Origin of the sequence: Streptomyces sp. NBC_01003, from assembly GCF_045162695.1 — a bacterium.
In the GTDB taxonomy this organism is placed as follows: domain Bacteria; phylum Actinomycetota; class Actinomycetes; order Streptomycetales; family Streptomycetaceae; genus Streptomyces.
Genome location: NZ_CP108707.1, coordinates 8760978 through 8874226 on the forward strand (window position 1 = coordinate 8760978; position 113249 = coordinate 8874226).

The window sequence follows — 113249 nt, forward strand, 5'->3', positions numbered from 1 at the left end:
GGCTTTGCTGTGCTCACGGCTTTCTGGATCGACTCGCCCGGGTTCACCCGGTGCACCGTCCGGCAGTCGGCCGACGGGGCCGCGGCCCCCACCCCCGACACGACGACGGCCGCGGTGCATGCGAGGTACGCAATCTGTCGCTTGGTCATATGGCGAAGCTACGAGCGGGTGTTCCGGCCCGCCACCGCTGATCGCCCAGGTGGGCAGCGCCCTACGCTGTGGGTGAGCCGAACGAGCGGAAAAGGGGGCGGCACATGGCCACTTGGGGGCTGATCGTCGAGATGACGGTGGGGACGGGGGAGCGCAAGCACATGGAAGCGTCCGTGCTCGGGCATGTGGAGGGCTCGCGGGAACAGGCCCTCGCGGAGCTGGCGGAGTGTATCGGGCGCTATACGCCGGAGCATCCCCGCAGTCCGAAGCGCAGCCGCATCTTCCGCACCGCCGACGGATTCCTGCTCGTCATCGACGGTGCCTGGCAGTCCTTCAGTTCCCGGTTCACGGTCGCGGAACTGGTGAAGGACAGTGCCGCGCCGCCGCCCGAGCCGCAGCCGACCCCTGTGCCGACACCCGAGGACACCGCCACCCCGACCGCCGCACCCCCCGAGGACGCCGCTCCGGCGTCCTCGGGCCCGACTGCGGACCGGTACGAGGACGGGGTGCCGGTGAAACCGGCCTGGCTGGGCCGCACCGACCTGCCGTGACGCACGGCGCCCTAGGTGCCGGCGGACACCGGTGAGTCGGTCCGTGCGGCGACCGAGTTCTCGGTCGCGGACTTCGGGATCGGACGGTCGTCGCGCAGGGCCTGCCAGACCTGGTGGGACGCCTTGGCCAGCGGCAGGACGCGGCCGGCGTCCTCGGCGTCGTAGCGGACCGGCAGCGTGACCATGTTCATGTGGTCGGGGCTGATGCCCTTCAGGTCCTTCGCCAGGCCGAGCAGCTTGTCCGCGGACGCGAGACCGGAGTCGGCGCTCACGGTCTTGGTCGCGGTGTCGGCGAGCTCGTACGTCCTGGCGGGGTTGCCGACCACGTCGATCGACTCGGCGCGGTGGATCAGTGCCTTGATGAAAGTCTGCTGGAGCTGGATCCGCCCCAGGTCGCTGCCGTCGCCGACGGCGTGCCTGGTCCGCACGAGCGCCAGGGCCTGTTCACCCTTGAGGGTGTGCTTCCCGGCGCTCAGGGACAGGTGACTGCCGGCGTCCTTGATGGCCCGGTGGGTGCTGATGTCGACACCACCGAGCTCGTCGACGAACTTCTGGAAGCCCTTGAAGTCGACCTCGAGATAGTGGTCCATGCGGACGCCCGACATCTTCTCCACCGTCTTCACGGTGCAGGCGGGACCGCCCACTTGGTACGCCGCGTTGAACATCGACTGATGCTCGCCCGGCGCCGTGCCGCCCGACGGCTTCGCGCACTGCGGCCGGTCGACCATCGTGTCGCGGGGGATGCTGACGACGGAGGCCATTTTGTGGCTCTTGTCGACGTGCAGCACCATCGCCGTGTCCGAGCGGGCGCCGGTGACGCCCTTGCCGTACTTGCCGTGTGTGCCGGCGCGCGAGTCGGAGCCGAGGAGGAGGATGTTCATCGCCCCGTCGTGCCCCGCGTCCGGGCGGTTCTCGCCCAGTACGGCATTGATGTCCGTGCCCTTGAGATTCCCGTTCAGGTGCGACCACGCGTAGGCCACACCACCGCCGCCGACGAGGACGGCGCCGAGCGCGGTGTACGTGATGACGCGCAGCCGTTTCCTGCGTGACCTGCCGCGTGAGCGGTGCAGGTTCGCGGACCCGTAGCCGGGGTGTTCAAGGGCGTCGTCTGAGGGCGCGTGCCCTTCGTCTCCGCTGGTGTGCGGCATGGGCGCTGCCCTCCGTTCGAGGGTTGAGATGTGCCGTGGATCAGTTACGGCGTGTGCGTGCGGTGACGACGACTCAGTACGCGGAGTCGACGTTGTCGATGGAGCCGTACCGGTCGGCGGCGTAGTTGGCGGCCGCGGTGATGTTGGCGACCGGGTCCGTCAGGCTCTTGGCGGTGCCGGCGACGTGGTAGGCGTCGAAGGTCGGCTGGATGACCTGCAGCAGGCCCTTGGACGGGGTGCCGTTGACCGCGTTCACGTCGTAGCCGTTCACGGCGTTCGGGTTGCCGGAGGACTCACGCATGATGTTGCGCTTCAGACCCTCGTAGGAGCCGGGGATGCCCTTGGCCTTCATGACCTTGAGGGCTTCGTTGATCCAGCCGTCGACGTTGTTCCCGTCGGTGGCCGCCTTGGTCGACACGGAGTGAGCGGACTTCGGCGTCGCGGCGGGCTCGGCGGCCTGCGCGGGGGACGGGGCGAAGGTCAGTGCCGCGCCCGCGAGACCGGCGGCGGCCAGGACCGTGACGGTGGTGCGCTTGAAGCGGGTGGGGCGGGCGGCAGCGGTGATCGGGGTGGAGAAGGCCATACGGGATTACCTCTTCATGTTCGGGGACATCGTGCGGCGCCGGCCGGTGTGGTGGCGCCTGGAGCGGAGTCGGGATCCGCGTCCTGACCCGGGAGTCCGGAGCGAGCGACTTCGCTCGTGCTCCGACCCGTTCTCCGGGACGACAGCCATAGTTAGCGATGCCCGTGAGGGGGCGCAAGGATGTGACGTACTACCCCACTACGGAGGAATGTCCGAAATGACCGGATAGGGCGCCTTCTATGCACCTCGGGCGGCCCCACCGGCTACTACCACCTTTAGTATGTGATCTGGCTCCTATGGGGTGCTTCACAGGCCCGACCCCCCTCCGCGTTACCCAGGTCACGCGTTCAGCCCGGTTCGGGGGCCAGGGTGATGCCCTCGGAGGGTGACTCTCTTAAGGAGACGGAATGGGTGGAACCGCGCGGCAGGTCGACTTCGTGACCGAGGGGCGGCCCGAGCCGCACACGCTGGGTGTCCGCTGGATCCATGGATCGGTGTCGGCGAAGCACAACACCGACCCGGACATCCAGGTGCACGCCTATGACGAGCACACGGTCGTCCTGCGGCAGAACATGGCCGTGCATTACGAGGCGCCGTTCCTGTTTCTGCTGTTCGGCAACGCACGCGCCGTACTCATCGACACGGGAGCCACCGCGTCCGCCCGGCACTTTCCCCTGCGCCGGGTCGTCGACGAGCTCATCGAGGACTGGCTGGCCGAACACCCCAGGGACACGTACGAGCTCCTTGTCCTGCATACGCACGCCCACGGGGACCATGTCGCGGGAGACGTCCAGTTCGCCGATCGGCCCCACACGCGCGTCGTCGGGGCGGATCGTGACACCGCCTGGGAGTTCTTCGGGTTCGCGGACGACGAGGGCCAAGTGGCCCGCGTCGACCTGGGAGGCCGCGTGCTGGAGTGCCTGGCCACACCGGGCCACCATGCGGCGGCCGTCACCTACTACGACCCGCACACCGGCTTTCTGCTCACCGGTGACACGGTGTATCCCGGGCGGCTGTACGTCGAGGACTGGGCGGCGTTCACCGAGTCCATCGACCGCCTGGTCGAGTTCGCGGGTACCCGTACGGTCACCCACGTCCTGGGCTGCCACATCGAGATGAGCGGCGAGCGGGGCGTCGACTACCCGATCCGGACGACCTGTCAGCCGGACGAGCCACCGCTGGAGATGACTGTCGGGCAACTGCGGGACATCCGCCGCGCGATCGAGGAAATCGGCGACCGGCCCGGCCGGCACGTCTTCCCCGACTTCATCATCTGCCGCTCGGACGACTGAGCGCCCCGGCCCAGCACGCCGGCAATCACAGGGAATCCCCGAGGGGGGTCTGTCTCCGCCGACGGATGATCAATAACCTGGTGGGCGTTGCCTGTTACTGACCGAGGGAGCTTCATGTCCACCGCACAGGTCCCCGACATACTGTCGCCGGAGTTCGCCGAGAATCCGTACCCGGCCTACGCGGCCATGCGTGAGCACTCTCCGCTCATCTGGCACGAGGCCACGCAGAGTTACGTCATCTCGCGGTACGCCGATGTCGAGCGCGTCTTCAAGGACAAGGAGTCGCAGTTCACGACCGACAACTACAACTGGCAGATCGAGCCCGTCCACGGCAAGACGATCCTCCAGCTCAGCGGGCGTGAGCACGCGGTCCGCCGAGCCCTCGTCGCACCGGCGTTCCGCGGCAGCGACCTCCAGGAGAAGTTCCTGCCCGTCATCGAGCGCAACTCCCGCGAACTGATCGACACGTTCCGCGCCACCGGCTCCGTAGACCTCGTGGACGCGTACGCCACCCGCTTCCCCGTCAACGTGATCGCCGACATGCTGGGCCTCGACAAGGCGGACCACGCGCGGTTCCACGGCTGGTACACCACCGTCATCGCGTTCCTCGGCAACCTGTCCGGCGACAAGGACGTCGCGGCGGCCGGTGAGCGCACCCGCGTCGAGTTCGCCGAGTACATGATCCCGATCATCCGGCAGCGCCGGGACAACCTCGGCGACGACCTGCTCTCCTCGCTCTGCGCCGCCGAGGTCGACGGCGTCCGCATGAGCGACGAGGACATCAAGGCGTTCTGCAGCCTGCTCCTCGCGGCCGGCGGCGAGACCACCGACAAGGCCATCGCCAGCATCTTCGCCAATCTGCTCACCCACCCCGAGCAGCTCGACGCCGTCCGCGAGGACCGCTCGCTGATCGCCCGCGCCTTCGCCGAGACGCTGCGCTACACCCCGCCGGTCCACATGATCATGCGCCAGTCGGCGACCGACGTGGAGGTCAGCGGCGGCACGATACCCGCGGGAGCGACCGTCACCTGTCTGATCGGCGCCGCCAACCGCGACGCGGACCGCTACGCGGAGCCCGACCGCTTCGACATCTTCCGCGAGGACCTCACCGCGACGAACGCGTTCTCGGCGGCGGCCGACCATCTCTCCTTCGCGCTCGGCCGGCACTTCTGCGTCGGCGCGCTGCTCGCCAAGGCCGAGGTCGAGATCGGCGTCGGCCAGCTCCTCGACGCGATGCCTGACGTGCGGCTCGCCGACGGGTTCGACCCCGTGGAGCAAGGGGTGTTCACCCGCGGCCCGCAGTCCCTGCCGGTGCAGTTCACCCCCGTCACGGCCTGAACGACGCGGCCGGGACCGGCAGTTGACCGGTCCCGGCCGCGTGGTCTCCGTGGGTCTCAGTGCGACACGGGAGTGAACTGCACCGGCAGCGCGGTCAGCCCCCGCATCCAGATCGACGGGCGCCAGGTCAGCTCGCTCGGCTCCACGGCGAGCACCAGGTCGGGGAGCCGTTCCAGCAGCGTCTCCACCGCCGTACGGGCGATGACGTCCGCGAGGAGAGGGGCGGGGTACGGGCAGCGGTGCTCGCCGTTGCTGAACGACAGATGCGCCGAGTTCTCCGCGCCCACCTGCGACTCGGGCCAGATCTGCGGATCGGTGTTGGCCGCCGCGAGGCCGAGGACCAGACAGTCGCCCGCCCGGATCTGCCGCCCGCCCAGCTGCGTGTCGCGCACCGCCCACCGGCCGATGAAGTTCTGCGTGGGCGTGTCCAGCCACAGCACCTCGTTCAGCGCCTGACCGACGCTGAGCCGCCCGCCGGAGACGTTCAGCGCGAACCGCTCGTCGGTCAACAGGAGACGCAGCGTGTTGCAGATCCAGTTGGCCGTCGGCTGCTGCGCCGCCGCGATGACGGAGATCAGGTCCTGGACGACCTCCTCGTCGGTGAGGCCCGCCGGGTGCGCCAGCATCCGTGACGTGACGTCGGGACCTGGCGACTCCCGCTTCTCCTTGACCAGTTGCTGGATCCGCGCGCCCACCCGGCCGTACGCGGCCACCGGGTCGTCGCCCTCCGCCGCGTCCAGGGAGATCCGCAGATCGTCCACCAGCTGCTCGGTGTCGGTGCTGCCCGCGGGCATCCCGCAGAACTGCACCGCCGCCCGCATCGGCAGGGCGTGCGCGAACGCGCCCATCAGCTCGGCCCGGCCGCTGCCGGCGAACGCGTCGATGAGCTGGTCGGCGATGCGCTCGCAGTCGCGGGCGAGTTCGAACTGGTCGACCGCTTCGAGGGCCTCCGTGATGACGCCCGCGCGCCGCTGGTGCTCGGCGCCCTCCGTGAACAGGACCGAGGGCTGGTAGCCGACGAACGGCATCAGCGGCCAGTCGGCCGGGATGTGCTCCCACTGGTTCCAGCGCCGCGAGTCCCGGGCGAACAGCTCGTCGTGGCTGGTGACATATGTGACCTCGGGATAGCCGAGGACCAGCCACGCGGGGATGTCCCCGTCGAGCAGGACGGGCGCGATCGCGCCGTGCTCCCTGCGCAGGGACCGGTAGAGCTCCGACGGGGTCTGCTGGTACTCCAGGCCGCTGAGGGCCACCGCGCCGGAGTGGGCGGGGCAGCCGGGCGGCGGGGTCGCGTCGGTCATGGTGTCTTCTCCCGGGCCATGGCCAGTTCGTAGAGGTGGTCGACGAGGGTGATCAGGACGTGCTTGCCGGACGACCTGACGCGCGCGTCGCAGTCGATCAGCGGCACATGCTCGGGCAGCGTGAGCGCCTGGCGGATCTCGTCGAGGGAGAACCGCGTCCCGTCGTCGTCGAACCGGTTCACGGCGACCACGAACGGCGTCCTGTGGTGCTCCAGGCGGTCGATGGCGTACCAGGAGTCGCTCATCCGCCGCGTGTCGACGAGTACGACCGCGCCGAGCGTCCCCGAGAACAGCCGGTCCCACAGGAACCAGAAGCGCTCCTGCCCGGGGGCGCCGAACAGATAGAGCACCATCCGCTCGGTGAGGCTGATGCGCCCGAAGTCGAACGCCACGGTCGTCGTGGTCTTCGAGGCGACCCCGGCCGGCTCGTCGACGCCGACGCCCGCCTGGGTCATGACCTCTTCGGTGTTCAGCGGCCGGATCTCGCTGACGGACCGGACGAGGGTCGTCTTGCCGACACCGAACCCGCCCACGATGACGATCTTGAGCCCGGTCTCGGCGACGTCGGCAAGCGGCGTACGGGAGGGCAGCTCAGAGGTTGCGGAGTCCATGCAGCACCTCCTTGAGAAGGGCGGAGTCGGGGAGCGAGGCGACAGACCGCGCCGCGCGTGGATGCCGGGCGGTGATACGGCCCGTCGCGAGGAGATCGCCGAGCAGGATCCGGACCACCGTGATCGGCAGCTTCATCTCGGCGGCGATCTCGACCACGGCCGCCGGATGCCGGCACAGGTCGAGGATGCGGACGTGTTCCGACTGCATCCCCGGCGTGGGCTCGCACTCGGCGACGACCAGGGTGACCAGGTCGAAGGTGTCGTCGTCGGCCCGGCTGCGGCCACCCGTGACCGTGTACAGCCGGTCCGGGTCACCGGTGTCGACGGGCCGGCGCGTCATGAGGACGCGCTCTCGCCGTCGGCTGTCCGTGGCTCGGCCCGCAGGTGCTCGCCGATCTGCTCGACCAGCTCGCTCATCTGGTGGCCGACCACACCCGGGTCGGCGCCGTCCTCGGCGATCACCGCGAGATGCGCGCCCTCGCCCGCCTCGACGATGAACAGCAGACCGCCGTGGAACTCGGTCATCGAGTGCCGCACACCGCCCGTCCCGTCGCCGAACTCCACCGAGGCGCCCTGGGCGAGCGCCTGGATGCCGGAGCAGATGGCCGCGAGCTGGTCGGCCTGGTCGAGGGTCAGATGCTCGCTCCAGCACAGCTTCAGACCGTCCCGGGAGAGCACCAGGGCGTGGCGCGTCCCGGGCGTTCGGTCCAGCAGGCTCTCCAGGAGCCAGGTCAGGCTGTTGTCAGTGGTCCGCATGGCGTGTGGGGCGGGTTGTGCCCGGCGAACCGGTTCACCAGCCCGTGCCTCCAATCAAACGTTCTCGTACGGGGGATGGGGGCGCCGGTGCCCGGGCGCGTGCGGGGAGCGGGGCGGGCTACTCGGCCGGCGGCTCGTCGGCCTGGCCGGGCACCTCGAGGGACGTGCCGGGCGTTTCGTCGCGGGCACGCCGCGCGCGGTGGAAGGCGCCGAACTGCGCACCGGCGTTGCGCGGCGCACGCACCGATTCCTCTGCCGGCCCGCCCCCTTCGGCGGGCGCGCGGTCCTTGCGGTCGCGTTCTGCCGAGGCCATGGTGCGGCCCGGCGCCCGTACGGGCAGGCCGCCCGGCGTCGCGGACGGAGGATCCGCCTGGGCGGGAATCCCGGGCGTGGTGTCGTCGGACGCCCGCGGAGCGGGGTCCGGGGCCGTCACAGGGGCGGTGGCTGCGGGGCGGCGGACCGGGGGCTGCTGCGGGGCGGGGTCGCGCTGCTGGGCGAGCAGCTGCGGCGGAAGGAGGACCACGACGCCGGTGCCGCCGCGGGACGACGGCCGGAAGTTCACGCTCATCCGGTACTTGGCGGCGAGGCGGCCCACCACGGCGAGGCCGAGCCGGGTGCCCTGGAGCGAGGCCAGGTCCGTCTCGCGGCCCGACACCGCGGCCTCGGCCCGGCGCATGGCCGCGTCGGCCATCTTCAGGCCGCTGTCCTCGATCGTCACGACGATCCCGGCGCTGCGTTCCTCGACGTAGACATGGACCTCGTCGATGGGCGGCGAGAAGTTCGCCGCGTTGTCCATGAGTTCGGCCAGGAGATGCATGACGCCCTCGGCGGCGAACCCGGCGATCGCGGCGTTCGTGGCGCAGTGGAGCCTGACCCGCTGGTAGGCGGCGATCCGGCCGACCGCGCCGCGCAGGATGCTCTCCATGACGATCGGCTTGTTCCATGCGCGGCTGGCGCGGCCGCCCATGAGGAGGGCGAGCCGGTCGGTGAGCAGGCCGAGTTGGGATGTGTTGTGGTCGAGCCTGAGCAGATCGCCGAAGACCTCCTCGCCGTGCCGGTCCTGCATCTCGCGCAGATCGGCGAGCATGCTGACCGACTTGGCCTGCACTCTGCTGAGCGCTTTGGCGCTGGCGGCCTGGGCTGCGGCGGCCCGCCGCTCGCTGGTGGCGAGTTCCCGTACGAGGGACTCGGCCAGGGTGCGCAGGTGCGCGTCGTCGGGGAGGCCGAGGCCCGACAGGACCGCGGCGGCGGTGGAGCCCTCGCGCAGCGCCGCCACGGCGGCCGGCAGGGTCGCCGTGGTCAGCTCGTCCAGGTCGCGGTCGGTCCGGGCGATCCGGTGAGCCGCGTCCTGCCCGGTGGCGACGGCGGATGCCTCGCGCCGTACGGCGTCGTCCAGCTCGGCGGTGAACGCCTCGAGCACCAGGCGCAGTTGGGGATCGGCAGGCGGAGCGGTGGCGGTGAGCGCCTCCTCGGCGCCCGCGCCGTCCCGCAGCCGCTTCGACACGGAGGGGAGCGTGACATTCACGAGATGGGCGGCCTCGGCACCACGCTGCGTCAACTGCTGCTGGAGCGCCAGCGATTCACCCTGCGCGGCGCCCACGGCAGCACGGGCCCGCTGCTGGAGCAGGGTGGCCGTGATGAGGGAGGCGGCGACGCAGAGCCAGCTGATCAGGAGCGCGATGAGCACCCAGGTACGGGCGGCTTGCGGCGCCGCGGCGGTCACCGCGCCGACGGCTGCTCCGGCCACCACGAGGACGGCGAGGGGGACGGCGAGCGTGGAGCGTCGCGACGTGGGTGTTCGGCGCGGCCTCGGGCGGGCAGGCACTGGCATTCCGCGGTCCCATCGGTGCTTGCGTGCGGGAAGGTCGTGGCCGATCGGCTCGGGTCGGCCGCACGGCCGGTCCCACCAACAGGATGGTGATCTTCCGGCACGTATATGGCGCTCATGCTAGCCACCGCGCGCGATGAGAGAACCGGGACAATCGACGCAGAGCGCCCGGCGGCGAAGTTCGTCGCGAAGTCGCCAGCCTGTCAGGGGACCGTGGTATCGGATTTCGCCGCAGAGGGCACGTCAAATAGCGACAGGCGTACGGGTGTTGGACGCGACCCGGCGCGAGTGGACTCAGGCCGGGCCGTGTTCACCGGCGCGCGAGCCGGTGAACGGCCCTTCTGCACGTCTCCCGCGTTACGGCCGGGGGCTGTTTTCAGCCAACCCCGGCCGGATTCGCGGCGACGCGTCATCGATGTGGAGCCGGGGCGAGTGCCGTTCGGTCGGCCGTAATGAAGGCGATTGTCGGCAACGCGCGGTTGGTCGGGGGTGTAACGGACGTACGGCGTACTTGCCTCGAACGTGACGGTTGGCGGATGGACCGGTCAGTCCTCTTGCGGGGCGCGCGTCCTGCGCCACAGCAGGTAGCCGGCCCCGCCCGCGAGCGCCGCGCCGAAGCCGATCCTGCCCAGGTCCACGCCGCCGCCCGCGGTGCTGCCGACTCCGGCGCGTGCGCCGCGGTAGTTGGAGCCGCCGTCCGACGTCCCGTAGTACGAGCCCTGGTCGCGGTTTCCGTTGTACGAGCCTTGGTCGCGGTTTCCGTTGTACGAGCCTTGGTCGCGGTTCCCGTTGTACGAGCCCTGGTCGCGGTTCCCGTTGGATGAGCCCTGGTCGCGGTTTCCGTTGTACGAGCCCTGGTCGCGGTTCCCGTTGCCCGAGCCCTGGTCGCGGTTCCCGTTGCCCGAGCCCCGGTCGCGGGTCTCGTCGTCCGAGTCGGCGCGGCTCAAGAGGTCGGTCCGGCCCACCTCGCCGGGTGCGGTCACCGAGGCAGGCGCTGTGACGGGCTGGTGTGCGCTCACGGACCCGGGCGCGAGCGCGGTGAGGCAGGCGGTCGTCGTGATGATGGTGGCTATGGGGCAGAACATGAGGCGTCTCCGGTCCGTGTGCCGCAGCGGCAGGAGAGCTGCGGTCCTGGTCAGGACGCTAGTGAGCCCGGGCGGGCGGCGCCCGCAGGACTAGGCCGATCGGAGGTCGTCCCCGTCGGCGGCCGGTTCGCGGTATCCGACCGCGGCGACCGCCACGAGCAGGGTGCCGACGAGGAGCGGCCAGCCGAGGCCGTGGTGCAGCACGAGCAGCGCGCCGAGCGCGGCGCCCACCAGCATGGCCACCACGGAGACGATCCGACGCCCCGCCCGCGGGTCGGTGCCGCCCGCGAGCGAGGACTCGGAGGCGAGCCCGGTCAGCGTCATCGTGAGGACCGTCGTGGTCATGTCCGGGACCGCGAGCTTGCGGACCGTCGCGTTGCGCAGCCCCATGGCCCATGCGAGGACCGCGATGAGCGCGTACGCAGCCCTGCCCGGCCAGGCGAACGCGACGGCCGTCGCCACGGCGAGCAGGACCGCCTCGGTGACGAACACCGACCGCACCCAGGACTCCCGCGCCCGCCCGGCGAACACCCCGGTGAGCCGCCCGGCGCACACGGCCCCCGCGAGGAACGCGCCGAGGGAGGTGAGCGACCCGAGCACGGAGAACCCGGGAGCGCCCGCGGCGGCGAAGCCGATGACGACGACATTGCCGGTCATGTTCGCCGTGAAGACGTGGCCGAGGCCCAGATAGCTGACCGCGTCGACGATTCCGCTCACGACCGTGAGGACCGTGAGGGCCGCTGGGAGGGTGGACCGGCGCGGCACGGGCGCGGGCGCCGCTGGTGGAACGCTGGCTTCACTCACCCGCACGACCTTACGGAGTCCCGGTCCCGGCGGCCCGCCGGATCAGGTCCGCACGGCCCACCGTTCCTCGACCTTCGCGAGCCGCCAGTACCCGATGGCCGCCGCCCAGACGACGACGAACAGGCCCACGATGATGAACCCGACGTTGTCCAGGTCGAGCCCCGCTATCCAGCCGGTCACCGAGTCCCGCAGGTCGAGCTTGTCGTGCAGGACGCCCACGAGCTCGATGGTGCCGATCAGGAACGCGACGGCGATCGAAAGGCCGGTGATGGCCAGGTTGTAGAACACCTTGCGCACCGGGTTCGAGAACGCCCACTGGTACGCGAAGTTCATGAACGTCCCGTCCAGGGTGTCGAACAGGCTCATACCGGCGGCGAACAGGAGCGGCAGGCACAGGATCGCGTACCAGGGCAGTCCGGCCGCCGCGCCGCTGCCCGCCATCACCATCAGCGTGACCTCGGTCGCCGTGTCGAAGCCGAGGCCGAAGAGGAAGCCGAGCGGGTACATCTGGCCCGGGCGGGTGATGGACTTGGTGAACCGGCCGAGGATCCGGTTCATGAACCCCCGTGAATCCAGGTGCTGTTCGAGCTCCGCCTCGTCGTACGAGCCCGCGCGCATCGCCCGGAACACCCGCAGGATCCCCACCAGGGCGACGAGGTTGAGCGCCGCGATGAGGTACAGGAAGGACCCGGAGATGGTGGTGCCCATGACGCCGAGCGTCTGATGGGTGGCGGACCCCTCGTTCATGATCCGCCCGGCGAGCTGGGTGCCGCCGGCGATCAGCGCGGCGAGCACGACCACGACGCTGGAGTGGCCGAGCGCGAACCAGAACCCCACCGACACCGGGCGCTTGCCGTCGGCCATCAACTTGCGGGTGGTGTTGTCGATCGCGGCGATGTGGTCCGCGTCGAACGCGTGCCGCATCCCCAGGGTGTACGCGGTGACGCCGAGGCCGATGCCGAAGGCCTTCGACCCCACCTCGTAGTGCTCCGGCACGACGAGAAGGAACAGCACGCCGAACGCGACGACATGGAGTGCGGCGATCACCGCGAGGAGCCCGGCGGTGCGGACGGTGTCCTCGCGCCGCCAGTGGAACGCGTCGCGTCCGGTCGCCGGGGACTTTACGGGCAGGGCCATGCGGTCACGCTCCAACACCTCGTGGAATCACTTCGTGAGATGCCGTGGCCGGTCTCCTGGCTGACGGGTGTCCGCGTCCGCCCCTGCCTTCCCAGCTGCGCGCGGCAGCCAGTGGCGTACTGGGGGCGAGGCGTCCCGAGTCGTCTCGTTGCCGAGGGACCCGGGGCCCGATCACAGTGGCGAGGGCCGCTTCGGTCTGAGTCCTTTGAGGGACCGTCACCGAATTCCCGAGCACCACGGCCCGCCCACAGTAGAGGCCGGTCCGCGACGCCTGCAAGGCTGCACAGCTGCGTAGGTGTGCGCGGGTATTCAAGATCACATCGGTGGCTGCGAGGATGGGGCCATGCATCTCGTCCCTGCCGAGCGCGCCGACCGCCGCACGATCGACGGCCACCGGGTCTGCGAAGCCATCGCCGCCATCGGTGAGCCAGGACATGTCCGCGCCTGGGCCGACCGGTTCTCGCTGCTCGCCGATCCCCGCCGCCTCGCGCTGCTCCTCGCGCTGTACCGGGCGGGGCCGCTGGCCGTGTCGGATCTCGCCGTCGCGACGGGCATGAACGACCCGGCGGTCTCGCAGGCGCTGCGGCTGCTGCGCGCGGCCGGAGTGGTCGAGGGGGAGAAGGAGGGCAGGATCGTGCGTTACCGCGTCGTCGACGCGGCGACCGCGGACCTTCTCAAGCACTGCGCGACGGACGGCGCGCACTGACACGTGCGCGCCGTCGTGGCCGGCTGCTCTGTCCTTCAGTCGCGTCGGCCGTTGGCCCGGCGGCGCGCGGCGGCGATCTCCGCGTAGGTGAGGTCGCGCCCCTCCCAGTGCGAGCCCTCGGCGGACTTGCCGGGCTCCAGGTCCTTGTAGACCTCGAAGAAGTGCGTGATCTCCAGGCGGTCGAACTCGGGGATGTCCTCGATGTCCTGCACGGAGGTGTGGCGCGGATCGTGCGCGGGCACGCACAGGACCTTCTCGTCCATGCCCTTCTCGTCCCGCATCACGAACATGCCGATCGCGCGGCACTCGACGGTGCAGCCGGGGAACGTCGGATCGCTGACCAGGACGAGCGCGTCGAGCGGATCGCCGTCGCGCCCGAGCGTGCCCTCGATGTATCCGTAGTCCGCGGGGTACTGGGTGGAGGTGAACAGCATCCGGTCGAGCCTGATCCGGCCGACGGAATGGTCCATCTCGTACTTGTTGCGGGAGCCTTGGGGGATCTCCACGGTGACGTCGAACGCGTGGACCGCGTCGGTGCCGTGGGCTGCGTCGGTGTGTCGGACCTCGTTGTCCAAGCCGGCCTCCTCGTCCACCCCGAGTGTGCTCCCGGGAGTGCGGGCGCGTCAGCCTATCGGGAACTCCAATTCAGGCCTGTCCCACATCACGGCGGGCGGATTGGCGGCAGCGGTGCCGGTGCGAACGGCCCCCATGCCGCGGTAGAAGCCCTCGGCGGGCGGGTGCGAGACCACACGGACCGAGGTGAGTCCTGCCGCGCGCGCCTCGTCCTGCATGTGGGTGACGAGCAGCCGCCCGATGCCGAGTCCCTGCGCCGCGTCGGCGACGAACATCAGGTCGAGTTCCGGGGGCACGAGCGTGAGCGCGTAGAAACCGAGCACCAGGTCATCGGCGCCGACCGCGACGAAGACACGATGGGCCTCGATGTAGTCGGGCCCCACCCGGTAGCCGGCCACCATCGACGCGTACGGGGCCTCGTAGGCGCGCGACGTGCGGACGAGCCGGGTCAGCCGCTTGGCGTCACGGGCGGTCGCCCGGCGCACCCGGACCGTCCCGCCGTCCCCCGGGCTTCCCGCGGCAGTAATGCTCGAAGTCATAGTGTGAGTATTACGCATCCTGCCGCGCCGATCGACCCGGGACGGTGCACGCCGGCCGTCTCACGCGGTGGGAACGGTGGACTGCACCTGCCGCAGGAACGTCGCGTTGTCCGGTGTCTGCCGGATCCGCTCGACGAGCGTCTCGAGCCCCGCGTGTCCGTCCCGCGACTGAAGCGCCCGCCGCAGGCCGCGTACGACCGCCGACTCGGCCTCAGGCAGGAGGAGTTCCTCGCGACGCGTGCCGGACTGGGTGAGGTCGACGGCGGGGTGGATCCGGCGCTCGGCGAGGCCGCGGTCGAGACGGATCTCCATGTTGCCCGTGCTCTTGAGCTCCTCGAAGAAGTAGTCGTCGGCGCGGGAGCCGGTGTCGACGAGCGCGGTGGCGAGGATGGTGAGCGAGCCGCCCTCCTCGGCGAGCCTCGCCGCGCCGAAGAACCGCTTGGGGCCGATCAGCGCGGAGGCGTCGACACCGCCGCTGAGCGTACGGCCGCCGGACGACGCCGTGTTGTTGTGGGCGCGGCACAGGCGCGTCAGGGAGTCCAGCAGGATGACGACGTCACGGCCGTCCTCGACGAGCCGCTTGGCGCGCTCGACGGCGAGTTCGGCCAGCGCGATATGCGCCTTCGCAGGCTGGTCGAAGGTCGAGGCGAAGACCTCGCCGCGCACCGAGCGCCGCATGTCGGTGACCTCCTCCGGCCGTTCGTCGAGGAGCACCACCATCAGATGGGCCTCGGGGTGGTTCGTGGCGACGGACGCGGCGAGCTGCTGGAGCAGCACCGTCTTGCCGGTCTTGGGCGGCGCCACGATCAGCCCGCGCTGCCCCTTGCCGATGGGGGTGAACAGGTCGACGATGCGGGGCGTCACGCCGCCCTTCACGGTTTCGAGACGCAGGCGCTGCCGCGGGTGCAGGGGAGTGAGGTCACCGAACTTGGGCCGCCCGCGCAGCTCTTGGACGGGGCGCCCGTTGACGCGCTCGACCTCGGCGAGGACGCGCGGCCTGCCGCATGTCCCCTGGATCAAGTCGCCCTTGCGCAGGCCGAGTCGGCGGATCAGGGCGGTCGGAACCTGGACGTCGTGCGACGTCGGCAGGAGGTCGGCGAGGCGCAGGAACCCGGGCCCGTTGCCCGAGGTGTCGAGGACACCCGCGGCCTGGACCGCGACCTCCTTCGGCTGCGTCGTGAACGCCTTTGTGGTGGTGGGGGGTTCGAGTGTGGTGGTCATCGGAATCGGTCCTTTCGAGGACGTTCGTACGAGAGCATGAGTGAGGTGGGATCCGGCGGGATCGGGGCGGTGACTGCACGCCCCGCGAGGCGGGCGGGCCAAGAGGCCCGTGAAAGCCCTGAGAAGCCTGTGGCCGGGAAGAAGCGATGCGGGGTACGGCGCGTCGGCGCCGCCTGGCGCATCGCTGACATCGATTCGACGAATCCCGCTGTGGCGGCGATTCGGAGAGGGAGACTGGCACCGGCGCCGAAGAGGCGGCTAGCACACGTGCCGTTCGCACTGTAACACCATGGGGGCTCCGTCCCGCAAGGGCTTACGTCACGGGCCGCGGTGCCGACCCGGCCCGGGAGCCCCGCTCGAACCCTTCACCACAGCCCCTGTGGCCCCAGGCGCGGCCTATGCTGAGCCACGATGTTCGCACCCGAAGGCCCCACCGTCCGCGAGCTCGCCGTCCAGGCGCTGTCCTCCGTCGAGCACGGCTACGACCTGCTCGCCCCCAAGTTCGACCGCACGCCGTTCCGCACGCCCCGGTCGGTCCTCGCGCCGGTCACCCGTGCCCTGCGCCGCATGGGCCCCTTCGAGCGCGGACTCGACCTGTGCTGCGGGACCGGCGCGGGGTTCGGCGTGCTGCGGCAGGTGTGCCGCGAGCGGCCCGTCGGGGTCGACATCAGCGCGGGCATGCTCACGGCGGGCCGCGCGGCCCACACGACCGCGGACCTGGTGCGCGCCGACGCCCTCGCGCTGCCCTTCGGGCCGGCCTTCGACCTGGTCGTCAGCTTCGGGGCGTTCGGCCACTTCCTGCCACGGCAGCGGCCCGCGCTGTTCGCTCAGGTCCACTCCGTGCTGAGGCCGGGCGGACGCTTTGCGTTCCCGGTGCCGGCTCCGGCGCGGCCCGGCTCCCGCGGCTACTGGTCGATGCTGGCCTTCGACGGCGCGATGCGGGTCCGCAACGCGCTGTGGCGGCCACCCTTCGTCATGTACTACCGCGGCTTCCGCCTCGGCGACGTACGGAGCGAGCTGGTCGCGGCCGGTTTCGGAGTGGAGCTCCAGGCGCTGCCCGAACTCGGCGAGCGCTCCGACGGCAGCCCCCGGTGCCGCCTCCTGGTGGCCATGAAGACCGGCGCGCCCCGCTAGACGGCGGTCTCGGGCGCCCCGCCCGCCTGCCGTACGTCCTCGTGGAGATGGACGATCAGCCAGCGGCCGGCCGCGGGGTCCTTGCGCAGGACCGCCGTGTTCCGCAGCAGCTCGGGACGGAGCGGGGTGCCGTCCGGGCCGGGCGCGTATGCGACGCGCAGCCAGTAGCGCAGGACCGCTGTGTCACCGAAGACGTCGACGACCGGGTCGTAGGGCCGGAGCCCGCTCCCCACGGGCCCGTCCTCGGACTCGGGCCGCTCGTCCCGCACCCGGTCCAGGTCCGGCTTGCCGAGCAGCAGCCGCTCGGCTGCCGGGTCCCAGATCGTCGCCTCCGGGTCGAGCCGGGCGTCGATCTGGGCGCGGTCCCCGGTGGCGTACGCCTCGTACATGCCGGTCACGACGGACCAGACGGCGGCCACGTCGCCGGGCGCCGCGCCCGGCCTGGCCAGTGCGGGGCGGGCGGACACGGCGGACTCGGGCATGAGGGATGCTCCTGGTCGGACGGGGGAGGCGCGCCGGGGCGACGCGGATGCCAGGCCACCGTAACGGGTCCACGGTGACGGGTAACCGGTCGGGCCGGAGCGAGAGGCAGGTGGGCGGGATACCGACGCAGGCCCTAGGGCCTCTCGTCCGGATCATGCCGGGCGCGCGGGGTCTGGTGCCGCACCTCGCGGCGTTGTCGTCAGTCGCCGACTCCCTCGCCCGCCTTGCGATGCACGCTCCCCCAAGTTCTAGGCTGCGCTCGAGCAGGGGGGAACCCGATGACCCCGCTCCCTGATCCGGCCTGATCCAAACGAAAGACCGTAGGGGTGCGGCCGTTCGCGGCCTGTGGCGCGGGCGGGCGGTGCGGTCAGGGCGTCGTGTCCTGCGGGAACGTCAGCTGGCCGCTCATCCACTGCATGGCCGGCGCGATCTCCCGCTGCCATGTCGTGAAGTGGTGGCTGCCGCGCGGCAGGATGATCTGGGCCGACGTCATGGGCGGCTTGACCGCGTGCAGGAACCTCATCGTGTCGCTGTAGTCCTTCTCGCCCGACCTGCTGCTGGCGGCGAGGACGGACACGCGCGGCACGGGCAGGTTCTCCAGGCGCCAGATCAGGTCGTGCTCGCGCTGTCGCCGCGCGGCGTCGGGACCCGAGCCGAAGAGGCTGCCCGTCGTCAGGTCGTCGCCGATCCTGTAGTCCGCCGACAGCGCGGCCGCCGACGTGTACACGCCGGGGTGGCGCAGAGTGAGCTGGAGTGCGCACGTGCCGCCCGACGAGTATCCGAGGGCGCCCCACGCGCTCGGGTCGTGGCCCACGCGGTACGACCGCTTGAGCGCCTCCGGCAGGTCCTTCGTGAAGAACGTCTCGGCCCGCGGACCGCCCGGCACGTCCACGCACTCCGTGTCACGGGGCGGCGCGATCGTCGGGCGCACCATCACGATCACCGTCGGCTGCATCCTGCCCGCCCGCAGCAGCCGGTCCGCGGTCTGGGGGACCTGGAGGTACCGGGCGAGGTTCATGATGCCGCCCGGATAGCCGCTGATCGCGACCATCACGGGGAAGCGCTGACGGTGGAACTGCGTCTGGAAGTACTGCGGCGGCAGATACACGAAGGCCGGGTTCATGGTTCGGCTGCGCCGTCCGACGATCTTGACCGACTCGACCCGGCCGACCTGCGCCGCGGGCCCGTGCGGAATCCCCTCCACCCGATCGAGGCCCTGCGGCCCGGCGGGCTGCACCAGACCGCCGCGCACCGCGCCGACCGTGGTGTAGATGCCGCCGTGGCCGAGCGCCGTGACCTCGGCGGGCGCCTTGTCGACATGGCCGAGCAACTCGTCCCACGAGCCGTAGAAGTCGAAGTTCGTGTTCACGGCGACGGCGAACGCGGTGAGGATCGTGAGCTGGGTCGCGCCGATCACGCCGAGTCGGCCGAGCACGGCGGCGGGCCCGCGCCGGGCGAGCCGTGGCCACACCCAGACCGTGAGCGCCACACACACCAGGGCGGCCAGCACCGTCGCGTATTCGAGTGCCCGGCTCGTCAGGCCCATGGTTTCCTCAACTTTCAGCCGTCATCTGCGCTGTTCGGCAGTTTTCACCGGGAAAGAGGCGCGACGGCCGAGGAAGGTTTGCCGGCCACCGCGTTCTTACCGTGCTGTTGTGTCGCTCTTACTCCAGTGACGTGGAGCACTCCTACGCTCGGTCACTGTGAAACAACGCCCCGCCGCCGTGGCAGGTCACACGTGCCTGATCATCGGAATTCTGGACATCGCGTCGGCGATCTCCCCGCACATGCACGAGACCCGCATAGAGCGCATCGCGCCCTACGTGCCGGGCCTCGCCGAGGAGGTGGCCCGCGCCGCCGCGCTCGCCGCGGGACTGCTGCTCGTCATGCTCGCCAGGGGCCTGCGCCGCCGTAAACGGCGCGCCTGGGAGGCGGCCGTGGGGCTGCTCGCGGTCAGCGCGCTCGTCCAGGGCGTGCGCCACCATGCCCTGATCCCCGCGATGGTCTCGGCCGTCCTGTGCGTCGCGCTCGTCGCCTACCGCGAGGAGTTCTATGCGCTCGGCGACCCGCGCGGCAGAGCGCGAGCCCTGGGGAACCTCGTCGTCCTCGGCGGCAGCAGCTTCGGGCTGGGGCTCCTCGTCGTCGGCGTGCGCGCGAACCAGGAGGCGGGCCACTCCATCGTGTTCACCGAACGGGTCCAGGAGGTCGCCTACGGCCTGTTCGGTGCGTCGGGCCCCATCACGTACAGCAGCGACAAGGCGGCCGACATCGTCCAGTTCTCGTTGCTCGCGCTCGGTGTGGTCACCGCCGCCACGAGCGTCTATCTCGCCCTGCGGCCCATAACCCTCCGCCCCGCCGACAGCGACGAACGGCTGCGTGCCCTTCTGGCCGACGAGGGCCGGCGCGACTCGCTCGGCTACTTCGCGCTGCGCGGCGACAAGAGCGTCCTCTTCTCGCCGTCCGGCAAGGCCGCCGTCGCCTACCGCGTGGTGTCCGGCGTCGCCCTGGCCGGTGGCGACCCCATCGGCGACCACGAGGCCTGGCCCGGCGCCATCAAGGAGTTCCTGCGGCAGTGCGCCCTGCACGCCTGGACCCCGGCCGTCATGGGGTGCAGTGAACTCGGCGGACAGGTGTGGGTCCGCGAGGGCGGTCTCAAGGCCCTGGAGCTGGGCGACGAGGCCATCGTCGACTGCGCGGCCTTCAGCCTCTCCGGACGCTCCATGCGCAACGTCCGGCAGATGGTCAATCGCATCGAACGCGCCGGCTACACCTGCCGCATGCAGCGCGTACGCGATCTGCCCGACGAGGAGAAGAAGCGGCTGCGCGAGGCCGCCGCCGCGTGGCGGGGCAGCGCCACCGAACGCGGGTTCTCCATGGCGCTCGGCCGGTTCGGCGACCCCGACGACGGGGACTGTGTCGTCGTCACCGCGCACCAGGACGACGAGGCGGGCAACGACCGCGTGCGCGCCCTGCTCCACTTCGTGCCCTGGGGCGAGGACGGTCTCTCCCTCGACCTGATGCGCCGCGACCGCACGGCCGAACCCGGCCTGAACGAACTCCTCATCGTGGCTGCCCTGCGGGGCGCGCCCGGGCTCGGAGTGCGCCGTATGTCGCTGAACTTCGCGGTGTTCCGGGCCGCTCTCGCCCGCGGCGAACGCCTCGGCGCGGGACCGGTGCTGCGGGTGTGGCGGGGGCTGCTCGTGTTCCTGTCGCGCTGGTTCCAGATCGAGTCGCTGTACCGCTTCAACGCGAAGTTCCGCCCGGAGTGGGAGCCGCGCTTCGTCGTCTATCCCACGGTGCGCGACCTGCCGAGGATCAGCTGGGCCTGCCTCCAGGCGGAGGCGTTCGTCGTCCTGCCGCGCCCGGCGGAGCGGCTGCGTCAGCTGCTCAGGAGCCGGCCCGCCGCCCGCGAGGAGAAGCCGCAGCCGGTGGAGGTCACCACCCCGTGACCAGCAGGTGGTTGATCAGCAGGGCGAGCACGGCCTGCGCGGTCAGCCACCCGCGGCGCCACCGCTCCGGCAGCAGAGCGGTGGCCGCGAGGAGCCAGACGGCGAACGGGAGCCAGATACGCTCCGTCTCCGCCTTGCTCATGCCCGACAGATCGGCGGCCAGAAGGGCGAGCGCCGCGCCGAGGACGACAAGGGCGAGCCGCCCCTCCGGCTCCGTCCGGTCCCGCAGGACACGTCCAGGGACCCGGCGCAGCCCCGCCACCGTGGCAAGGCCGACGATCAGCACGGTGCACGCGAGGTTGGCCCAGATCCAGTAGCCGTACGGCCGGATCCCGCCCGCACCCTGGTAGTAGCGCTCCGTCAGCAGGTGGTACGCCTCCCACCAGTTGAACCCGACGAGCGTGAACGCGACGGGCACGACGGCCGCTCCCACGGCGAACAGCGCCAGCGGCCGCACGGTCCGCGCCGTGCACAGCACGGCCGCCGCGACCAGGACGATCAGCGTCAGCCCGTACGACAGATAGCAGGTGAGCCCGAACAGCAGTCCGCTGCCGAGGGCCGCCCAGCGGCTGCCGCGGGTGGCCGCCACCGCGAGGAGCGCCACCGACCACGCGGCGACCGCCGCGAAGTAGCCGTCGGCCGATGTGCCCATCCAGACCGCGGCCGGCGCGAGCGCCAGGAACGGCGCGGCGCGGCGCGCCGTCCGCTCGTCGGCGAGCGCGCGGACGGTGACGAGGACGGCGAGCGCCGCCGTGCACCCCACCGTGATGCACCACACCCCGGCCCACGCGCCGCCGCCGAGCCCGATCCGGTCCAGGCCGACGAAGGTCAGGGTCGCCGCGGGCGGATGCCCCGCGACATGGGGAGGCCAGTGGTCGGGGGAGTGCAGCAGGATGTGCCGCGTGAAGTCCCGCAGTGTCGCGCCGACGTCGTCGAACCGGTCGATGACCTGCAGATACTCGTACGAGGTGGTGAGGCGCCCGGCAATGCCCCGCTGCCAGCCGTCGATCAGCGCGAGCGAGAACGTCCACGCCGCCGACGCGGCCCACACGGCGGGCAGCAGCAGCCGCCACCGCAGCCGGGCGGCCACCACGGGCCCGTACGCGACGACCAGTACGGCGACCGAGATCGCCGCCGGGGTCCCCGGGCCCATGTGTGGTTCCCAATGGGCGTACAAGGGAGCCCAGTTGACATGCAGAGTGCCGTAGTGGTCCTCGATGTATCGGCCCACGAGGACGGCCGCCGTGACCAGGGCCACGGCGGCAGCGGCGGCAATCAGGTCACGGCGCGTCCCGGTGGTGGGGGGCGCGGTGCTGGGGGCGGCGGGGGGAGCTTCGACCTTCACATCCGGAACGCTAAGCGCCCGCACCGCCGATCGGTCGGCACCGCGAGGTGGCGTCACCGAACCGTCAGATCTTCCTGCGCCGATCCGCGGGCTGTGCGCCATACGGTCGGAACAGGTCGGCGGGCCCCCGCCGCGCACAGCCTGAAGGAACCACATGGGCGACTTCCCCCGCACTCTCCCCGATCCGTGGCGCAGCACCCTGCGCGGCCCCCGCTTCACCGCGGTACTCGGCCTCGTCCTGCTCGTCGGGATGACCCTGCTCTTCGTGACCGGCCTCCTGTCCTACGCCGCGTACAACCCGAACCTCGCGGCGGTCAACGACAAAACGCCCGACAAGGGGCTGCTCGGCTTCTATCTGTTCTCCTGGCCGACGGACCCGCACTGGCTGTACCGCCTCACGCAGGGGCTGCACGTCACCGTGGGCATCACGCTCGTGCCCGTGCTGCTCGCCAAGCTGTGGTCGGTCGTGCCCAAACTGTTCGAGCTGCCACCCGCCCGCTCCGTCGGCCACGCCCTGGAGCGTCTTTCGCTGCTCCTGCTCGTGGGCGGCGCGCTCTTCGAGTTCGTGACCGGCATCCTCAACGTGCAGCTCGACTACCTGTTCCCCGGCTCCTTCTACACGCTGCACTTCTACGGCGCCTGGGTGTTCATCGGCGCGTTCGTCGTGCACGCCGTGCTGCGCGTACCGCAGGCGCTGCGTGTGCTGCGCGAGCGGAAGGCCGGCCTGCCCGAGACGGGGGACCTGGTGGCGGCGAAGCCCGCCGAGCCCACCGTGTCGCGGCGCGGGGCGCTCGCCATGGTCGGCGGGGGTTCGCTCCTGCTGCTCGTCACGACGGCCGGCCAGAGCATCGGCGGGGTGTGGCGCCGCACCGCACTGTTCGCTCCGCACGGCGGCGCCGACCCGGGTACGGGCCCCGGCCGCTTCCAGATCAACAAGACCGCCGCGGTGGCGGGCATCCGTACCGCCGACACGGGTGAGCCGTGGCGGCTCGTGGTCACCGGTCCGAAAGGCACCGTCCACCGGCTCACCCGTGACGATCTCCTCCAACTCCCGCAGCACACCTCGTCGTTGCCCATCGCGTGCGTCGAAGGCTGGTCCACGGACGACCAGCAATGGAGCGGCGTACGGCTGCGGGACCTTGCCGTCCTCGCCGGGACCGACGGCGACACCGACGTTTTCGTCGAATCCCTGCAACAGCGCGGCGCGTTCCGCAAGGCGGCCCTGCGGCACAACCAGGTCCGCGACCCGCGCTCCCTGCTGGCCCTGCGCGTCAACGGAGCCGACCTCACCGCTGACCACGGCTACCCGGCCCGCGTCATCGTGCCCGCGGCGCCGGGCGTCCTGAACACGAAGTGGGTCGCCCGCATGACGTTCGGAGCGCTGTGATGAACAGACTGAGTCGTTGGTACGGCGAGAGCCCGCTCCAACTTCTGCTCCTGGCCGCCTCGTTCGCCCTCGCGGGATACGCGGGCGTGCGGCTGCTCGAAGGCGACGTGTGGGCCGTGGCGATCTGGTTCGTCGGCGCGGCCCTCGTCCACGACCTGCTGCTCGTGCCGGTGTACTCGATCGCCGACCGCGCGGCACAGACGGCGCTCGGCGACCGGAGACGCACGGCGATGATCTACGTGCGCGTCCCCGCGTTCCTGTCGGGGCTGCTCCTCCTGGTGTGGTTCCCGCTGATCACGCGGGCGCGAGAGGACCACTACGTCCTCGTGACGGGGCATTCAGGTGAAGCGTTCCTGCCGCGGTGGCTGCTGCTGACGGCAGCGCTGTTCGCCGCGTCGGCCCTGTGGTTCGTGTCCGTTACGTTCCTTGCTCCCGCGTCGCCCTGGAGGCAGGCGCGCAGGGCGCGCCGTGAGGAGCGGGCGCGGGAGCGAGAACGGGAGCGTCAGCGGCGCAAGGAGACGAAGGAACGCCCGCCCTCGGACCACTGAGCGACCGGCCGCCAGCCGAGCGGGCGCGCGTCGCGCAGCAGCGCGCGCGTGCCCACCCGGGCCCACGGGAACAGCGAGCCCGCGGCGCCCTGCCCGTCGTCCACCCGCACCTCCACCCGCTCGTCTATGTCGAGCGGAGCCGTCTCGGCGATCAACAGTCCACCGGGGGCGGTGAGTTCGGCGACCCGGGACAGCAGGGCCTCCGGGTCGCCGCCGATGCCGATGTTGCCGTCGAGGAGGAGTGCCGTCCCCCAACGGCCCTCGCCGGGCAGGGGGGCGAAGACGGACCGCTGCAGAGCGGCGCCGCCGAGGCGGACCGTCCGCGCGACCGCGGCCTCACTCACGTCGATGCCGAGCGCGCGGTGCCCGGCCGCGGCGAGTGCGGCGACGATTCGGCCGGGGCCGCAGCCGATGTCGAGCACAGCGCCCTCGCAGCGGCGCAGCGCCGAAAGGTCGGCCGCGTCGGCGACCGCGCACCAGCGCTCCACCTCGAGCGGCAGCAGCCATCCGTCCGCGCGCCGCAGGAACAGGGGGCCGCGCTCGTTGCGCACGGCGTCGGTGTAGGGGTCCGTACACCAGGCCGGTGCCGCCTCGCGCGTCGTGGTCATGAGCGGACCACCCGCGTCAGCCGCGCGTGCTCGGCGGCGAACCGGCCGTCCGGCGCGTCGGCCGCCACCAGGGCGGCGTCGTGGGCCGTGTCGACGTCCCGCAGGACCGGCAGGTCGCGTACGCGCAGCCCCGCATCCGTGAGCCGGGCCCGCTGGGCCGCACCCGTGTGCGCCGTCGACATCGGCACACCCCGCAGCAGCTCCGGATCGGGCTCGGCGAGCCCGAGCGCCCAGAACCCGCCGTCGTCGGCGGGCCCGAACCATGCGTCGCAGCCACGCCAGGCGTCGGGCCCCAGCGCGGGCGCGAGCAGCGCGGGCGTCACCTGAGGCGTGTCCATCCCGATCAGGACGGCCGGCCCGGTACACCCGGCGAACGCCGCCGCCAGCCGCTCGTCCAGGCCTCCGCCGCACTGCGGGACCACGTCGATCCCCGGCGGCAGCCACGCTCCGGGCGCCCCGTCGAGCACCAGGACGCGACGCCGCGCGGGCGTGGCGAGCGCTGCGTGGAGCGTGTCGACGAGCGAGGCCTCGGCCAGGTGCGCGGCCTCCTCGGGCGTGAACGGCGGCGTGAGCCGCGTCTTGACCCGCCCCGGCACCGGGGACTTGGCGATGACGAGGAGCGTGGTGTCGTGCCGCCGCGCTGCGGGCGATCCGTCGGCGGTCACCGCGACGCCGCCTCTCCGCGCGCGGAGAGCGCCGTCCGCGGCTTCTCCGCGAGAACCCCGCGCATGTCACGTACCGCCTGCCAGGTGCCCCGCCAAGTGCCCGTGACCTTGGACTTTCCCGTACGGGGCCGGTAGGGCACCGGGCGCTCCGCGATGTGCCAGCCCGCGTCGGCGGCCCGGACGACCATCTGGAGGGGGTAGCCGCTGCGGCGGTCCGTGAGGTCCAGGCCGAGCAGGGACGTGCGGCGCGCGGCCCGCAGCGGGCCCAGGTCGTGCAGCCGGAGCCCGGTGCGCCGGCGCAGCATCCCCGCCAGCGCGAGGTTCCCGGCGCGCGCGTGCACGGGGAACGCGCCACGGCCCTGCGGCCTGCGCCGGCCGAGCACGAGATCGGCCCGGCCCTCGATGACGTCCTCGACGAACGTCGTCAGCAGAGCCGGATCGAGCGACGCGTCGCAGTCGCAGAAGCAGACCACTTCCGCGTCGGACGCCAGCAGGCCCGCGTGGCAGGCGGCCCCGAAGCCGCGCCGGGGCTCCGTCACCACGGTCGCGCCCAGGGAACGGGCGATGCCGGGGGAGCCGTCGGTGGACCCGTTGTCCACGACGAGTGCCCGCCAGCCGTCCGGGATGCGGGCCAGCACCCACGGCAGCGCGGCGGCCTCGTCGAGGCAGGGCAGCACGACATCGACCGAGGGGGCCGGGTCGCGGAGGGAGGGGAAGTCAGGGGGGATCACAGTGTCACCCTACGAATCCAAACCGGACATTCCGGGCCTCAGCTCCTTACGAAACGCGGACGTCGGACGCGGACGGCCCCTCCGGTGACTCCGATCGGCGCCCTCGGGTGCGACGCTGGTGGAATGCAGACACCACCGCTCGGCCGCGTCCTCGTCGTCGACGACGACCCGACCGTCGCCGAGGTCGTCGCGGGCTACCTGGACCGCGCCGGCTACGACGTCGACCGCGCGGCCGACGGCCCGGCCGCCCTCGACCGCGCCGACGTGCACGGGCCCGACCTGGTCGTCCTCGACCTGATGCTGCCCGGCATGGACGGCCTCGAGGTGTGCCGCAGGCTCCGGGCGCGCGGCCCCGTCCCCGTGATCATGCTGACGGCGCGCGGCGACGAGGACGAGCGCATCCTCGGTCTCGAGGTCGGCGCGGACGACTACGTGACCAAGCCGTTCAGCCCGCGCGAGCTGGTCCTGCGCGTCGAGTCGGTGCTGCGCCGGGCCCGCGCGGCCACGGCGCCCAAGCCGGCGGGACCGCTGCGCGCGGCCGCCCTCACCATCGACCCGGCAGCCCGTCGCGCCACCAAGTCGGGGGACGAACTCGCCCTGACAATAAGGGAGTTCGACCTCCTCGCGTTTTTCCTGCGCCACCCGGGCCGCGCCTTCTCCCGCGAGGAGCTCATGCAGCAGGTGTGGGGCTGGGACTTCGGCGACCTGTCGACCGTCACGGTCCACGTCCGCCGGCTGCGCGGCAAGGTCGAGGACGACCCGGCGGCACCGCGCCTCATCCAGACGGTCTGGGGCGTCGGCTACCGCCTGGACCCGGGCGGCCCGCAGAGCGACGCCGCGCAGTCCGACCGCGCACCGGCAGACTGGACCGAACCCCGTGCATGACATGCTCCTCATCGCCCTCTTCGCGTTTCTCGGCGCCGTCGGTGCGGGCCTCCTCGGCGCGCTCGCGCTGTTCGTGCTTCGCCGCCGCTCCCTGACGGTGTCGCTCACGGTCGTCGCCGCCGTCGCCGTGACGGCGATGCTCGCCGGAACGCTCGTCGTGGCCTGGGCGATGTTCCTGTCCCCGCACGACCTGTCCGTCGTGACGACCGTCGCCGCGATGGCCGCCACCGTGTCGCTCGCGACCGCGCTGCTCCTCGGCCGCTGGGTCGTGGCCCGCAGCAAGGCACTCACCCTCGCCGCCCGCTCCTTCGGCGACGGCGGCAGCTTCGCGGCGCCCCTCGCCCCCGCGACGGCGGAACTCGCCGCGCTCTCGAGGGAGTTGGAGGCCACCAGCGCCAAGCTGGCCGCGTCCAGAGACCGTGAGCGCGCCCTGGAGACCTCGCGTCGCGAGCTCGTCGCCTGGATCTCGCACGATCTGCGCACCCCGCTCGCCGGGCTCCGCGCGATGTCCGAGGCCCTGGAGGACGGCATGGCGGCCGACCCGGACCGCTATCTGCGCCAGATCCGCACCGAGGTCGAGCGCATGAACGACATGGTGGGCGACCTCTTCGAACTGTCGCGCATCCACGCGGGGACCCTCGTCCTGAGCCCGTCCAGGGTCTCCCTCCACGACCTGGTGGGCGACGCGCTCGCGGGCGCCGACCCGCTCGCCCGCGAACACGGCGTACGCCTCGTCGGCGACCGCATCGACAAGATTCCCGTCGAGGTCGACGGCAAGGAGATGAGCCGCGTCCTCGGCAACCTCCTCGTCAACGCGATCCGTCGCACCCCGGCCGACGGCACGGTCGCCGTGGCGGCGGCCGGCTCCACGGACGGCGTGGTCCTCACGGTCACGGACGGCTGCGGCGGCATCCCTGAGCAGGATCTGCCCCGCGTCTTCGACACGGGGTGGCGCGGCAGCCACGCCCGGACACCTCCGGCGGGCGCGGGCCTCGGGCTCGCCATCGTCAGAGGAATCGTCGAGGCCCACAGGGGCAGCGCCGCCGTGCGCAATGTGGCGGGCGGCTGCTGCTTCGAGGTGACGCTCCCGGCGGCGGGGGTGTAGCCCGCAGGTGCCACGTCGCCGGGGCCGTCACCTCACTCACCTCACCCCAGCTCGGCCTTGGCGAACTCCGTCATCCCCTCCTCGAACCCCACCTCGGCGCGCCACCCCAGCTCGGCCCTGAGCCGGGCCGGGTCCGCCGTGATGTGCCGTACGTCGCCGAGCCGGTACTCGCCCGTCACGACCGGCATCGGCCCGCCGTACGCGGCAGCGAGGGCGTGGGCCATCTCGCCCACCGTGTGCGGGTCCCCGCTGCCCGTGTTGTACGCGACGCAGGTGTCGGAGGGCCGGTCGCTCATCGTCTCGAGCGCGAGCGCGTTGGCCGCGGCCACGTCGTGCACGTGCACGAAGTCCCGCCGCTGGCGGCCGTCCTCGAAGACGCGCGGGGCCTCGCCCCGGGCCAGGGCCGACCGGAAGAAGGACGCGACGCCCGCGTACGGGGTGTCGCGTGGCATCCCCGGCCCGTACACGTTGTGGTAGCGCAGCGACACCGCGCGGCCCCCGGTGGCCCGCGCCCAGGACGACGCCAGGTGTTCCTGGGCGAGCTTCGTCGTCGCGTACACGTTGCGGGGGTCCGTGGGGGCGTCCTCGCCGACGAGGCCGGGGCTCAGCGCGGCGCCGCACTGTGGGCACGCGGGCTCGAAGCGGCCGTCGCGCAGGTCGGCCTCGGCGCGCGGCCCCGGGCGCACGACCCCGTGGCGCTCACACTCGTACCGCCCCTCCCCGTACACGACCATCGACCCGGCGAGCACCAGATCCCTTACCCCCGCCGAGGCCATCGCGGCGAGCAGCACGGCCGTGCCGAGGTCGTTGCGGGAGACGTAGTCGGGGGCGTCGGCGAAGTCCTTGCCGAGCCCGACCTTCGCCGCCTGATGACACACGGCGTCGATGCCGGCGAGGGCCGACTCCACGGCGGCGGGGTCGCGTACGTCCGCGACGACCCAAGGATGCGGTTCGTCCGGGCCGGGCGGCCGGACGTCGAGCACGACGACCTCATGTCCTCGCGCGGAGAGAGTGTCCACGACCGCTGACCCGATGAACCCGGCACCGCCGGTGACCAGTACACGCATACCGCCCACGCTATGCGGAGCGGGGCGCCGGGAGGGCTCTCCCCGCCGATACGTCACGGCTCCGTAAGGCTTGTGCGAACGGAGTTCGGTATCGCGCGGCAGCTCGTACACGACTAGCGTGAATCGGGGTAACCGGGACGAAACGCGCCAGCGTCGCCCGGAATATCTCACCCCCGGCACCACCACTCGGAAGAAGGGTTCGCGCCATGGCCGCACGACCGGAAGGCGCGCCCGTCTGGGCCGACGCCATGTTCCCCGACCTGGAGGCCGCCAAGCGCTTCTACGGCGAGCTCCTCGGCTGGACGTTCGAGGAGGGGCAGGAGGAGTACGGCAACTACACCCAGGCGAAGTCGGACGGCAAGCGGGTCGGCGCGCTCTCGCCGCAGATGCCGGGCATGGAGGGCACCCCGCCGGCCTGGAACCTGTACCTGGCCACGCCCGACGTCAACGCCACGGCGGCCCGCGTCAAGGAGGCCGGCGGCACCCTGGTGATGGAGCCCATGCAGGTCGGCGACTTCGGCACGATGGTCACCGTCCAGGACCCGGCCGGCGTCTTCTTCAGCCTCTGGCAGCCGGGCACGCACGACGGGTTCGAGAAGGTGGGAGAGCCCGGTTCGTACGCCTGGGCCGAGGTGACCACACGTGACACCGAGAAGACGGACGGGTTCTTCGAGGCCGCCTTCCCGTACGAGGTCCAGAAGATGGCCGACGAGAACGTCGACTTCAGCATCTGGCAGCTCGACGGACAGCCGCAGCTCGGCCGCTTCAAGATGACCGAGGACTTCCCGCCGCAGGTCCCGTCGTACGTCAACGTCTACTTCGCGGTCGACGACTGCGACGCGGCGGTCGCCACGGTGACCAGGCTCGGCGGAAAACTCCACTACGGGCCCATGGACACCCCGTTCGGCCGATTCGCGGCGGTGACGGACCCGCAGGGCGCCGCTTTCTCGGTGATCGACCTGAGCACGACCGAGGGTGCGATGCCCGACCTCACCTGAGGCGGGATCCGTCAGGGAATCGAGAAGCCGAGCGCGCCCGCGGCCAGTTCCGCGGTGGGCTGTGTCCAGCGCTCGGCCATCGCGTTCCGGGTGGACAGCGAGCGCAGCTCCGCCCGGTCGAGATAGAGCGTGCCGTGCAGATGGTCCGTCTCGTGCTGCACGATCCGGGCGGGCCACCCCGTGAACTCCTCGTCCACGGCGTGGCCCCGCTCGTCGAGCCCCCGCAGCCGCACGTGCTGATGCCGGGAGACCACGGCCTGGAGGCCGGGCACGCTCAGACAGCCCTCGAAGAACGCGGCACGGTGGGCCCCCACGGGTTTGTACGACGGGTTGATCAGGACGCGGAACGGCTGCGGCACGCGGCCGCGCGCCTTCCGCACCTCGTCGGGGACCTCGGCCGCGTCCTCGATGACGGCGATCCGCAGCGGGACGCCGATCTGCGGTGCGGCGAGCCCGACGCCGGGGGCGGCGTGCATCGACGCACGCATCGCGGCGATCAGACGCTCCAGGAGCGCGGGCCCGAGCTGACCGTCGTAGGTCTGCGCGGGGGACCGCAGCACGGGGTCGCCCGCCTCCACGACCGGCAGCGGGTGCTCGCCCGCGAGCAGTTCCTCGACGTGGTCACTCAGGGGTACGGAGGACATCGCGCCAGCATGCCAAGAAGGATCACGCGTCGGCAACGTCCACAGCGCCACGCGCATCGTTGCGGACTCGTGAACATTCCCCCGGCGAGGGAATGGGACCGCGGTGACACGGGCTTTCATGAGGGAGCGGCCATGGTCGGCACGGCCGCTCCACCAGTCCGAACGTCCACCGCCGCCTCCTGGGAGCCCGCCGTATGTCCGTCCCGGCCGCCGCCACCGCCCACCCCCTCGACAACCCCGCGTACGCCTCCCTCACCGGCCCGCACGCGCACTTCGCCGAGTGGCGGGGCCGGATCGTGCGGTACCCCCTCGACGTAACGCCGTGGCTCGCGCTGCCGGACGAGCCCGGACCCGGGGACTGGGCGGATCTCGCGGCGCTCGCCGGGCCGGGCGAGACGGTCCCGCTACTGGGGATGCGCACGGCGCCGCCGGAGGGCTGGGAACTCACGATGAGCATGGACGGCGTGCAGCTCGTCGACGACGGCGTGGCCGTGGCGCCGGACGCGGAGGCCGTGCTCCTTGGCGCGGCCGACGTGCCCGAGATGCTGGACCTCGTGGCGCGCACCCGGCCGGGCCCGTTCCTGCCCCGCACCGTCGAGCTCGGCACGTATCTCGGGATCCGCAGGCAGGGCGCGCTCGTGGCGATGGCGGGGGAGCGCCTGCACCCGCCCGGCTGGACGGAGATCAGCGCCGTCTGCACCGACCCGGACCACCGCGGCCAGGGGCTCGCGGCCCGTCTCGTCCTGGCCGTCGCGGCGGGGATCAAGGACCGCGGCGAGACCCCGTTCCTGCACACGTCGGCGGGCAACACGAACGCCATCAGGCTCTACGAGTCCCTGGGCTTCCGGCTGCGGCGCACCACGAAGTTCATGACGGCCCGGGTCCCGGAGTTCGACCACGCCGCCGCCCGCTGAGCGCTGACGCGCGCGGTCCTCGGGGTGGCTCAGGCCTCTTCCCGGACCTGCGCGTTGTAGCGCAGGAGATAGTCCGCGAAGCGGACGAGATCCTCCTCGGGCCAGTCCCCCACCCGCTCCTGGAACGCCTGGCGGCGGCTGACGGTGACCTGGGCGAGGATGTCGGCGCCGGCCTCGGTCGGATGGAGGACCTGGACGCGGTGGTCGTCCGGGTCCACCCGGCGCATCACGAGTCCGGCCCGCTCCAGCGCGGACACCTGCCGGCTCACCGTCGACTTGTCGAGGGCGTAGTGCGTGGCGAGGTCCGTCGCCCGGCAGCCGCCCTGCTCGTCCAGGTGGCTGAGCAGGGTGTACGACACGAGGGACAGCTCAGGGTGCATCCGTCCGGCCATCGCTCTGGCGCGCCGCGCGAAGGACGTCATCTCGCGCTGAATGGTCTCGACTGCCGTCTCGCGGTCTGTCACGTGCTGTCCTCTCCCCGCTGCTCGTTGCATTCTACAACCGAGGGGGTGGGGTGCGCCGCGGGCAGGCGAGTTCCCGTGCCCGGAGCTAGCCTCCTGAGCATGAGCGACCCCAGTGATGTGCCCGCCCGCTACACAGTCCTGGTCAAGCCCCAACTCGCCGACAAGGACGGCCACCCCGTGCACGGCAACCCCCTGCGCGTGGTCTCCGTCGAGGCCACGGGGTCGTCCGGGGAGTCCGGCTATCCGCGCTTCGAGGGCGAAGGGGTGCAGGTGGAGATCGACCCGCTCACCCGCTCCGTCGAGGCCGTGACGGTGGACGGCGAGGAGCTGCCGTACGGATGGGTGGCGGAGGTCGCCGTGGACTGACCGGCCCCCCGGCCGGGCTGTGGCGGCGTGGCGCGGCGGCGCCGCGTCGGCGTGGCGCAGCTCTCTTATGCAACTTGTTGCAAAAGCGAGCTGTCGTCGTCTACAACTGTGACGACGTTCGCCGCGCACGGAGGGCCACCATGAGCCGATACCCGCACCTGCTCACCCCGCTCGACCTCGGATTCACCACGCTTCCCAACCGGGTCCTGATGGGCTCCATGCACGTGGGACTCGAGGAGGCGGAGAACGGCTTCGCGCGCATGGCGGAGTTCTACGCCACCCGCGCCCGCGGCGGCGTCGGCCTCATGGTCACCGGCGGCATCGCCCCCAACAAGGCCGGACGCCCCTGGGCCGGCGGCGCGAAGCTGACCACCGAGGCGGAGGCCGACGAGCACCGCCAGGTCACCGACGCGGTGCACGCGGCGGGTGGGAAGATCGCGATGCAGATCCTCCACTTCGGCCGCTACGCCTACCACGAGGACCTCGTCGCCCCCAGCCCGCTCCAGGCGCCGATCAGTCCCTTCCCGCCGCACGAACTCACCGACGCCGAGGTCGAGCAGACCGTCGAGGACTTCGCGCGCGCCGCCGAACTCGCGCAGCGGGCGGGCTACGACGGCGTGGAGATCATGGGCTCCGAGGGCTACCTCATCAACGAGTTCATCGTCGCCGCCACGAACCGGCGCGCGGACCGCTGGGGCGGCTCGTACGAGAATCGCATCCGCTTCCCCGTCGAGATCGTGCGCCGTGTCCGCGAGCGCGTCGGCACGGACTTCATCCTCATCTACCGGCTCTCGATGATCGACCTCGTGCCCGGCGGCTCCACCCTCGAAGAGGTCGTGCAGCTCGCCAAGGAGATCGAGGCGGCCGGCGCCACCATCATCAACACCGGCATCGGCTGGCACGAGGCCCGCATCCCGACCATCGCCACCTCGGTGCCGCGCGGCGCGTACACCTTCGTCACCAAGAAGGTCATGGGCGAGGTCTCCATCCCGCTCGTCACCACGAACCGCATCAACACCCCTGAGATCGCCGAGGAGTTGCTCGCCGACGGCTGCGCCGACATGGTGTCCCTCGCGCGGCCCCTGCTCGCCGACCCGGACTTCGTGGCGAAGGCCCGGGCCGAGCGCTCCGAGACCATCAACACCTGCATCGGCTGCAACCAGGCATGCCTGGACCACACGTTCAGCGGCAAGATCACCTCCTGTCTCGTCAACCCGCGCGCCTGCCACGAGACCGAGCTGGTCCTCGCGCCGACCCGCCTGCGCAAGCGCGTCGCCGTCGTCGGCGCGGGCCCCGCGGGCCTCGCCTGCGCCGTCTCCGCCGCCGAACGCGGCCACGCCGTCACCCTCTTCGACGCCGCGTCCGAGGTCGGCGGCCAGCTCAACATCGCCCGCAAGGTACCCGGCAAGGAGGAGTTCGACGAGACCCTGCGCTACTACCGCGCGCAGCTCGAACTGCACGGCGTGGACGTCCGGTTGAACACCCCCGTCACCGCCGCCGACCTCACCCCGGACGCGTACGACGAAGTGGTCGTCGCCACCGGCGTCACCCCGCGCACCCCCGAGATCGAGGGAATCGACCACCCCAGCGTCGTCGGCTACCTCGACGTCCTGCGTGACGGCGCGCCCGTCGGGGAGCGCGTCGCGATCGTCGGCGCGGGTGGCATCGGCTTCGACGTCGCCGAGTACCTCACCGACAGCGGCGACAAGGCGAGCCAGGACCCGGCGACGTACTTCCGGCAGTGGGGCGTCGACATGGACTACCAGGGCCGCGGCGGCCTCGCGAAGCCCGACCGTCCCGCCCCGCCGCGCGCCGTCCACCTCCTTCAGCGCAAGACCTCGAAGGTCGGCGCCGGACTCGGCAAGACCACCGGCTGGATCCACCGCACCGAACTGCGCCACCGCGGCGTCACCATGGTCGCGGGCGCCACGTACGACCGCATCGACGACGCGGGCCTGCACGTCACCGTCGACGGCAGCTCCACGGTCATCCCCGTCGACACCGTCGTCCTGTGCACCGGACAGGACCCGCGCCGCGGCCTGTACGACGACCTGCTCGCCGCCGGCCGCGAGGCGCACCTGATCGGCGGCGCCGACGTGGCCGCCGAGCTGGACGCCAAGCGCGCCATCCGCCAGGGCACCGAGCTGGCCGCGGCGCTGTGAGACCGGCGGTCACGTGGCCGGGCCCGCCGGCCGCGTGACCGCCTCCGCATAAGGTGCAGCCATGTCACTCCCGCACGCGATCCTCACGGCCCTCCTGGAGAAGCCGTCGTCGGGCCTCGAACTGACGCGCCGCTTCGACAAGTCGATCGGCTACTTCTGGTCGGCCACGCACCAGCAGATCTACCGCGAGCTGGGCCGCCTGGAACGCGAGGGGTACATCAGGGCCCTGCCCACGCCGACGCCCGCGCGCGGCCAGAAGAAGGAGTACGAGGTCCTGCCCGAGGGCCGCGCCGAACTGGCCCGCTGGACCGCCGCGAGCCAGGACCCGAAACCGCTGCGCGACCCGCTGCTCCTGCGCCTGCGCGCCGCCGCCGTCGTCGGCACGGACGGCATCGAGGCCGACCTGCGCCGCCATCTCGACCTGCACCGGCGGCAGTTGGCGGAGTACGAGGAGATCGAGAGGCGCGACTTCCCGCCGGGCCTCGACGCCGTCGAGGACCGGCTGCAACACGTCGTGCTGCGCGCGGGCATCGACCTGGAGACGTTCTGGGCCGGCTGGCTCGAACAGACCCTGGAGGAACTCGGCCTCGACCCGTCCTAGGGCTTTTCGTCTAGACGAGCGTCGCCGCCTCCGGGTCCCAGTCGGCCGGTACGGGCGGCGGCGCCGCGGGACAGGTGGCGACGTGGGTGAACTCGGCGTGTTCGGCCGAGCGCGTGATCGCCGTCATCGTCTGCAGGACGTGCAGGGCCAGCGTCCCCGACGCACGCGGCGCACCGCCCCGGCGGACCGCGCGCGCCAGGTCGAGCACGCCGAGCCCCCGCCCGTCGGTGCGCCCCGCGACCGGCAGCTCGCGCCAGTCTTCCGCCCCGTTGGCCCGCACCTTCAGCGGCCCGCGGAAGGTGTTGGGGTCCGGCACCGCGAGGACGCCCTCCGTGCCGGTGACCTCGAACTGGATGCGCGGCAGCGCCGAGTCGAAGCTGAACACCGACGTCGCCCGCACCCCCGACGCGAACTCGACGAGCGCCGACACATGCGTCGGCACCGCCACCGGGAACACCTGCCCCGCTCTCGGGCCCGAGCCGACGACGCGCTCCTCGCGCGCGCGTGCGGCCGAGGCCGCCACCCGTGACACCCCGCCGAACAGCGCTACCAGGGACGTCAGGTAGTAGGGCCCGAGGTCGAAGAGCGGGCCCGCGCCCGGCTGGTAGAAGAATGCCGGATCGGGGTGCCACCGCTCCGGTCCGAGGCCCTGCACCGCAGTCGTCGCCGCCACCGGTTCACCGATGTGCCCGGCCCCGACCGCCCGCAGCGCCGACTGGAGCCCCGCGCCGAGGAACGTGTCCGGCGCGTTCCCCACGAGCAGCCCCCGCTCCGTCGCCTCGGCGAGCACCTTCTCCGCCTCGCCGGGGGCCAGGGCGATCGGCTTCTCGCCGTACACGTGCTTACCGGCCCGCAGCGCCCGCGTGGCGACCTGCGCGTGGGCGGCCGGCACGGTGAGGTTCACGACGAGCTCGACCTCGGGAACGGCGAGCACCGTCGCCACATCGCCGGCGACCGGTACGCCGTGCTCGCGTGCGACGGCCGTGGCGCGGTCCGCGTCGAGGTCGGCGACGCCCACCACCCGCAGGTCGGGAAAGGCGGACAGCGTCCGCAGATACTGCTCGCTGATGACGCCCGCTCCGACGACGGCGACACCGACCGGCCCCGAACTCACACTGCCCCCAAGGCGGATGCGTAGATGGTGCGGCCGCTCCCGCGCGGCTCCGGAGACGGTAGGACGCTTCGAGGGGGGCGGACAAGGGCGCGTCCCGGGCCTGGACACAGAGATGCCACGGACCCAGATCCGGTGGTGCACTCCACGCCCGCGTGCAGGAACCAGGCGGTGCCGCCGACTCCCGCGGCCACGAGAACCCTGCTCAGGACCCGGTGGTGACGCTCCGTTCGGCGGAGTAGGCGCCCCACGTCCCGTCGGGCAGCTGGGCGCGGATCCGTACCCGGTGCCGGACGCCGGCCTCCTTGCCCACGTAGAAGCTGTTCCGCGCCGTGCCCTTGGGCGGGGCGTCGCCCCAGACGAGCGTGGTCGCCTGCCGGCCGTCGAGATAGATGCGGTACGCGGGCACGGTGCCGCCCGTGCGCGGCGGCGTCCACGACAGGTCGATGTAGTACGCCCCGCCGGCCCGGCGGGACGCGGCGCGGAAGTCGGTGGGCGCGGTGCCGGGACCCTCCTCGGAGCCCTTCGCGGTGGTGAGCCTCAGGGTCGGGCCCGCGGGTGAGGTGTTGTCGGCGGCGTCGCGCGCCTTCACGGTGAACGCGTAGGCGGTGCCCGGCCGCAGCCCGGTGATCAGCGCCCGGGTCTCGCCGCCGCCGACACTGTGGATCTTTGAGGCGCCCTGGTAGATGTCGTACGAGACGACGCCCTTGTCGTCCTTCGACGCACCCCACGACAGCGACGCCGCGCGGCCGCCGTCCGCCCGGCCGCGCAGCGCTCCGGGCCGGGTCGGGGCCGACCGGTCCTCGGCCACGGCGGCCGGGGTGGTGACGGGCACCTTCGCGCTGAGCGGCCCGAGCGTGCCATCGGTGTCCTCGGCCCGGACGGAGAAGGTGTACGCGGATTGCGGGCGCAGCCCGACGACGTCCACCATGTGCTGTTCGCCCGGCACCTCCTTCACCTTGGTGGCGCCCCGGTACACCGTGTAGCCCTTGACGTCGGCGTCGCCCTCGGGGCGGCTCCACATGACGTGCACGGAGGTGGCGCTGCCCGCCTGCGCCGTGACGCCGGCGGGGGCCGTGAGTGCGGGACCCCGCCGGGTGTCGTCGCCGAGCACGCCGCACGAGGTGGCGAACAGGAGCGCGGCGGCGCAGGCCGCGTACGCCAGAGGGGTGCGTGCGGGGGTGCGTCGCACGGGCGGGCCTTCCGTTCGGAAGCATTGGTACAGACCTATATGCCACGAGTGACGGGGTCACATCAAGAGGTGGCGCGTCGCCCGCGTCGTGCACGTCCGGACCCGGAGCGGTGGACTGCATGGTCTGGGCGAGCTACAGGCGAAGAAGCTCGCCGCCGCCAACTAGGCGGGGACCAGGGGAAGTTGGGTGACAGCAGGAACGCGGCGGGTCGGGGCGACGGACCGACCGCCGCCCCGGATCGCTCACACCTTCCGGTACGTGTACGCCTCGACGGCCGCCGCCTCGACCGCGTCCAGATCCGCCCCCGCCGACGCTGTGACCACCGCGGCCACGGCCCCCTCGACGAAGGGGGCGTCCACCAGGCGTGCCCCGTCCGGGAGTTCATCGCCCTCGGCCAGCAGCGCCTTCACGGTGAGTACCGCGCTGCCCAGATCGGCGAGCACCGCGATGCCCGCACCCCGGTCAACCGACCGCGCGGCCCCGGAGATCAGCTCGGCGCTGGTGCCGAGCCCGCCGTCCTCGGTGCCGCCCGCCGGTGCCACGGGGACGACCGCACCGCCGCCCGCGAGCCCCTTCGCAAGCTCCGCCACCGATTCGGCGACGGCGCGGCTGTGCGACACGAGCACGATCCCGACAGCCTTCTCCTGACCACTGGCCCCGCTGCCCACGCCCCCCGGCTCACTCATCGCGGGCCGCCTCCACCAGGGCCCCGATCAGCAGAGCCGACGACGTGGCGCCCGGGTCCTGATGCCCGATGCTGCGCTCGCCCAGATAGCTCGCGCGCCCCTTGCGCGCCTGCATCGGCGTCGTCGCGAGCGCACCCTGCTCGGCGGCGGTGGCGGCCGCGTCGAAGGAGGTGTCGAGCGCGTCGACCGCGGGCACCAGCGCATCGATCATGGTCTTGTCGCCCGGCGCCGCCCCGCCCAGCGTCATGACGGCGTCCACGCCGGTCCGCAGCGCCGCCGCGAACTCCGCCTCACTCACCTCGGGGGCGTCCCCTAGCGCCTTGCCCGTACGGCGCAGGAGCGTCCCGTACAGCGGGCCCGACGCGCCGCCCACCGTCGAGATCAGCTGACGCCCGGCGAGGGTGAGCACACCGCCGGGGGTGGCCGGTGCCTCCTTCTCCAGGGCCGCGCTCACGGCGACGAAGCCGCGCTGCAGGTTGCTGCCGTGGTCGGCGTCGCCGATCGGCGAGTCGAGTTCGGTGAGCCGGGCCGCCTCCCGGTCGACGACCGCGGTGGCCGCGTCGAGCCAGCGTCGGAAGAAATCGGCGTCGAGCACGTCATCTCCTTGCGTGGTGGTGATGGTTCGGACGACAGGCTGCCTCACATGCCCCAGCGCAGGCCCGCCGTGCTCACGGGCGCGTCCCACAGGCGCAGCATTTCCTCGTCGACCTGGCACAGGGTGACGGAGGCGCCGGCCATGTCGAGCGACGTGACGTAGTTCCCGACGAGCGTGCGCGCCACCGGCACACCGCGCTCGGTCAGCACGCGCTGGACCTCGGCGTTGAACCCGTACAGCTCGAGCAGCGGGGTCGCGCCCATGCCGTTGACGAGGACGAGTACCGGGTCGCTCGGCTGCAGGTCTTCGAGAACGGCGTCCACGGAGAAGTCGGCGATCTCGCCGGACGTCATCATGGCGCGCCGCTCGCGGCCCGGCTCACCGTGGATGCCGACGCCCAACTCCAGCTCCCCGGGCGGCAGATCGAAGGTCGGGCTGCCCTTGGCGGGCGTGGCGCACGGGCTCAGGGCCACGCCGAAGCTGCGCGCATTCGCGTTGACCTGGCGTGCGATCGCCTCCACGCGCTCCAGCGGCTGTCCCTCCTCGGCCGCCGCGCCCGCGATCTTCTCGACGAACAGGGTCGCGCCCGTGCCGCGCCGGCCCGCGGTGTACAGGCTGTCGGTGACGGCCACGTCGTCGTTGACGAGGACCTTGGCGACCTGGATCCCCTCGTCCTCGGCGAGTTCCGCGGCCATGTCGAAGTTCAGCACGTCACCGGTGTAGTTCTTCACCACGAAGAGCACCCCGGCGCCGCTGTCCACGGCAGCCGCGGCCCGCACCATCTGGTCGGGCACAGGCGACGTGAACACCTCGCCGGGACAGGCGGCCGACAGCATCCCGTGCCCCACGAACCCCCCGTGCAAGGGCTCGTGCCCCGACCCGCCACCGGAGACGATCGCGACCTTCCCCTCGACGGGGGCGTCCCGGCGCGCGATCACCCGGTTCTCGACATCGACGAGCAGCTCCGGATGGGCCGCGGCCATTCCCCGCAACGCGTCGGCGACCACGGTCTCGGCCACGTTGATGAGCATCTTCATGGGTACCTCCAAGTGAGCGAAGCATCTGGGCCTCTGGCCAGTGTTTTTCCCTGGTCAAAGCGGGTTTGGAAGGTTTTCGATCTTGGCGGTCCGTGGCGGCTGGGAGCGGGTTCTGGCGGGGCTGTTGCTGACCTATTGCTGATTTTACTGACGGAGTATCAGGTGGGCGTGTAGTTGCGGACCGGCGCTCCCAACCGCTCACTCACGGCAGTATCGGCTCTCGCGGAGCCCTGGTCACGTGTGCGGCGTGGGTGGCTGGTATGAGAAGGGTCGTCGCGGAGCATTGGTGATGTCATGCGTGCAACGTCGGCGTTGCACCACGACTGAGGCATCTCGAGATCGCAGGCGTCGCGTGCCTGCTGGGGCGGCAGCGGAATGTTTCCCTGCTGTAGCGCAGCGCGGAAGACTCCTGTGCACGTACCTCTCGGCTGTGCTCCTGGTCGGCCTGGTCCTCAACGCCGCCCTCGGCTGGGCGTGGGCCGACCCCATCGGCCCTCGTCATCGCCGTCAAGGAGGGGCGCGATGGCAGGGCAAGGGCCGCTGCCGTGCCTGTGGCCGCCGCCGTGCCGATCGTCGACGCCGAGGCGGGCGACGCGTGCGGCTGCGGCCCCGGCCCGCGCCTGCTGAAACTGGCCGCCCACGCAGGCTGAACGGGCCCTGCTTCCTGCGGTGCGCGCCTACACCTCGATGTGTGAGCCCATGATGACCGTGCGGTCTCGGGGCAGGCTGAAGTGCTCGGCGGCGTCGGACGTGATGTAGGAGGTGGCGATGAACAGCCGCTTGCGCCAAGGCGCCATCGTCGGTGCCTTCCCGCGCCGGAGCTCGATCTTCGACAGGAAGTAGGACGCCTGGTCGAGCTGCAACGGCCCTTCGGTTTCGGCCGCGTCGAGTGTGGCCAGTAGACCGGGCACGTCCGGTGTCTCCATGTAGCCGAACCGGGCGGTGACGTGGACGATTCCGTCGTCGGCGTAGCCGAGGTCGTCCACGACGACCCGCTGGTCGTCCGGGACACGGGGCACCGGCTCGGTCTGCAGGGCGAGGATCACGACGTGCTCGTGCCGGACATGGTTGTGCACGACGTTGGCCCGCATGGCCAGCGGCGTGGTCTCCTTGCCCCGGTTCAGGAAGACGGCCGTGCCGGGGACCTGGAGCGTGGAAGCCTTGCCGCTGCGGAGGTCGTCGACGAACTCGGGCAACGGCCCCTCGGCGCGGGCTCGTTCCGCGGTGACCAGCTCGCGGCCCCGCTGCCAGGTCGTCATGACGGTGAACGCCGTGAGGCCGATCAGCAGCGGCAGCCATGCGCCGTGGACGAGCTTGGCCATGTTGGCCGCCACGAACAGCAGGTCCACGAAGAGGAGCACGCCCGCGCCGATGCCGAGCAGCCACCGGGGCATGCCCCACTTGGCGCGGGCGACGTAGAAGAAGAGCAGGGTGGTGATGGTGATGGTGCCGGTGACCGCCATGCCGAACGCGTAGGCCAGCGCCGCGGAGCTGCGGAAGGCGAAGACCAGGGTGAGGACCGAGACCATCAGGAGCCAGTTGATCCAGGGGACGTAGATCTGACCGATGGTGGACTCGGAGGTGTGCGCGATGCGCAGCCTCGGCAGGTAGCCCAGCTGGGCCGCCTGGGAGGCGACCGAGTACGCGCCGGTGATCACTGCCTGGGAGGCGATCACGGTCGCCGCCGTCGCCAGTAGGACCATCGGCCAGCGTCCCCAGTCGGGTACGAGCAGGAAGAAGGGGCTGCTGATGTTGTCCGGATCGTCGAGGATCAGCGCGCCCTGGCCCATGTAGCTCAGGACACAGGCGGGCAGTACGAGGAACAGCCAGCCTCGGGTGATCGCCCGGCGGCCGAAGTGACCCATGTCGGCGTAGAGCGCCTCGGCGCCGGTGACCGAGAGCACGATCGCGGCCAGGGCGAAGAAGGCCGTACCCCAGTGGCCGAACAGGAAGCCCAGCGCATACGTCGGTGACAGGGCCTTGAGGATGTCCGGGTGGTCGGTGATGCCGGCGACGCCGCACGCACCGATGGCCACGAACCAGGCGATCATGACTGGCCCGAACACCCGGCCCACGGCGGCGGTTCCCCTGCGTTGCACCAGGAACAGGATGACGATGATCACCGCGGTGATGGGTACGACCGCGTCCGCCAGGGACGGCTCGACGACCTTGAGCCCTTCGACCGCGGACAGCACCGAGATCGCCGGGGTGATCATGCTGTCGCCGAAGAAGAGCGACGCGCCGAAGATGCCGAGCGCGGCCAGGACGACGGCGGCCCGGCGCCCGCGCTGTGAACTCAACCGTCGCAGCAGGGTGATGAGCGCCATGATGCCGCCCTCGCCGTCGTTGTCGGCGCGCATCGCGAGCAGCACGTAGGTGACCGTGACGATGATCATCACCGACCAGAACACCAGCGACACCACCCCGTACACGTTGTCCGTGCTGACCGGGACGGGGTGCGGGTCGTCGGGGTTGAACACCGTTTGGATCGTGTAGATCGGGCTGGTCCCGATGTCGCCGAAGACCACGCCGAGAGCACCGATGACCACTGCGAGGCGCACCGTGTCGCGCGCGCTCGCCCGACGGGCGTCCGGTGTCCGCGATGGGGATCCGTCATCCGACGCGGGTTCCTGTCGGCGATCGGCCATGGTGCTCCTCCTCGTGCGGGCGGCTGCCGCGGACCGGGGCGTCGGGGCGTCGGGGCGTCGGGGCGGACGATACCGATCCAAGGGCGCAATCGTCGGTATGGGCGCCCTTCGTCACGGCGAGCGTCGCCGGCGCGAATCCGGGGCCGGTAAGGAGCACGTCGGCGACATGGCCGCGTCGCATCTGAGGGGTGGCAGGCCGAAGTCCTTCCGATCGAGGAGGGGGTGGGGCGTGGCGCAGGTGAGGTTGGGTGGCGCGGGTCGGGGCATCGGCGCGATCAATCGGGTTCAGGAGCGTCTCCGCACTCGTCGACGAACTCGGGGCCCAGTACACCTCCGCTTGTGAAGAGCTCGCGAGGTCCGCCGCTCCCCTGCGCGACACGAGGACCCTGCATCCGTCTCGGGCCTGAACCGCTCCGGGGCCCAGGCAGTGTCCGGCGGATCTCGAGCATGCAGCGCACAGACGGCAGCGGAGCCGTACGGAGATTGCCTGGCACCGGCATGGTCAGGCACCACCGGGTCCAGCGACAATGTGGGCATCTTCGGGCCGGGCGTTACTCGCGTTCCGGGCCTCTTGCGGTCGGAGCGGAGTGACACCATGGCATGGGTAGTAGGAACGGGCGCGTTCCTGGGGATGCTGGCGATCGCATTGGGAATCGTCACGCTCCGGACAGGGTGGATCCTGCCCACGGCGCGCCGCCACGTCACCAGGCCCCGACTCCACGGTCTCGGTGCCCTGCTCACGGGCGCTTCCGTCGTTCTGCAGGGCCTCTTCTACTTTCGAGTCCTGCCGAGCGTTTCCTGGGAGGCCCGCTTCTTCACTGGGAACGCCCTGCTGTTGGCTGGGCTACTCCTGATTGCCCTCAGCCAGCTGCTGCCGCTCCGCCGAAACCCGAATCACGCCGATCCCTCCGGTGCCTGAAGGGTGTCGGCGGATCACGGCCGGAGCCTAGGCGGATCGCAGCCACGGTGATGGTGCCGTGGAAGACGTGGCCTGGCTTGTCGAAGCGGGTGGCGACGGCCCGGGGGTTCTTGAGCCGGTTGATCGTGCGCTCGACCTCGTTGCGGCGTTTGTAGATCTCGCTGCCGAAGCCGGTGGCGGGCCGCCCTTGCTGCCGCGCCGTTTGCGGGTGGCCCCTGGCCCTTCGGCTCAGGGATCACGTGCTTGATCTGGCGTCTTCGCAGGTGGCGCCGATTGCGGCGTGAGTTGTATGCCTTGTCGCTGCCCAGGTGGTCCGGCTGGGTGCGACGTTCTCCCGAGGTCGCTGTCAGGCGTCGGGTGGGGTGGTGTCGCCTCTTTGGTGAAGTGTCGGGTGTCCAGGCGCAGTCGCCACACATTGCGGAGGTTGTGCTGCCGCGAGGTCGGCCTCCAGTGGGGACGGCGGGACGGCGAGGACCGGGCAGCAGGCATGGGCGAGGCAGTACCGGCTCACCGACGGGTGCAGTGCGCGGTGGAGGTGGCCGCGGTGCCCGGCGCCGACGACCAGGAGGTCGTCCTCACGGTCGGCGGTCTCCGCCAGTGCCCGGCCGGGGGTGCCGCGGGTCAGGACGGCGTGCAGGGGGACGCTGGGGCCATCGGGAAGCACTTCGCGGATCGTCGTGACGAGCGTGGTGCGGGCGAGGTTCTCCCAGTCCCCGTCCGCGAGCGGCGCAGCCGAGGCCCGGCGAGCGTGGAGTTCGCCGCCGGGTGACTGCCACGCCCGCACCGCCCAGAGCTCGGCCTGCCGATGGTGAGCTTCGGCCGCGGCGCGGCGCAGGGCTGTGCGGCTTCCCGGTGACCCGCTCACCCCGACCACGACGCGGGCGACACGCGCGTCTGGGGCCGCGTCGGAACCGGACATTGCTTCACCGTCCGTCAACTGCCGCCGCAGGAGAGGGCCCGCCGGCGGTTCTCATCAACACCGGGACCATCACACTCCCCTGCCGGGGCCCGTGCACAGCCCCTGCGTCGCTTCTGGCGTACCTCTGACGGCGCCTTCCCGCTGTCGGAGCAGTGCCCATCACCATCGCGTCAGCATTGCCGCTCTCCGCGTCAGCAATCCGTCAGGACGGCTCCGGGGGCCCGGGTGGGCGGGCATAGCGTCCTCGACGAGCCCCGGTCGCCCGTCCCGTGACCGGGGACCGGTCACCTTCGACTGAAGCGAACGTCCCGAACTCAGGCGAGCCGCCTCGGGATATCGCGTATGACCCCGGATCCTCCAGGAGACATCCCATGGCAGAACTTCTGTGCGACGAAGACCCGGAACCCTCTGAACGGTTCCCGGCCGGACCGCTGTACGTTCCCGTCCGGCCGGGCCCGCTCGGGCACGCCGCCCGGCTGTTCCGCACGCCGCTCGGTGACCGCACAGCGGTCGGCTTCACCTCCGAGCGCGCCCTGACCGCCACCCTCGGCACCGACCAGCCGTGGATCCGGCTCGCTGAGCCCGCCCTGCGAGCCATGACCGCGCCGCTCGGCGCCGCCACCGTCACGGTGGATCCGCAGCTCACCGCCCCGGCACCCACGTCCGGCAAGAGGGCCGTGCGCCGCAGCACCTGGGACCCGCAGGCGGTCGGCGCACGCCGGGGCACCGGGGCCGCCGCGCCGGTCTCGGCGCTGTCGCACTGGATCGGCTGAGGAAGGCGCCACCATGACCACCGTTCACGAACCCGCCGTCCCCGCCACGACCTCTGCCGAAGAGCTGTCGGTGTGGCCGGCCTCCACCGCCGAGCCCCGTCCCGGTGACCTGACCGTCGGCGGGGTGTCGCTCGCCGAGATCGCGGGCCGCTTCGACACTCCGGTGTACGTCCTCGACGAGAGTGAGGTCCGCCGCCGCTGCCAGAACTACCGGGACGCCTTTCCGGAGGCCGAGATCCACTACGCCGCCAAGGCGTTCCTGTGCCGGGCCATGGCCCACTGGGTGAAGGAGGAGGGACTGGGCCTCGATGTCTGCTCCGCCGGTGAACTGGAACTCGCGGTCGCCGCAGGTTTCCCGCCCGACAAGATCGTCCTGCACGGCAACGCCAAGACGCCGCACGATCTGAAGAAGGCCCTGTGGTACGGCGTCGGCCGTATCGTCATCGACAGCCCCTCCGAGATCGCCCGGATCGCCGCCGCGGTCGGCCCGGACGGACACCAGAAGGTGATGGTCCGCGTGGTGCCCGGCATCAGCGCGGGCGGCCACGAGAAGATCCGCACCGGCACCGAGGACCAGAAGTTCGGCCTGTCCATCTCCGACGGCTACGCGCAGCACGCCATCGCCCGCATCCTCGACCAGCCGCAGCTCGAACTGACAGGTCTGCACTGCCACTTGGGCTCACAGATCACCGACGTCAAGCCGTACTTGTCGGCGGTGCGCCGCATGGTGGGCCTGATGGCGCGTCTGCGTGAACAACACGGCATAGCCCTGAAGGAGTTGGACCTCGGCGGTGGTCACGGCGTCGCCTACCGTCCCGGAGAGCAGGCCATGGACCTCACGCGCCTGGCGCGCAAGGTACGCGCCGAGCTGACCGAGTCGTGCGCGGCGGCCGGGCTCACCGTGCCGCGCCTGATCATCGAACCGGGCCGGGCGATCGCCGGACCCGCCGGAATCGCGCTGTACCGCGTCGTGTCCGTCAAGCACACCGGCGGGCACACGTTCGTCGCCGTCGACGGCGGTATGAGCGACAACCCCAGGCCCGCCCTGTACGGGGTGCGCTACGCGCCCCGCATGGTCGGCCGGCGCGGCAGTACGACGCTCGCGCCGGTGACGGTCGTCGGACGCCACTGCGAGGCCGGCGACGTGGTCGCCGCCGACGTACAACTCCCCGACGACGTGGGCGCCGGCGACCTGATCGCCGTACCCGTCGCCGGCGCCTACCACCTGTCGATGGCCTCCGGCTACAACCTGGTCGGCCGCCCGCCGGTGGCCGCCGTACGCGACGGCCGCGCCCGGCTCCTCGTGCGCCGCGAATCGCTGGACGACATCCGCAGCCGCGACGTGGGTCTGTAGCCCGCGCCGCCCACCGAACCACCTCCGGGCGATACGCGCACCTTTGCCCGGCCGCCTCGCCCGGAGGTGTCCAACCCCCCTGTCCGACAACCCATCTGAGAATCTGTGAGGTCCCTGTGACGGCCGAGAACGTCGTCGGGCTGATCGTCGCGATCGCTCTGCTCGCCTACCTGGTGGTGGCCCTGATCAAGCCGGAGCGCTTCTGATGGCCGCGCCCGCACCCGTACGCGAGAAGCCCGCAGATGCGGCGCACACGCCCGAGGGAGCTCCGACCCGACGGATCGGCGCCGGTCTGCCACCACCCGTATGTCTGGCGTCGACCTGCCCGGCGGCCGAGGCGACCCCTGAGGACAAGCTCGCGCTGATCAAGAAGGAGCAGGCGGGCGGCCATCTGATCGCCATGACCGGTGACGGCACGAACGACGCGCCCGCGCTCGCTCAGGCGGACGTCGGAGTGGCGATGAACACGGGCACGTCGGCCGCCAAGGAGGCCGGCAACATGGTCGACCTCGACTCCGACCCGACGAAGATCATCAACATCGTCGAGATTGGCAAGCAACTCCTCATCACCCGGGGTGCGTTGACGGCGTTCTCCATCGCCAACGACATCGCCAAGTACTTCGCGATCCTGCCCGCGATGTTCGCCGGCGTGTACCCGGCGCTCGACGCGGTCAACGTCATGCGCCTGCACTCGCCGACGACCGCGATCCTCTCGGCCGTCATCTTCAACGCGGTGATCATCGTCGCGCTGATCCCGCTGGCCCTGCGCGGAGTGCGCTACCGGCTCAGCAGTGCGGACGCCCTGCTCACCCGCAACCTGTGGGTGTACGGCCTGGGCGGCCTCATCCTGCCCTTCCTCGCCATCAAGCTGATCGACTTCGCCGTCGTGCAGTTCATCCCCGGGATCTGAGGACCTGCCCCCATGAACTTCCTTTCCAGGATGCCCTCCTGGGTCGGCCACCACGTGGCCGCGATCCGGATGGTCGTCGTACTCACTCTGCTCCTGGGCCTCGCCTATCCGCTTGCCATGACGGCGGTCGCCCAGGTTCCGGGCCTGCACCACAGAGCCCAGGGCTCGCAGCTCACCGGCGCCGACGGCAAGAAGGCGGGCAGTGAACTGATCGGCCAATCCTTCCTCGACAAGAAGGGCCGGCCTATCCCGTACTACTTCCAGGCCCGGCCCTCCAACGCCGGTGACGGATACGACGGTTCGGCCTCGGCAGCCGGAAACCTCGGCCCGGAGTCGACCGTCGACGTCCTGCCGACCAAGGGCGGCCCGGACTCCGGAGCGCAGAGCCTGCTCACTCAAGTCTGCTCGCGCAGCAAGGCAGTCGCCGACCTGGAGCACGTCGACGGCTCCCGGCCGTTCTGCACGCACGACGGAGTCGGCGCCGTGCTCGGCGTCTTCCGCGCGGACGGCACATCGGGCCGCGCCACCCGCGTGATCAGCCTCAACCAGGCATGCCCGGCCAAGCCCTTCCGCACGTCGTACGAGGGTGTGGCCGTGGAGTGCGCGAAGCCGGGCGCCGACTACAGCAAGGCGGTCACCACGCCGGTGCGCGGCAACGCGCCCGCCCACCCGAAGGTCCCCGCCAACGCGGTCACCGCGAGCGCCAGCGGGCTCGACCCGCAGATCTCCACCGCGTACGCGAAGCTCCAGACGCCGCGCATCGCCCGCGAACGCGGCATGAGTGAGGCGGCCGTACGCGACCTCGTGGACGAGTACACCGACGGCCGCGGCCTCGGCGTCCTCGGCGAACCGGCAGTGAACGTCGTCATGTTGAACGCCGCACTCGACCGCGCCCACCCCGTGAAGGGAGCCTGACCATGTACGCCTGGCTCCAGGCCACGCTCATCCTCGCGGTCGTCGTGGGGCTCCATGTCCCGCTCGGTGACTACATGGCGCGCGCCCTCGACGGCGGCCGCCAAAGTCGCCCCGAACGCGTCCTCTACAAGGTCTGCGGCATCGACGCGGACCGCGAACAGGACTGGAAGCACTACCTGTTCGCGCTGCTCGCCTTCACGCTGATGAGCATCGGCGCGCTCTTCGCCCTCTTCACCCTCCAGGGCAAACTGCCGTGGTCCACAGGCCATGAGGGCATGCCGTGGCGGCTCGCTCTGCACACGGCGGTCAGCTTCACCACCAACACCAGCTGGCAGAACTACGCGGCCGAGTCCACCACAGGACACCTTGCGGTGATGGCGGGCCTGGGCGTCCAGGCATTCGCCTCCGCCGCGGTCGGCATCTGCGCCGCACTGGCCCTGATCCGCGGCCTGGTTCGGCGCGACACCGACCGCCTGGGCAACTTCTGGGTGGACCTGGTCCGCACGATCTTCCGCGTGATCCTGCCGCTCTCGATCGTCTTCGGCGTCATCCTCATCGCGCTCGGTGTCCCGCAGAACCTCGGCGGCGCCCACACGGCCACGACCGTCGCAGGCGGGCAGCAGACCCTGCTCGGCGGCCCGGTCGGCTCGTGGGAGCCGATCAAGCTGATGTCGGGCGACGGTGGCGGCTTCTTCAACGCCAGCAGCGCCCACCCCTTCGAGAACCCGTCCGCGTACACGAACGCGATCGAGATCATGCTCATGCTTCTGATCCCGACCGCCTTCATCCGCACCTACGGACGAATGATCGGCTCCCTGCGCCAGAGCTGGACGCTGCTGGCGGTCGTCGGCATCCTCTTCGGCCTGCTCCTTGCCGCGGGGGCGCTTGCGCAGGGCGCCCACAACGGCACGGTGACCGAGGCGGTCGGCGGCCAGTACGAGGGCACGGAGACCCGCATCGGCGTCCCAGGCTCCACCCTCTTCGGCGTCTCGGCCACCGCCACCGCGGACGGCGCGGGCAACTCCTCGTACGACAGCTTCTCCAGCCTCGGCGGCGGCGTGCTGCTCTCGGCGATGATGCTCGGCGAGATCGCCCCCGGTGGCACCGGCAGCGGCCTGTACGGCCTGATCATTGCCGTCATGATCGCTGTCTTCATCGGCGGTCTCATGGTCGGCCGCACCCCCGAGTACCTGCAAAAGCGCATTGGCTTCCAGGAGATGCGCTACGTCGTCTCGTACGCCCTGGTCGCCCCGACCACGATCCTGGGCTGCACGGCCCTCGCCGTCGCCCTCGGCCACGGCCAGTCGTCGATGACCAACCCGGGTCCGCACGGCCTGACCGAACTCGTCTACGCCTACACCTCGAACGTCAACAGCAACGGCAGCGCGATGGCCGGCTTCAACGGCGCCACCGACTTCCACAACCTGCTGATGAGCGCGGCCATGCTGATCGGCCGCTACGTCCCGATGGTGTTCCTGCTCGCTCTGGCGGGACGTCTCGCACGGCAGCAGCCCAGCGTGGTCACGGTCGGGACGCTCCAGGCCCGTGGCGTCAACTTCGTCGCCCTGGCCACGGGCGCCGCGCTCATCCTGGCACTGCTCAACTTCCTGCCGGCGCTGTCGCTCGGATCATTGGCAGAAGGGCTGCTCTAGGGCTCCTCTGAGTGAGGGCGTCAGTCGCTGCAGTCGCAGGCCGTCAGGATCAGGCCGACCGGGAGTAAGGCCGAGAGGTAGGTGCATGGCAGGGTCTGTTGGGGGTCGCGACCGTGCCGGCTGAGCCCGGCTCGCGGCCCCACGGCGCTGCGCCCTGCACCGATCAGGGCGAAGGCCTCGGCTGCCGGGTCTGACGGCCGAGGCACCTCCTTCGGAAGCCGGTGCCCGATTTCCAACGCGGACTCCGTGTACATCTCGTTCGAGGCAGAGCTATGCACCCTGACACGTCAACTTCGCCCCCGCGGCTGTCGCCTGTGGGGCATCACAGCTCGTGGCACACGGTGTGGACGCCGATGCGCCGGCCGGGAGCGCCTTCCACGTGCAGGGCCTGGGATGTGAGGGCGAGCGATCAGGTCTGGGTGTGGTGGAGCGACTTGTGCGCGGGGCGGCCTCATGCAGCGATACGGCTGCGTCGTGCTGGGATTCCGACCGCGTAGTGAACGTACTCGCGTACCAGTCGGAAGCCGGCTGTCCAGGCCAGGAGGCGGCTGGCGCGGTTGAGGACGGAGCAGTTCCAGCTGGGGGTGTGGCCGCGTGCGGTGATGTCCGGGACGAGGGCGGTGACGCAGGCCAGGGCGAGGCGGTGGCGACGGTGGTCGGGGGTGGTGAAGACGGCTACGTCCTCGTAGCGGGTGCCGCGGAAGTACGTGCAGGCGATGGCCAGTACCTGTCCGCCGCGGTCCACGGCCCCCCAGCCGTGACCGGAGGCGGCGAGTCCGGCGGCGCCGCCCCAGCTGGCGTGGATCCAGGCCGCATCGGGGCCGAGGGCGTGCAGGGCGTCGGTGTCTGCGGGTTCCAGGCGACGCACGGTCACGCCGCGCGGAGTCGGGCAGGGCTGGGGCTCGGCCTGCAGGGTCCACACCATGCGTTCCCACGGGGTTAGGCGGTCGAAGGCCGCGCCGAGGGCGGGCAGGAAGCGGGCGGGCGCGTCGATGCGGCTGCCTGCCAGGGGCGCCAGGTCCTCTGGTGTGTCCGGGAAGCCGCGCAGCAGGACGTGGTCGGCGCAGGAAACGGCGATGATGCGCGGCTGATCCGCCCGGTCCGCCCACCAGCGGCCGACGCCCGTAGTGAGAGCATGCTCGCCGATGGTGGCCGGCCCTGGGGCTCCGGCGGGGAACCAGCGGGTGAGTGGCGGAAGTTGACGGGGTTCGAGCTCGATCATCGATGCCTCCGTGGGCTTGGAAAGGGGGAGAGGCGGGCGGGGGAGGCGCGGCCCGTGTGGCCGGTCTCGTCACCGCGCCCGCCCCTCCGATCGGGTCAGCGCTGGCCGGCCTTGCGGCCGTGGTTCGCCTTGTTCTTGCGGCGGGCTTTCTTCTTGCGGGATCGCTTCGACATCGGCATCAACTCCGTTTGAGAGAAGAGAAGTTCAAGCGGTGCGGCCGACAAGGAGGTCGGCCAGCTTGTTGAGGCGCTTGACCGTGCGGTCCTCGGTGGCGGCGGGCGCCGGGTCGACGCGCTCGGCGCGGTCGTAGTAGGCGCCGTTGACGATCTCGACCGACGGGTCGCAGAGGCGGACCACGTGCCCGGCACCCTCGGTGGGCGCGACGCCGTCGTGGGCGTAGAGGGGGAGCAGCGCGGTGTCGCACACACCCGGGTGGACGGACACCGCGGTGACGCGCGGATCCGCCGCGAAGACCGTCAGGGCCAGCTGCGACTGGGCGTACGCGGCGAGCCGGGAGTAGCGGCGGGCGCGGTTGGGGTCGCTCCACTGGATGGAGCCGGTGCGGTGCAGGGAGGAGGAGACGTTCACGACACGGCCGCCCGGATTGCTGGTGAGTGCCGGTTCCAGCAGGCAGGTCAGCAGGTAGTGGGCGAGGAAGTTGACCTGGAAGGCGATCTCGTTGCCGTCCGCAGTGATGGTGTGCCGCTCGGGCGCCGCCATACCCGCGTTGTTCACCAGGACATCCAGGTGAGGGTGCTCGGCGACGACACGGGCCGCCATGGTCTCGACCTCGTCCAGGCGCGTGAAGTCGGCACCCATGGTGCAGAGCCGGCCCGCATCGATGCCGGTCGTCGCGACGAGACGGTCGGCGGCGGCACGCGCTTCCTCGGCGGTGCGGCCGTGCAGCAGCACGGTGGCACCGCGTTCGGCGAGCTGCCGGGCGGTCTCCAGACCGATGCCGGAAGTGGCGCCCGTGATAAGGACGGTACGGGACGAAAAGGTGGTGTCAGACATGGTCCATCCGGGGATACGAGTACGGCTTCGCGTACGGCTCAGGTCCGCGTACGACAGGTGCGTACGGGCATGGAAAGGGGCGCCGGACGTGGGTCACGGCGCCCCTGGGGCAGCGGAAAGCGCGTCAGCGGACGACGGACGCGGGCGTTTCCGCACAGCGGGGCACACGACGGGACGCCCGATGAGGCGGCCGGTCGATGAGGAGCCACTCGCTGTTCATGGTGTCCATGGAACCCGCGGGAGCCGCCCCGTACAAGCTCAAGCCCCGCTCCCTTACGCACCTCTGACGTGCCCGGACGCCTTTTTGACGCGGGCTGTTCACCCGAGCCCGGGCACGCCGGAAATCAGCAGGTCGATGAGCTTGATGCCGACGAAGGGCAGGACAAGGCCGCCGAGGCCGTACAACGTCAGATTGCGCCGCAGAAGGTCGTGCGCCGACGCGGGCGTGTAACGCACGCCCCGCAGCGCGAGTGGGATCAGCGCGACGATGATGAGCGCGTTGAAGATGATCGCCGAGGTGATGGCCGAGGTCGGGCTGTGCAGGCCCATGATGTTGAGCGACTCCAGACCCGGGTACGCGCCCGCGAACATGGCCGGGATGATCGCGAAGTACTTGGCGACGTCGTTCGTGATGGAGAACGTCGTCAACGCCCCGCGGGTGATGAGGAGTTGCTTGCCGATCTCGACGATCTCGATGAGTTTCGTCGGATTGGAGTCCAGGTCGACCATGTTCCCGGCCTCTTTGGCCGCGGAGGTTCCCGTGTTCATGGCCACGCCCACGTCGGCCTGTGCGAGGGCCGGCGCGTCGTTCGTACCGTCGCCCGTCATGGCGACGAGTTTGCCGCCCTCCTGCTCACGCTTGATCAGTGCGAGCTTGTCCTCGGGAGTGGCCTCGGCCAAGTAGTCGTCCACACCGGCCTCTTCGGCGATGGCCTTGGCTGTCAGCGGGTTGTCGCCCGTGATCATCACCGTTCTGATCCCCATGCGGCGGAGCTCGGCGAAACGCTCCCGGATGCCGTCCTTGACCACGTCCTTCAGGTGGATCAGGCCCAGCACGCGGGGCCCGTCCCAGTCGTGCACCGCAACCAGGAGCGGGGTGCCACCGGAGGCCGCGACCGAGTCGGCGAACCAGCGGGCCTCGGCAGGGACCTGTCCGCCGTACATCTGCACCCACTCGATCACCTGCTGGGCAGCGCCCTTGCGGATCGCGCACACCGCGCCGTTGTCCCAGCGCAGATCGACGCCGCTCATGCGGGTCTGCGCGGTGAACTTCACCCACCGGGCGTGGACCAACTCGCCCTCGGTAGGCGCCCGTAGCCCGTACCGTACTTTCGCCAGCACGACGACGGAGCGGCCCTCGGGCGTCTCGTCGGCCAGCGACGACAGCTGGGCGGTGCCGGCGAGCTGCGCTTCGGTGATGCCGGGCAGAGGTACGAAGGCGGCCGCCTCGCGGTTGCCGAGGGTGATGGTGCCGGTCTTGTCGAGGAGCAGAGTCCCCACGTCACCGGCGGCCTCGACCGCACGGCCGGACATGGCTAGCACATTGCGCTGGACGAGCCGGTCCATGCCCGCGATGCCGATCGCCGACAGCAGTGCTCCGATGGTCGTCGGGATGAGGGTGACGAGGAGGGCGACGAGGACGGTGGTGGACTGGGCGGCACCGGCGTACGCGGCCATCGGCTGGAGCGCGACGACGACCAGGACGAAGACGATCGTCAGCGCCGCCAGCAGGATGTTCAGGGCTATCTCGTTCGGGGTCTTCTGGCGCGAGGCGCCTTCGACGAGCGCGATCATCCGGTCCAAGAAGGAGTGTCCCGGGCGCGCGCTGACCCGGACCACGATCCGGTCGGACAGGACGGTCGTGCCGCCGGTGACACCGCTGCGGTCGCCGCCCGACTCCCTGATGACGGGCGCGGATTCGCCGGTGACGGCCGATTCGTCGACCGCCGCGACGCCGTCGATGACGTCGCCGTCGGCGGGAATGAGTTCGCCCGCCTCGACCACGACGACATCGAGCGGCTTGAGGTCTGTGGCCGCTACCGCCTCGGTCTCCGCGCTGCCCGGGTCGGCGCCGTAGGTCCAGTGACGCAGGCGCAGCGCGACCGTGTCCGTACGCGCCTTGCGCAGCGATTCCGCCTGCGCCTTGCCGCGGCCCTCGGCGACGGCCTCCGCGAGGTTCGCGAAGATCACCGTCAACCACAGCCAGGCGCTGATGACCCAGGTGAAGACGGCGGGGTGGAGGACCGCGGAGAGGGTGGTGAGGACGGCTCCGACGGAGACGACGAACAGCACCGGGTTCTTGACCAGGACGCGCGGGTGCAGTTTCCGCAGGGCCTCGGGGAAGGACCGCGCGAGCTGGGCGGGTTCGAACAGCCCGCTCGGCGCGCGACGTCCCGGACCTCTCCGGGCCCCTGGCTCGGGTCCGCGCTGCGGAGGGGACGGCGGGGCCTGCTGGTGAGGAGCGGAAAACATGGGGACCTTCATGCCTGGTGGGGAACCGCGCCCACGCGCAGGGCGGCGCGCCGGCGACCGGTCGGGCTGACAGAACGCGGGGTGGCCGCCGGGCCTTGCGGTGCCGGGGGCCCGGCACCGCAAGGCTGCGCACGGACGTCGGCGACGGGACGACGAGACGCCGCCGCGTGCTCGGCCGCCCGTGAGGTGCCCTGACCGGAAGCATCCGATGGGTGCTTCCGGTGGCGAGCCGTCATGCCACTGACGCCCGCGGGCCTCACCGGCGGCCGAGGGAAAATCTAGCCCCGCCGGATGCCCGAAGTGCGCCGTCCGGTACGGAATTTGCGCCTCCCTTACGACCCTTCGAACGGCGGCATCAAGTTCGCGTCAAGGTCACCTGAGAAAGCGTCAGGGGGTCGTCAATGGACCACGTTCGTGGCCGATTCCGGTCGCAGACTGAGCGGCGCGGGGGACACGGGCGACCGTCCGTGGCGTGACGTTGGAGGGCTCGTGACCATCACGGCCGGTACCACGCGCAGTTCTGAGGTCGAGGCCGAGACTGTCGCGGAGCCACAGCACGGACCGGTCGCCCCGCCCGGGGGCGGGCCCGGTCCGCGGCCACGAGGGGGGTCGCGACCGGGCCCTCACCTCCGTCGCGAGGCCGTGGACGCGTGGGCCGCTCTGCGCCGCCGCTTCTGGGCCACCCTGCCCGCGCGGCTGCGCCTCCTGCACGTGTCCACGGTCTCGCTGACCGCCGCGCTCGCGCTGCTGCTTCTGCTGGCCGGGCTCGCCGCTTCCGGCACCTGGGACGCGGTCGCCGACCGGGACTCGCCGCGCACCACCAGTGCCGCCGACCTCAACCTCGCCCTCAACGACATGGACGCGCAGGCCGCGAACATCCTGCTGTCCAGTGGCGACGCGGGCAAGGGGCGTCTGAAGACGCCGTACGGGAAGGCGGTCGGCTTCTACGGCGACGCCCGCACCGCCATCGGCCACGACCTGCGCACCCTCGCCGTCGCCGCCCAAGGCGACCGCACCGACGAGCGCACCGTCGAGTCCCTCACCGACAACTTCGCCGAGTACCAGGAGCTGGTCGGGCGCGCTCTCGAGAACGACGGGCGCACCGGCGGCAAGGCGTCCGCCATTGCCGACTACCGGGATGCGACGGATCTGCTCCAGCGGAAACTCCTGCCGGAGTCACGCGAGTTGGTGGCCTCCAATAATCGGGCATTCAACACGCAGTACGCGCAGGCCCGTTCAGCGCTTTCCGTGCAGCTCGCCGCTGTCATTGCGCTCGGCGTACTGCTCCTTGCGGTGCTCGCCGTACTGCAGCGGTATTTGGCGCGCCGCTTCCACCGGATCCTCAACCCCGGCGTCCTGGCCGCCACCATCTGCGTCCTGCTCGCCACCCTCCTCGGTGCTCAGGCGCTCTCCGAGACGGCCGAGCAACTGCGGGGCGCCCGCCGGGACGCGTTCGACTCCGTCGTCGCGCTCTCCCGCGCCCGCGCGATCGCGTACGACGCGAACGCCGACGAGAGCCGCTACCTCCTCGATCAGAAGCGTCGCGGCCAGTACGAGCGAGCGTTCCTGGAGAATTCACAGAAGTTGTACGGCCTGCGGGGCGCGACCCTCACCACGTACGACGACCAACTCGCCACGACCTGGCAGGCGTACCGCTCCGACCACGAAGACCTGCGCTTCACCGGCGAGTTCCGGCGCGAACTCGACAACATCACCTTCCCGGGCGAGCGGGCAGCGGCCGAAAAGGCGGTCGAGACATACGCCGTCTACCAGCGCGACGACCGCAAGATCCGTGCACTGGTCGCGCAGGGCAAGGAACGCGAGGCCGTCACGTTCGGGATCAGCTGGCAGCCCGACATGTCCAACGCGCACTTCGGGGCGTGGATGGCCGCGCTCGACAAGGTGACCGACATCAACCGCCACCACTTCACCGCCTCGGTACAGGCGGGCCGATCCGCGGTGGGCGCATTGCTGCCCTGGGCCCTTGGGGCGCTTCTCGCGGCGGTTGCACTCACCGCCCTCGGGCTGCGGCCGCGGTACGCGGAGTTCCGCTGACGCGAGGGGCGCCCAGGACGCAGAACTGAGATGACACAAATAAGTGTCATCTCAGTCAGAGCTGCTATCGTCGACGACGTGCCCCATGACGCCCAGCTGATCTTCGCCGACCATGTCGGCCGCTTCTACGCCCGTCGGTACGGCTTCCCGCCGATGGCGGGGCGTCTGCTGGGGTATCTGTTCGTCTGCGATCCGCCGCAGCAGACGATCGACGAGCTCGGTGAAGCGCTGCTGGCGAGCCGAAGTGCCATCACAGGTGCCGTCAAGCTGCTCGAGAGCTACCGGATGGCGCGGCGGACGAGGGTCGCCGGTGAGCGGATGGACCGGGTGAGTCTGAACCCGGACAGTCAACAGCCGCAGAATTTCGACTCCGCCCTCCACGAGGAGCATGCGGCCCTGTTTCGGGAGGGGTTGGCGGTGCTGGACGACGCTCCGCCGGAGCGTCGCGCTCCGCTGGCGGAGATGGTCGCGCTGGCCGAGTTCCTCGGTGAGCGGCTGCCCGAGCTGCGGGACGAGTGGCACGCGCGTCGCAATGAACTTCGAGCGTCGGGCAAGCTGCCCACCTCGGGCGGATAGCGGAGAGGTGTCCAGTCAGGACACGCCAGATCCTGGGCCGGTCGGCCCAGGGCCACGAGTAGGGAGAGGTGGTCCACTATGACTGACTCCGACCTGTCCGTCCTGCGGGAGCGAGCCGACAAGGGTGACAAGGATGCGGTCGACGAACTCATCGAACTGGCCGCAGAGCTGGGTGACATGGATGAGCTGCGGCGTCTTTCCGACGGGGGCAATGCCACCGCGACCGATCTGTTGATTGAAATGGCCGGTGAGCATGGTGACGTGGGCGAGCTGCGGCGTCTTTCCGATGCCGGTAGCGTTACCGCGACCGATCAGTTGATTGAACTTGCCACCGAGTACGGCGACTTGGGCGAGCTGCGACGTCTCGCCGGCAAGGGCAACACCACCGCTGCTGAGCAGCTCGCGGAGCTCACCGCTGAGTGAGCCGGCTCGCGATGAGCCCGGTGAGGGGCACGTGGCCGGCGGGTGGAGCTCGGCGGTCTTTACGCTTCGTACGCCGTCCCCGTTGGTCCTGAGATGGGGATCATGTGACCCTCTGCCGAACGGAGGCCCCGGCGCGCCTCTTTCACTCTGGCGGACCAGATCTCGTCAATGTGGTGTCAATGTCCATGTGAACGGCGCCAAGGATCCGTCAAGGGGCGCGCCGATGCCCTCGCACAAGCGCTTCGGTAGAGGGAAGTAACCCTTCCCTCCGGGAGAGTTGATCGTCAGTGAGCGGAGCGCATCGGCTGCGATGAGTGACGTACGGACCGACAAGAGTGACGTACGGCCCGGCTGGAGTGAGGCACGGACCGGCGTGGGTGACGTGCGTCCCGGACGTCTGAAGGTCTACCTCGGAGCTGCCCCGGGAGTGGGCAAGACCTACCGCATCCTCGACGAGGCGCGGCGCAGGGCGGCGCGCGGGGCTGATGTGGTGGTGGGGTTCGTGGAATGCCATGGGCGCCCCGGCACTGAGGCGATGCTCGACGGCCTGGAAGTCGTCGATCGAGCCTCCTGCGCCTATCGCGGCGGCGATTTCACGGAGATGGACCTCGCCGCGGTCCTCGCGCGCCGCCCGCAGGTTGCGATCGTCGACGAATTCGCCCACAGCAACGTCCCCGGCGGCGGCCGCAACCCCAAGCGCTGGCAGGACATCGAGGAGCTGCTCGCGGCAGGGATCGATGTCATCAGCGCACTCAACATTCAGCATCTCGAATCCCTCAACGACGTCGTCGAGAAGATCACCAAGGTCCCGCAGCATGAAACGGTGCCCGATGAGGTCGTTCGCAGAGCGCGTCAGATCGAGCTGGTGGACATGCCGCCCGAGGGGCTTCGGCGCCGGATGGCGCACGGCAACATCTACGCTCCCGAGAAGGTCGACGCGGCCCTCGCCAATTACTTCCGGCCCGGCAATCTGACAGCCCTGCGCCAACTCGCTCTGCTGTGGGTGGCCGACCGCGTCGACGAGGCACTGCAGACCTACCGCTCCGAGCACGGCATCGGTGGCGTGTGGGAGACCCGGGAGCGGGTGGTCGTGGCTCTGACGGGCGGGCCCGAGGGCGACACACTCATCCGGCGGGCGGCCCGCATCGCGGACCGGTCGGCCGGCGGTGACCTGCTCGCCGTACACGTCACGCGCAGCGACGGACTCGCCGCCGGTACTTCGCACGCCTCCCTGGCCCGGCAGCGGCGGCTCGTCGAGGACCTCGGCGGCAGCTACCACTCCGTGGTCGGCGACGATGTCGCCACCGCCCTGGTCGAGTTCGCGCGCGCCGAGAACGCCACTCAGCTCGTGCTGGGTACCAGTCGCCGTGGCCGCCTGGAGCGGTTCGTCACCGGCCGCGGCACCGGCGAGACGGTGGTCAAGTTCTCCAGCGACATCGACGTCCACATGGTCACGCACGAACGTGCCGGGCGTGGCACGCTGCTGCCCTCCCGCCGCCGGACTCTGTCGACCGTCCGCATGATCGCCGGTCCGGTCGCCGGTCTGCTGCTGCCGGTGGCGCTGACCTTCCTGCTGGATCTCGACGTGGCCAGGGACAGACTCAACCTCACGAGCGAGGCTCTGCTGTTCCTGCTCGCTGTGGTGGGGGTGGCCTGTATAGGTGGGGTCGTGTCGGCGGTGATCGCGTCGGTGACGGCGTCCTTGCTGCTCAACTACTGGTTCATCCCGCCCGCAGGGCACTTCACGTTGAACGATCCGAATGCGTTGCTGGCGCTCGGGGTCTTCGTCGTGGTGGCCGCCATAGTGGCGGCTGTCGTCGACCGCTCCCTGCGTCTGTCGCGGCGCTCGGCGCGAGCGACCGCGGAGGCGGAGACCATGTCGTCCCTCGCGGGCACCATCGTGCGCGGCGGTGCGACCATCCCCGCTCTGGTGGAGCGCACCCGTGAGACTTTCGGCATGGACTCGGCGGAGCTGGTGGACGAGCCGCCCGGGGAAGACGGCGCAACTGTCGTACCCGCGGGTCCCGGAGCCTTTCTGGTGTTGCGCGGCCGCCCGCTCCCGTCCTCGGAGCGGCGCGTGCTGGCCGCCTTTGCGGCACACGTGGGCGCCGCCGTCGACCGGGCGAGGCTTGCCGAGGTCGCCGCCGAGGTCGAGCCGGTCAAGGCCGCCGACCGGATGCGTACGGCGCTGCTGCGGGCGGTCGGCCACGACCTGCGCACTCCGCTTGCCGCCGGCTGGGCGGCCGTCTCCTCGCTACGCAGCAAGGATGTGGAGTTCTCCGACGCGGACCGGGACGAGCTCCTCGCCACCGCGGACGAATCCATGGCCAAACTGAACCGGCTGATCGAGAACCTCCTCGACCTCAGCCGTCTGCAGGCGGGGGTGCTCACGTTGAACCTGCGCCCCACCACGCTGGACGAGGTCCTGCCGGTGGCGCTAGCAGACACTCCAGAGGTCGAGGTGGGGGACCTGGACGAGGTTCCGGCCGTGCTGGCCGACCCGCCGTTGCTGGAGCGGGTGGTCGCCAACCTTGCCGGCAACGCAGCCCGCCACAGTCCCGCGGGGCGCATGGTGCTGCTGACCGCCAGCTCCCACGCGGGACGCGTCGAACTGCGAGTCGTCGACCGGGGCCCCGGCCTCCCGCCGACCGACCGCGACCGCCTCTTCGAACCCTTCCAGCGTCTCGGCGACACCGACAACGCCACCGGACTCGGCCTGGGTCTTGCCCTGTCCAGAGGTCTGGCCGAGGCGATGGACGGCACCCTCGTCCCGGAGGACACTCCCGGCGGGGGCCTGACCATGGTGCTGTCCCTGCCATTCGCCGAGCGGGCGGAGCACCCCAGCGGTACGCAGGCTAGGAGGAGCACATGAGCTCTGACATCGGCGTACGAGGGCCCAGGCCCGCACTCGCCGCAACGAACGCAAGAGGTGACGGCATGATGACCGGCTACCGGCTCCGCGACCGGCTCGCACTGCTCGCGGGCCTCGCAGGACCGTTCCTGGTGGCGCTCGCGCTCGTGCCCTTCCGTACCGACCTGTCACAGACGAACACCGCGCTGATCCTGGTCGTGGTGGTCGTCGCGATCGCCGCCATAGGGAGCCGAGCGGCAGGCGCGCTCGCTGCGCTGTCGGCGGCCGCCTGGTTCGACTTCTTCCTCACCCGGCCATACCGGACCTTCGACATCAACGCTTCCGACGACATCGAGACGGCGGTCCTCCTTCTGGTCGTCGGCCTGATCGTGTCCCAGCTCGCGGCACACGCACGCCGCCTCGAAGTCATCACGGTGACGGATGCGGGTTACCTCGCCCGTATCCATGAGACGGCCGACCTCGCTCAGTCCGCGAAGTCCTCGGACTCGGTGGTCGACCACGTCCGCCACCAGCTCACCGAACTGCTCGGCCTGCGCGCCTGCCGCTTCGAATACGGCACCCTCATGGGACAGCCGCCCCGCCTGCAGCCGGACGGCAGTGTCGTGGTCGGCCGCAAGCGCTGGGACGTCGACAGCAGAGGCTGGCCGGAGGGCGAGACGGAACTGCGCACGTACGGCAACGGCCACTACCTCGGCCGGTTCATGCTCACTCCTGGCCCGGGTCCTGTCCCGCCGCTCCAGGCCCGCCTCGTGGCGGTGACCCTCGCCGACCAGACCGGCGCGGCCCTCGACACGGCGGGCCCGCTGAAGGACGGCTGACACCCGGCAGGGCAGGGCGGCCGGCCTGCGGGACGCCTGGTACGCCCCGCAGTGCGGACGTTCGCATACGGAACCTTGACGCTGAACCCTCGGTGATCCGGAACCGGGCCCCTCCGCTCTGCCGTTCTTGACTGATGTGACGTCAACTCTCCATCTCCGCACGGAACTTGGCCACCGCTCCCAGCACATGGTGATCTGTGGTGACGACGGGCTCGCGCACCGGCTCGCCGTCGAACTGGACGCCGTGTGCGGCGAGGCCGTCACCGTCGTACTGCCCTCACGACGCGACGAGCGCGGCGCCGAGATCGCCGCGCTGCACCGCGACCCGCACTCACCCATCGAGCTCCTGGTGGCGGCACACCCCGACGAAAAAATCCTGCGTGCAGCGGGCGTGCAGCGGGCCGCAGCCCTCGCGCTGACCTACGCCGACGACCAGATCAACATGACCGCGGCGCTGCTGGCCCGGGGCCTCAACCCGTCCATCCGCCTAGTCATCCGCATGTTCAACCGCGAGCGCGGACGCCACCTCGAGCGCCTCCTGGACCGTGCAGCCGCCGAGGTCATGGGCGGAGGCGACGACGATCCACGGCCTGACATGTCGACCACGGTTCTGTCCGACGCCGACACGGCCGTGCCCGAGCTCGTGGCCGCCGCCGCGGTCGGCCACGGCCACACCCTCCAGGTCGAGGGCAAGGTCTTCCGCGGAGTCGTGCGGCCCGCCGGATCGCCATCCCGGTCGACCGATCTGGCCACACTCGCGGTGCTCTCCGGAGCCCACCAGGACGATCCGGCGAGCGACGACAGCCCCGAGACACCGGGCGAGGACGGCACCCAGCTGCTGCCCGACACCCGCACCGCCTACCACCGGCAGTTCACACACGGCCGGCTGATGCTCGAGGAGGTCACCCACCACCACGCCCCCGAGCCGGCCGCCGGGGAGCGGAGCAAACCCGTCGGCGGCTGGCTGAGGGCGCGGCTCGCGCATCTGCCGTGGCGGGTCTTCCTCTCCCGCGAGGTCATCGCCGTCTTCGGTGTGCTCGCGGCGATCGTCGTCGCGCTCGCGGTCGCCACCGCGTTGTTCGCGCACGAGCACCCTTGGTGGAAGAACGTCTACCTACCCCTGCTGGACATCTTCACCATGGGCGACCCGGCCACCGACGAGGCGGTGGCCCGCCGGGTGCTGCAACTGGTCGCGGGCTTCGTCGGGCTCGCCGTGCTCCCCCTCGTCGTGGCCGCCACCATGAACGCCACCGAGGCGTTCCGCAGCGCCTCCGTGGGCCTTGCGCCCTCCGACGACCTCACCGACCACATCGTCGTGGTCGGTCTCGGGAAGATCGGTACCCGTGTGCTGGCGCAGCTCCGCACCACCGACCACAAGGTCGTTGCCGTCGAACGGAACCCGCACGCGCGCGGCGTCGCCCTCGCCCGTGAACTCGACGTTCCGCTGGTCCTTGAGGACGCCGGAACGCCGGGTGTCCTCGACCGCGCGCGCATCCGGCACAGCAGGTCGCTGCTGGTTCTCACCCGGGACGACGGCGAGAACCTCGACATCGTGATGGCCGCACGTGAGACCACCCCGAGTGTGCGCGTGGTGATGCGACTGTACGACGACGACTTCGCGGCCACGGTCCAGCGCACCCTGCGCGCCTCCTACCCCCAGGCCCCGACCCGCAGCCGCAGTGTCTCGGCGCTCGCCGCACCGTCCTTCGCCGCCGCGATGATGGGCCGCCACGTGCTGGGGGTGATGCCGGTCGAGCGGGGCTCGCTGTTGTTCACGGTGGTGGATGTGGCGGGGCATCCCGAGCTCGAGGGACGCTCGGTCCACGAGGCGTTCCGGGAGCACGAGTGGCGGGTCCTGGCCGTGGGGTCTGCCGCGGACAGGCCCGCTCAGTCGGCGATGGACACCCTCGCCGGGATCCGGTTCCGCCAACCCGGGTTCGACTGGCGCCCCTCGCAGGGGAAGGTCCTGCGTGCGGGCGACCGCGTGGTGCTGGCGACGACGCGGCGTGGCCTGGACATCCTCATGACCGGGGTGCAGCCGCATCCGGCGGACAGGCGGGGATGACGGCCGCGTCGTATCGGGCGTCGTCGGGGCGTTGTGGGTCACACCGCTGTCAAGGTCGCGTCAGGGTCGGGGGATTTGGCGCGAAGAAGCCGCAAGGAGCGGTCGGAGACGGCGGTGAGAGGACAGAACGTGGGTGCACTCGCGTATCGCCTCCCCGTGTACGTGGGCCTTTCGTAATGTGAAGGAGCACGTGTCCCATGTCTGTCCTGACCGCCGAGTCCGCCGGCGCCGCCCCCGCCGACGAGGAACCCCCGGATACCGGCGAGCGCCATCGGCTCACTGCCGTCACCGGCCTGGCCGCCCTGTCCCTCGACGCGATGGCGTCGGTGGCGTACGGCCCGGAGGCGATCGTCCTGGTGCTGGCCGCCTCGGGGGCACACGGCCTCGGCTTCACCCTGCCGGTCACGCTCGCCATCGCCGGACTGCTCGCGGTGCTGGTCGCTTCGTACCGGCAGGTGATCGCCGCGTTCCCGGACGGCGGCGGCTCGTACGCGGTGGCCAAGACCCATCTGGGCGCCCGTACGAGCCTGGTGGCCGCGGCCTCGCTGGTCCTGGACTACGTGCTGAACGTCGCCGTGGCCGTCACGGCCGGTGTGGCCGCCCTGACCTCGGCCTTTCCGGAGCTGTACGACGACAGACTGTGGATATGCCTTGCGGTGCTCGTCCTGATCACGGGCGTGAACCTGCGCGGCATCGTCGAGTCGGCGCGGGCCTTCATCGTGCCGACGGCGGTGTTCGTCGTCTCGATCCTGGCGCTCATCGCCATCGGGCTGTTCCGGTCCGGGCCCGTCAGTACGGCTGCAGCCGCGGGCCACGCCTCCGTGCTCGCGGACAACGCCACCACGGTCGGCGCCCTGCTCCTGCTGAAGGCCTTCGCGTCCGGATGCAGTGCCCTCACCGGCGTTGAGGCCCTCGCCAACGCCGTGCCGTCCTTCCGCGTGCCGCGCGTGCGCCGGGCCCAGCGCGCGGAGGTCGCCCTCGGCGCCGTACTCGGCGTGATGCTGATCGGCCTGTCGGTCCTGATCTCGCGCTTCCACCTCCAGCCGGTGGAGGGCGTCACCGTCCTCGCGCAACTCGCCGACGCGTCCCTCGGCCACAACTGGGCCTTCTACGTCATCCAGTTCGCGACGATGATCCTGCTGGCGCTGTCCGCGAACACCTCCTTCGGAGGGCTTCCCGTCCTGCTGAAGCTGCTGGCCCGCGACAACTACCTGCCGCACGTCTTCGCGCTGAAGGCCGACCGCCAGGTCCACCGGCACGGAGTCCTGACCCTGGCCGCCGTCTCGGCCGCCCTGCTGGTCTTCTCCGGCGGCGACACCAACACCCTCGTGCCGCTCTTCGCCATCGGTGTCTTCATCGGGTTCACGATTGCCCAGGTGGGCATGGTCCGGCACTGGCGTGAGCAGCGGGGGAGGAGCTGGCAGGGCAAGGCGCTGCTGAACGGCTTCGGAGCGGTGCTCACCGGAGTCTCCGCGGTCGTCGTCACCGCCACCAAGTTCGAGGACGGCGCCTGGTTGATCGTGATCGCGCTGCCGCTGCTGGTCGCGGCCTTCGAGACGGTGCACCGGGCGTACGCGCGGATCGGGGAACGGCTGGGCCTCGGACGCATCCCCGAACCGCCGCACCGCGACCGCTCCGTCGTCATCGTCCCGGTGTCGAACCTGTCGCGCTTGACCTGCGAAGCCCTCAACGCGGCCGCCTCCCTGGGCGACGAGGTGCGCGCGGTCACCGTCTGCCACCCGGACGCCGAGGACCGTGCGCAGACCGAGGCCCTGGCGCGCGACTGGGCCCTGTGGAACCCCGGAGTGCCGCTGATCCAGCTCACCTCGGAGCGTCGTGCTCTGGGCCGCCCGATCGCCGCGTACGTGGGTGAGACGGCTGCCACCGAGGCCGGCACCCGGGTGACCGTGCTGATCGCCGAGGTCGAGCCCGACCGGCTGTGGCAGCGTCTGCTGCAGAACCAGCGGGGCGCGGTCGTCGCCCACGCCGTACGGAAGGACACGGACGCGGTGATCTGCAGGCTCCGGTTCCGCATCTCGTGACGCCCTTCACCCCCCCCGATGGCCCGCACCTCGCCGGTGCGGGCCATCGGCGTATTCAGGCGGATGGGGGGTGGCAGTTCCTGCCAATGGATGGGTCGGCGTAAGAGTTCCGTCAAAGGCGTACGCGCCTCCGTAAGGGAGACGTCAACGGCGCTCGAATTCGGCCAGGGAGGCGGTTTCCTCTAATCGTCCGTTCAATCCGAACCTCATCTAGGAGCTCGCGATGGCCGACCTGGCCTTCGTCGTCACCACGATCGCGGTTTTCGCGCTGGTGGCTCTCGTCGCCAAGGGGGTGACGAAGCTGTGACTGCCGAAAACATCGTCGGCCTGATCGTGGCCGTCGCCCTGCTGGGCTATCTGGTCCTCGCCCTCATCTACCCGGAGAGGTTCTGAGCACCGATATGAGCCCCGTACTCGCTGGTGTGCTCCAGCTCCTCGCACTGATAGTGGCGCTCGGCCTTGCCTACCGCCCTCTGGGTGACTACATGGCCCGGGTCTACTCCTCCGACAAGCACCTGCGCGTCGAGAAGTGGATCTACAAGGGCATCGGCGCCAACCCGAACACCGAGATGCGCTGGATGGCGTACCTCCGCGGTGTGCTGGCCTTCTCGGCCATGAGCGTGCTGTTCCTGTATCTGCTGCAGCGCTTCCAGGGCCGGCTGCCCGGTTCGCTCGGCTTCACGGCGATCGACCCGGACCAGGCGTTCAACACGGCCGCGTCGTTCGTGTCGAACACCAACTGGCAGTCGTACTACGGCGAGCAGGCCATGGGCCACGTCGTGCAGACCGCCGGGCTGGCCGTGCAGAACTTCGTCTCTGCCGCTGTCGGTATCGCGGTGGCGGTCGCGCTGGTGCGGGGCTTCGCCCGCTCGCGCACGGGTGAGCTCGGTAACTTCTGGTCGGACCTGGTGCGCGGCGTCGTGCGCATCCTGATCCCGATTTCGGTGATCGGCGCGATCGTCCTGGTGGCGTGCGGCGCAATCCAGAACTTCTCCGGGATTCACTCCGTGGGTCAGTTCATGGGCGGCTCGCAGCAGTGGAACGGCGGCGCGGTCGCGTCGCAGGAGGCCATCAAGGAGCTGGGCACGAACGGTGGCGGTTACTTCAACGCCAACAGCGCCCACCCCTTCGAGAACCCCAACGGCTTCACGAACCTCTTCGAGATCTTCCTGATCCTCGTCATCCCGTTCGCCCTGACGCGCACCTTCGGCCGCATGGTCGGGTCGCTCAAGCAGGGCTACGCGATCCTCGCCACGATGGCCACCATCTGGGTCGGCTTCGTCTGCCTGATGTGGTGGACCGAGTTCGCGCACCACGGTCCGGCGTTCGAAATGGCCGGTGGCGCGATGGAGGGCAAGGAGACCCGGTTCGGGATCGGCGCCTCGGCGATCTTCTCGATCTCCACGACGCTCACCTCGACCGGCGCGGTGGATTCCTTCCACTCCTCCAATACGGGCCTGGGCGGGGGCCTGAACCTGCTGGGCATGCAGCTGGGCGAGATCGCCCCGGGTGGTACCGGCTCCGGGCTCTACGGCATGCTGATCATGGCGATCATCGCGGTGTTCATCGCGGGTCTGATGGTCGGCCGTACGCCGGAGTACCTGGGCAAGAAGATCGGCACCCGCGAGATCAAGTTCGCGGCCTGCTACATCCTCATCACCCCGGCCCTCGTGCTCGTGTTCACGGCGATCTCGATGGCGCTGCCCACGCCGCCGAACTCGATGCTCAACTCCGGCGCGCACGGCTTCTCGGAGATCCTGTACGCGTTCACGTCCGGGGCGAACAACAACGGTTCGGCGTTTGCCGGTCTGAGCGCGGACACCAACTGGTTTAACACCATGATCGGGCTGGCGATGCTCCTTGGCCGGTTCCTGCCGATGGTGTTCGTCCTGGCGCTGGCCGGCTCGCTCGCCGAGCAGAAGCCCGTCCCCGCCACGGCCGGCACCCTGCGCACCGAGAAGCCGCTGTTCACCGGGCTGCTCGTCGGCACGATCCTGATCATCACCGGCCTGACCTACTTCCCGGCCCTCGCGCTGGGCCCGCTGGCCGAGGGGCTGGCGTCATGACCACTCGTATAGCCAAGACCCGTACAGAAAACGACGAGGACGCGATGTCCACAGCCACTCCGACCCGGGCGCCGCACAGCGATGTGCCGACCGGTCACAAGGACGAAGGACGTGTCGGCGCGGGTCTGTTCGACCCGAAGCAGCTGCTGAAGTCGCTGCCGGACGCCTGCCGCAAGCTCGATCCGCGCGTCATGGTCAAGTCGCCCGTGATGTTCGTGGTGCTGGTCGGTTCGGTCCTGACGACGGTGTTCTCCTTCAAGGACCCGTCCGACTGGTTCGGCTGGGCGATCAGTGCCTGGCTGTGGCTCACCGTGATCTTCGCGAACCTGGCGGAGGCGGTCGCGGAGGGCCGCGGCAAGGCGCAGGCTGACACGCTGCGCAAGGCCAAGACCGACACCGTCGCGCGCCGCCTGTCCAAGGACGGCAAGACCGAGGAGCAGGTGCCGGGCACGGCGCTGACCATCGGCGACCTCGTGGTGTGCGAGGCGGGCGACATCATCCCCGGCGACGGTGACGTCGTCGAAGGCGTCGCGTCCGTGGACGAGTCGGCCATCACCGGTGAGTCCGCGCCCGTCATCCGCGAGTCCGGCGGCGACCGGTCCGCGGTCACCGGCGGCACGAAGGTCCTCTCGGACCGCATCGTCATCAAGATCACGACGAAGCCCGGCGAGACGTTCATCGACCGCATGATCGCTCTGGTCGAGGGCGCCGCACGCCAGAAGACGCCCAACGAGATCGCGCTCAACATCCTCCTCGCGTCGCTCACCATTGTGTTTCTCCTTGCGTGCGCCACACTGCCGCCGTTCGCGGATTATGCGGGCAAGCACCTCACGATGGTCGTGCTGGTGGCCCTGCTGGTCTGCCTGATCCCGACGACGATCGGCGCTCTGCTCTCGGCGATCGGCATCGCGGGCATGGACCGCCTGGTCCAGCGCAACGTCCTCGCCATGTCCGGACGGGCGGTCGAGGCGGCGGGCGACGTCTCGACGCTGCTGCTCGACAAGACGGGCACCATCACGCTCGGCAACCGTCAGGCCTCCGAGTTCGTGCCGGTGACCGGCACCCGCGAGGCCGAGGTCGCGGACGCCGCGCAGCTGTCCTCGCTGGCCGACGAGACGCCCGAGGGCCGCTCCATCGTGGTCCTGGCGAAGGAGAAGTACGGGTTGCGCGAACGCCACCAGGGCGAGCTGGCCGGCGCCGAGTGGATCGCCTTCACCGCCCAGACCCGCATGTCGGGAGTGGACGTCGACGGCCGCAAGATCCGTAAGGGTGCGGCCGGTTCGGTCATCACCTGGGTCAAGGAGCAGGGCGGCCAGATCTCCGACGACGCGGACACCCTGGCCAACCGGATCTCCGAAGCGGGCGGTACGCCGCTGCTGGTCGCCGTCGAGGATGACAAGGGCGCCCGTGTACTGGGTGTCATTCACCTGAAGGACGTCGTCAAGGAGGGTATGCGCGAGCGGTTCGACGAGCTGCGCCGTATGGGCATCAAGACCGTCATGATCACCGGTGACAACCCGCTGACGGCCAAGGCGATCGCCGAGGAGGCGGGCGTGGACGATTTCCTCGCGGAGGCCACTCCCGAGGACAAGATGGCCCTGATCAAGCGGGAGCAGGCGGGCGGCAAGCTGGTCGCGATGACCGGCGACGGCACCAACGACGCCCCCGCGCTCGCGCAGGCGGATGTCGGCGTGGCGATGAACACGGGCACGTCGGCCGCCAAGGAGGCCGGCAACATGGTCGACCTCGACTCCAACCCGACCAAGCTCATCGAGATCGTCGAGATCGGCAAGCAACTCCTCATCACCCGGGGCGCGTTGACGACGTTCTCCATCGCCAACGACGTCGCGAAGTACTTCGCGATCATCCCCGCGCTGTTCGCGGCGGTCTACCCGGGCCTGGACAAGCTCAACATCATGCACTTGTCCTCACCGGACTCGGCGATCCTGTCCGCGGTCATCTTCAACGCGCTCGTCATCATCGCGCTCGTACCGCTCGCCCTGCGCGGCGTGCAGTACCGGCCGGTGAGCGCGGACAAGCTGCTGCGCCGCAACCTCGGGATCTACGGGCTCGGCGGCCTGATCGCCCCGTTCATCGGCATCAAGATCATCGACGTACTCATCTCCCTCATCCCCGGAATCGGCTGATCACGATGAACAACTCAGTGGCAAACACAGGTCGGTTGCTGTGGGCGGGACTGCGTGCACTGCTCGTCCTGACCGTCGTCTGCGGCGTCATCTACCCGCTCGCCGTGACCGGCGTCGCCCAGGCCGTCTTCCACGACAAGGCCAACGGCTCGGAGATCAAGTCCGAGGGCAAGGTCGTCGGCTCGTCCCTCATCGGGCAGCGCTACGACCTGCCGCTCAAGAAGGGCCAGGAGACCGCGGAACCCGACCTCAAGTGGTTCCAGCCGCGCCCCTCCAACGGCCTCGGCGAAAACAGCGTCAACACCCAGTACAAGCTGATCCTGTCCGGCGCCACCAACCTCTCCGGCGACAACAAGGACCTCATCGACCAGGTCAAGGCCGCACAGAAGGCCGTCATCAAGGACAACTCCACGGCCACCTACAAGGTGAAGAAGGCGGATGTGCCGGCCGACGCCGTCACCTCCTCCGGCTCCGGCCTCGACCCCGACATCTCCCCGGACTACGCCGACCTCCAGATCCACCGGATCGCGGAGCAGAACGGCCTGTCCGTCACCCAGGTGGACAAGCTCGTCAAGGACCACACCAGCAGCCGCATCCTCGGTTTCATGGGTGAGCCCCGCGTCAACGTCCTCGAACTCAACGTCGCACTCAAGGAACTCGTGGCGAAGAGCTGATGGCCTTATGCGCACCACGCGGGAGTTGGCGTACGGGGCGACACCCCCGATGCGTCAACTCCCGTAGCCATGAAGCAGGTTCCGCAGGCTCCGGCCTTCCGTGCAAGAGGAAAGGCGCACACCGATGACCCGGGTGCTGGTGGTGGAGGACGATCCTCAGCTCGTCCGGGCCCTCGTGATCAACCTGGAGGCCCGCCGATACGGAGTGGACCCGGCGCCCGACGGTGCCACCGCACTGCGCCTCGCCGCCGCGCGCCAGCCCGACGCGGTCGTACTCGACCTGGGCCTGCCCGACATGGACGGCACGGACGTCATCAAGGCCCTGCGCGGCTGGACCCGGGTACCGATCCTGGTGCTCTCCGCCCGCCGCGCATCCGACGAGAAGGTCACCGCGCTGGATGCGGGTGCCGACGACTACATCACCAAACCGTTCAGCATGGACGAACTGCTGGCCCGCCTGCGCGCGGCCGTCCGCCGCACCGAAGCCGCTCCGCTCGCCCCCGACATCGTCCTGGTCACGACCGACGAGTTCTCCATCGACCTGCTTGCCAAGAAGGCCAGCCGAGGCGGACACGACGTACGCCTCACGCCGACCGAATGGCACCTGCTGGAGATCCTGGTCACCAACCCCGGGCGACTCATCACGCAGAAGTATCTGCTCCAGGAGGTCTGGGGCGCGTCCCAGAGCAACAAGACCAACTATCTGCGCGTCTATATGGCCCAGCTGCGGCGGAAACTGGAGACGGACCCCGCCCACCCGCGCTACCTCATCACCGAGCCCGGCATGGGATACCGCTTCGAGAGCTGAACCGCGCTTTCGTCACCCGGCCCCAGCACTCCCACAGCCTCCGCCCGTAGAGACGAAGAGACGAGAAGATGGCACGCGGCAAGCTTCGGATATACCTCGGTGCGGCACCGGGTGTCGGTAAGACGTACGCGATGCTGTCCGAGGCGCACCGTCGCGTCGAGCGGGGGACCGACTGTGTGGTCGGATTCGTGGAGCACCACGAACGGCCGCGCACCGAGGTGATGCTGCACGGCCTGGAGCAGGTCGTGCGCAAGGAACTGCAGTACCGCGGCAGCGTCTTCACAGAGATGGACGTCGACGCGGTGCTCGCCCGGCGTCCCCAGGTGGCCCTGGTCGATGAACTCGCGCACACGAACATCCCGGGCTCGCGCAACGCCAAGCGCTGGCAGGACGTCGAGGAACTCCTCGCGGCCGGCATCGACGTCATCTCGACCGTCAACATCCAGCATCTGGAGTCGCTCGGCGACGTCGTCGAGTCGATCACCGGCATCCGGCAGCGTGAGACCGTCCCTGACGAGGTCGTACGACGGGCCGACCAGATCGAACTGGTCGACATGTCGCCGCCCGCCCTGCGCCGCCGGATGGCACACGGCAACATCTACAAGCCCGACAAGGTCGACGCGGCACTGTCGAACTACTTCCGGCCCGGCAACCTGACCGCGCTGCGCGAACTGGCCCTGTTGTGGGTGGCGGACCGGGTCGACGCCTATCTGACCGAGTACCGCAGCGAGCACAGGGTCTCGAAGATCTGGGGCTCGCGCGAGCGGATCGTCGTGGGACTGACGGGTGGCCCTGAGGGCCGCACGCTGATCCGCCGGGCCGCGCGGCTCGCGGAGAAGGGTGCGGGCGGTGAGGTAATGGCCGTCTACATCGCCCGCAGTGACGGGCTGACCTCCGCGTCACCGAAGGAGCTGGTGGTCCAGCGGACTCTCGTGGAGGACTTGGGCGGTACTTTCCACCACGTCATCGGCGACGACATCCCCACCGCGCTCCTGGACTTCGCGCGCGGCGTCAACGCCACCCAGATCGTCCTCGGGGTGTCCCGCCGTAAGGGCTGGCAGTACGTCTTCGGCCCGGGTGTCGGTGCCACCGTCGCCCGGGAGTCGGGCCCCGACCTGGATGTCCACCTGATCACGCACGACGAGGCGGGAAAGGGGCGCGGTCTGCCTGTCGCCCGGAGCGCGCGCCTCGGCCGGTCCCGGGTCATCTGGGGCTGGCTGGCCGGTGTGGTCGGCCCGGCCCTCCTCACGCTGCTGCTCACCGGCGTCGCCCCTGAGGTCGGCCTGGCCAACGACATGCTGCTGTTCCTCGCGCTGACGGTGGCCGCGGCCCTGCTGGGCGGGCTCTACCCGGCGCTCGCGTCGGCGCTCGTGGGTTCCCTGTTGCTGAACTGGTTCTTCACCCCGCCCGTCCACACCTTCACGATCGCCGATCCGAAGAACTTCGTCGCCATCGCGATCTTCGTCGGCGTCGCCGTGTCGGTGGCCTCCGTGGTGGACCTCGCCGCCCGGCGTACTCATCAGGCGGCCCGGCTGCGCGCAGAGTCGGAGATCCTCTCCTTCCTCGCGGGCAGTGTGCTGCGCGGAGAGACCAGCCTGGAGGCCCTGCTCGAACGGGTCCGGGAGACCTTCGGGATGGAGTCGGTGGCGTTGCTCGAGCGGGCCGACGACGTGGATCCGTGGGCCTGCGCGGGCAGCGTAGGTACGGGAGCGGTGGTCGAACGTCCGGAGGACGCGGATGTCGACATGCCGGTCGGTGACCGCATGGCGCTGGCGCTGTCCGGGCGAGTGCTGCCGGCAGAGGACCGGCGGGTCCTGGCCGCTTTCGCCGCCCAGGCCGCCGTGGTCCTGGACCGTCAGCGGCTGCAGTCCCAGGCCGACCAGTCCCGCACGCTGGCCGAGGGCAACCGCATCCGCACCGCGCTGCTGGCCGCCGTCAGCCACGACCTTCGCACGCCACTGGCCGGAATCAAGGCAGCGGTCTCTTCGCTGAGGTCCGACGACGTGGCCTGGTCCGAGGAGGACCACGCGGAACTGCTCGAGGGCATCGAGGAGGGTGCCGACCGCCTCGACCACCTGGTGGGCAACTTGCTGGACATGTCCCGGCTGCAGACCGGCACGGTCACCCCGCTGATCCGCGAGATCGACCTCGACGAGGTGGTGCCGATGGCGCTCGGCGGGGTTCCCGAGGGCAGCGTGGAGCTGGAGATCCCGGAGACCCTGCCGATGGTCACCGTCGACCCGGGCCTTCTCGAGCGGTCGGTCGCCAACCTCGTTGAGAACGCGGTGAAGTACAGCCCCTCCGGCGAGCGGGTCCTGGTGTCCGCGAGCGCCATCGCCGACCGGGTGGAGGTACGAGTGGTGGACCGCGGCCCCGGCGTGCCTGACGAGGCCAAGGACCGGATCTTCGAGCCCTTCCAGCGCTACGGCGACGCCCCCGGCGGGGCCGGCGTCGGCCTCGGCCTCGCGGTCGCCCGCGGCTTCGCCGAGGCGATGGGCGGCACACTGAGCGCGGAGGACACCCCCGGCGGCGGCCTCACCATGGTCCTCACCTTGCCGGCCGCTTCCGGCCTTCAGCCGATCCGCCCCGACCTTCCGGCGACCGCCACCTCCTAGCCGCTCAGGGCCGCCGTACCAGCCGTGCAACACCGATAGCGCTCCCAGACATGGGGATTCCCTGTTGCAGCGTGAGGCCATGGCGCGTCCTTGACGCGCCTCGCCGCGGGGGCCCGGTCACACTGGCCTCGAACGGCTTCATGCCGCCGCACCCTGCACCGCGAGGTCCCCATGGCGTTCGGCTTGGCCCGCCGCGAACTGCGGCCGAGAGTTCCGTTGCCGCCCGGCGAAGGGGAACGCCTCCACCTGACCAGTGCGAAGGGCTCGCCGCGCTGTCCTTGGACGCGCTGAGTTCGGTCGCCTACGGACCCGAGGCGATCGTGCTCGTCCTGATCGCGGCCGGTACCGGCGCGCTGACCGCCACACTGTCGGTGACGCTGGTCATCGCCGCACTGCTGGCGGTGCTCGTCGTGTCGTACGGACAGGTGATCGCCGCTCACCCGGACGGTGGCGGCGCTTACGCGGTGGCGAAGAAGGATCTCGGCCCCAGGACGAGCTACCTCGCGGCGGCCAGTCTTGTCGTGGACTACATGCTGACCGTGACCGTCAGCCTGGCGGCGGGCGCGGCCAGTCTCGTCTCCGCCTTTCCCTCGCTCGGCTCGTATCTGCTCGAAATCTGTCTCGCCGGGCTCGCGCTCCTCGCCCTTGTGAATCTGCGGGGGTGGCCGAAAGCGCCCGGGTGCTGATGCTGCCCACCGTGCTGTTCATCCTGAGCATCCTCGGCATCATCGTGGTCGGACTGCTGCGCAGCCATCCCGCGGAGATCGTGGGAACCGCTCAACCTGTCCACGCCACCGAGGCGTTGGGGGCGCTGCTGCTCCTGAAAGCCTTCTCCTCCGGCTGCTCGGTGCTTACCGGTGTGGAGGCCATCGCCAACGGAGTGCCTGCCTTCCGCGAGCCGCGCGTGAAGCGGGCGCAGCGCACCGAGCTGATGCTGGGTGCACTGCTCGGCCTGATGCTGATCGGGCTGGCCGTACTGATCCGCCGTGACCATGTGGCCCCGCGCGGCGGCGTGACCGTTCTCGCGCAGCTCGCGGCCGGCTCGTACGGGACGGGCTGGCCGTACTACGCGACCAACCTCATTGTCACCCTCGCGCTCGCGTTCGCCGCCAACACGAGTTTCGGCGGTCTGCCCGTCCTGATGAGCCTGCTCGCCAGGGACCACCGGCTGCCGCATCTCTTCGGGCTGCGCACAGAGCGTGTAGGGCTCGGAAAGTCGTCGCTGCAGGTCAAGCGGCATAGCGGTACTCGTTAATGACGCTGCCGAGGACGCGGGTGCGCAGGAGTCTGCGGCCTTCGAGTGCGTGCACGGCGATGGGCTGTTGGTGGGCGCCTGGCGGTAGTTGGTTGCGGGCCTGGTGGGGGGCGGTGCTTGTCGTAGTGCCGTTCGTAGGCGGCCAGGACCTGTCGGGTGTGGGCTTTGTTCATGATGAGGACATGGTCGAGGACCTGGCGCCGGATGCTGCCGATCACCCGCACGCAGTGGGCGTTCATCCGAGGGGCCCGCGGCGCGCTCATGAGGATCTCCATCTCCTCGGCCTCGAAGACGGCGTCGAAGGACTGCCCGTACTTGCCGCCGCGGTCACGAAGCAGGAAGCGCAGGAACTCCATGCGTGTGCCCAGGTCGGCGGCAAGGTTCCTTGCCTGCTACATCGCCCACTCGCGAGTGGGGTGCGGGGTGACGCCGGTGATGTGCAGGCGCCTGGTGCGGTGTTCGAGAAACGCTGGCGGGTACAGCTTGCGTCCGTCGGCAGTGTCGAGATGGAAGAAGTCGACGGTGATGTGCCGTGGGCCTGGTTGGTGAGGAACTCCCTCCAGGTCGGGCCGGAATGGCGCGGGGCCGGGCCGATGCCCGCAGCGTGCAGGATCTCCCAGGCCGTGGACGCGGTGATCGGGTGCCCGAGTCGGGTCAGCTCGCCCTGGCTCCGCCTGTGCCCCCGCTGTGCGTTTTCTCGAGCGAGCTGCAGGATCAGTTTCTTGAGTGTCGCCCTGGTCGGTGGGCGTCCTGTGCGGGTGTGCCGGGCGCTGTGGTCCCACTTGGCCGAGATGAACCTGCGATGCCAGGCCGGCAGCGTGCCAGGCGTGACCGGGGAGATCTCGCGCCAGCGGCGACGGGGTATCAGGTTGGAGAGGGGGCGGCCGGCCAGAACCGGTCCGCGGGCTCGTAGCTGACCGGGCCGGTGATCTGACGGCGTAGCACCGCATTCTCATGGCGGAGGACAAGCAACTCGGCGGCCTTGGTGCTGTCGCGACTCAACAGCACCCCGGGGACGGACAGCAGCTTGCGCGCGACTTTGTAGAGCAGTGAGACGATCACGCCGGCATGGTTCCGGTACAGACCGCGCGATGGTCGCGACCTGCAGCGATGACTCTACGAGCCCCACAAGCGCGCTGCTCTACCCATCGCTGCTGGTCATCAGGCCAGGCCGGGTTCTGGAACCCCACAGGCAGTTGGCCACCGGCACCATGTGGTGACGGCGCTCGAAGGTCTGCAGGAGCCGCGCCCTCATGGCCTTGGTGTCGGCCGTGGCGTGCGGTGCGGGGGAGTACACGCACGTGCCGCCGCGGGCGGCGATCCAGGCGTGGCAGGCGAAGTGGGCCGGTGCGTGTGGGGTGTTCCCGCTCTCCCGGGAGGTGCGCCGGTGTCTCCTCAGGCGGGTGTTCAGGCTCCTCGACTCGCCGACGTAGATCACGGACGACTCGAGGCGGGGATAGGGCAGTCGTCTCTCGTTGAGGACAAGGACGTAGACGCCCGGGTGGGACGGCACGTCGGGCTCCTCGTCGCCGAGCAGGTCGAAGGCGCCTGCCAAGGGCGGCCACTGGGCCTGGAGCAGCACGTGGCCGAGGATGTCGATCGTGGCTTCGTTCACCTGCGTACCTCCTGGTGCCGGTCGGCTGCCGAGTGGTCCGCCAGGAGGTGTGGGCCGTACAGGTCGGCGGTGCCGATGCCGGCGAAGAGGTCGAAGTACGTCGCGGTCAGCGTGGCGTCGCGGGCGACGGCGCGCAGGAGGGCCAGGCGTTGACGGCAGGCCGGAGCGAGTCTGGCCACGGTGAGGGGTCGATGCCTTCGACTCTGAGGGTCTCTCAGACGGTGGAGGCGGCCATCTGGAGGCCGAGTGCGGCGAGTTCGCCGTGCACCCTGCGGTACCCCCACGACGGGTTCGCCCGGACCGGCGCTGGATCAGCGTGCGGATCGAGCGAATGATGGGTGGGCGGCCTGGTCTCTTCGGCCGGCAGGTGTGAGGGTGGCGCTGCTTGATCAGGTTGCGGTGCCGGCGCAGCACGGTGTCGGGTTGGACCAGCAGCCGGAGCCGGCGCAGTGCCTTGCGCGGGAGTGGCATCAGCGGAGCGGTGAGGAAGGCTGGGTCTTCCGAAGTGAACTTCACTCGGTCCGCGCCGAGTTGCCGTTCGAGGGTCGTGATCTGGTGGCGCAGGGCAAGGATCTCCGCGTCCTTGTCGCGGTCGCTCATCGGTAGCAGGCGCAGCATGGCGAACGCGTTGGTGACGGTCAGGTAGGCGAGACGAAGCAACTCAAGTGTTCAACCTGCCGCAGCACCGCACAGACCCCTGGGCTGCACGGACGGCATTCTCGACAGGCGCAACGTCAACACCTCGAACTCCGTTCCCGTGCAGGTGAATTGGCGTGCCAGCGAGTGATCAGATTGCGGCGTTGTTCGCACCGGTCTATATCGCCCGCAGCGACGGCCTAACGTCGGCCACGCCCAAGGAACTGGCCGTCCAGCGCACCCTGGTCGAGGATCTGGGCGGCACCTTTCACCACGTCATCGGCGACGACATCTCTTCCGCGCTCCTTGAGTTCGCGCGCGGGGTGAACGCCACCCAGTCGTCCTCGGTGTCTCGCGCCGCAAGCCCTGGCAGTACCTCTTCGGGCCCGGCGTCAGTGGCAGCGTGGCCCGTGAGTCGGGGCCCGACCTCGATGTCCATCTGGTCACCCATGACGCGATGGGCAAGGGCCGCGGTCTGCCGGTGGCGCGCGGCGCCCGGCTCGGCCGGTCCCGGCTGATCTGGGGCTGGCTGGTGGGTGTGGGCGGCCCCGCGCTGCTCACGTACCTGCTGACCAGTCTGCTGCCTGACGTCGGCCTGCACCACGACATGCTGCTCTTCCTGTCGCTGACGGTCGGCGCGGCCATGCTCGGCGGACTGTGGCCCGCTCTCGCCTCGGCAGGCGTCGGGTCCCTGCTCCTGAACTACTTCTTCACGCCCCCACTGCACCTCTGGACGATCGCCGACACCCGCAACATCGTCGCCCTCGTGATCTTCGTAGGGGTAGCGGTCTCCGTGGCCTCCGTTGTGGACTTGGCGGCCCGCCGTACCCACCAGGCTGCCCGACTGCGCGCCGAGTCGGAGATCCTCTCCTTCCTCGCGGGCAGCGTCCTGCGCGGCGAGACCAGTCTCGACGCACTCCTCGAACGCGTCCGCGAGACGTTCGCCATGGATTCCGTGGCACTCCTCGAGCGGGCCAGTGACGTCGAACCCTGGACCTGCGCCGGCCAGGTGGGCAACGCGGGCCCGATCGACCGCCCAGAGGACGCCGACGTTGACATTAATCTTGGACACGGGCTATGCGGCTTGGGCCAGGCTAGTTGATGTTGTGTCGAGTGCTGTCTCGTAAGCGATGGGACTGCGTTGTCCGAGGCGGGAGTGACGGCGTCGGGTGTTGTAGCGGTTGAGCCAGCGGAACGCGTCGAGGCGGGCCTCGCGTTCGCTGGACCAGGTCTTGCGGCTCTGAAGCGTCTCGCGTTTGAAGGTCGCGTTGAAGGACTCGCCAAGCGACGTTGTCCGTGCTGGAGCCGATTGCGCTCATGGACTGGCGGAGGCCGGCCTGGCGGCAGGCGTCGGCGAAGGCCCGGCTGGTGTATTGGGCGAGTTCAACTGGTCGATGCAACACCGGCTTGTTGAAGCGAGCGTAGTTGCTCCTCGAAGATTTCAGCGGGCGTCTTCCACCCGAGGATCTTTCGTGGCCGGTTGTTGAGCGCGTGAGCGACGGCCAGAGCGTCGGTGACGAGGTCGGTGCGCATGTGGTTCGCGATCGCCCAGCCGGCCAGGCGGCGTGAGGCGAGGTCGATGACGGTAGCCAAATACAGGAACTTCCCGCCGTCCAGCGGGAGATAGGTAATGTCGCCGACGTACTTCGTGTTCGGCTCGCTTGCTGTGAAGTCGCGGCCGACGAGGTCCGGGGCCTTCGCCGCGGCCGGGTCCGCAACAGTGGTGCGATGTCTGCGGCGCAGGCGAATGCCCGCCAGACCGGCACCCCGCATCACCCGCGCGATCCGCTTGTGGTTGACGCGTTCACCCGCCTCGCGGAGCTCGGCGGTGATCCTCGGAACGCCATAGGTGCCGTCCGACTCGCGGTGCACGGCCCGTATCCGGGCGGCGAGGCGGGTGTCGGCCGCTTGCCGGGCGGCCCGGTCTGCGGCCGTCCGACGCCAGTAGTATAAGCTGGAGCGGGCGATGTTGAGGATGGTGCACAGCCGCTTCACGCCGTAGCGGTGGTGGTGGTCGGCAACGAACTGGAAGCGGTTCACCAGCGCGTCTCCCCGGCGAAATACTTCGCCGCCTTGCGCAGGATCTCGCGTTCCTCCTCCAGCTCACGGACCTTCTTTCGCAGAGCGGCGTTCTCCGCCTCCAACGGCGTCGGCGGCTCGGTCGGCGCCTCCGCCCGGCGTCCCCGCGGCCGGCTCGCGCCGGCTGCCCGCACCCAGTTCCGCAAGGTCTCGGGATTGATTCCCAGATCGGCAGCGACCTGCCGGATCGTCGCCTCGGGCCGCGACTGATACAGCGCGACCGCGTCCGCCTTGAACTGCGGCGGATAGTTCTTCATGACCACGAGATGTCCGTCCTCAGATCCTCAGGATCTAGTGTCTCGTGTGTCCAGGATCAAAGGTCAAGGCCCCGGTGGCACCACCCCCCAGGTCATGCCCTCGACAGGGGGGAACAGCCATGCCGGGCCCGGAGGCCAGCGGCCCTCTTGCAGGACCGCGGAAAACATAACGGGGGGGGTGAGTTGTGTGCTCAGTCGTCCGGGAACAGCTCCTTGCGCCTGGCGCGCCAGCGCTCCAGCATCAGCGGCAGCTCCGCGCCGATGAACTCGAAGAACGCGAGCGTCTCGGACATCCGGCGGCCGGCTGGGGTGTCGCTCCCGAGGCTCTTGACGCCCTCGCGCAGTGCGTCCTCCCAGCGCCTCATGATCACGTCGCGGTTGCCGAGGGCTTCGTACCACTGGTTGTTGTGGACCCGGTAGCGGTCGCGGCGGGAGCCGGGCTCACGCTCGCGCGTAACCATGTGCTGCTGGCTGAGGTAGCGCACCGCACCTGAGACGGCGGCCGGGCTGACCTGGAGCTGTTCGCCCAGTTCGGCGGAGCTCAGGGCACCGGAGTCCGCGGCGAGCAGGGCCGCGAAGACCCGGGCCGGCATGCGCTGGACACCTGCCTCCACAAAGGTGGCGGCGAAGGACTCGATGAACCGGGCGACGGCCTCTTCGTTCCTTTGTCCCTTGGAAGCTTCAGTCATCTCCGGATCATCTCCCCTGATCAAAGCGCTACCGACGAGTTTATACGCTTCCTTAACTTCACAACTTTGCGAAACCAGCGTACGTTCAGAATCATGACGAAGGCAATCACCGTCTCCGGACTGCAAAAGTCGTTCGGAAAGACGCACGCTCTGGACGGTCTCGACCTGGAGGTCGAGACCGGCGAGGTCCACGGCTTCCTCGGCCCCAACGGCGCAGGCAAGTCCACGACCATCCGCGTCCTGCTCGGCCTGCTGCGCGCCGACTCCGGTGCCGCCCAGCTGCTCGGCAAGGATCCGTGGCACGAGGCGGTCCAGCTGCACCGGCGGCTCGCCTACGTCCCGGGCGATGTCGAGCTGTGGCCCAATCTCACCGGCGGCGAGGCCATCGACCTGCTCTCCCGGCTGCGCGGCAAGCTCGACAAGCACCGCCGGGACGAGCTGATCCAGCGATTCGACCTGGACCCGACCAAGAAGGGCCGGGCCTACTCCAAGGGCAACCGGCAGAAGGTCGCCATCGTCGCCGCACTCGCCTCCGACGCCGAGCTGCTGCTGCTCGACGAGCCGACGGCCGGACTCGACCCGCTGATGGAGGTCGTCTTCCAGGACGTCATCTGCGAGGCGAAGGCCGCCGGCAAGACCGTACTGCTCTCGAGCCACATCCTGGCCCAGGTGGAGAAGCTCTGTGACCGGGTGAGCATCATCCGGCAGGGGCGGATCGTGCAGTCCGGGACGCTGAGCGAGATGCGCCATCTGACCCGTACGACCATCGAGGCCGAGACCACCCACCCCGTCACCGGGCTCGACTCACTCGCTGGTGTGCACCAGCTGCGCACCGACAACGGCCGGGTGCACTTCGCCGTGGACGGCGCCCAGTTGGACGGCGCGGTGCGCAAGCTGTCCGAGTTCGGCATCCGTAGCCTGGTCAGCCACCCGCCCACGCTCGAAGAGCTGATGCTGCGCCACTACGGCGACGAACTGGCCGCCAATGGCAACGGCAAGAGCGGCTCCGGCGGAGACACTCGATGAACACCGTCACCGCCACCAAGGCACCCGCGCAGGCCGCTCCGGCCGCGGGCGGCAACGCTCTGGCCGGAACCCGGACGCTGATCCGTTTCAACCTGCGCCGGGACCGGATCCGGCTCCCCGTGTGGATCCTCGCGCTGTTCCTCGGCACGCTCTCCACGGCGAGCAACTACAAGACGCTGTACGCCACGGCCAAGCAGCAGGCCTCGGTCGTCAAGACCATGGACACTCCGGCCGGTCTCGCCATGACCGGACCGCGGCACTACCTGGACGACTACAACTTTGGCTCCATGATGGGCCACCAGATGCTCGGCTTCATGGCCGTGATGGTGGGTCTGATGAGCGTCCTGATCATCACCCGGCACACCCGCAACGAGGAGGAGACGGGCCGCGCCGAGCTGGTCCGCTCCACCGTCGTCGGCCAGCACGCGCACCTCGCGGCCGCGCTGACCGTGGCGGTCCTCGCCAACCTGGTTCTCGCCCTGTTGCTCGCTTTTGGCCTCGGCGGGATGGGCATCGACGGCATCGACACCGGCGGCTCGCTGCTCTACGGCCTTATCCACGCGGTCATCGGCATTGTCTTCGCCACCGTCGCCGCGATCACCGTGCAGATCACCCCGCACACCCGGGCCGCCTCCGGCACGGCGCTCGCCGTCATCGGCGGTGCGTATGTGCTGCGCGCGGCCGGCGACTCGGGCGACAACGCACTGGCCTGGCTCTCCCCGATCGGCTGGGTGCAGCGGACGTACGTCTATGTCGACAACCGCTGGTGGCCGCTGCTGTTCTGCCTGGCGCTGGCCGGGATCTGCGGGACCGTGGCCTTCGTCCTGTCCACCAAACGGGACGTGGGCGCTGGCCTGCGGGCCGCGAAGCTCGGCAGCCCGGTGGCTTCCGACGCTCTGGCCCGGCCGTTCGGCTTCGCGCTGCGGCTGCACCGCGGGATGCTGTTCGGCTTCGGTGCCGGTTTGCTCCTGATGGGCGCGATGTATGGCTCGATCCTCGGCCAGGCCGACGACATGCTGAAGGACATCGACCAGATCAAGGACGCGCTCGACCGCATCGGCGGCACCACGATGGCCGAGTCCTTCGCCTCCATGGTGATGGTGATCCTCTCGGTGGTCGCCGCGGTGTACGTCGTCATGGCCACCCTGCGCCCGCGCGCCGAGGAGACCGCGGGCCGGGCCGAGCCGCTGCTCTCGACCGGCCTGTCCCGGGGCCGCTGGGTCGGCAGCCATCTGGCCGTGGCCCTCGCGGGTGGCACCCTGATGCTGCTCCTGGGCGGACTCGGCATCGGCATCGCGGGCGCAGCGTCGACCTCTGACGGGGGGTTGTTCCTCAAGCTGGTCGGTGCGTCCCTGGCGTACGCCCCCGCCCTCTGGGTTACGGTCGGTGTCGCGGTCATGCTCTTCGGCTGGCTCCCGCGGGCGAGCGCGGCGGCGTGGGCGGTGCCGGTGTACGCGTTCGTCGTCGGCTACCTCGGGGAGCTGCTCCAGTTCCCCGGCTGGATGAAGAACCTGTCCCCGTTCGGCCACATCCCGCAGCTCCCCGCAGCGGACCTGAACTGGACGCCGCTCATCGTCCTTACCGTGCTCGCGGCCGGGCTGATCTGGCTGGGCCTCGCGGGCTTCAACCGGCGAGACCTGGAGACGAAGTAACTCCAGCCCGCTCAGCTCCACTTGGACGTGCGACGCCCTCGACCTGTAGCGGACTCGGGGGCGCCGCATTGCGTGGCTTCAGACCTCGACAGGCAGCGACTTGAGCCCTCGTATGACATTGCCGTCCTTCCACTCCGGCTCGACGGCCAGGCGCAGGTTCGGGGCCCGACCTGAGCAACTGACCTAAGGACGCGGACCGTTCGAGCCGGGCCAGCGGGGAGCCCAGACAGTAGTGGATGCCCGCGCCGAGGCTGACGTGAGGGTTGGCGGGTGAGGTCGAGGACGTCCGGGTCGGCGAAGACCGCCTCGTCGCGGTGGGCCGAGCCGAAGAGCAGGGCGACCTCCGAGCCACGGGGGATGCGAACGCCGTCGACCTCGATGTCCTCCAGGACCCATCGCATGAGCTCCAGTTCCAGCAGCAGCTGCCCGTCTTCCAGCGGTACGAGGGACACGGGCGGGATGGAGATGAGCGTCGCAAGCATGGACGCGATGAGCGCCTCACCGTCCGCCTCCGCCTCCTCCAGCGGCGGTATGCCGATGAAGTTCATGCTCACGGGTTCCAGCAGCAAGCTGTTCGGCGGCGACGCCGGCGATGTCAAGTACCCGTACTACCTCGTCAACGGGCGCGTCCCAGCCGACCCGGAGATCTACAGGGCCAAGCCGGGCACGCGAGTCCGGCTGCGCATCATCAACGCGGCGGGTGACACGGCGTACCGGGGGCGCTCGGCGGCCACAAGATGACCATCAGGCACACCGACGGGTACCCCGTCCAGCCCACCTCGACTGATGCCCTGCTGATCGGCATGGGGGAGCGGTACGACGTCACGGTCACCCTCTGCGACGGCGTCTTCCCGTTGGTCGCCGTGGCCGAAGGCAAGAACGCGAGTGGCATGGCGCTGGTGCGCACCGGCTTTGGGAGCGCGCCCAAGCCCACCGCCCGCCCGTCCCAGCTGAACGGCCAGATCACGGCGGCCTACCGCTCGGGTCGGCGGACGACGTCTGGCTCGAGACGAACAAGACCGACCGGGTGCACCGCATCGAACTGACTGGCCAAGTCCTTTCTTTGGATACCGGGTAATGGTCGACGAGGTTGATGGCGCTCCAGGGGACGGGATGCCTGACGGGCCCGAACCGCGGCGCGGAAACCCGTCCGGCCAGCGTCCTAATGCTCAGCGTGGTGTGCGCGCCGCAAGGCATCTGCAAGCGCGACAAAGCCCTCGCCCACTGGTGTGCTGGCGGAGGGCTCCGCGTGCGACTACGGCTCGACGCTGGGCGGTGCCGGGGGCTGTACCGTGCCCGGGGCGTTGTCAGGAGGCTGCGACTGCTGGAAGCGCCCACTGGGCGGGGAAGGCGTGACGTGCTGCTCTTCCACCGTGCCGTGGGTTGTCCGCCAAAACACGGTCAAGAGGCCCACGGCACACGCAACGCCGATGACCAGCACGACCGGTGGGCGTTGCCGCGATCTGATCAGGCGCAGGCAGAGTCAGCCGGCGCATGACCCCGCGAAGAAGATGATCAACGGGGTGAGCCCGCCACGCTTGTACGTGATTAACAGCGCGTCAGGATCGGCGGCCAACAACAGGATCGCTGCGTAGACCACGCCCAGCGCCACGAGGGCTGCGCACGCCCCTTCCAACAGACGCAGCGCGAGGGGACTGCCACGCATGTCGTCCCTCCTTCGGCGGCCGATTGTCCAGGACCGTCAGCCGGCCCCAATGCGTGCCGACCAGTGCAGGCTACGGCGTTTGTCATACAGGCGGGGTCAGATCAACTTGGTAGTTGGCGGAGCCACTACTTGCTGGCGCGATGGGACCCAAAGAAGTGCGTACAGACAGAGTGCGCCTTCAGCACCGCGACGCTGTCCGGGGCCGGAACCATCCTGGCTCCCTCACACATCCCTGGCCGGCCATTCGAGGAGGCGGGCGCCGATCACCGCGGTCTGCAGCGTGTAGCGGTGTACGGGGTCGGACGGATCGGCACCCGTCAGCTGGTGGATACGTTCAAGGCGGTACGTCAGTGCGCGCACGCTCAGTGACAGGCGGCGAGCCGCCTCCGCTCCGACGCAGCCCGCGTCGAAGTAGACGGTGAGCGTGTCGATGAGGGGCTGAGCCCCGCCACGCGCCTGGCGCAGAGGGCCGAGGGTGCTGAGCACCAAGTCGGCCATGGCCTGGCGATCGCGGGTGAGGACGGGGTAGACCAGCAGGTCCGCGGCACGCAGGACCGGGGCGTCGAGTTCCAGGCGCTCGCCGAGGTCGAGGGCGCTCAAGGCCTCTTCGTAGGACTGGACGACTCCGCCGGCACCGGGCTGCGGGCGCCCGATGGCGACCCGGCCGCCGTCGGTGGCTGCGTACGCCTGTTTGGCGAAGAAAGCGAGGACCTCGTCCTGGTCACCGGGAGCGATACAGATCAGGCGCCCGTCCTTGGTGGTGAGCAGGATGCTGCGGTCGCCGAAGCGGCCGATCAGGGCGTGCTCTACCTCTCGCGAGGCAGCGTCGCCCTCGTCGTAGGACGCCGTGCCCTGTGCGACGGCGACAGCATGTGCGGAGGAGAGGCGCAGTCCGAAGCGTTCGGCGCGCTCGGCGAGCAGGCCCAGGTCGCTGCGCCCGTACAGGAGGTCGTCGATGAACTCGCGGCGGGCGGCTTCCTCTTGGCGTACGGCCATGCGTTGGGCCCGCTCGTATCCTTCGGCGAACGCGTCGACGGCTTGTTGCATCGCGGCGAGCACGCTGTCGGCCGACGTCGCGTCGGCGGGCCAGTGAGCCCGGGTCGCCGCCAGGTGGGCTCCGATCAAGGCGCGCAGTCCAAGGCCTGCTTCGGCGGCCTGTTCGCCCAGGCCGCGGCGGGAGTCGAGTTCGTCTCGGGTCAGACGCCGCCCGGTGACCGAGGCACCGGCAAGGATGCGGTCAAAACCTTTCAGGTACGCCTCGGATATGTCCCGGTCCGCCATGCCCGCCACCGTTTCTTGATGAGTCGCTGACGCCTTTCTAGCGCACCACTCGGTGTGGCAGTACCAAACCGGGTCCGTCAGTCTGGGCCGGCCGGTGTGGCGGACTGCCAAATCGACCACCCGCTCGCCCTCTCAGGCTGGGGTCACCTGTCCCTCGACGAGCCTGCCTGGGATCGTCGCCTCGGTCGTGAAGGCCGCCTGGCCATCGCTGCGGAAGAGCGCGCGTCAGGCCACTACCGACATAGCGGCTGTAGCCTGGCATATAGGTGTGCCGGGAACCTCATCGTCACTCGACCGGTACTGAGCAGGGCGCGCGACATCAGGGGGAAGCATGCCTACCTACCACGAGATCATGAGCACCGACCTCGCCACACTCAACACCGCGGCCGACCGCTGGGACGGCATGGCGAATGAGTTCGAGAAGCGCGAGACCGCATACAGACGCGATGTTCACGGAATATCGCTGGGCAACTCCTGGTCAGGCGTGAGTGCCGACGCAGCCAACAAGCGATTCGACATCACGCTCAAGGAGTTCCAGTCTGCTCAGACGGAGGCCAAGGCGGTTGCCTCGCTGCTGCGTGACGCGCACACCAACCTCGTGGAGCTGAGGGGCAACCTCAAGACCGCGCGGCAAGAGGCCATCGAAGCGAAGATGAAGGTCTCGGACCAGGGTGTGGTCACGTACGACTACTCGAAGCTGACCGAGGGCGAGAAGAACGCCATCCATCACGATCCTGACTATCAGGACAGCGTTCGGAAGGCAGTCGGTTCCTGGCAGGACCGCCTCGACCACGCGGTGAAGGCCGTGACCGATGCCGATCGCGGCATCGAGATCGCCTTCGAAGCGGTCGTGCTCGACTCGGACATCAACGACGGCACGATGGGCACCGGCTTCAACGGCCATGCGCAGGGCGACATCGAGAAGTACGAGGCGGAAAAGGCAGCAGGCATCGCCACGCGTCTCAACAACGGGGAGGTCTCGGCGGCCGATATCGCAGAGCTCCGACGTTCCTTCCGTGACAACTCCGGTGACAAGGCGTTCAGCCAGACGCTGCTGACCAGCCTCGGGCCCGACGGGACGATCAAGCTCACCAACTCGCTGAACCACCTGGCCTACGACTCGGACAAGAAGCACAAGGGTCAGTACATGGACCTGCAGGGCGGGCTTGCCGACACCATCGCCACTGCCACGGACGTCCCGGCCTCGGTGAAAGACCAGCCCCCCGGGTCCAAGAAGTTCGACGACTGGCTCGCGAGCGACAACGGGAAGTTCTACCGGCAGTGGACCGACGGCCTCGACAAGTACGGGACCAAGAACTACGGGTCCAAGAGCAATCCGCTCTACGGATACCAGTCGCTGGTCGGCGCGATGCAGCACAGCGACAAGAAGTACGACGACCAGTTCCTGTACCAGCTCACCGACGACATGATCTCGGCTGAGAAGAAGCAGCCCGGGATGTTCACGGAGTGGGGACCGGGCCACGACGGTATCCGAGCCGACGCCATCGACGGCGCCCTCGACATCATGAGCAAGAACCCCGACGCGGCAACCGCCTTCTTCGATCCGGCGGGCAACGGGTCCGGCGAGAAGCATGTCGACAACGACCACCTCCACTACCTGGCCGGAAGCGGCGACGACACGCGGGACTGGCCGAAGCACACCATCACCGGCGTCACGGTCACGAATTTGGATGACCCGCTGAGCCGGACAGGACTGGGGGCCGCGCTGCAGGCCGGAGCCACCGGGCACGTACCGCTGCCCGACGGTCAGGAGCCACTGCCGACCTATACGCATTCGGAAGAACAAGCCCGGGTCATGAACGGGATCCTCAACACTCTCGACCAAGGCACATCGACCGAAGTCCACGAGAATCTCCGGGTCCCCGTGGCTCAGGCTATCGCCGAATACACACCGGACAACCAAGAAATCCTGGGCGGGCTCGACGGTGAATACGCCGAGAACATGAAGGACGGCTACTTCATGGACGAAAAGAACCCCAACGCGGCGCACTTGTCCACCCCGGCAGACGCATTGGTCCACGTCATGCGTGGGGTGTCCGAGGATCCGGATGCATACGGAACCCTTGACAAGGCCGAATCGCGGTACATCAACGCGGAGCTCGACAAGTTGCCCCAGGGCGCGACTGGTTATTCAGAGAGCAACCCTCTCACCAAGTCGGGTGCGGCACTCGGCGCCCTCACCGCGATTCGCGAAGACGTCCTGAACGACGAGCGCAGCAGCGCATACAGCGACGCCGACTGGAAGTCCAAGGTGGCCTACCACATCATCGGCGGAGCGGTGACGCCGATGACCATTCCAACCGCCGGGGGGTCCATCGCGGTCGGCGACGGGCTGCAGCGCGGAGTCGATACCGTGGCCTGGGTCTGGGGCAACGACATGAAGGCGGACGCCGACGCGAAGGCCAATGAAGGCATCAACGACCGTTATTTGGATGCCAACAAGCAGATGCAGCTCCTGGTGCACGGCTGGGGCAGCGAGCGCTACGACATGGGCACTCAGGAGGGCAAGGACCATGTCCAGGGCCTGACCAATGAGATCCTCTCCGGGCATACCCGAGGCGTGTCCAACGCCAAGGCGTATCTCACAGACACCACCAACTGATCACCTGCCCCACGAACAGGAATGACAGATCCCATGGCTTCGCCTTCGTCGCGCCGCATACGCGCCGCCGTTCTGGCCACCAGCATCGTGGTGGTGGCCGCCGGAGGTGTCGGAATCTGGAAGTGGACACGCCCGGACGGCAGCGATGCCGTCACCTGCTCGGCGCTCCTCAACGACACTAGGATCCACAACGCTCTGGGATCCGCCTACCGCAAGAACCTCTCCTGCCATGGCCTCGGCGAGGCCCTCAGAGAGGCAGGTACGGGGGACAAGCCGGGCATCCACTCAAAGGTTCAGGCTCAAGCCATGCGGAACACCTTGCAGGCAACGAGCGACGCCCTCACAAAGTCCAAGCAGAAGTCCATCGCCGGCCCGTTGCGCCTGCCGCTCGCCGCATTGATCACGGATTACGCACCGGACACTTACGAGATCTTGAAGGAACTGGACGCGGACTACCTCACCCACGCTTCGGACGACGAACCGTGGGAGGACAACTCCGGTGTCCATATGACGGTTGCACACGAGGATCTGGTTCGCGTGGTCAGAGCCATATCCGATTCGCCCACCGCGTATGCGAAGGTGAGGAGCGCCGAGGGCCGGTACGCCGCACACACCCTAGCGGCCATCCCCGGTACAGCGAAGGGTTTCTCCCTGTCTCTCCCGCCGACCGGCAATGCGCTGGTGCTTGGCGCGCTCGACGGCGTCGCTGCGGATGTCACCAACGGCCTCTCGAAACGGGAATCCGCGAGGTGGAACAAGGACATGGTCGACTCGCTGGTTTCTTCAACCACGGCGAACATTCCCGATTACAAGTCCAATCCAGCGGAATACATCAATAACACCTGGGCAAAGGGGCTGAGTACCACCTCGACCAATAGCTCAAAGGTCTTCCACGAGCAGGGCTTGCACTATATGAACATCTGGGCCAAGGAGCGGGGCGAAAGCTCCAAGCCCTCGGCTCGGCAGTCAGAAGACTGTCTGGACAGCCAGTTCCGGAAATACCAGGAGACGGTGGAGTTCCTCAAGACCCACTGAGATCCCTGCCGTTGGCTGGTGCGCGACGTCTTCATTACTCGCCGGGACAGGTCAGGCAGACGTCAACGCCTTCGATCACGCCCCCTCTTCAGCGGTGGTGAGGCGGCGCCCACCAGCGAGCGAACGAGCTTCGGCATGGGTGCCGCGGTCGGCGGCGAGGGTGCCCAGCGCCTCGCCGACGTCCGGAACGACAGCTGGCTCGCCAGAGTCCGGGAAGCGACTGGCTCACTGTCTGATGAAGTGCCGAGTCGGGCAATGACGTCGCCCGGGACCATCGCGACCGCTCCTTCGACGAGTGGGGAAGCGAACGACAACATGGACCCACCGCCACCGACACCGCAGGCCGGAAAGGCGCGGCAGAGCCCCATCGCCGGCCGCCAGACAACGCACGAGGCCCTGCGGTCCCGCGCTTGATCAGCGCAATCGGTACGCCCCCGCGCAACCCGACGCAAGGAACCGGTAAAGAGCACCATGACTGTCCAGACGCGGAAGAAGAAGCCCGTGTTCGTCGCGGCGGGCGCCTTGATCGTGGTCGCCGCTCTGGCCTCCGGGTACTGCTCGTGGAACACGAATCTCCTTGGCGCGGACTCGTTCTGTGACGGTCGCCTGGGAAGCGGGGACTCGCTGGCCGCTCTGGACTCCACCGGTCGTCTGTCGCAGGTGTACTCGCAGGTCGACACGCAGCGGGCCGAGTTTGCGTGCACGATCGAACGCACCAGCCGCTTCGTCGGAGACGACGACCAGCGGGTGACGCTCAGGACGGCCAGCGAGCAAGGGGCGTTCCCCTTCACGACCAATGTCTGGAAGAACCCTGCCGCCCGGTCGTACTTCAAGGACGGGGTGACCGGTGCCGTCTCGCCCGGCGGCGGGTACGTCGTCCTGCCGAAGTCCTGCTGGGACAAGGGCGGCAGCCTACAGGGCAGCCAGGTCGTACGTGCCGGGGACGGCGCGGTGGCGACGGTGGAGGCCACCGTGGAAAAGGGGTCGGTAGACCCGGGTGGTCTGGCCCGGCTGCTGACCCGGGCGGCCCGACAGGTCACGGGAAAGGCCGACTGCGGCACGCCGGCGCTCTCGGCCACCCCTGATCTCACCGCCCCATCCGCCTCGCGGAGGACAGATGCCCGGAGCGTGTGTGGAGTCCAAGGCTTCGCGCTGCCCAAGGAGGCCGTACTCGTCGGACGGGCCGAACCGGACCGGGAGCAGGTGAACAACGTAAGTGCCCACACCTGGGCGTGTGACCTGCGCATGGCCGGCTCGGCCAAGGCGGCCGTGTCTTTTGCCGCGACGTCGGACAAGAGTCTCGTCGAGGCGGCCCAGAAGGATACGGACAGCTTCGAAACGCTCCCCGGCGACAAGGGGGTTGCCGCGATCGACGAGGCCGTTCTGCACTGCGACGGCGGTGATGTGCACTTCGCCGCGCACTGGAACGGCACCTACGAGGGGGCCCTACTCGACAGCGTCGACCACTCCGCTACCGATTACGCGAAGATTAAGAAGGCCACGTTCCACAACTTCCTCGACGCGACGGCCGACGCCCGTTCCTGCCCGCGCGTCACCCTCCCCTGAAGCCGACCCCCGGCATTGCCCAGGGGCAACATCTTCGATCGTCGCCCCCTCTTGAGGTGGTGGTGAGGCGGCGTTCACCAGCGAGCGAGCTAGCTTCGGCATAGTCGTCTGAGAGGTTTCGCGGTCGGCGGAGACGTAAGGATGGACGTCCACGACGGCGCCACCGTCGACAAAGCAATAGTCAATGCCGGCGGTTCGGCTGGCTTGTCTCCTTGGGTCCGTAGAGGCGATGGTGGGCGCCATCCTGTGTCTGTAGCATCGCGGTTGTGCCTGATGCGTGGATAAGTCTCGACGCTGCTGATAAGCGCAGGAACTGCTGGTGGACCGGATTCCTGATGCTTGTCGGCCTCGGCACGACGACGGCAACAGCACTGTCTGCACGCGCCACGGAGCGATGGTGGTGGGGTGGCGGCGAAGGATTGTTCTGGCTGATCATGCTCATCTACATGGTCAACCGTGGATACGGCCGGACGCTCCTCACACCCAATGGGATGGAGTTCCACACCTTCGTCAGCCGCAGGTCGATCCCATGGGGCGAGATCGCGCGGGTTGAGAAGCGCTGCAGGCAAACACGCAGCGGTACCTGGTGGGATGTGCGCGCCATCCGGGTTCACGGACGGGCACTCACGATTCCGGGTGCCTTCACCAGCAAGCATGCGGATGCCAAGTTCGAGGAGGAAATGGCGAAGATCCGTGAGTACTGGTTCCACGCAGTCGCCAGATGACGACGCTCATGCCGCAATCACGGTCTGCGGCTGCACTGGGCGGACTCGACGAGCTTGAAGACCACGGCAAGCACTTCCCCCGCGATGCTGGGGCCCTTCGTAACCTTCGTACATAGGCAGACGGTCCCGAGGTTGGCTTCGTTCACTTCTATCGGCAGCGTTTGTCCATCGGTTCGGGTGTCATCTCAGGCACCCGACGGTCGCGAATGTCCATGAGAAGTGGTGTCATCGGCAGCGCTGAGCCAGTGAGTCCCGCCAGCGCTGCCTGACATTCGAGGGTCTTGGGGTCGGGGCCAGGGTGGGTAGGGTGGCGGGAACACATCCGGTGGGGTGTGCGGTGTGCCGGGAAGTCTGGTCGGCGGCTCTGTCGTCGATCCGTCTCGGAGATGTGTCGTGCTACTGCCTGTTTTGGTGATCATCGCCATGCTGCTGCTCCGTGTCGCCATCGGAGCGCTGCGACGCCCGGGGAGCACTCGCCAGCAGTGGCTGTTCCTGCGAAACCGCATTGCTGTGGCAGCCGGTGCTGTGGCCTTCGTTCTGACCGTCGGGGCTGGCTGGTCGGCAAAGACGGTGTGCTGCTGTGGGCAGTCTTGATCGGCTTGCTGGTCGCCTTCATCGCGGACCGCTTGAGCAAGGCCGAGACTCCGACGAGGTGAAGCAGCCAGCGACCACTTCTCCGCAGGAAGGCATCTTGCACTGAGTCGCCGGTGTGACGCCGCGTGACCAGGGCGAGTGCGGCGAGGGCGTGGCGGACCCGGTAGCCCTTCATCGCCGCCTCGGTGCTCAGGGCGATCAGCATGTGCGACTTGCCGGTGCCGGAGTCGCCGATCAGGCAGAGCGGCTGTCCCTTCTTGATCCACTCGCAGCTGGCGAGCGTGTGGATGGTGGCCGGGTCGATGTTCGAGTTGCGTCGAAGTCGAACGCCCGCAGCGCTTCTCCCGCGGGAAGCACGCCGCCTTGATCCTGCGCTCCGATCGCCGCCGGGCCCGGTCGTCGCACTCGGCCATCAGCAGCTCGTCCAGGAACCCGCGGCAGGTCATCTGTTCCTTCATCGCCCGGTCGGCGATGTCGGCAAACTCGTTGCGGATGTTCGGGAGCCGCAGCATGCGGCCGGCGGTGTCAATGGCCGTGGTGGCGGCCTGCTCGGTCAGGCCGCGCTGGCGGGGCAGGGTCACTGGGCTTCTCCCTCTCGGTGGTCACCGCCGCTGGCGCGACGGCGTCGAAGTAGTTGGTCATAAGGCGGTAGGGCCCCACCTGCGCCTTGCTTCCGGTTTCCGGCAATCTGGCCTCCGGCCGGTTGCGCGTCAGAGCCCTGTCAATCCCGCGTTAGGAACCGGTAAAGTTCCCCCCGGTGTGCCGGGAAGCCTGGTCGGCGAATTCGAGAGAACTCTCTTCTCTGATCGGGGGAACACCGGCCATGGTCCTCATTGCCGTATTCGGAGTGGCACTACTCATCGCGGTCCTCCTGTCCGGGCTCGCCGCCCGTACCGTGCTGTCCACCTCCTTCCTCTTCCTCGTAGGCGGAGCGCTGGTCAGCGACGGCTTCCTCGGCCTGATCCACATCACGCCGGACAGCGAGATCGTGTCGGTGACGGCCGATCTGGCCCTGTTCGCCGTGCTGTTTACCGATGGCATGCACGTCTCCTTCCCCAAGCTGCGCGCCAACTGGAAGAACCCGGCCCGCGCCCTGGGCCTCGGCATGCCGATCGCGTTCGTCGGCATGGCTCTGGTCACCCACTACCTGGTGGGACTGGACTGGACGACGTCCTTCCTGGTCGGCGCGGTCCTCGCACCCACGGACCCGGTGTTCGCCTCAGCCATCGTCGGCCGCAAGGAAGTCCCGGCGAAACTACGACAGTTGCTGAACGTGGAGAGCGGCATCAACGACGGCCTCGCCCTGCCGGTCGTCCTGGTCCTCATCGCCGCCGCAGGACCTACCTCGGGCCACGCCGAGTCCTCCCTGTCGAAGATCGCCCTGGAGCTGGTCCTTGGCCTGGCATTCGGCGTCATCCTGCCGATGGCCGTCATCGCGCTGGTCCGTTTCCGGCTGCTCGGCGCGGAGCCGAAGCTGCAGCCGCTGCTGCCGCTCGCCATCGGCGTGATCCTCTACGCGGTCTGCCACGTCACCCACGCAAACCCCTACCTGGCCGCGTTCTCTGCAGGCGCGGTCCTGGCCGCCCGCTCGCCACAGGCCCAGGAGGCGTTCGAGCCGCTGGGCGAGGCACTCGCGGAGCTCGCCAAGTTCGCAGCGCTGCTGGTGTTCGGCGCACTGCTCACGCCGCAACTCTTCGGCGACCTGTCGCTCGGCGGCTACGTCGCCGTCGCCCTGGCCATCGTCCTGATCCGCCCCGCCTCGCTGCTGCTCTCGTTGATCGGCAGTCGCATCGAGCGTCGGGAGGCGCTGGTCGCCGCCTGGTTCGGTCCGAAGGGCTTCGCCTCCGTGGTTTACGGGCTGCTGGTGCTCCAGGCTGGCATCCCGCACGGCGAGGAGGCGTACACGCTGATCGCCGTGTGCATCGCCTTCTCGATCGTCGCGCACAGCAGCACCGACGTACACGTCGCCCGGCTCTTCGACGTCGAAGACCTGACAGGCATCGAGGAGCCCCACCACGAGCGGGACACCGCCAAGGAGGTCGGCCATGTCGGCACGTGACCTCGCGAAGCCCCACCCATACACCGGCCCGAGAACTCGCGCGCAACAGGCCGCCGTGCCAAGCGCGACGGCCCACAACACACCATCCGCCGTCGTTGAACACGACGGCGGACAGATCGGCTAGGCGGGCACCCTAGCGGCGCCCGCCCCAGGTAGCGACTCATCGGAGGAACGTGAACGACTGGCACAGCTGGGCGGCGATCGTCGTCTTCGTCGGCGCCTACGCGCTGATCATCAGCGAGAAGATCCACCGCGTCGCCGCCGCGCTCGGCGGCGCGGCGCTCATGCTCGCCATCGGCGCCACGGACGACAAGTCGGCCTTCTACTCAACCGACTCCGGGATCGACTGGAACGTCATCTTCCTGCTCATGGGCATGATGATGATCGTCGGCGTGCTCAAGAAGACCGGAATGTTCGAGTACTTGGCCATCTGGGCCGTCAAACGGGCCTGCGCGAAACCCTTCCGCGTGATGGTGATGCTGATCGTCATCACCGCCGTCGCCTCGGCACTGCTCGACAACGTCACCACCGTTTTGCTGGTCGCGCCCGTCACGCTCCTGGTGTGCGAGCGGCTCGCGCTGCCCGCCGCCCCGTTCCTGATCGCCGAGGTGTTCGCCTCCAATATCGGCGGCACCGCGACCCTGGTCGGCGACCCGCCCAACATCATCATCGCCAGCCGCGCCGGCCTGACGTTCAACGACTTCCTGGTCCATCTCGCACCGCTGTCGGCCCTGTTGACCGTCGTCCTCGTGCTGCTGTGTCGGGTGATGTTCCGCAAGACCTTCGTCTATGACGAGGAGCGCGCCGCGGAGATCATGGCGCTCGAGGAGCGCGAGGCCATCAAGGACCCCCGGCTCATGGTCCAGGGTCTCGTGGTGCTTGCTCTCGTCGTCGCCGGGTTCGTCCTGCACCCGTTCCTGCATTACGCGCCCAGCATCGTCGCGCTGCTCGGCGCCGGGCTGCTCGTCGCCGTCTCCTCCGTGGAGACCAGTGAGGTGCTCAGCGACGTCGAATGGCCCACGCTCGCCTTTTTCGCGGGCCTGTTCATCATGATTGGCGGGCTGATCGAGACGGGCGTCATCGGCGAGATCTCCAAGGCTCTGGCGGACGTCATCGGTGGCAGTGAACTGGGCGGTTCCATGGTGCTGCTCGGGGCGTCGGCCGTTCTGTCGGGCATTGTCGACAACATCCCCTACGTCGCCACCATGGCCCCGATCACGGCCGACCTCGTCCATGACATGGGCGGCGCAGGCGATCACGTCATGTGGTGGGCCCTCGCGCTCGGCGCCGACCTCGGCGGCAACGCCACCGCCATCGGCGCTAGCGCCAACGTCGTCGTCCTCGGCATCGCCGAACGCAGCCGCCAGCCCATCAGCTTCTGGCAGTTCACCAAGTACGGTCTGATCGTCACCACCGTCACCGTCACGATCTCGGCCGGGTACGTGTGGCTGCGCTACTTCGCCCTGGCATGACCGGTACCCGCGTATGTTCCATATCAAGGACCCGGTCAGCGTCCGCAATCGGTACGACGCTTGGCTCAGGATGAGAACCCCTACTGAGAACACGAGGAGCCGGCCCGTGCGCGCACGTGACCTTGCGGTCGAATACGAGGCGGTGGACGTCGACAGTGATGCCATCCAAGCGGCCCAGCTGATGGCCGAGCACAAACTCCCGGGACTGCTCGTCCTGGACAGGCACGGCGAGCCGAAGGCGATCCTGCCCGCCTCACAGATGATCAAAGTCCTGGTGCCCGCCTACGTCGTCGAGGACCCGGCCCTCGCCGCCGTGATCGACGAGAAGCACGCCGACCGGCTCTGCCAGGCCCTGTCCGGCCGTACAGTCGGCGACTGCCTCCAGGACAAGGCCGCGCGGCCGCCCATCGCCGACCCCGACGACACCGCGCTGGAAGTGGCCGCCCTCATGGCGCAGGTCCGCAGCCCTCTGGTGGCAGTGGTGCAACGCGCCGATGACGGCCCACACCTGCTCGGTGTGATCACCGCGTCGCATCTGCTGCACGAGCTTTTGGGCGCAGCGGGGAAGCTACCGCCTTCCTGACCCCCTGCCGGCCAGCGGTTGGATCTCCGACGCTGAGCCTTGCCCCGTTTCGATCGTGTCTGTTGCGGCGCTTCAGGACAGGCGCTGGCCGGGGGCGGCGTCGAGGCGGATGAAGGGGATCTGGCGGCCGGCCTGCCGGTAGGACTCGGTGGTGCCGTCGACATCGAAGCCCATGAAGGCGCACAGGCGGCGTGCTATGCGGGGATGGGTAGGGGCGTAGCGGCTCGTGATCTCGCCGCCCTCGTCCGCGCTCAAGAAGTGGGCGGTGACGGCGTAGTTGCGGTTGCCGACCTGGATGGTGGTCTTCGGGGTGGCGCGGAGATTCTGGTACCAGGCGGCCTTGGGGCCGAAGCCGGAGGCCAGGATCCAGTTACCCCGTTCCGTGTCGTGGGCGACAACCTCGAGGACCACCCGCCGGTCAAGGCCGCTGGTCCGGCCGATGTGGTGCAGGAGCAGCAGGCGCTTACCGAAGACCGGCCCAAGGCCCACGCGGTAGAGGGCGATGGGAGTCGCGCGAGGCGTCGCCCCCAGCCGCGCGGCAGGGGAGGGCGGTTGTGGGTGCCGCGCTGCTGTGCCGTCATCACATGCCCTCCATGCCCGGCCCCGCCCGGTCTGGCGTCACCGCATCCTCATTGCCCCGCCAGGGTCGAGGAGTAGCGGCCTGGGTCCGTCGACGTACGCGCGGGCTGGAGCGAGGCCGCAATTCATCGTGGTCCCAGAGTCTGTCGGGCGCGCAGGATGCTGCGATGTGCGTCCGCGCCATAGACCGCGGACTCGGTGAGCGTGTCCCATACCTTTTCATAGGCCGTGACACTGTCGGTGGTGTCGAGCCAGAGTTCGGCGTGCCAGTCCTCGACGACGACGAGGCGATCGTCGTAGATCCAGAAGCCGTTTCCTGGTGGGATTTTGAGGGATGCGGTGAGCGGGACGACGCCGAGTCGCAACGTGTTGAGCCCGACCAGCCCGACCAGCCCGACCAGCCCGGCCAGTCGTTCCAGTTGCAGGGCGAGGGTCTGGGGTGAGCAGATCAGGGCGTACAGGGCGGCTTCCCAGAGCACGACGTGGTACTCCTTGGTGCCCGCGTAGATCCATTTCTGCAGTTCGAGCCGTGCCCGTACGGCTTCCTCGGTGTCGGGGCGAACGCTGCGAAGTTCGGTGTAGCGGGTGAACATGGCGCGTGCGTAGTCCGGTGTTTGGAGGACTCCGGGGATGGCGGAGTTCTCCCATATGCGGAACGAGTGGGTGCGTTCGTGTTCGGCCAGGAGCGTTTCCTGTACGGGGCGGTGGCCGCCGGCGAGCTGGCGGCGCCAGGAGCGGGTGAGGGACTCGAACCCGGCCAGCTGTGAGTGGAGACCCGCTATGGCGTCCTCGTGGCCGGTGGCCTGTGCCGCCTCGGGGCCGACGGACGTACGTGGCTCACGGACCTCGCAGAGGAGCTGGGCGTGGGGATCACGACCGTACGCAAGCGTCTCGCCCTCCTCGTCGCCAACGAGGACCTGGAGCTGCGCTGCGAAGTCGCTCAGCCCCTGTGCGGCTGGCCGATCTCCACCTCGATCTGGGCCCAGGCCCACCTCGACGATCGCGACGCCCTGACCAGACTGCTGGCCGCCGTCCCCGAAATCCGGGCGTGCATCGGCCTCGCAGGGGGCACGGCGAACCTGCTCATCAGCGTCTGGCTCCGCTCCCTTCCTGACATCCGAGGCCTCGAATCCCGACTCACCAGCGCACTGCCTCAGTTGAAGGTGCTCGACCAGGCGGTCTCTCTGCGCTTCGTCAAGCGCATGGGCCGCATCTTGGACCCGGCCGGCCGCAGCGTCAGTACCGTCCCCATGGACATCTGGTCCGATCCTTCCTGAATCGCCTTCTGGCACACGCGACAGCCACGGCACGCTGGTTTGGGGCTTCGTTCATGACGTGATGACAGAAATCAGATCGCGCTGCAAGCTCGGGACCCACCCGGCAGTCGGCCCTGTCAAGGGCCGCAGTGGTCCGCGCGCGGCGCGGGCGGACCTCGTCCGCCTGAGGTGCCGCGCGCTGTGCGGGTCCGTGCGGTCCTTCGCCGACCGGGCTGCCGCAATGAGGACCGGGGCCGCCCCCGCCCGACCTCAACGTCCAGGACCTGGTTGGCTTACCAACTTGCCGCGTAGGCCGCCGCCATGAGCAACTGGGTGGGTCTGTGATGTCGCAGCCTCCACCGCAGCTTCGGCCCTCACCGCCGTCTTGCACGCTGCCTGCTCCAAGGCGCCGACATGGGGCGTCGTCGGCCTCCTCGTATCTGCCGGGCTCAGCGCGATGTGGGTGACCCGCCTACCGGACCCCGGTCGGCGGGTGCCAGCCGAGCCTGCGGGACACGGCGAGGCCGGACGCGATGACGGCCGGGCGAATCGTCCGTAGGTCGACCGTTCCGGCCCGTACGACGACCGAGAGTGCCGCGACCACGTTGCCGTCGGCGTTGAGGATCCGGGTGGCCACCGAGTCGGCTCCGGGTGACGTCTTCCCGTGGACGTACGCCACACCGGTCTCCCGGCACTCGGCCAGTTGTGCCCGCAGCAGCGCGGGATCGGTGAGGGTGCGTTCGGTATGCGCGCTCAGGCCCGCCTCGATGACCTGATCGGTCAACTCCGGTGCTGCGTGGGCGAGAAGGATCTTTCCCACGCCGGAGCCGTGCAGAGGCAGGTGCCCGCCGGGCCGCGAGGTGACGTCCACCGCGTGGCCCGCCGACAATCGTTCGACGAGTAGGGCCGACATGCCCTCGAGTACCGCGAGTTGTACGTGCTGACGCAGTGCAGCGTGCAGGTCGTCCATGTACGGCAGTGCGATCGTGCGCAGGGGCATGCTGAGTGGCGCCAGTGTGCCGAGCTGCCACAGGCGGATGCCGACGGTGAAGCCGCCGTCCGGTGTGCGGTCCAGTGCTCCGGCCTCGACCAGTGCCAGGGCGAGTCGGCGCACGGTGGCGTGCGGCAGGCCGGTCTCCCGCGTGAGGTCGGCCAGGGTCAGCTGTGACCTGCCGGTGCGGAAGGCGAAGAGAACGTCGAAGAGCCGCGAACTCACGCTGCGACCGGGCTGGTTCGAGCGGGGCACCGGTGCCTCCCTCTCTCGATGTGCCCAAGGCGACTTGTGGAACAGGATGTTCGTTGAATGAACATAGCTGTTTCGGCGCGGTACGTGGGTCGATGAGGATCGAGGAGTCGTCAGGACGTCCACCTTGGGATGAAGGAACGAAGGAGCCGCTGATGCACGCGAGGGAGAGCGGTCCGCGGATCGCCGTTGTCGGAGGAGGCATAGGTGGTCTGGCCACCGCGGCCTTTCTGCGGCGCGCGGGGTTGACCGCCACGGTCTATGAACAGGCGCCCGCACTTGCCGAGGTGGGCGCCGGGCTCGTGATCGCCCCCAACGCCGTACGGCTGTTGCGCCGCCTGGGTGTGATGGAGAGGGTGATGCGCAGTGCGGTACCGCTCGACTGGGGCTGGGAGTTCCTGCGCTGGGAGGACGGGCAGGTGCTGTCCGTGGAGAAGCTGAGCGGTGTCTGCGAACGGCTCTATGGCGAGCGGACGTACACCATCCACCGGGCCGACCTGCTGGAAGCGGTGCGGTCGGCCGTGCCCCGTGAGTGGATCCGTCTCGGCGCCCGCTGCACCGCGGTGGAAGCCAATGGGAGCGGAGCACACCTGCGATTCGCGGACGGCAGTCGGGCGGACGCGGATGTCGTCGTCGGCGCCGATGGTGTGCACTCCGTGGTGCGCGGCCTGGTCGCCGACGCCACAGCCCCGCAGTACTCCGGCATCTGCGCGTTCCGCGCCGTCGTGCCCGCCGAGCGCGCCCCTGAATTCGCGCGGCGGCGGGCCCAGACCCTCTGGCTCGGACCGGGCCGCCACTTCGTGCACTACCCGATCGACGCGGGACAGTCCGTCAACGTGGTTGCTTTCGCTCCCGCCGGCGACTTTACGGAGGAGTCCTGGAGCGCGAAGGGGACTGTTGAGGAGTTCCTGGCCGAGTTCGCGGGCTGGGACTCGCGCGTGACCGATCTGATCGCGGCGGGCGGAGTGCCGGGGCGATGGGCTCTCCTCGACCGGGCGCCGCTGCAGAGGTGGAGCCGCGGCCCGGTCACTCTGCTCGGGGACGCGGCGCACCCCATGTTTCCGTTCTTCGCCCAGGGTGCGGCCCAGTCCCTGGAGGACGCCGCCATACTCGCTCGCTGCCTCGCCGAAGCACCCGATACTCCTGAAGGGGCACTGAAGCGCTACGAGTCCGAGCGCATCGAGCGCACCACCCGCCTGCAGCGGATCAGTCACGCCCGCCGGGACGTCAACCATCTGCCGGACGGGCCCGAGCAGAAGTCCCGCGACAGGGCTCTCGCCGAGGCCGATCCGCTGGTGGAGAACGGGTGGATCTACAGCCACGACACCGAAGAGGTGTCTATCTCATGACGGTTGACACCCCTGACACCCCTGACACGGCCGACAGGAGGAGCCGCATCATGTCCGAAGCCACTCCCGCAGTGTCCGAGCAGCAGCGGCAGGTGGAGGAGGAGTTGATCCGTACCGTGCTCGCGTCGTTCGCGGACACGCCGGATCAACGTCTGAAGCAGCTGATGCAGTCCCTGGTCCGGCACCTGCACGGGTTCATCCGGGACGTCCGGCTGACCGAGGACGAGTGGCAGCGAGCCGTCGACTTCCTCACCGCGGCCGGCCACATCACAGACGACCGCCGTCAGGAATTCGTGCTCCTCTCCGACGTCCTCGGCGCCTCCATGCAGACCATCAACGTCAACCACGAGGCCGAAGGGGACGCCACCGAAGCCACTGTGGTCGGCCCGTTCTTCGTGGATGGCGCCCCGGAGATCGCCATCGGCGGCGACATGGTTGGTGGGGCCCCGGGTGAACCGTGCTGGGTCGAGGGGGCCGTCACGGACACGGATGGAAACCCGGTCGCCGGAGCCCGACTTGACGTGTGGGAAGCCGACGAGGACGGCTTCTACGACGTCCAGTACGGACCGGACCGTACGGCGGGCCGCGGCCACCTCTTCACCGACGACGCGGGCCACTACGCCTTCTGGGGCCTCACCCCCACCCCGTACCCGATCCCGCACGACGGGCCGGTCGGCGCACTCCTGGAGAAGACCGGACGCTCCCCGCTGCGCGCCTCCCACCTCCACTTCATGGCGACCGCCCCCGGACTGCGCACCGTGATCACCCACATCTTCGTCGATGGCGACCAGCTGCTGACCCAGGACGCCGTGTTCGGTGTCAAGGACTCCCTGGTCAAGAAGTTCGACCGGCAGGAGCCCGGTACTCCGACGCCCGACGGCCGCCCCTTGACCGACATGAGTTGGACCCGGGTCCGCTTCGACATCGTGCTGCGGCGTACATGACGCGGGCCGTGGGATACAGCGACGTACGAGTACGAGGAGGAGAACGACCCATGCGATTCGAGCGCGAGACCCTGCCGCAGCGCGTCCACTTCGCCGCGGGTGAGGCGCGCGCGGCGGTGCACGCCGAAGTCGAACGGCTCGGCGGCGCACGCGTGATGGTGATCGCCGCGGCGAGCGAGGCCGGCCTGGCCAAGGCCGTCACCGCCGATCTTCCGGTGGTCGTGCACCACGAAGAGGTAGCGATGCACGTCCCGGTGGCCACCGCCGAACGGGCCCGGGCCGCCGCGGCCCGGCACGAGGCGGATGTGCTGGTCTGCGTCGGCGGAGGCTCGACGACCGGCCTGGCCAAGGCCGTCGCGTTGACCACGGGCCTGCCGATCGTGGCCGTCCCGACCACGTACGCGGGGTCGGAGGCCACCAGCGTATGGGGCCTGACGGAAGGCTCCCGCAAGACCACCGGCGTGGACGCCCGCGTACTGCCGCGCGCGATCGTCTACGACGCGACGCTCACCCTCTCGCTCCCGGTGGCGATGAGCGTCGCCTCGGGCCTCAACGCCCTTGCGCACTGCGTCGATTCGATGTGGGCGCCGCGCACTGACCCCGTGGACCAGGCGCTGGCAGGGGAGGGAATCCGCGCGCTCGCGGCCGGCCTGCCCGCCGTGGCGGCCGAGCCGGACGGAATCGAAGGCCGAGAACAGATGCTGTACGGGGCGTACCTGTCGGCGGTTGCGTTCTCCTCGGCGGGATCGGGCCTGCACCACAAGATCTGTCATGTGCTCGGCGGCAGATACGAGTTGCCGCACGCGCAGACGCACGCCGTCGTGCTGCCGTACGTGCTGGCCTTCAACGCCTCGGCCGCGCCACACGCCGAGCGGCGGATCGCGGAAGCCTTCGGCTCGGTATCGGCGCTCGACGGTCTGCAGAGCCTGCGCCGGGCGGTTGACGCGCCGACGGCGTTGCGGGACCACGGCCTTGCCGAGTCCGACATCGACGATGCTGTGCCGGCGATCCTGGACGTGGCCCCCGCGGACAACCCACGCCCGCTCACGCCCGACGGCGTACGACTGCTGCTGCGAGCCGCATGGGAGGGAGCGGATCCGGCTACGGCCTGCTCGTCGATGACTTAGATGACACAGGTGACAGACCGGAGGGCCTGCGCGGCGATGCCGCCGCGCAGGCCCTCCGAAGTTTTGTAAGGGAGCTCAGCAGTCGATGGTGACCTTGGCCCCGGCCACGCGGGAGACGCAGCCGCACATCTGGCGCCCCTCGTCCCGCTGTCTGGACGACAGGAAGACGTCGCGGTGATCGATGGTCCCGTCAGCCTCCAGGACCCGGACCCGGCACAGCCCGCACTCCCCGCGCAGGCAGTCGTACATGAGGTCGACGCCCGACGCCTGCAGGGCGTCCAGCATGCTCGTGCCGACCGGGACCTCGACTGTCACGCCGTGGCGCGGCACCTCGACCCGGTACGGCTGCGCGGGAAGGCTGCCGCTGGTCCCGAACGTCTCGAACCGCAGGTTCGTCGGCGACCGCCCGTCCTGCTGCCAGGCCTGCCGCACGTCTTTGAGCAGGCCCATGGGCCCGCAGACGTAGAGCACGCCGTCGCGCGGCACCGTGGTCACCACCTCGGCGGGCCGGATGCGTGCCCCGCGCGCGGACTCGACCACGGTGACCCGATCGGGATGCGCCGCCTCCAACTCCCGCGTGAACGCCATATGTTCACGCGTCCGGCCCGTGTAGAGCACCCGGTAGTCACTGCCGCGGGTGCGCAGGGCGCGGGCCAAACCCAGGACAGGGGTGATGCCCACCCCGGCGGCGAGCAGCACGCTGGGGGCCGGGCCCGGGGTCAGGGGGGAAGGCGTCGACCGGGCCGGAGACTGTCAGCTCGTCCCCTGGCCCGAGGGTGTGCATCCACACCGCCCCCCCACGGCCGTCGTGGTGGCGCCGCACGGCGATCCGCAGCAGACCGTCGTCCCGGCCGAGATCCACGAGGGAGTAGGACCGGGTGTCGGGCCCGGCCGGAAGTCGTACGACGACCTCAAGATGGCTGCCCGGAGGTGGTGTGGGCGCTGACTGCGAGAGGCGGAGCGAGAGCAGGACGATGTCCGGTGTCACGTCGTGGCGTGCCCCGACGGTCGCCCGTTGCGGAGTGGCGTCTGTCATGCGGACCGCCGTGTCGTCGCCGCGGCCACCGCCAGGGCGGTGGGGTGGGTGCGCTCACGGCCCAGCTCGGCGGAGACCTTGGCGTCGATGATGCGCCGCGCCCACATGCCGCCCGCGTCGATGTTGAGGTTGTAGAACTCGTGGTCGGGGTTGGCCATGATGGCGCGCTGCTGCGCGTGGAGCATGTCGGTGTCCTGGGCGAAGACGCGGGACACACTCTGCCGCAGGAGGCTTGTCAGGCCCTGGTCGCCGAGGTGGTAGTTGCGGGTGAACGCCCAGAAGTAGTGGCACTTGCCTGCGGCGGCCGGCGTGATGGTGTTGAGCACCTGGCCGTTGACTCCCGCGTTCCGGTCACCCTCCGGAGCCCCGGTGCCGACGGGGGCGACGCCGACGTCGATGGTGACCGTCGACGGAGCCTTGAAGCGGATGATCTGCCAGCGATCGACAAGCCCTCGGAACTCCGGTGACTTGCGCCGGAGTTGCATGTCCAGGAACGGCGGCGCCTCTATCCCGTGCATCCAACGGGTCTGCACGACCGAGTCCGCGTCGTGCTCCACGTCCGGTTCGGAGTGGGACAGTTCGTCGTTCGCGAGGCTGTCGGAGTGCAGGAACTGCTCGTGGGTCAGGTCCATCAGGTTGTCGATCACCAGGCGGTAGTCGCAGTCGAGTTCGATCCGCTCGCCGTCGCCCGTCCAGTCGGGGTCGTCGTTCCAGTGCAGGTCCGGTACGAGGGAGGGGTCGGCCTTGTCGGAGTCGCCGGGCCAGATCCAGATGAACCGGTGGCGCTCGACGATCGGGTAGGCGGTCACGGCCGCCGAGGGGTTGAGGGTCTCCTGCGCCGGCATCCGCTGGCAGCGACCCGTGGGGCCGAACACCAGGCCGTGATAGCCGCAGACGACATCGTCACCGTCGAGCCGACCCAACGAGAGCGGAGTGAGCCGGTGCCAGCAGGCGTCGGTGAGCGCGACGGGCGCTCCTTCCGTCGTGCGGTACAGGACGACGGGCCGCTCGCAGATGGTCCGGGGGAGGAGCGCCCGTCCGACTTCGGTGTCCCAGGCCACCGCGTACCAGGCGTTCAGGGGATACATCAGGAACAGTCCCTTCTGATGTCCTGCCGTGAGCGGCGCCTCACTGCGGGACGCCGGGCTTCTCGGATCCGGCGAGCCAGGCCGCGCCTTCCGCGTACAGTCGCTCGACCTCCTTGCCGACGAGCCCGGGCAGGCCGTTCTTGACCGTGAACCCGGCTTTCGTCTGTACGTAACCGAGGTGGCGGTAGCCCGTGGGGAAACCGGCGAGCAAATCGGCATCGAGGGTAAGCGAGGCGGCCGGGTCGACGGGGTCGAGGCGGTCTTTCTCGTAGATGGGCTGACGGCGGACGATCGTCCACGCTCCGGTGTCGCGGGTTACGAAGTCGTAGAAGCGGCCGGTGCACACCACGTCCACCAGGGCGCCGTCGACCTCAGCGCGCTGACTGATTGTCATCTTGGTCTGTGCGATCGCCCGCTCGCCCGACACGTCCGAGCTGTGACCGCCCAGGAAATGCAGGATGCTCACGCCCTGCTCGAAGCCCTCCTTGCTGGCGGCGATGAAGTCCGGTGCCGGACCCTGGAACCATGTGGCGCTCATCCAGCCCTGCGGATGCCAGGTGGTCGCGAACCTGTCCCAGTCGCCGGCGTCCCGCCACACCGCCCAGTTCTCCACGAGCTGCCGGATCTGCGCCTGATCTGTAGTCATGTGGGTGCTCATTTCTGTGTCCGGTCGGTGAGGGCCACGGCGAGTAGTCCGCCCGCCATCGCGGCGTTCTTGAGGAACTCGCCCTGCTGCTTGGCGCGTTGAGGGCCAGGCGGTTGCTCCCAGAAGGGGAAGGCGGCCACCGTGGTCGGAACCAGCGAGGCGGCGAGCGCCGTCGCGCAGACGGCAGGCACGCGGCCCACGGAGAGCCCGACTCCGGCAGCGACGTGAACGGCCGCGTTGACACGGACCAGTTGGCGGTCCGACAGCCAGTCGAGGATCGGCACGGTCCGGCGGCACCGCTTGAGCAAGGGTTCTGCCGCCTGCGCAGGGCCATCCGGATGGCGCCACACATGGCGGCCGCCGGAGACGAAGACTGCGGCCAGCGCGACACGGGCCAGGGCGCGGGCGACGTCGTCGTACCGCGGTCGACGGTCAGGCATTCCATGGGTCCGATCGCAGGTGATGGTCGAAGAAACGCTCGATCAGCGCCGGTGTGAGCCGAACCGTCCGCTCGGTGCCCGGGGTGCGGGAGGATCGCGCGGTGGCTGTCATGGGGCGCAGCTCCCAGTCGCCGGTGTTGAGGAAGCTGTGGTCGGTACCGTGGACGAGGAGGAGGGTGGACTCCGCGCCGGCCGCGAGCAACGCGTCGTGCAGTCGGCGGCTCTGCGCCGGGCCGATGAGGAGGTCGGCGTCGCCATGCATCAGGAGGACGGGCGGGACGCCTGGATGGACCTGCCGGACCGGGCTGGCTTCGGCCGCGGCCTCGGGTCGGTCGGCGGGTCGTCCGCCGAGCAGCCCCCACGCCGGGTCGGAGGGGTCCACGCCCAGGACTCCGCCCGGCAGGGCGTCGTCGTCGAGGTGTAGCAGGTCGGTGGGGGGATAGCCCGCTACGACGGCTCGTATGCCGGGAACCGCCGGCTCCCCGCCCGCGCCGGTGGCGAAGGCCGCGAGCAGCGCCAGGTGGGCGCCGGCCGAGCTGCCCCACAGCCCGATCGAGTCACTGGCCAGGCTGTGGGTGTCCGCGAGTGTGTGCAGGTGACGCAAGGCGGCGAGGACATCGTCGCGCTGGGACGGCCAGGGGGAGAGATCGGACGACCGGTACTCGATGTCCGCCATGGCGTAGCCGCGTTCGGCGAAGAGCCTGGTCAACCGGGGTCCGTAGCCCCGCCGTTGGGTGCGCCAGCCGCCGCCCGGCAGCCAGACGATCACGGGGACGGGGCCGGATGCCTCTTCCGGTAGGTACAGGTCCATGCGGAGTTCCCGTGGACCCAGGTCGCCGGGAGGCGCGCTGAACACGAGGTCGCGCACCACTCGGACGGGAGGCGGAGCGATTCGCTCGGGTGGCGGTGGCGCACTGCCGAGGCCTTCCATGAAACGGCCCATGACGTCGGCGTTGTTCGTCTGCACAGCCGCGAGGTCGGCGGCCTGTGGCTGCGGTGCGGTGTCACTGCTCATCCGGCCCACCGGTTCGTCCCCTCGTAGCCAGGGTCACGAGAGGCAGGCTCCGGCGCCTCTCGGCGCGGTGCTCGGAGAGCCGCTGTCGGTAGTCCGGGGCGAGCATGTCCGGCGTCCACTCCATGTCGTGGTCCAGGACGACGTCGACCCCGGTGACCCCGGGAAGTGCGCCGAGGCGTATCCGTGCCTCGTTGCCGAAGGCACCCATGAGCATGCAGGTGGGGTCGGTGAGCCCGAAGGTCACGCTGACCTGACAGCCGCCCGGCCCGTCGTCGCGGACCTGGATGTCGCCGATCAGCCCCATGTCGTCCATGCCGGCCGGGACGCCGGCGGTGATGCTGCACGGGTCGGTGATGGTGTTGAGCACCTCCCGCACCCGGGATTCGGTGACTTCGCTCATCACGCGGCTCCGGACACCGTGCGCTCGAGCCGGCCGCCCCAGGCCGGAGTGAGTTCGGCGGTGTCGAACTCGTCGCCGGCGATGGTGGCGCGCAGCTTGTCCTCGTCGATGCCGTGCAGACGAAGGAAGTTGCGGCCCAGGATGTTCTTCTTCGCCTCCAGGGTCAGCGGTTCCACGCCCCGTTCCTCGATGAGGTCCTGCGGGGTTTCGAGGTTCCAGAACGCCTCGATCAAGGGGCGTGGATGCGCGGCGATGCAGCCGGTGCCCCAGATGATGCGCTCGGCCCCACCCGGGACAGCGAGGAACGCCCCCATCGCCTCGGCGAAGCGGCGCGGCGCCGTACGGGCCAGGGCGGAGGTGACTTCGAGGTTGACGACGATGTTCGGTGCGCACTCCATCAGCAGTGCCGTCTCCTCGACGAACGCGAGCCCGCCGTGCACGACTTCGAAGGTCAGGTCGGGGAAGGCAGCGGCCGCGCCCTGGACGTCGTCGACACGGAGCGCATGAGCGGGGCCGGGGCCGACCGGGAGCGCCTTGTGGATCCCGACGACCTTGATGCCGCGCTCTCGCGCCCGCTGGAACACAGGGAAGCAGACCTTGGGGTCGCTCAGGTCCAGTGCGGTGACGCGCCCTTCGACCAGGTCGATCGGGTACAACTTGAGCGCGTTGACGTGGTACGTGTCGACCAGTTCGTCGACCCGGTCGACCGCGCCGGGCCGCAGTGGGGACACCGCACCGTAGACGAGGACCCGGTCCGGCCAGAGTTCGCGCATTTCGAGACCGGTGGAGAGGCGGGAGCCGCCGTCCTTGAAGTGTCCGTAGATGGGCGTCTCGTGGTAGACGACGATGTCGGTCTGGCTCTCCGCGAGGATCGCGCGGCCGAGCGCCTCGGTGCCCACGGAGTGGTTCAGGTAGACGGACTTCTCGACGGCGTAGTCGGGCCCACCGAACTTCTGGTGCTGGTGGTACATGTGCTCGCCGATGGCGCGGCCGAAGGCCGGGTCGACGCAGTTCTCGGGCAGGAAGTTGTAGTCGTGGGCGACGCCCTCGACCACCAGGGTGTCTTCGATCATCGTCTGCTCCTGAGGAGTGCTGTCGGTGCTGTCGGGTGTTCTCGGTGTCGTCGGTGTGGCTACGCCAGCAGTTCGGCGATGCTCTTTAGAGCCAGCGTCGCGAGGCGGTCGTCCGTGGCTCCGTCGGCGCCGCCGACCCCGATGCCGCCGATGACCTCGCCGTCGTCGACGACGATCGGGACACCGCCGGGGACGGGGAGCAGTTGGTCGTCGACCAGGTGGACCGGGGCGACGGCCATCTCCGGACTTGCGGCGAACTGGGCGAAGGTGGCAGTCGGCAGCCCGGATGCGGCGGAGGTGTAGGCCTTGCGGCGCGCGGTCTCGACGCCGAGGAGACCGACGCCGTCGTCAGCGAGGAGGACCTTGGTGGCGCCGCCGCGGTTGACGACCACCGCGCAGACCCGCAGGCCCTCGGCGCGGGCTGTTTCCAGTGCAGCTTGGGCGGCCTGATGGGCGACGGTATAGGTCAGGGGTTCCCTCATCGTCGGGTCCTTTCAGGGGCGGGAGCGTCGGAGCCGGTAGTCGTGCCCCCGCGGATCAGGTCGGAGGCCTTCTCGGCCACGGCGATGACGGTGGCGTTGATGTTCGCGCCGGGGATGCTCGGCAGGACCGAGGCGTCCACGACCCGCAGCCCGGACACGCCGTGGACCCGCAATTCGGGGTCGACGACGGCGTCCTCGTCCGTGCCGATGGCGCAGGTTCCGCAGGCGTGGTTGCCGGAGTAGCCGGTCTGCCGCAGATAGTGCTCGAAGTCCCTGTCGGCCCGAACACCGGGGTCGGGAGCGCGGATCGCCTCGACCATGGGGGCGACCTCGGCGCTCCGCAGGATCGCCAGCGTCGTGCGGATGGTCTCGCGCAGTGTGGCGACGTCCTCCGGCTCGGTGAGGAAGTTGAAGGTGATGCGCGGGGCAGCGGCCGGGTCGGCGGAACGCAGCCGGACATGACCGCGACTGCGGGGGGTGGCGACGGCGTTCAGGGCGATGCAGTGGCGTTCGCGCAGCGGCCGGATGCCGGGGAACCAGGGCCGGGCGTCGAACCCTCCGGCCAGGATGCCGAGGAACCCGTCGGGGCGGTCCAGGTCGGGCCGTGTGCGGACGTAGGCGGAGAGGAATTCCGGCATCCGGCCGAGCGGTCCGTTGCCGGTGACGAGCCAGCGCACGGCGTTCACGGCCAGCCGGTCGGCGCGCAGATGCTCGTGGAAGGTGACCGGGTCCTTGACGTCGAACGCCACGGGCGCCGCCGCGTGCTCCTGCAGATTCGCGCCCACGCCGGGCAGTTCGGCCTGTACGTCGATGCCGTGCTCGCGCAGCTGGTCGGCCGGGCCGATGCCGGAACGCATCAGCAGCTGCGGCGAGTTGAAGGTGCCCGCGCACAGGACGACCTCGCGGTTCGCCCTGATCACGCGGCTGGCTCCGGCCCGTGTCACGCGTACGCCGGCCGCGCGCCCCTGCTCCAGTACGACCTTCTCCACCAGCACCTTGGTGAGCAGGGTGAGGTTGGAGCAGTCGCGCAGTGCCGGGCGCAGGTAGGCGGCGGCGGTGCTGTGCCGTCGGCCGCGGTGCAGTGCGTTCTCGATCTGACCAGCGCCGGTGGGGTCGCCGCTCTGGGTGGCATCGGGGAAGTCGATGCCCAACGTGCGGGCAGCGCTGTCGAGTCGGCGACCGAAAGGGCCCCTGCGGGTCGTGGTCGAGACGGTCACCGGCCCGTATCCGCCGTGGCTGTGGGTATCGCCGCGCCAACTGCTCTCCGAGCGGCGGAAGTAGGGCAGCAGGTCGTCCCAACCCCAGCCGGTCGCACCGGCTTTGACCCAGTCGTCGTAGTCGAGCCGGTGGGCGCGGACATGGGTCGAGCCGTTGATCGATCCGGTGCCGCCGACCAGGCGCCCCCGGGGTACCGGGATGCGTCGGCCGCCCAGCCCCGGCTCCGGCTCGGACTCGTACCCCCAGGCGATCCCTTTGCGGCCCGACAACAGGCCGACACCTGCGGGGAGTTGTGCGAGGAGTCCCCGGTCGGCGGGTGGGCCGGCCTCGATCAGTAGCACGCGTAGATCAGGGTCGGCGGACAGTCGGGCGGCGAGGGTGCAGCCGGCCGAGCCCGCGCCGACGACGACGTAGTCGTATGCGTCGCTCATAGGGAAGGTCCAGACATCATGGTCTCCTTCGGCTCCGGAGGAACGTGCGGCGATGGCGGCGGGCCGCGGGGAGGCGGCCGGCCGTGCTCTCGGCAGCGCGTTCGTCAGGCGTGATCGCGAGGCTGCCCACAGGCCATGGACGGCTCGGCGCCTCGATGCCAGGGAAACGTAACAGCGAAGTGGATTACTCTGCCAGAGGCTTGCAAGGATTTCATCAAAGCAGGTCAGCGCAGTTGACAGGATTTCATCAGAGTCGTAGAACGGCAGGGGACGCGCGCCGTCCGGCAGCACATGCTGAGCTGCCGGAACGATGCTGGAACAGCAGCCCGTACCCCTGCGGGTCCACCCCAGGATGTGGCCTGCCCCTCTGCGTCGCCCCCTCGTCCACCCACCCCCCACTGGCTCAGAGCCGAGGAGTTGGATCGCCATGACCGACACCACCGTGACCGACACGCCCGCGCCCGACATTCCCGCGCCCGACACGGGAACCGGCTACGGGCGCAAGCTCTCCTCCCATGACGCCCGGCTGACCGAGGTCGGCCCCGGCACGCCGATGGGTGAGGCGCTGCGCCGCTATTGGCATCCCATCGCCCGTTCCGCCGGACTTGTGGCGGGTGACCGGCCGCATCGCGCCCGGCTCCTGGGCGAGAACCTGGTTGCCTTCCGGGACGGCCAGGGGCGCCCAGGCGTGGTCTTCGAGCGCTGCTCCCATCGTGGGAGCAGCCTCTCCTACGGCCGTATCGAGGAGGACGGCATCCGCTGCTGCTACCACGGCTGGAAGTTCGACGTACAAGGCCACTGCCTGGAGCAGGCCTGCGAGCCGGACGGCGGCCGGCGCCGCAACCTGGCGCGTCAGCCGTGGTATCCGGTCGAGGAGCGTTACGGCCTGGTATTCGTCTACATGGGCCCGCCCGAGTCCAAGCCGGAACTGCCGCGCTTCGACTGCCTGGAGCCGCTCGGTGAGGGGGAGAGCTACCACACCGACTGGCTGGCCCCCGACGCCGAAGTCCTCGGTATGGAACAGGACTTCAACTGGCTCCAGATCTACGAGAACGCCGTCGACCCCGTCCACGCCTCATGGCTGCACTCGCACCACAGCGGGTTCCAGTTCCAGGGCACGGGCACCACCGGCTTCCCCGAGAGCTACTACGACCCCACCACCGTCGCCGACCGCGTCACGTACCACCGCACCGACCTCGGTGTGAAGTACGTGCAGAGCTACCGGGACAGGCCGGTCGGCGGCGGCGAGACGGTCGACCTCGACTGGGCCGTGGAGCTCCAGCTGCCGAACATCCTCGCCCTGCCCGACTTCATCCGCGTTGCGCCGGACTCCCGGCACGACATGCTGATCTGGGTCGTCCCGGTCGACGACACCCACCACCGGCTCGTCTTCTCCATCCGTTCCGCCGACCCGGAACGCGCCGCATCCTTTGTCTTCGGTATCAAGCAGAACGGCAAGAACAACTGGGAGATGACCGAGGAGGAGCGCCACCGCTTCCCCGGGGACTACGAAGCGCAGCGTTCCCAGGGCGACATCACCCAGCACTCCGAGGAGACCCTGGCCCCCTCCGACCGCGGTGTCGTCATGCTCCGCCGGATGCTGCGCACCATGGTCGACGACGTCGAGGCCGGCCGGACCCCGCTCGGCGTCACCAACCCCGACGGCGGCCTTCGAAGCGTCGCGTCCGGTGTGTTCACCCGCACGGCCCCCGCCGCGGGGGTGTGACCGACACGTGGAGACGACCTGGACGGACGCGGTCGTGGTGGCCCGGCACGATGCCACCCCGCGCATCGCGGTCCTCGATCTCGCCCGGGCCGACGGTGGCGAACTGTGGGAGTACGAGGCAGGCGCCCACATCGACGTGATGGTCGGCGAGGCGGGGCTGCTGCGGCAGTACTCGCTGTGCGGGCCGCCGGGCGAGCAACGCAAGCAGTACCGGATCGCGGTCCTCAACGAGGCAGCGTCGCGCGGCGGTTCCCGGGCCATGCACGCGCTCGCGCAGGGCGACACCCTGCGCATCGCCGCGCCGCGGAACCGCTTCGCGCTGACCCCCGCACGCCGGTACGTGTTGCTCGCCGGCGGCATCGGCATCACCCCGCTGCTGTCCATGGCCCGGGCGCTGGACGCCGCGGGTCACGATTACGAGTTGCACTACTGCGCCCGCAGCCGGACCGAAGCCGCCTTCGCCGCCGACCTGGAAAGCCACGGGAGAGTCAGTTTCCACTTCGACGACCGGGCCCCGGAGCAGTTCCTCGACATGGAGCGCGACGTGGGCGGACCCGCCGACGGGACGGTCCTGTACGTCTGCGGTCCCGGCGGCTTCATGAACCATGTGCTCGGCCGCGCCG

The 113249-nt window shown here is 69.9% G+C and carries 102 protein-coding genes, 11 pseudogenes and 1 riboswitch (2 of these 114 cut by a window edge); of the genes and pseudogenes, 56 read left to right on the forward strand and 57 right to left on the reverse strand.

Annotation, left to right across the window (positions count from 1 at the left end):
- On the reverse strand, window positions 1-149 hold the beginning of the coding sequence (locus tag OG698_RS40080; RefSeq protein ID WP_406109004.1) for a nitrous oxide reductase family maturation protein NosD. 913 nt of this gene lie to the left of the window's left edge; only the first 149 of its 1062 coding nucleotides appear in the window; it begins with the start codon at window positions 147-149; its stop codon lies off the left edge, out of view.
- 105 nt (window positions 150-254) lie between these two features.
- Between OG698_RS40080 and OG698_RS40085 the strand changes: the two genes are divergently transcribed.
- The gene (locus OG698_RS40085; protein ID WP_406109006.1) at window positions 255-701 is read left to right on the forward strand and encodes a hypothetical protein; all 447 of its coding nucleotides are present in this window, start codon (window positions 255-257) and stop codon (window positions 699-701) included.
- Between the two features lie 11 nt (window positions 702-712).
- Here the strand turns inward: OG698_RS40085 and OG698_RS40090 are convergent, their stop codons facing one another.
- Window positions 713-1849 carry an LCP family protein gene (locus tag OG698_RS40090; RefSeq protein WP_406109007.1) on the reverse strand — a complete coding sequence of 379 codons (1137 nt, stop codon included), beginning with the start codon at window positions 1847-1849 and terminating at the stop codon, window positions 713-715.
- A gap of 73 nt (window positions 1850-1922) precedes the next feature.
- On the reverse strand, window positions 1923-2432 hold the full coding sequence (locus tag OG698_RS40095) for a transglycosylase SLT domain-containing protein (protein ID WP_406102565.1): 510 nt from the start codon (window positions 2430-2432) through the stop codon (window positions 1923-1925).
- 407 nt (window positions 2433-2839) lie between these two features.
- Between OG698_RS40095 and OG698_RS40100 the strand changes: the two genes are divergently transcribed.
- On the forward strand, window positions 2840-3724 hold the full coding sequence (locus OG698_RS40100) for an MBL fold metallo-hydrolase (RefSeq protein ID WP_406109009.1): 885 nt from the start codon (window positions 2840-2842) through the stop codon (window positions 3722-3724).
- 114 nt (window positions 3725-3838) lie between these two features.
- A complete protein-coding gene (locus OG698_RS40105; RefSeq protein WP_406109010.1) occupies window positions 3839-5062 on the forward strand; it encodes a cytochrome P450 in 1224 nt (407 codons plus the stop codon).
- Between the two features lie 56 nt (window positions 5063-5118).
- Here the strand turns inward: OG698_RS40105 and OG698_RS40110 are convergent, their stop codons facing one another.
- The 8 genes from OG698_RS40110 to OG698_RS40145 all read right to left on the reverse strand — a co-directional run bounded on the left by OG698_RS40110 (window position 5119) and on the right by OG698_RS40145 (window position 12584).
- Window positions 5119-6363, reverse strand: coding sequence for a cytochrome P450 (locus tag OG698_RS40110; protein WP_100597278.1), 1245 nt, complete (start codon window positions 6361-6363; stop codon window positions 5119-5121).
- Complete coding sequence (locus OG698_RS40115; protein WP_100597279.1) at window positions 6360-6974, reverse strand: ATP/GTP-binding protein; 615 nt, start codon at window positions 6972-6974, stop codon at window positions 6360-6362. The genes OG698_RS40110 and OG698_RS40115 overlap by 4 nt, the downstream gene beginning before the upstream one ends.
- Complete coding sequence (locus tag OG698_RS40120; RefSeq protein ID WP_399972422.1) at window positions 6955-7314, reverse strand: DUF742 domain-containing protein; 360 nt, start codon at window positions 7312-7314, stop codon at window positions 6955-6957. The genes OG698_RS40115 and OG698_RS40120 overlap by 20 nt, the downstream gene beginning before the upstream one ends.
- Window positions 7311-7730 (reverse strand): roadblock/LC7 domain-containing protein, encoded by a 420-nt coding sequence (locus OG698_RS40125; RefSeq protein ID WP_399972425.1) that lies wholly within the window; start codon window positions 7728-7730, stop codon window positions 7311-7313. The genes OG698_RS40120 and OG698_RS40125 overlap by 4 nt, the downstream gene beginning before the upstream one ends.
- A 118-nt stretch (window positions 7731-7848) precedes the next feature.
- Window positions 7849-9561, reverse strand: a complete 1713-nt coding sequence (locus OG698_RS40130) for an ATP-binding protein (RefSeq protein WP_406109013.1) — start codon at window positions 9559-9561, stop codon at window positions 7849-7851.
- Between the two features lie 542 nt (window positions 9562-10103).
- Complete coding sequence (locus tag OG698_RS40135) at window positions 10104-10643, reverse strand: hypothetical protein (protein WP_406109015.1); 540 nt, start codon at window positions 10641-10643, stop codon at window positions 10104-10106.
- A gap of 90 nt (window positions 10644-10733) precedes the next feature.
- On the reverse strand, window positions 10734-11447 hold the full coding sequence (locus OG698_RS40140; protein WP_406109016.1) for a YoaK family protein: 714 nt from the start codon (window positions 11445-11447) through the stop codon (window positions 10734-10736).
- A 42-nt stretch (window positions 11448-11489) separates the two neighbouring features.
- Window positions 11490-12584 carry a HoxN/HupN/NixA family nickel/cobalt transporter gene (locus tag OG698_RS40145; protein WP_406109018.1) on the reverse strand — a complete coding sequence of 365 codons (1095 nt, stop codon included), beginning with the start codon at window positions 12582-12584 and terminating at the stop codon, window positions 11490-11492.
- 28 nt (window positions 12585-12612) lie between these two features.
- Window positions 12613-12838: riboswitch (cobalamin riboswitch) on the reverse strand.
- Between the two features lie 89 nt (window positions 12839-12927).
- Here OG698_RS40145 and OG698_RS40150 point away from each other — a divergent pair.
- Window positions 12928-13290: an ArsR/SmtB family transcription factor gene (locus OG698_RS40150; RefSeq protein ID WP_406109020.1), complete on the forward strand. Its 363-nt coding sequence runs from the start codon at window positions 12928-12930 to the stop codon at window positions 13288-13290.
- A gap of 35 nt (window positions 13291-13325) precedes the next feature.
- Here the strand turns inward: OG698_RS40150 and OG698_RS40155 are convergent, their stop codons facing one another.
- From OG698_RS40155 to rho, 3 genes are all read right to left on the reverse strand, one after another.
- Window positions 13326-13760, reverse strand: coding sequence for an inorganic diphosphatase (locus tag OG698_RS40155; protein WP_406111548.1), 435 nt, complete (start codon window positions 13758-13760; stop codon window positions 13326-13328).
- Window positions 13761-13913: 153 nt separating this feature from the next.
- Window positions 13914-14402, reverse strand: a complete 489-nt coding sequence (locus OG698_RS40160) for a GNAT family N-acetyltransferase (protein ID WP_406109022.1) — start codon at window positions 14400-14402, stop codon at window positions 13914-13916.
- 60 nt (window positions 14403-14462) lie between these two features.
- Window positions 14463-15623 (reverse strand): transcription termination factor Rho, encoded by a 1161-nt coding sequence (rho, locus tag OG698_RS40165; protein ID WP_406109023.1) that lies wholly within the window; start codon window positions 15621-15623, stop codon window positions 14463-14465.
- 411 nt (window positions 15624-16034) lie between these two features.
- Here rho and OG698_RS40170 point away from each other — a divergent pair, with 411 nt between their 5' ends.
- Window positions 16035-16757 carry a class I SAM-dependent methyltransferase gene (locus OG698_RS40170; protein WP_406109025.1) on the forward strand — a complete coding sequence of 241 codons (723 nt, stop codon included), beginning with the start codon at window positions 16035-16037 and terminating at the stop codon, window positions 16755-16757.
- Here the strand turns inward: OG698_RS40170 and OG698_RS40175 are convergent.
- Together OG698_RS40175 and OG698_RS40180 are read right to left on the reverse strand one after the other, a co-directional pair.
- Complete coding sequence (locus OG698_RS40175) at window positions 16754-17239, reverse strand: YybH family protein (RefSeq protein WP_406109027.1); 486 nt, start codon at window positions 17237-17239, stop codon at window positions 16754-16756. The genes OG698_RS40170 and OG698_RS40175 overlap by 4 nt on opposite strands.
- A gap of 368 nt (window positions 17240-17607) precedes the next feature.
- On the reverse strand, window positions 17608-18786 hold the full coding sequence (locus OG698_RS40180; RefSeq protein WP_406109029.1) for an alpha/beta hydrolase: 1179 nt from the start codon (window positions 18784-18786) through the stop codon (window positions 17608-17610).
- Window positions 18787-18943: 157 nt separating this feature from the next.
- On the opposite strand from OG698_RS40180, the gene OG698_RS40185 reads away from it, so the two are divergent.
- Complete coding sequence (locus tag OG698_RS40185) at window positions 18944-20689, forward strand: phosphatidylglycerol lysyltransferase domain-containing protein (RefSeq protein WP_406109031.1); 1746 nt, start codon at window positions 18944-18946, stop codon at window positions 20687-20689.
- Here OG698_RS40185 and OG698_RS40190 read toward each other — a convergent pair.
- Entirely contained in the window at window positions 20676-22034 is a 1359-nt protein-coding gene (locus tag OG698_RS40190) for a hypothetical protein (protein WP_406109033.1), read from the reverse strand. The genes OG698_RS40185 and OG698_RS40190 overlap by 14 nt on opposite strands.
- A gap of 154 nt (window positions 22035-22188) precedes the next feature.
- Between OG698_RS40190 and OG698_RS40195 the strand changes: the two genes are divergently transcribed.
- A complete protein-coding gene (locus OG698_RS40195; protein ID WP_406109034.1) occupies window positions 22189-23421 on the forward strand; it encodes a molybdopterin-dependent oxidoreductase in 1233 nt (410 codons plus the stop codon).
- Window positions 23421-23969, forward strand: coding sequence for a hypothetical protein (locus OG698_RS40200; RefSeq protein ID WP_406109035.1), 549 nt, complete (start codon window positions 23421-23423; stop codon window positions 23967-23969). The genes OG698_RS40195 and OG698_RS40200 overlap by 1 nt, the downstream gene beginning before the upstream one ends.
- On the opposite strand, the pseudogene OG698_RS40205 reads toward OG698_RS40200, so the two are convergent.
- From OG698_RS40205 to OG698_RS40215, 3 genes and pseudogenes are all read right to left on the reverse strand, one after another.
- Window positions 23927-24577: pseudogene (locus OG698_RS40205) on the reverse strand (class I SAM-dependent methyltransferase); the annotation flags it as partial. The gene OG698_RS40200 and the pseudogene OG698_RS40205 overlap by 43 nt on opposite strands.
- Window positions 24574-25242, reverse strand: a complete 669-nt coding sequence (locus OG698_RS40210; protein WP_406109037.1) for a DUF2064 domain-containing protein — start codon at window positions 25240-25242, stop codon at window positions 24574-24576. The pseudogene OG698_RS40205 and the gene OG698_RS40210, both read right to left, overlap by 4 nt.
- On the reverse strand, window positions 25239-25973 hold the full coding sequence (locus OG698_RS40215) for a glycosyltransferase family 2 protein (protein WP_406109038.1): 735 nt from the start codon (window positions 25971-25973) through the stop codon (window positions 25239-25241). Before OG698_RS40215 ends, OG698_RS40210 begins: the two co-directional genes overlap by 4 nt.
- A gap of 123 nt (window positions 25974-26096) precedes the next feature.
- Between OG698_RS40215 and OG698_RS40220 the strand changes: the two genes are divergently transcribed.
- Window positions 26097-26858 carry a response regulator transcription factor gene (locus OG698_RS40220; RefSeq protein WP_406109039.1) on the forward strand — a complete coding sequence of 254 codons (762 nt, stop codon included), beginning with the start codon at window positions 26097-26099 and terminating at the stop codon, window positions 26856-26858.
- Window positions 26851-27963 carry a sensor histidine kinase gene (locus OG698_RS40225; RefSeq protein ID WP_399972471.1) on the forward strand — a complete coding sequence of 371 codons (1113 nt, stop codon included), beginning with the start codon at window positions 26851-26853 and terminating at the stop codon, window positions 27961-27963. The genes OG698_RS40220 and OG698_RS40225 overlap by 8 nt, the downstream gene beginning before the upstream one ends.
- Before the next feature lie 41 nt (window positions 27964-28004).
- On the opposite strand, the gene OG698_RS40230 is transcribed toward OG698_RS40225, so the two are convergent.
- Window positions 28005-29030, reverse strand: coding sequence for an NAD-dependent epimerase/dehydratase family protein (locus OG698_RS40230; protein WP_406109042.1), 1026 nt, complete (start codon window positions 29028-29030; stop codon window positions 28005-28007).
- A gap of 206 nt (window positions 29031-29236) precedes the next feature.
- Here OG698_RS40230 and OG698_RS40235 point away from each other — a divergent pair, with 206 nt between their 5' ends.
- Window positions 29237-30028: a VOC family protein gene (locus OG698_RS40235; protein ID WP_406109044.1), complete on the forward strand. Its 792-nt coding sequence runs from the start codon at window positions 29237-29239 to the stop codon at window positions 30026-30028.
- Between the two features lie 11 nt (window positions 30029-30039).
- Here OG698_RS40235 and OG698_RS40240 read toward each other — a convergent pair whose 3' ends face one another.
- Window positions 30040-30672, reverse strand: a complete 633-nt coding sequence (locus tag OG698_RS40240) for a peptide deformylase (protein WP_406109046.1) — start codon at window positions 30670-30672, stop codon at window positions 30040-30042.
- Window positions 30673-30866: 194 nt separating this feature from the next.
- On the opposite strand from OG698_RS40240, the gene OG698_RS40245 reads away from it, so the two are divergent.
- The gene (locus tag OG698_RS40245; RefSeq protein WP_406109048.1) at window positions 30867-31586 is read left to right on the forward strand and encodes a GNAT family N-acetyltransferase; all 720 of its coding nucleotides are present in this window, start codon (window positions 30867-30869) and stop codon (window positions 31584-31586) included.
- A gap of 29 nt (window positions 31587-31615) precedes the next feature.
- Here OG698_RS40245 and OG698_RS40250 read toward each other — a convergent pair whose 3' ends face one another.
- A complete protein-coding gene (locus OG698_RS40250; protein WP_406109050.1) occupies window positions 31616-32080 on the reverse strand; it encodes a MarR family winged helix-turn-helix transcriptional regulator in 465 nt (154 codons plus the stop codon).
- A 69-nt stretch (window positions 32081-32149) separates the two neighbouring features.
- On the opposite strand from OG698_RS40250, the gene OG698_RS40255 reads away from it, so the two are divergent.
- The 3 genes from OG698_RS40255 to OG698_RS40265 all read left to right on the forward strand — a co-directional run bounded on the left by OG698_RS40255 (window position 32150) and on the right by OG698_RS40265 (window position 35179).
- Window positions 32150-32416, forward strand: coding sequence for a hypothetical protein (locus OG698_RS40255; protein WP_399972488.1), 267 nt, complete (start codon window positions 32150-32152; stop codon window positions 32414-32416).
- Between the two features lie 140 nt (window positions 32417-32556).
- Window positions 32557-34578, forward strand: a complete 2022-nt coding sequence (locus tag OG698_RS40260; RefSeq protein ID WP_406109052.1) for an FAD-dependent oxidoreductase — start codon at window positions 32557-32559, stop codon at window positions 34576-34578.
- A 61-nt stretch (window positions 34579-34639) separates the two neighbouring features.
- On the forward strand, window positions 34640-35179 hold the full coding sequence (locus OG698_RS40265; RefSeq protein ID WP_406109053.1) for a PadR family transcriptional regulator: 540 nt from the start codon (window positions 34640-34642) through the stop codon (window positions 35177-35179).
- Window positions 35180-35189: 10 nt separating this feature from the next.
- Here the strand turns inward: OG698_RS40265 and OG698_RS40270 are convergent, their stop codons facing one another.
- The 5 genes from OG698_RS40270 to dhaK all read right to left on the reverse strand — a co-directional run bounded on the left by OG698_RS40270 (window position 35190) and on the right by dhaK (window position 39801).
- On the reverse strand, window positions 35190-36293 hold the full coding sequence (locus tag OG698_RS40270; RefSeq protein ID WP_406109054.1) for a Gfo/Idh/MocA family protein: 1104 nt from the start codon (window positions 36291-36293) through the stop codon (window positions 35190-35192).
- Between the two features lie 202 nt (window positions 36294-36495).
- Window positions 36496-37482, reverse strand: a complete 987-nt coding sequence (locus OG698_RS40275) for a fibronectin type III domain-containing protein (protein ID WP_406109056.1) — start codon at window positions 37480-37482, stop codon at window positions 36496-36498.
- A gap of 243 nt (window positions 37483-37725) precedes the next feature.
- Window positions 37726-38169 (reverse strand): PTS-dependent dihydroxyacetone kinase phosphotransferase subunit DhaM, encoded by a 444-nt coding sequence (locus OG698_RS40280; RefSeq protein WP_399972501.1) that lies wholly within the window; start codon window positions 38167-38169, stop codon window positions 37726-37728.
- Entirely contained in the window at window positions 38162-38764 is a 603-nt protein-coding gene (gene dhaL / locus OG698_RS40285; RefSeq protein ID WP_406109058.1) for a dihydroxyacetone kinase subunit DhaL, read from the reverse strand. Before dhaL ends, OG698_RS40280 begins: the two co-directional genes overlap by 8 nt.
- A gap of 44 nt (window positions 38765-38808) precedes the next feature.
- On the reverse strand, window positions 38809-39801 hold the full coding sequence (gene dhaK, locus OG698_RS40290) for a dihydroxyacetone kinase subunit DhaK (protein ID WP_399972505.1): 993 nt from the start codon (window positions 39799-39801) through the stop codon (window positions 38809-38811).
- 406 nt (window positions 39802-40207) lie between these two features.
- Between dhaK and OG698_RS40295 the strand changes: the two are divergent.
- Window positions 40208-40451, forward strand: a pseudogene (locus OG698_RS40295) (hypothetical protein); the annotation flags it as partial.
- Between the two features lie 27 nt (window positions 40452-40478).
- Here the strand turns inward: OG698_RS40295 and OG698_RS40300 are convergent.
- Window positions 40479-42449, reverse strand: coding sequence for a potassium transporter Kup (locus tag OG698_RS40300; protein ID WP_406109060.1), 1971 nt, complete (start codon window positions 42447-42449; stop codon window positions 40479-40481).
- A 595-nt stretch (window positions 42450-43044) separates the two neighbouring features.
- Here OG698_RS40300 and OG698_RS40305 point away from each other — a divergent pair.
- Window positions 43045-43368 carry a hypothetical protein gene (locus OG698_RS40305; RefSeq protein WP_406109061.1) on the forward strand — a complete coding sequence of 108 codons (324 nt, stop codon included), beginning with the start codon at window positions 43045-43047 and terminating at the stop codon, window positions 43366-43368.
- A 28-nt stretch (window positions 43369-43396) separates the two neighbouring features.
- Here OG698_RS40305 and OG698_RS40310 read toward each other — a convergent pair.
- Window positions 43397-43703: pseudogene (locus OG698_RS40310) on the reverse strand (transposase); the annotation flags it as partial.
- 11 nt (window positions 43704-43714) lie between these two features.
- Window positions 43715-44287 (reverse strand): universal stress protein, encoded by a 573-nt coding sequence (locus tag OG698_RS40315; protein WP_406109063.1) that lies wholly within the window; start codon window positions 44285-44287, stop codon window positions 43715-43717.
- A gap of 371 nt (window positions 44288-44658) precedes the next feature.
- Between OG698_RS40315 and OG698_RS40320 the strand changes: the two genes are divergently transcribed.
- The 6 genes and pseudogenes from OG698_RS40320 to kdpA (OG698_RS40345) all read left to right on the forward strand — a co-directional run bounded on the left by OG698_RS40320 (window position 44659) and on the right by kdpA (OG698_RS40345) (window position 49891).
- Window positions 44659-45060, forward strand: a complete 402-nt coding sequence (locus OG698_RS40320) for an SAV_915 family protein (RefSeq protein WP_406109064.1) — start codon at window positions 44659-44661, stop codon at window positions 45058-45060.
- A 13-nt stretch (window positions 45061-45073) separates the two neighbouring features.
- Window positions 45074-46414 carry a diaminopimelate decarboxylase gene (gene lysA / locus OG698_RS40325; protein ID WP_406109066.1) on the forward strand — a complete coding sequence of 447 codons (1341 nt, stop codon included), beginning with the start codon at window positions 45074-45076 and terminating at the stop codon, window positions 46412-46414.
- Window positions 46415-46530: 116 nt separating this feature from the next.
- Window positions 46531-46620, forward strand: coding sequence for a K(+)-transporting ATPase subunit F (kdpF, locus tag OG698_RS40330; protein WP_063797361.1), 90 nt, complete (start codon window positions 46531-46533; stop codon window positions 46618-46620).
- A gap of 125 nt (window positions 46621-46745) precedes the next feature.
- Window positions 46746-47324, forward strand: a pseudogene (locus OG698_RS40335) (HAD-IC family P-type ATPase); the annotation flags it as partial.
- Between the two features lie 12 nt (window positions 47325-47336).
- Window positions 47337-48239: a potassium-transporting ATPase subunit C gene (locus OG698_RS40340; RefSeq protein ID WP_406109068.1), complete on the forward strand. Its 903-nt coding sequence runs from the start codon at window positions 47337-47339 to the stop codon at window positions 48237-48239.
- Between the two features lie 2 nt (window positions 48240-48241).
- Window positions 48242-49891 (forward strand): potassium-transporting ATPase subunit KdpA, encoded by a 1650-nt coding sequence (kdpA, locus tag OG698_RS40345; RefSeq protein WP_406109070.1) that lies wholly within the window; start codon window positions 48242-48244, stop codon window positions 49889-49891.
- 451 nt (window positions 49892-50342) lie between these two features.
- Here the strand turns inward: kdpA (OG698_RS40345) and OG698_RS40350 are convergent, their stop codons facing one another.
- The 4 genes from OG698_RS40350 to kdpB (OG698_RS40365) all read right to left on the reverse strand — a co-directional run bounded on the left by OG698_RS40350 (window position 50343) and on the right by kdpB (OG698_RS40365) (window position 54599).
- The gene (locus OG698_RS40350) at window positions 50343-51113 is read right to left on the reverse strand and encodes a GNAT family N-acetyltransferase (protein WP_406109071.1); all 771 of its coding nucleotides are present in this window, start codon (window positions 51111-51113) and stop codon (window positions 50343-50345) included.
- A gap of 95 nt (window positions 51114-51208) precedes the next feature.
- Entirely contained in the window at window positions 51209-51286 is a 78-nt protein-coding gene (locus OG698_RS40355) for a 50S ribosomal protein bL37 (protein WP_406111550.1), read from the reverse strand.
- 31 nt (window positions 51287-51317) lie between these two features.
- On the reverse strand, window positions 51318-52127 hold the full coding sequence (locus OG698_RS40360) for an SDR family NAD(P)-dependent oxidoreductase (protein WP_406109073.1): 810 nt from the start codon (window positions 52125-52127) through the stop codon (window positions 51318-51320).
- 318 nt (window positions 52128-52445) lie between these two features.
- Entirely contained in the window at window positions 52446-54599 is a 2154-nt protein-coding gene (kdpB, locus tag OG698_RS40365) for a potassium-transporting ATPase subunit KdpB (protein ID WP_406109075.1), read from the reverse strand.
- Between the two features lie 642 nt (window positions 54600-55241).
- Here kdpB (OG698_RS40365) and OG698_RS40370 point away from each other — a divergent pair.
- The 14 genes and pseudogenes from OG698_RS40370 to OG698_RS40435 form a co-directional block, all read left to right on the forward strand.
- A complete protein-coding gene (locus OG698_RS40370) occupies window positions 55242-56654 on the forward strand; it encodes a hypothetical protein (protein ID WP_406109076.1) in 1413 nt (470 codons plus the stop codon).
- A gap of 78 nt (window positions 56655-56732) precedes the next feature.
- Window positions 56733-57230 carry a GbsR/MarR family transcriptional regulator gene (locus OG698_RS40375; protein ID WP_406109077.1) on the forward strand — a complete coding sequence of 166 codons (498 nt, stop codon included), beginning with the start codon at window positions 56733-56735 and terminating at the stop codon, window positions 57228-57230.
- A gap of 78 nt (window positions 57231-57308) precedes the next feature.
- On the forward strand, window positions 57309-57653 hold the full coding sequence (locus OG698_RS40380; RefSeq protein ID WP_406109079.1) for a hypothetical protein: 345 nt from the start codon (window positions 57309-57311) through the stop codon (window positions 57651-57653).
- 373 nt (window positions 57654-58026) lie between these two features.
- Window positions 58027-60525, forward strand: coding sequence for an ATP-binding protein (locus tag OG698_RS40385; RefSeq protein ID WP_406111552.1), 2499 nt, complete (start codon window positions 58027-58029; stop codon window positions 60523-60525).
- Window positions 60522-61343 carry a DUF4118 domain-containing protein gene (locus tag OG698_RS40390; RefSeq protein WP_406109081.1) on the forward strand — a complete coding sequence of 274 codons (822 nt, stop codon included), beginning with the start codon at window positions 60522-60524 and terminating at the stop codon, window positions 61341-61343. Before OG698_RS40385 ends, OG698_RS40390 begins: the two co-directional genes overlap by 4 nt.
- Window positions 61344-61479: 136 nt before the next feature.
- Window positions 61480-63408 (forward strand): NAD-binding protein, encoded by a 1929-nt coding sequence (locus OG698_RS40395; protein WP_406109083.1) that lies wholly within the window; start codon window positions 61480-61482, stop codon window positions 63406-63408.
- Between the two features lie 197 nt (window positions 63409-63605).
- Complete coding sequence (locus OG698_RS40400) at window positions 63606-65450, forward strand: APC family permease (protein ID WP_406109085.1); 1845 nt, start codon at window positions 63606-63608, stop codon at window positions 65448-65450.
- Between the two features lie 303 nt (window positions 65451-65753).
- Window positions 65754-65843, forward strand: a complete 90-nt coding sequence (kdpF, locus tag OG698_RS40405) for a K(+)-transporting ATPase subunit F (protein WP_018536030.1) — start codon at window positions 65754-65756, stop codon at window positions 65841-65843.
- An 8-nt stretch (window positions 65844-65851) separates the two neighbouring features.
- Complete coding sequence (kdpA, locus tag OG698_RS40410; RefSeq protein WP_406109087.1) at window positions 65852-67516, forward strand: potassium-transporting ATPase subunit KdpA; 1665 nt, start codon at window positions 65852-65854, stop codon at window positions 67514-67516.
- Window positions 67513-69663, forward strand: coding sequence for a potassium-transporting ATPase subunit KdpB (kdpB, locus tag OG698_RS40415; protein ID WP_406109089.1), 2151 nt, complete (start codon window positions 67513-67515; stop codon window positions 69661-69663). Before kdpA (OG698_RS40410) ends, kdpB (OG698_RS40415) begins: the two co-directional genes overlap by 4 nt.
- Before the next feature lie 5 nt (window positions 69664-69668).
- Complete coding sequence (locus OG698_RS40420) at window positions 69669-70337, forward strand: potassium-transporting ATPase subunit C (RefSeq protein WP_406109091.1); 669 nt, start codon at window positions 69669-69671, stop codon at window positions 70335-70337.
- Between the two features lie 124 nt (window positions 70338-70461).
- Window positions 70462-71145, forward strand: a complete 684-nt coding sequence (locus tag OG698_RS40425) for a response regulator (RefSeq protein ID WP_406109093.1) — start codon at window positions 70462-70464, stop codon at window positions 71143-71145.
- A 68-nt stretch (window positions 71146-71213) separates the two neighbouring features.
- Entirely contained in the window at window positions 71214-73760 is a 2547-nt protein-coding gene (locus OG698_RS40430; RefSeq protein WP_406109095.1) for an ATP-binding protein, read from the forward strand.
- A 171-nt stretch (window positions 73761-73931) separates the two neighbouring features.
- Window positions 73932-74964, forward strand: a pseudogene (locus OG698_RS40435) (APC family permease); the annotation flags it as partial.
- Window positions 74965-74989: 25 nt separating this feature from the next.
- Here OG698_RS40435 and OG698_RS40440 read toward each other — a convergent pair.
- The 3 genes and pseudogenes from OG698_RS40440 to OG698_RS40450 form a co-directional block, all read right to left on the reverse strand.
- Window positions 74990-76077, reverse strand: a pseudogene (locus OG698_RS40440) (integrase core domain-containing protein).
- Window positions 76078-76156: 79 nt separating this feature from the next.
- Window positions 76157-76630 carry a hypothetical protein gene (locus OG698_RS40445; protein WP_406109097.1) on the reverse strand — a complete coding sequence of 158 codons (474 nt, stop codon included), beginning with the start codon at window positions 76628-76630 and terminating at the stop codon, window positions 76157-76159.
- Window positions 76627-76809, reverse strand: a complete 183-nt coding sequence (locus OG698_RS40450; protein WP_406109098.1) for a hypothetical protein — start codon at window positions 76807-76809, stop codon at window positions 76627-76629. The genes OG698_RS40445 and OG698_RS40450 overlap by 4 nt, the downstream gene beginning before the upstream one ends.
- 196 nt (window positions 76810-77005) lie before the next feature.
- Between OG698_RS40450 and OG698_RS40455 the strand changes: the two genes are divergently transcribed.
- Both OG698_RS40455 and OG698_RS40460 read left to right on the forward strand, forming a co-directional pair.
- Entirely contained in the window at window positions 77006-77236 is a 231-nt protein-coding gene (locus OG698_RS40455; protein WP_406109100.1) for a hypothetical protein, read from the forward strand.
- A gap of 206 nt (window positions 77237-77442) precedes the next feature.
- A pseudogene (locus tag OG698_RS40460) lies at window positions 77443-78335 on the forward strand (DUF4118 domain-containing protein); the annotation flags it as partial.
- Between the two features lie 6 nt (window positions 78336-78341).
- Here OG698_RS40460 and OG698_RS40465 read toward each other — a convergent pair.
- Both OG698_RS40465 and OG698_RS40470 read right to left on the reverse strand, forming a co-directional pair.
- A pseudogene (locus tag OG698_RS40465) lies at window positions 78342-79608 on the reverse strand (IS3 family transposase).
- Between the two features lie 185 nt (window positions 79609-79793).
- A complete protein-coding gene (locus OG698_RS40470; RefSeq protein ID WP_406109102.1) occupies window positions 79794-80291 on the reverse strand; it encodes a GbsR/MarR family transcriptional regulator in 498 nt (165 codons plus the stop codon).
- Between the two features lie 93 nt (window positions 80292-80384).
- Here OG698_RS40470 and OG698_RS40475 point away from each other — a divergent pair, with 93 nt between their 5' ends.
- Window positions 80385-81317: an ATP-binding cassette domain-containing protein gene (locus OG698_RS40475; protein WP_406109104.1), complete on the forward strand. Its 933-nt coding sequence runs from the start codon at window positions 80385-80387 to the stop codon at window positions 81315-81317.
- Window positions 81314-82969 (forward strand): ABC transporter permease, encoded by a 1656-nt coding sequence (locus OG698_RS40480; RefSeq protein WP_406109105.1) that lies wholly within the window; start codon window positions 81314-81316, stop codon window positions 82967-82969. The genes OG698_RS40475 and OG698_RS40480 overlap by 4 nt, the downstream gene beginning before the upstream one ends.
- Window positions 82970-83047: 78 nt before the next feature.
- Here the strand turns inward: OG698_RS40480 and OG698_RS40485 are convergent.
- A pseudogene (locus tag OG698_RS40485) lies at window positions 83048-83367 on the reverse strand (cytochrome P450); the annotation flags it as partial.
- 67 nt (window positions 83368-83434) lie between these two features.
- On the opposite strand from OG698_RS40485, the gene OG698_RS40490 reads away from it, so the two are divergent.
- Together OG698_RS40490 and OG698_RS40495 are read left to right on the forward strand one after the other, a co-directional pair.
- Window positions 83435-83710: a hypothetical protein gene (locus OG698_RS40490; protein WP_406111770.1), complete on the forward strand. Its 276-nt coding sequence runs from the start codon at window positions 83435-83437 to the stop codon at window positions 83708-83710.
- Window positions 83707-84015, forward strand: coding sequence for a hypothetical protein (locus OG698_RS40495; protein ID WP_406109107.1), 309 nt, complete (start codon window positions 83707-83709; stop codon window positions 84013-84015). Before OG698_RS40490 ends, OG698_RS40495 begins: the two co-directional genes overlap by 4 nt.
- Window positions 84016-84452: 437 nt before the next feature.
- Here the strand turns inward: OG698_RS40495 and OG698_RS40500 are convergent, their stop codons facing one another.
- Complete coding sequence (locus tag OG698_RS40500; protein ID WP_406109109.1) at window positions 84453-84635, reverse strand: hypothetical protein; 183 nt, start codon at window positions 84633-84635, stop codon at window positions 84453-84455.
- 222 nt (window positions 84636-84857) lie between these two features.
- Window positions 84858-85916, reverse strand: a complete 1059-nt coding sequence (locus OG698_RS40505; protein WP_406109111.1) for a PucR family transcriptional regulator — start codon at window positions 85914-85916, stop codon at window positions 84858-84860.
- 352 nt (window positions 85917-86268) lie between these two features.
- Here OG698_RS40505 and OG698_RS40510 point away from each other — a divergent pair, with 352 nt between their 5' ends.
- The 4 genes from OG698_RS40510 to OG698_RS40525 all read left to right on the forward strand — a co-directional run bounded on the left by OG698_RS40510 (window position 86269) and on the right by OG698_RS40525 (window position 91865).
- On the forward strand, window positions 86269-88539 hold the full coding sequence (locus tag OG698_RS40510) for a hypothetical protein (RefSeq protein ID WP_406109112.1): 2271 nt from the start codon (window positions 86269-86271) through the stop codon (window positions 88537-88539).
- 33 nt (window positions 88540-88572) lie between these two features.
- The gene (locus OG698_RS40515) at window positions 88573-89574 is read left to right on the forward strand and encodes a hypothetical protein (protein ID WP_406109113.1); all 1002 of its coding nucleotides are present in this window, start codon (window positions 88573-88575) and stop codon (window positions 89572-89574) included.
- Window positions 89575-90045: 471 nt separating this feature from the next.
- Window positions 90046-91140, forward strand: coding sequence for a hypothetical protein (locus OG698_RS40520; protein ID WP_406109115.1), 1095 nt, complete (start codon window positions 90046-90048; stop codon window positions 91138-91140).
- 266 nt (window positions 91141-91406) lie between these two features.
- Entirely contained in the window at window positions 91407-91865 is a 459-nt protein-coding gene (locus tag OG698_RS40525; protein ID WP_406109117.1) for a hypothetical protein, read from the forward strand.
- Window positions 91866-92601: 736 nt separating this feature from the next.
- Here the strand turns inward: OG698_RS40525 and OG698_RS40530 are convergent.
- Window positions 92602-93040, reverse strand: a pseudogene (locus OG698_RS40530) (ATP-binding protein); the annotation flags it as partial.
- Between the two features lie 242 nt (window positions 93041-93282).
- On the opposite strand from OG698_RS40530, the gene OG698_RS40535 reads away from it, so the two are divergent.
- The 3 genes from OG698_RS40535 (at window position 93283) to OG698_RS40545 (ending at window position 96573) form a co-directional block, all read left to right on the forward strand.
- Entirely contained in the window at window positions 93283-94518 is a 1236-nt protein-coding gene (locus OG698_RS40535; RefSeq protein WP_406109119.1) for a cation:proton antiporter, read from the forward strand.
- Between the two features lie 173 nt (window positions 94519-94691).
- Window positions 94692-95990 (forward strand): ArsB/NhaD family transporter, encoded by a 1299-nt coding sequence (locus OG698_RS40540; protein WP_406109121.1) that lies wholly within the window; start codon window positions 94692-94694, stop codon window positions 95988-95990.
- 106 nt (window positions 95991-96096) lie between these two features.
- A complete protein-coding gene (locus tag OG698_RS40545) occupies window positions 96097-96573 on the forward strand; it encodes a CBS domain-containing protein (RefSeq protein ID WP_406109123.1) in 477 nt (158 codons plus the stop codon).
- A 72-nt stretch (window positions 96574-96645) separates the two neighbouring features.
- On the opposite strand, the pseudogene OG698_RS40550 reads toward OG698_RS40545, so the two are convergent.
- Together OG698_RS40550 and OG698_RS40555 are read right to left on the reverse strand one after the other, a co-directional pair.
- Window positions 96646-97154 (reverse strand): annotated as a pseudogene (locus tag OG698_RS40550) (nitroreductase family deazaflavin-dependent oxidoreductase).
- A gap of 123 nt (window positions 97155-97277) precedes the next feature.
- Complete coding sequence (locus tag OG698_RS40555; protein ID WP_406111554.1) at window positions 97278-97835, reverse strand: DUF5753 domain-containing protein; 558 nt, start codon at window positions 97833-97835, stop codon at window positions 97278-97280.
- Window positions 97836-97919: 84 nt separating this feature from the next.
- Here OG698_RS40555 and OG698_RS40560 point away from each other — a divergent pair, with 84 nt between their 5' ends.
- Window positions 97920-98429 (forward strand): hypothetical protein, encoded by a 510-nt coding sequence (locus tag OG698_RS40560; RefSeq protein WP_406111772.1) that lies wholly within the window; start codon window positions 97920-97922, stop codon window positions 98427-98429.
- Window positions 98430-98880: 451 nt separating this feature from the next.
- On the opposite strand, the gene OG698_RS40565 is transcribed toward OG698_RS40560, so the two are convergent.
- A complete protein-coding gene (locus OG698_RS40565; RefSeq protein ID WP_406109125.1) occupies window positions 98881-99654 on the reverse strand; it encodes an IclR family transcriptional regulator in 774 nt (257 codons plus the stop codon).
- A 152-nt stretch (window positions 99655-99806) separates the two neighbouring features.
- Here OG698_RS40565 and OG698_RS40570 point away from each other — a divergent pair, with 152 nt between their 5' ends.
- The 3 genes from OG698_RS40570 to OG698_RS40580 are packed head-to-tail and all read left to right on the forward strand — an operon-like array spanning window position 99807 to window position 103071.
- A complete protein-coding gene (locus OG698_RS40570; RefSeq protein ID WP_406109127.1) occupies window positions 99807-101000 on the forward strand; it encodes an FAD-dependent monooxygenase in 1194 nt (397 codons plus the stop codon).
- 50 nt (window positions 101001-101050) lie between these two features.
- On the forward strand, window positions 101051-101944 hold the full coding sequence (locus OG698_RS40575; protein ID WP_406109128.1) for a dioxygenase: 894 nt from the start codon (window positions 101051-101053) through the stop codon (window positions 101942-101944).
- A 50-nt stretch (window positions 101945-101994) separates the two neighbouring features.
- Window positions 101995-103071 carry a maleylacetate reductase gene (locus OG698_RS40580; RefSeq protein ID WP_406109130.1) on the forward strand — a complete coding sequence of 359 codons (1077 nt, stop codon included), beginning with the start codon at window positions 101995-101997 and terminating at the stop codon, window positions 103069-103071.
- A 75-nt stretch (window positions 103072-103146) separates the two neighbouring features.
- On the opposite strand, the gene OG698_RS40585 is transcribed toward OG698_RS40580, so the two are convergent.
- Genes OG698_RS40585 through OG698_RS40630 form a run of 10 tightly spaced genes read right to left on the reverse strand, consistent with a single transcriptional unit; the run spans window position 103147 to window position 110900 of the window.
- Entirely contained in the window at window positions 103147-103770 is a 624-nt protein-coding gene (locus OG698_RS40585; protein WP_406109132.1) for a flavin reductase family protein, read from the reverse strand.
- A complete protein-coding gene (locus OG698_RS40590) occupies window positions 103697-104107 on the reverse strand; it encodes an FAD-binding oxidoreductase (RefSeq protein WP_406109134.1) in 411 nt (136 codons plus the stop codon). The genes OG698_RS40585 and OG698_RS40590 overlap by 74 nt, the downstream gene beginning before the upstream one ends.
- Entirely contained in the window at window positions 104104-105195 is a 1092-nt protein-coding gene (locus OG698_RS40595; RefSeq protein WP_406109136.1) for a Rieske 2Fe-2S domain-containing protein, read from the reverse strand. The genes OG698_RS40590 and OG698_RS40595 overlap by 4 nt, the downstream gene beginning before the upstream one ends.
- A 40-nt stretch (window positions 105196-105235) precedes the next feature.
- Window positions 105236-105841 (reverse strand): nuclear transport factor 2 family protein, encoded by a 606-nt coding sequence (locus OG698_RS40600; protein ID WP_406109138.1) that lies wholly within the window; start codon window positions 105839-105841, stop codon window positions 105236-105238.
- 8 nt (window positions 105842-105849) lie between these two features.
- On the reverse strand, window positions 105850-106281 hold the full coding sequence (locus OG698_RS40605; protein WP_406109139.1) for a hypothetical protein: 432 nt from the start codon (window positions 106279-106281) through the stop codon (window positions 105850-105852).
- The gene (locus OG698_RS40610) at window positions 106274-107296 is read right to left on the reverse strand and encodes an alpha/beta hydrolase fold domain-containing protein (RefSeq protein ID WP_406109141.1); all 1023 of its coding nucleotides are present in this window, start codon (window positions 107294-107296) and stop codon (window positions 106274-106276) included. Before OG698_RS40610 ends, OG698_RS40605 begins: the two co-directional genes overlap by 8 nt.
- On the reverse strand, window positions 107286-107696 hold the full coding sequence (locus OG698_RS40615) for a metal-sulfur cluster assembly factor (RefSeq protein WP_406109143.1): 411 nt from the start codon (window positions 107694-107696) through the stop codon (window positions 107286-107288). Before OG698_RS40615 ends, OG698_RS40610 begins: the two co-directional genes overlap by 11 nt.
- A complete protein-coding gene (locus tag OG698_RS40620) occupies window positions 107696-108769 on the reverse strand; it encodes an amidohydrolase family protein (protein ID WP_406109145.1) in 1074 nt (357 codons plus the stop codon). The genes OG698_RS40615 and OG698_RS40620 overlap by 1 nt, the downstream gene beginning before the upstream one ends.
- A 59-nt stretch (window positions 108770-108828) precedes the next feature.
- Complete coding sequence (locus tag OG698_RS40625) at window positions 108829-109251, reverse strand: heme-binding protein (protein WP_406109147.1); 423 nt, start codon at window positions 109249-109251, stop codon at window positions 108829-108831.
- On the reverse strand, window positions 109248-110900 hold the full coding sequence (locus OG698_RS40630) for a GMC family oxidoreductase (protein WP_406109148.1): 1653 nt from the start codon (window positions 110898-110900) through the stop codon (window positions 109248-109250). The genes OG698_RS40625 and OG698_RS40630 overlap by 4 nt, the downstream gene beginning before the upstream one ends.
- A gap of 427 nt (window positions 110901-111327) precedes the next feature.
- Here OG698_RS40630 and OG698_RS40635 point away from each other — a divergent pair, with 427 nt between their 5' ends.
- Entirely contained in the window at window positions 111328-112626 is a 1299-nt protein-coding gene (locus OG698_RS40635) for a Rieske 2Fe-2S domain-containing protein (RefSeq protein WP_406109150.1), read from the forward strand.
- A 7-nt stretch (window positions 112627-112633) separates the two neighbouring features.
- A protein-coding gene (locus OG698_RS40640; RefSeq protein WP_406109152.1) for a PDR/VanB family oxidoreductase crosses the window boundary here: on the forward strand, window positions 112634-113249 show its 5' portion. 341 nt of this gene lie beyond the right edge of the window; only the first 616 of its 957 coding nucleotides appear in the window; it begins with the start codon at window positions 112634-112636; the stop codon falls past the right edge of the window.

Excerpts from the sequence above, each read along its gene's own strand:
- OG698_RS40280 (WP_399972501.1), bottom strand. The coding sequence starts at position 38,169 with ATGAGTGAGCCGGGGGGCGTGGGCAGCGGGGCCAGTGGTCAGGAGAAG.
- dhaK (WP_399972505.1), bottom strand. The coding sequence starts at position 39,801 with ATGAAGATGCTCATCAACGTGGCCGAGACCGTGGTCGCCGACGCGTTG.
- lysA (WP_406109066.1), top strand. The coding sequence starts at position 45,074 with ATGACCACCGTTCACGAACCCGCCGTCCCCGCCACGACCTCTGCCGAA.
- OG698_RS40315 (WP_406109063.1), bottom strand. The coding sequence starts at position 44,287 with ATGTCCGGTTCCGACGCGGCCCCAGACGCGCGTGTCGCCCGCGTCGTG.
- OG698_RS40320 (WP_406109064.1), top strand. The coding sequence starts at position 44,659 with ATGGCAGAACTTCTGTGCGACGAAGACCCGGAACCCTCTGAACGGTTC.
- OG698_RS40615 (WP_406109143.1), bottom strand. The coding sequence starts at position 107,696 with ATGAGCGAAGTCACCGAATCCCGGGTGCGGGAGGTGCTCAACACCATC.
- OG698_RS40350 (WP_406109071.1), bottom strand. The coding sequence starts at position 51,113 with ATGATCGAGCTCGAACCCCGTCAACTTCCGCCACTCACCCGCTGGTTC.
- OG698_RS40580 (WP_406109130.1), top strand. The coding sequence starts at position 101,995 with ATGCGATTCGAGCGCGAGACCCTGCCGCAGCGCGTCCACTTCGCCGCG.
- kdpB (WP_406109089.1), top strand. The coding sequence starts at position 67,513 with ATGACCACTCGTATAGCCAAGACCCGTACAGAAAACGACGAGGACGCG.
- OG698_RS40590 (WP_406109134.1), bottom strand. The coding sequence starts at position 104,107 with ATGACAGACGCCACTCCGCAACGGGCGACCGTCGGGGCACGCCACGAC.
- OG698_RS40600 (WP_406109138.1), bottom strand. The coding sequence starts at position 105,841 with ATGACTACAGATCAGGCGCAGATCCGGCAGCTCGTGGAGAACTGGGCG.
- OG698_RS40620 (WP_406109145.1), bottom strand. The coding sequence starts at position 108,769 with ATGATCGAAGACACCCTGGTGGTCGAGGGCGTCGCCCACGACTACAAC.
- OG698_RS40630 (WP_406109148.1), bottom strand. The coding sequence starts at position 110,900 with ATGAGCGACGCATACGACTACGTCGTCGTCGGCGCGGGCTCGGCCGGC.
- OG698_RS40570 (WP_406109127.1), top strand. The coding sequence starts at position 99,807 with ATGCACGCGAGGGAGAGCGGTCCGCGGATCGCCGTTGTCGGAGGAGGC.
- OG698_RS40495 (WP_406109107.1), top strand. The coding sequence starts at position 83,707 with ATGACCATCAGGCACACCGACGGGTACCCCGTCCAGCCCACCTCGACT.
- OG698_RS40150 (WP_406109020.1), top strand. The coding sequence starts at position 12,928 with ATGCATCTCGTCCCTGCCGAGCGCGCCGACCGCCGCACGATCGACGGC.
- OG698_RS40120 (WP_399972422.1), bottom strand. The coding sequence starts at position 7,314 with ATGACGCGCCGGCCCGTCGACACCGGTGACCCGGACCGGCTGTACACG.
- OG698_RS40470 (WP_406109102.1), bottom strand. The coding sequence starts at position 80,291 with ATGACTGAAGCTTCCAAGGGACAAAGGAACGAAGAGGCCGTCGCCCGG.
- OG698_RS40355 (WP_406111550.1), bottom strand. The coding sequence starts at position 51,286 with ATGTCGAAGCGATCCCGCAAGAAGAAAGCCCGCCGCAAGAACAAGGCG.
- OG698_RS40235 (WP_406109044.1), top strand. The coding sequence starts at position 29,237 with ATGGCCGCACGACCGGAAGGCGCGCCCGTCTGGGCCGACGCCATGTTC.
- OG698_RS40085 (WP_406109006.1), top strand. The coding sequence starts at position 255 with ATGGCCACTTGGGGGCTGATCGTCGAGATGACGGTGGGGACGGGGGAG.
- OG698_RS40200 (WP_406109035.1), top strand. The coding sequence starts at position 23,421 with ATGAACAGACTGAGTCGTTGGTACGGCGAGAGCCCGCTCCAACTTCTG.
- OG698_RS40575 (WP_406109128.1), top strand. The coding sequence starts at position 101,051 with ATGTCCGAAGCCACTCCCGCAGTGTCCGAGCAGCAGCGGCAGGTGGAG.
- OG698_RS40425 (WP_406109093.1), top strand. The coding sequence starts at position 70,462 with ATGACCCGGGTGCTGGTGGTGGAGGACGATCCTCAGCTCGTCCGGGCC.
- OG698_RS40595 (WP_406109136.1), bottom strand. The coding sequence starts at position 105,195 with ATGTATCCCCTGAACGCCTGGTACGCGGTGGCCTGGGACACCGAAGTC.
- OG698_RS40090 (WP_406109007.1), bottom strand. The coding sequence starts at position 1,849 with ATGCCGCACACCAGCGGAGACGAAGGGCACGCGCCCTCAGACGACGCC.
- OG698_RS40490 (WP_406111770.1), top strand. The coding sequence starts at position 83,435 with ATGAGCGTCGCAAGCATGGACGCGATGAGCGCCTCACCGTCCGCCTCC.
- OG698_RS40180 (WP_406109029.1), bottom strand. The coding sequence starts at position 18,786 with ATGGGCCTGACGAGCCGGGCACTCGAATACGCGACGGTGCTGGCCGCC.
- OG698_RS40390 (WP_406109081.1), top strand. The coding sequence starts at position 60,522 with ATGAGCTCTGACATCGGCGTACGAGGGCCCAGGCCCGCACTCGCCGCA.
- kdpA (WP_406109070.1), top strand. The coding sequence starts at position 48,242 with ATGTACGCCTGGCTCCAGGCCACGCTCATCCTCGCGGTCGTCGTGGGG.
- OG698_RS40230 (WP_406109042.1), bottom strand. The coding sequence starts at position 29,030 with ATGCGTGTACTGGTCACCGGCGGTGCCGGGTTCATCGGGTCAGCGGTC.
- OG698_RS40610 (WP_406109141.1), bottom strand. The coding sequence starts at position 107,296 with ATGAGCAGTGACACCGCACCGCAGCCACAGGCCGCCGACCTCGCGGCT.
- OG698_RS40220 (WP_406109039.1), top strand. The coding sequence starts at position 26,097 with ATGCAGACACCACCGCTCGGCCGCGTCCTCGTCGTCGACGACGACCCG.
- rho (WP_406109023.1), bottom strand. The coding sequence starts at position 15,623 with ATGACCACCACACTCGAACCCCCCACCACCACAAAGGCGTTCACGACG.
- OG698_RS40135 (WP_406109015.1), bottom strand. The coding sequence starts at position 10,643 with ATGTTCTGCCCCATAGCCACCATCATCACGACGACCGCCTGCCTCACC.
- OG698_RS40430 (WP_406109095.1), top strand. The coding sequence starts at position 71,214 with ATGGCACGCGGCAAGCTTCGGATATACCTCGGTGCGGCACCGGGTGTC.
- OG698_RS40400 (WP_406109085.1), top strand. The coding sequence starts at position 63,606 with ATGTCTGTCCTGACCGCCGAGTCCGCCGGCGCCGCCCCCGCCGACGAG.
- OG698_RS40255 (WP_399972488.1), top strand. The coding sequence starts at position 32,150 with ATGAGCGACCCCAGTGATGTGCCCGCCCGCTACACAGTCCTGGTCAAG.
- OG698_RS40510 (WP_406109112.1), top strand. The coding sequence starts at position 86,269 with ATGAGCACCGACCTCGCCACACTCAACACCGCGGCCGACCGCTGGGAC.
- OG698_RS40535 (WP_406109119.1), top strand. The coding sequence starts at position 93,283 with ATGGTCCTCATTGCCGTATTCGGAGTGGCACTACTCATCGCGGTCCTC.
- OG698_RS40240 (WP_406109046.1), bottom strand. The coding sequence starts at position 30,672 with ATGTCCTCCGTACCCCTGAGTGACCACGTCGAGGAACTGCTCGCGGGC.
- OG698_RS40125 (WP_399972425.1), bottom strand. The coding sequence starts at position 7,730 with ATGCGGACCACTGACAACAGCCTGACCTGGCTCCTGGAGAGCCTGCTG.
- OG698_RS40145 (WP_406109018.1), bottom strand. The coding sequence starts at position 12,584 with ATGGCCCTGCCCGTAAAGTCCCCGGCGACCGGACGCGACGCGTTCCAC.
- OG698_RS40160 (WP_406109022.1), bottom strand. The coding sequence starts at position 14,402 with ATGACTTCGAGCATTACTGCCGCGGGAAGCCCGGGGGACGGCGGGACG.
- OG698_RS40155 (WP_406111548.1), bottom strand. The coding sequence starts at position 13,760 with ATGGACCATTCCGTCGGCCGGATCAGGCTCGACCGGATGCTGTTCACC.
- OG698_RS40475 (WP_406109104.1), top strand. The coding sequence starts at position 80,385 with ATGACGAAGGCAATCACCGTCTCCGGACTGCAAAAGTCGTTCGGAAAG.
- OG698_RS40340 (WP_406109068.1), top strand. The coding sequence starts at position 47,337 with ATGAACTTCCTTTCCAGGATGCCCTCCTGGGTCGGCCACCACGTGGCC.
- kdpB (WP_406109075.1), bottom strand. The coding sequence starts at position 54,599 with ATGTTTTCCGCTCCTCACCAGCAGGCCCCGCCGTCCCCTCCGCAGCGC.
- OG698_RS40605 (WP_406109139.1), bottom strand. The coding sequence starts at position 106,281 with ATGCCTGACCGTCGACCGCGGTACGACGACGTCGCCCGCGCCCTGGCC.
- OG698_RS40420 (WP_406109091.1), top strand. The coding sequence starts at position 69,669 with ATGAACAACTCAGTGGCAAACACAGGTCGGTTGCTGTGGGCGGGACTG.
- OG698_RS40105 (WP_406109010.1), top strand. The coding sequence starts at position 3,839 with ATGTCCACCGCACAGGTCCCCGACATACTGTCGCCGGAGTTCGCCGAG.
- OG698_RS40380 (WP_406109079.1), top strand. The coding sequence starts at position 57,309 with ATGACTGACTCCGACCTGTCCGTCCTGCGGGAGCGAGCCGACAAGGGT.
- OG698_RS40115 (WP_100597279.1), bottom strand. The coding sequence starts at position 6,974 with ATGGACTCCGCAACCTCTGAGCTGCCCTCCCGTACGCCGCTTGCCGAC.
- OG698_RS40130 (WP_406109013.1), bottom strand. The coding sequence starts at position 9,561 with ATGCCAGTGCCTGCCCGCCCGAGGCCGCGCCGAACACCCACGTCGCGA.
- OG698_RS40635 (WP_406109150.1), top strand. The coding sequence starts at position 111,328 with ATGACCGACACCACCGTGACCGACACGCCCGCGCCCGACATTCCCGCG.
- OG698_RS40110 (WP_100597278.1), bottom strand. The coding sequence starts at position 6,363 with ATGACCGACGCGACCCCGCCGCCCGGCTGCCCCGCCCACTCCGGCGCG.
- OG698_RS40500 (WP_406109109.1), bottom strand. The coding sequence starts at position 84,635 with ATGCGTGGCAGTCCCCTCGCGCTGCGTCTGTTGGAAGGGGCGTGCGCA.
- OG698_RS40170 (WP_406109025.1), top strand. The coding sequence starts at position 16,035 with ATGTTCGCACCCGAAGGCCCCACCGTCCGCGAGCTCGCCGTCCAGGCG.
- OG698_RS40300 (WP_406109060.1), bottom strand. The coding sequence starts at position 42,449 with ATGGCCGATCGCCGACAGGAACCCGCGTCGGATGACGGATCCCCATCG.
- OG698_RS40175 (WP_406109027.1), bottom strand. The coding sequence starts at position 17,239 with ATGCCCGAGTCCGCCGTGTCCGCCCGCCCCGCACTGGCCAGGCCGGGC.
- OG698_RS40515 (WP_406109113.1), top strand. The coding sequence starts at position 88,573 with ATGGCTTCGCCTTCGTCGCGCCGCATACGCGCCGCCGTTCTGGCCACC.
- OG698_RS40245 (WP_406109048.1), top strand. The coding sequence starts at position 30,867 with ATGTCCGTCCCGGCCGCCGCCACCGCCCACCCCCTCGACAACCCCGCG.
- kdpA (WP_406109087.1), top strand. The coding sequence starts at position 65,852 with ATGAGCCCCGTACTCGCTGGTGTGCTCCAGCTCCTCGCACTGATAGTG.
- OG698_RS40520 (WP_406109115.1), top strand. The coding sequence starts at position 90,046 with ATGACTGTCCAGACGCGGAAGAAGAAGCCCGTGTTCGTCGCGGCGGGC.
- OG698_RS40480 (WP_406109105.1), top strand. The coding sequence starts at position 81,314 with ATGAACACCGTCACCGCCACCAAGGCACCCGCGCAGGCCGCTCCGGCC.
- OG698_RS40305 (WP_406109061.1), top strand. The coding sequence starts at position 43,045 with ATGGCATGGGTAGTAGGAACGGGCGCGTTCCTGGGGATGCTGGCGATC.
- OG698_RS40195 (WP_406109034.1), top strand. The coding sequence starts at position 22,189 with ATGGGCGACTTCCCCCGCACTCTCCCCGATCCGTGGCGCAGCACCCTG.
- OG698_RS40095 (WP_406102565.1), bottom strand. The coding sequence starts at position 2,432 with ATGGCCTTCTCCACCCCGATCACCGCTGCCGCCCGCCCCACCCGCTTC.
- OG698_RS40250 (WP_406109050.1), bottom strand. The coding sequence starts at position 32,080 with ATGCAACGAGCAGCGGGGAGAGGACAGCACGTGACAGACCGCGAGACG.
- OG698_RS40265 (WP_406109053.1), top strand. The coding sequence starts at position 34,640 with ATGTCACTCCCGCACGCGATCCTCACGGCCCTCCTGGAGAAGCCGTCG.
- OG698_RS40505 (WP_406109111.1), bottom strand. The coding sequence starts at position 85,916 with ATGGCGGACCGGGACATATCCGAGGCGTACCTGAAAGGTTTTGACCGC.
- OG698_RS40100 (WP_406109009.1), top strand. The coding sequence starts at position 2,840 with ATGGGTGGAACCGCGCGGCAGGTCGACTTCGTGACCGAGGGGCGGCCC.
- OG698_RS40360 (WP_406109073.1), bottom strand. The coding sequence starts at position 52,127 with ATGTCTGACACCACCTTTTCGTCCCGTACCGTCCTTATCACGGGCGCC.
- OG698_RS40260 (WP_406109052.1), top strand. The coding sequence starts at position 32,557 with ATGAGCCGATACCCGCACCTGCTCACCCCGCTCGACCTCGGATTCACC.
- OG698_RS40625 (WP_406109147.1), bottom strand. The coding sequence starts at position 109,251 with ATGAGGGAACCCCTGACCTATACCGTCGCCCATCAGGCCGCCCAAGCT.